Origin of the sequence: Glaciecola sp. SC05, assembly GCF_041380235.1 — a bacterium.
Taxonomy (GTDB): Bacteria; Pseudomonadota; Gammaproteobacteria; order Enterobacterales; family Alteromonadaceae; genus Glaciecola.
Map to the genome: position 1 here is coordinate 115343 of NZ_JBGIYY010000003.1, position 115343 is coordinate 230685.

102 protein-coding genes and 2 tRNA genes (2 of these 104 running past the window's edge) are annotated in these 115343 nt (G+C 43.8%); 49 read left to right on the plus strand and 55 right to left on the minus strand.

Annotated elements, in window-relative coordinates; all coding sequences use genetic code 11:
• The 3 genes from AB9H30_RS03790 to AB9H30_RS03800 all read left to right on the plus strand — a co-directional run.
• Positions 1 to 1719, plus strand: partial view of an amidohydrolase gene (locus tag AB9H30_RS03790; RefSeq protein ID WP_371193314.1) — the 3' portion only. 3 nt of this gene lie to the left of the window's left edge; 1719 of the gene's 1722 nt are visible here — the last part of the coding sequence; the start codon falls outside the window, past its left edge; the stop codon is at positions 1717 to 1719.
• Positions 1720 to 1725: 6 nt separating this feature from the next.
• Complete coding sequence (locus AB9H30_RS03795; RefSeq protein WP_371193315.1) at positions 1726 to 2265, plus strand: manganese efflux pump MntP family protein; 540 nt, start codon at positions 1726 to 1728, stop codon at positions 2263 to 2265.
• A gap of 98 nt (positions 2266 to 2363) precedes the next feature.
• The gene (locus tag AB9H30_RS03800) at positions 2364 to 3788 is read left to right on the plus strand and encodes a YfcC family protein (RefSeq protein ID WP_371193316.1); all 1425 of its coding nucleotides are present in this window, start codon (positions 2364 to 2366) and stop codon (positions 3786 to 3788) included.
• Positions 3789 to 3957: 169 nt separating this feature from the next.
• Here AB9H30_RS03800 and AB9H30_RS03805 read toward each other — a convergent pair whose 3' ends face one another.
• Entirely contained in the window at positions 3958 to 4998 is a 1041-nt protein-coding gene (locus tag AB9H30_RS03805) for a YhdH/YhfP family quinone oxidoreductase (protein ID WP_371193317.1), read from the minus strand.
• Positions 4999 to 5334: 336 nt separating this feature from the next.
• Here AB9H30_RS03805 and AB9H30_RS03810 point away from each other — a divergent pair, with 336 nt between their 5' ends.
• A complete protein-coding gene (locus tag AB9H30_RS03810; protein WP_371193318.1) occupies positions 5335 to 6003 on the plus strand; it encodes a helix-turn-helix transcriptional regulator in 669 nt (222 codons plus the stop codon).
• Between the two features lie 47 nt (positions 6004 to 6050).
• On the opposite strand, the gene sucD is transcribed toward AB9H30_RS03810, so the two are convergent.
• From sucD to sdhC, 8 genes are all read right to left on the minus strand, one after another.
• Complete coding sequence (sucD, locus tag AB9H30_RS03815; protein ID WP_371193319.1) at positions 6051 to 6923, minus strand: succinate--CoA ligase subunit alpha; 873 nt, start codon at positions 6921 to 6923, stop codon at positions 6051 to 6053.
• Positions 6923 to 8089 (minus strand): ADP-forming succinate--CoA ligase subunit beta, encoded by a 1167-nt coding sequence (gene sucC / locus AB9H30_RS03820; RefSeq protein ID WP_371193320.1) that lies wholly within the window; start codon positions 8087 to 8089, stop codon positions 6923 to 6925. Before sucC ends, sucD begins: the two co-directional genes overlap by 1 nt.
• Before the next feature lie 138 nt (positions 8090 to 8227).
• On the minus strand, positions 8228 to 9712 hold the full coding sequence (odhB, locus tag AB9H30_RS03825; protein ID WP_371193321.1) for a 2-oxoglutarate dehydrogenase complex dihydrolipoyllysine-residue succinyltransferase: 1485 nt from the start codon (positions 9710 to 9712) through the stop codon (positions 8228 to 8230).
• A gap of 9 nt (positions 9713 to 9721) precedes the next feature.
• The gene (gene sucA, locus AB9H30_RS03830; protein WP_371193322.1) at positions 9722 to 12547 is read right to left on the minus strand and encodes a 2-oxoglutarate dehydrogenase E1 component; all 2826 of its coding nucleotides are present in this window, start codon (positions 12545 to 12547) and stop codon (positions 9722 to 9724) included.
• A gap of 179 nt (positions 12548 to 12726) precedes the next feature.
• On the minus strand, positions 12727 to 13440 hold the full coding sequence (locus AB9H30_RS03835) for a succinate dehydrogenase iron-sulfur subunit (protein ID WP_371193323.1): 714 nt from the start codon (positions 13438 to 13440) through the stop codon (positions 12727 to 12729).
• A gap of 13 nt (positions 13441 to 13453) precedes the next feature.
• Positions 13454 to 15226: a succinate dehydrogenase flavoprotein subunit gene (gene sdhA, locus AB9H30_RS03840; protein WP_371193324.1), complete on the minus strand. Its 1773-nt coding sequence runs from the start codon at positions 15224 to 15226 to the stop codon at positions 13454 to 13456.
• Between the two features lies 1 nt (position 15227).
• Positions 15228 to 15575, minus strand: coding sequence for a succinate dehydrogenase, hydrophobic membrane anchor protein (sdhD, locus tag AB9H30_RS03845; protein WP_371193325.1), 348 nt, complete (start codon positions 15573 to 15575; stop codon positions 15228 to 15230).
• Positions 15569 to 15943: a succinate dehydrogenase, cytochrome b556 subunit gene (sdhC, locus tag AB9H30_RS03850; protein WP_371193326.1), complete on the minus strand. Its 375-nt coding sequence runs from the start codon at positions 15941 to 15943 to the stop codon at positions 15569 to 15571. The genes sdhD and sdhC overlap by 7 nt, the downstream gene beginning before the upstream one ends.
• A gap of 429 nt (positions 15944 to 16372) precedes the next feature.
• On the opposite strand from sdhC, the gene gltA reads away from it, so the two are divergent.
• Entirely contained in the window at positions 16373 to 17653 is a 1281-nt protein-coding gene (gene gltA, locus AB9H30_RS03855; RefSeq protein ID WP_371193327.1) for a citrate synthase, read from the plus strand.
• A 109-nt stretch (positions 17654 to 17762) separates the two neighbouring features.
• Here gltA and AB9H30_RS03860 read toward each other — a convergent pair whose 3' ends face one another.
• Positions 17763 to 19688 (minus strand): MFS transporter, encoded by a 1926-nt coding sequence (locus tag AB9H30_RS03860; RefSeq protein ID WP_371193328.1) that lies wholly within the window; start codon positions 19686 to 19688, stop codon positions 17763 to 17765.
• An 84-nt stretch (positions 19689 to 19772) separates the two neighbouring features.
• Between AB9H30_RS03860 and AB9H30_RS03865 the strand changes: the two genes are divergently transcribed.
• The gene (locus AB9H30_RS03865; RefSeq protein ID WP_371193329.1) at positions 19773 to 20189 is read left to right on the plus strand and encodes a DUF3429 domain-containing protein; all 417 of its coding nucleotides are present in this window, start codon (positions 19773 to 19775) and stop codon (positions 20187 to 20189) included.
• Between the two features lie 23 nt (positions 20190 to 20212).
• Here AB9H30_RS03865 and AB9H30_RS03870 read toward each other — a convergent pair whose 3' ends face one another.
• The 4 genes from AB9H30_RS03870 to AB9H30_RS03885 all read right to left on the minus strand — a co-directional run bounded on the left by AB9H30_RS03870 (position 20213) and on the right by AB9H30_RS03885 (position 24116).
• Complete coding sequence (locus AB9H30_RS03870; protein ID WP_371193330.1) at positions 20213 to 20590, minus strand: hypothetical protein; 378 nt, start codon at positions 20588 to 20590, stop codon at positions 20213 to 20215.
• 153 nt (positions 20591 to 20743) lie between these two features.
• Complete coding sequence (locus AB9H30_RS03875; protein ID WP_371193331.1) at positions 20744 to 22192, minus strand: phosphomannomutase CpsG; 1449 nt, start codon at positions 22190 to 22192, stop codon at positions 20744 to 20746.
• A gap of 131 nt (positions 22193 to 22323) precedes the next feature.
• Complete coding sequence (locus AB9H30_RS03880) at positions 22324 to 23145, minus strand: pirin family protein (RefSeq protein ID WP_371193332.1); 822 nt, start codon at positions 23143 to 23145, stop codon at positions 22324 to 22326.
• Complete coding sequence (locus tag AB9H30_RS03885; protein ID WP_371193333.1) at positions 23145 to 24116, minus strand: glutathione S-transferase family protein; 972 nt, start codon at positions 24114 to 24116, stop codon at positions 23145 to 23147. The genes AB9H30_RS03880 and AB9H30_RS03885 overlap by 1 nt, the downstream gene beginning before the upstream one ends.
• A gap of 112 nt (positions 24117 to 24228) precedes the next feature.
• On the opposite strand from AB9H30_RS03885, the gene tcdA reads away from it, so the two are divergent.
• On the plus strand, positions 24229 to 25014 hold the full coding sequence (gene tcdA, locus AB9H30_RS03890; protein ID WP_371193334.1) for a tRNA cyclic N6-threonylcarbamoyladenosine(37) synthase TcdA: 786 nt from the start codon (positions 24229 to 24231) through the stop codon (positions 25012 to 25014).
• 6 nt (positions 25015 to 25020) lie between these two features.
• Here the strand turns inward: tcdA and AB9H30_RS03895 are convergent, their stop codons facing one another.
• Positions 25021 to 25668 carry a hypothetical protein gene (locus AB9H30_RS03895; RefSeq protein WP_371193335.1) on the minus strand — a complete coding sequence of 216 codons (648 nt, stop codon included), beginning with the start codon at positions 25666 to 25668 and terminating at the stop codon, positions 25021 to 25023.
• 136 nt (positions 25669 to 25804) lie between these two features.
• On the opposite strand from AB9H30_RS03895, the gene AB9H30_RS03900 reads away from it, so the two are divergent.
• Together AB9H30_RS03900 and AB9H30_RS03905 are read left to right on the plus strand one after the other, a co-directional pair.
• Positions 25805 to 26704 (plus strand): LysR family transcriptional regulator, encoded by a 900-nt coding sequence (locus tag AB9H30_RS03900; protein ID WP_371193336.1) that lies wholly within the window; start codon positions 25805 to 25807, stop codon positions 26702 to 26704.
• A 25-nt stretch (positions 26705 to 26729) separates the two neighbouring features.
• Positions 26730 to 27137, plus strand: coding sequence for a hypothetical protein (locus tag AB9H30_RS03905; protein ID WP_371193337.1), 408 nt, complete (start codon positions 26730 to 26732; stop codon positions 27135 to 27137).
• A 29-nt stretch (positions 27138 to 27166) separates the two neighbouring features.
• Here the strand turns inward: AB9H30_RS03905 and AB9H30_RS03910 are convergent, their stop codons facing one another.
• Entirely contained in the window at positions 27167 to 27637 is a 471-nt protein-coding gene (locus AB9H30_RS03910) for a DUF2919 family protein (RefSeq protein WP_371193338.1), read from the minus strand.
• Positions 27638 to 27711: 74 nt separating this feature from the next.
• Positions 27712 to 28608 (minus strand): class I SAM-dependent methyltransferase, encoded by an 897-nt coding sequence (locus AB9H30_RS03915; RefSeq protein ID WP_371193339.1) that lies wholly within the window; start codon positions 28606 to 28608, stop codon positions 27712 to 27714.
• A gap of 320 nt (positions 28609 to 28928) precedes the next feature.
• On the opposite strand from AB9H30_RS03915, the gene rimO reads away from it, so the two are divergent.
• Positions 28929 to 30359, plus strand: coding sequence for a 30S ribosomal protein S12 methylthiotransferase RimO (gene rimO, locus AB9H30_RS03920; RefSeq protein ID WP_371193340.1), 1431 nt, complete (start codon positions 28929 to 28931; stop codon positions 30357 to 30359).
• Here the strand turns inward: rimO and kdsB are convergent.
• The 5 genes from kdsB to AB9H30_RS03945 form a co-directional block, all read right to left on the minus strand.
• Positions 30347 to 31147, minus strand: a complete 801-nt coding sequence (kdsB, locus tag AB9H30_RS03925) for a 3-deoxy-manno-octulosonate cytidylyltransferase (protein ID WP_371193341.1) — start codon at positions 31145 to 31147, stop codon at positions 30347 to 30349. The genes rimO and kdsB overlap by 13 nt on opposite strands.
• The gene (locus tag AB9H30_RS03930) at positions 31140 to 31382 is read right to left on the minus strand and encodes a Trm112 family protein (RefSeq protein ID WP_371193342.1); all 243 of its coding nucleotides are present in this window, start codon (positions 31380 to 31382) and stop codon (positions 31140 to 31142) included. The genes kdsB and AB9H30_RS03930 overlap by 8 nt, the downstream gene beginning before the upstream one ends.
• A 6-nt stretch (positions 31383 to 31388) precedes the next feature.
• Positions 31389 to 32435, minus strand: a complete 1047-nt coding sequence (gene lpxK, locus AB9H30_RS03935) for a tetraacyldisaccharide 4'-kinase (protein ID WP_371193343.1) — start codon at positions 32433 to 32435, stop codon at positions 31389 to 31391.
• A gap of 6 nt (positions 32436 to 32441) precedes the next feature.
• On the minus strand, positions 32442 to 34205 hold the full coding sequence (gene msbA / locus AB9H30_RS03940) for a lipid A export permease/ATP-binding protein MsbA (RefSeq protein WP_371193344.1): 1764 nt from the start codon (positions 34203 to 34205) through the stop codon (positions 32442 to 32444).
• Between the two features lie 126 nt (positions 34206 to 34331).
• Positions 34332 to 36608, minus strand: a complete 2277-nt coding sequence (locus AB9H30_RS03945; protein WP_371193345.1) for a DNA internalization-related competence protein ComEC/Rec2 — start codon at positions 36606 to 36608, stop codon at positions 34332 to 34334.
• 95 nt (positions 36609 to 36703) lie between these two features.
• Here AB9H30_RS03945 and AB9H30_RS03950 point away from each other — a divergent pair, with 95 nt between their 5' ends.
• A complete protein-coding gene (locus AB9H30_RS03950) occupies positions 36704 to 37219 on the plus strand; it encodes a DUF2062 domain-containing protein (RefSeq protein WP_371193346.1) in 516 nt (171 codons plus the stop codon).
• A gap of 315 nt (positions 37220 to 37534) precedes the next feature.
• On the opposite strand, the gene AB9H30_RS03955 is transcribed toward AB9H30_RS03950, so the two are convergent.
• Positions 37535 to 38035, minus strand: a complete 501-nt coding sequence (locus AB9H30_RS03955; RefSeq protein ID WP_371193347.1) for a lactoylglutathione lyase family protein — start codon at positions 38033 to 38035, stop codon at positions 37535 to 37537.
• A 105-nt stretch (positions 38036 to 38140) separates the two neighbouring features.
• Between AB9H30_RS03955 and AB9H30_RS03960 the strand changes: the two genes are divergently transcribed.
• Positions 38141 to 39016: a LysR family transcriptional regulator gene (locus AB9H30_RS03960; protein ID WP_371193348.1), complete on the plus strand. Its 876-nt coding sequence runs from the start codon at positions 38141 to 38143 to the stop codon at positions 39014 to 39016.
• Here the strand turns inward: AB9H30_RS03960 and ligA are convergent.
• The 3 genes from ligA to smc all read right to left on the minus strand — a co-directional run bounded on the left by ligA (position 39013) and on the right by smc (position 46080).
• On the minus strand, positions 39013 to 41040 hold the full coding sequence (gene ligA, locus AB9H30_RS03965; protein ID WP_371193349.1) for an NAD-dependent DNA ligase LigA: 2028 nt from the start codon (positions 41038 to 41040) through the stop codon (positions 39013 to 39015). The genes AB9H30_RS03960 and ligA overlap by 4 nt on opposite strands.
• 72 nt (positions 41041 to 41112) lie before the next feature.
• Complete coding sequence (gene zipA, locus AB9H30_RS03970; protein WP_371193350.1) at positions 41113 to 42585, minus strand: cell division protein ZipA; 1473 nt, start codon at positions 42583 to 42585, stop codon at positions 41113 to 41115.
• Positions 42586 to 42606: 21 nt separating this feature from the next.
• Complete coding sequence (gene smc, locus AB9H30_RS03975; protein ID WP_371193351.1) at positions 42607 to 46080, minus strand: chromosome segregation protein SMC; 3474 nt, start codon at positions 46078 to 46080, stop codon at positions 42607 to 42609.
• Between the two features lie 238 nt (positions 46081 to 46318).
• Here smc and cysZ point away from each other — a divergent pair, with 238 nt between their 5' ends.
• Positions 46319 to 47065 (plus strand): sulfate transporter CysZ, encoded by a 747-nt coding sequence (gene cysZ, locus AB9H30_RS03980; RefSeq protein ID WP_371193352.1) that lies wholly within the window; start codon positions 46319 to 46321, stop codon positions 47063 to 47065.
• A 9-nt stretch (positions 47066 to 47074) separates the two neighbouring features.
• On the opposite strand, the gene AB9H30_RS03985 is transcribed toward cysZ, so the two are convergent.
• From AB9H30_RS03985 to pnp, 4 genes are all read right to left on the minus strand, one after another.
• Positions 47075 to 48673, minus strand: coding sequence for a hypothetical protein (locus AB9H30_RS03985; protein WP_371193353.1), 1599 nt, complete (start codon positions 48671 to 48673; stop codon positions 47075 to 47077).
• 8 nt (positions 48674 to 48681) lie between these two features.
• Positions 48682 to 49563, minus strand: coding sequence for a lipoprotein NlpI (gene nlpI, locus AB9H30_RS03990; RefSeq protein WP_371193477.1), 882 nt, complete (start codon positions 49561 to 49563; stop codon positions 48682 to 48684).
• A 132-nt stretch (positions 49564 to 49695) separates the two neighbouring features.
• The gene (locus tag AB9H30_RS03995) at positions 49696 to 49998 is read right to left on the minus strand and encodes a DUF1244 domain-containing protein (protein WP_371193354.1); all 303 of its coding nucleotides are present in this window, start codon (positions 49996 to 49998) and stop codon (positions 49696 to 49698) included.
• A 75-nt stretch (positions 49999 to 50073) separates the two neighbouring features.
• Entirely contained in the window at positions 50074 to 52194 is a 2121-nt protein-coding gene (gene pnp / locus AB9H30_RS04000) for a polyribonucleotide nucleotidyltransferase (protein ID WP_371193355.1), read from the minus strand.
• A 293-nt stretch (positions 52195 to 52487) separates the two neighbouring features.
• On the opposite strand from pnp, the gene AB9H30_RS04005 reads away from it, so the two are divergent.
• On the plus strand, positions 52488 to 52862 hold the full coding sequence (locus AB9H30_RS04005) for a hypothetical protein (RefSeq protein ID WP_371193356.1): 375 nt from the start codon (positions 52488 to 52490) through the stop codon (positions 52860 to 52862).
• A gap of 14 nt (positions 52863 to 52876) precedes the next feature.
• Here the strand turns inward: AB9H30_RS04005 and nhaR are convergent, their stop codons facing one another.
• On the minus strand, positions 52877 to 53779 hold the full coding sequence (gene nhaR / locus AB9H30_RS04010; protein ID WP_371193357.1) for a transcriptional activator NhaR: 903 nt from the start codon (positions 53777 to 53779) through the stop codon (positions 52877 to 52879).
• 203 nt (positions 53780 to 53982) lie between these two features.
• On the opposite strand from nhaR, the gene AB9H30_RS04015 reads away from it, so the two are divergent.
• Positions 53983 to 54321: an HPF/RaiA family ribosome-associated protein gene (locus AB9H30_RS04015; protein WP_371193358.1), complete on the plus strand. Its 339-nt coding sequence runs from the start codon at positions 53983 to 53985 to the stop codon at positions 54319 to 54321.
• 35 nt (positions 54322 to 54356) lie between these two features.
• Here AB9H30_RS04015 and AB9H30_RS04020 read toward each other — a convergent pair.
• The 6 genes from AB9H30_RS04020 to ftsH form a co-directional block, all read right to left on the minus strand.
• Positions 54357 to 54441: transfer RNA gene (locus AB9H30_RS04020), tRNA-Leu, on the minus strand.
• Between the two features lie 17 nt (positions 54442 to 54458).
• Positions 54459 to 54845, minus strand: a complete 387-nt coding sequence (gene secG, locus AB9H30_RS04025) for a preprotein translocase subunit SecG (protein WP_371193359.1) — start codon at positions 54843 to 54845, stop codon at positions 54459 to 54461.
• Between the two features lie 12 nt (positions 54846 to 54857).
• Positions 54858 to 55592, minus strand: a complete 735-nt coding sequence (gene tpiA / locus AB9H30_RS04030) for a triose-phosphate isomerase (protein WP_371193360.1) — start codon at positions 55590 to 55592, stop codon at positions 54858 to 54860.
• An 88-nt stretch (positions 55593 to 55680) separates the two neighbouring features.
• Positions 55681 to 57027, minus strand: a complete 1347-nt coding sequence (gene glmM, locus AB9H30_RS04035; protein ID WP_371193361.1) for a phosphoglucosamine mutase — start codon at positions 57025 to 57027, stop codon at positions 55681 to 55683.
• A 13-nt stretch (positions 57028 to 57040) separates the two neighbouring features.
• Positions 57041 to 57877: a dihydropteroate synthase gene (gene folP, locus AB9H30_RS04040; protein WP_371193478.1), complete on the minus strand. Its 837-nt coding sequence runs from the start codon at positions 57875 to 57877 to the stop codon at positions 57041 to 57043.
• Positions 57878 to 58028: 151 nt separating this feature from the next.
• Positions 58029 to 59963: an ATP-dependent zinc metalloprotease FtsH gene (ftsH, locus tag AB9H30_RS04045; RefSeq protein WP_371193362.1), complete on the minus strand. Its 1935-nt coding sequence runs from the start codon at positions 59961 to 59963 to the stop codon at positions 58029 to 58031.
• 623 nt (positions 59964 to 60586) lie between these two features.
• Between ftsH and yhbY the strand changes: the two genes are divergently transcribed.
• Both yhbY and AB9H30_RS04055 read left to right on the plus strand, forming a co-directional pair.
• Positions 60587 to 60883 carry a ribosome assembly RNA-binding protein YhbY gene (gene yhbY, locus AB9H30_RS04050; RefSeq protein WP_371193363.1) on the plus strand — a complete coding sequence of 99 codons (297 nt, stop codon included), beginning with the start codon at positions 60587 to 60589 and terminating at the stop codon, positions 60881 to 60883.
• 9 nt (positions 60884 to 60892) lie between these two features.
• Positions 60893 to 61669: an SDR family NAD(P)-dependent oxidoreductase gene (locus AB9H30_RS04055; RefSeq protein ID WP_371193479.1), complete on the plus strand. Its 777-nt coding sequence runs from the start codon at positions 60893 to 60895 to the stop codon at positions 61667 to 61669.
• Between the two features lie 36 nt (positions 61670 to 61705).
• Here the strand turns inward: AB9H30_RS04055 and AB9H30_RS04060 are convergent, their stop codons facing one another.
• Positions 61706 to 64108 (minus strand): Lon protease family protein, encoded by a 2403-nt coding sequence (locus tag AB9H30_RS04060; protein ID WP_371193364.1) that lies wholly within the window; start codon positions 64106 to 64108, stop codon positions 61706 to 61708.
• A gap of 212 nt (positions 64109 to 64320) precedes the next feature.
• On the opposite strand from AB9H30_RS04060, the gene leuS reads away from it, so the two are divergent.
• The 13 genes from leuS (at position 64321) to lipA (ending at position 77498) form a co-directional block, all read left to right on the plus strand.
• On the plus strand, positions 64321 to 66951 hold the full coding sequence (leuS, locus tag AB9H30_RS04065) for a leucine--tRNA ligase (protein ID WP_371193365.1): 2631 nt from the start codon (positions 64321 to 64323) through the stop codon (positions 66949 to 66951).
• 81 nt (positions 66952 to 67032) lie between these two features.
• Positions 67033 to 67557: an LPS assembly lipoprotein LptE gene (gene lptE, locus AB9H30_RS04070; RefSeq protein WP_371193366.1), complete on the plus strand. Its 525-nt coding sequence runs from the start codon at positions 67033 to 67035 to the stop codon at positions 67555 to 67557.
• On the plus strand, positions 67557 to 68588 hold the full coding sequence (gene holA, locus AB9H30_RS04075) for a DNA polymerase III subunit delta (protein ID WP_371193367.1): 1032 nt from the start codon (positions 67557 to 67559) through the stop codon (positions 68586 to 68588). The genes lptE and holA overlap by 1 nt, the downstream gene beginning before the upstream one ends.
• Positions 68588 to 69358 (plus strand): nicotinate (nicotinamide) nucleotide adenylyltransferase, encoded by a 771-nt coding sequence (gene nadD, locus AB9H30_RS04080; RefSeq protein ID WP_371193368.1) that lies wholly within the window; start codon positions 68588 to 68590, stop codon positions 69356 to 69358. Before holA ends, nadD begins: the two co-directional genes overlap by 1 nt.
• A 13-nt stretch (positions 69359 to 69371) precedes the next feature.
• Positions 69372 to 69689 (plus strand): ribosome silencing factor, encoded by a 318-nt coding sequence (rsfS, locus tag AB9H30_RS04085; RefSeq protein WP_371193369.1) that lies wholly within the window; start codon positions 69372 to 69374, stop codon positions 69687 to 69689.
• Positions 69690 to 69702: 13 nt separating this feature from the next.
• A complete protein-coding gene (gene rlmH, locus AB9H30_RS04090; RefSeq protein WP_371193370.1) occupies positions 69703 to 70173 on the plus strand; it encodes a 23S rRNA (pseudouridine(1915)-N(3))-methyltransferase RlmH in 471 nt (156 codons plus the stop codon).
• Between the two features lies 1 nt (position 70174).
• On the plus strand, positions 70175 to 72085 hold the full coding sequence (mrdA, locus tag AB9H30_RS04095) for a penicillin-binding protein 2 (protein WP_371193371.1): 1911 nt from the start codon (positions 70175 to 70177) through the stop codon (positions 72083 to 72085).
• The gene (gene rodA / locus AB9H30_RS04100) at positions 72082 to 73194 is read left to right on the plus strand and encodes a rod shape-determining protein RodA (RefSeq protein ID WP_371193372.1); all 1113 of its coding nucleotides are present in this window, start codon (positions 72082 to 72084) and stop codon (positions 73192 to 73194) included. The genes mrdA and rodA overlap by 4 nt, the downstream gene beginning before the upstream one ends.
• 150 nt (positions 73195 to 73344) lie before the next feature.
• The gene (locus tag AB9H30_RS04105) at positions 73345 to 74313 is read left to right on the plus strand and encodes a septal ring lytic transglycosylase RlpA family protein (protein WP_371193373.1); all 969 of its coding nucleotides are present in this window, start codon (positions 73345 to 73347) and stop codon (positions 74311 to 74313) included.
• Between the two features lie 111 nt (positions 74314 to 74424).
• On the plus strand, positions 74425 to 75573 hold the full coding sequence (locus AB9H30_RS04110; protein ID WP_371193374.1) for a D-alanyl-D-alanine carboxypeptidase family protein: 1149 nt from the start codon (positions 74425 to 74427) through the stop codon (positions 75571 to 75573).
• Entirely contained in the window at positions 75570 to 75836 is a 267-nt protein-coding gene (ybeD, locus tag AB9H30_RS04115; RefSeq protein WP_371193480.1) for a DUF493 family protein YbeD, read from the plus strand. Before AB9H30_RS04110 ends, ybeD begins: the two co-directional genes overlap by 4 nt.
• A gap of 122 nt (positions 75837 to 75958) precedes the next feature.
• Positions 75959 to 76543, plus strand: coding sequence for a lipoyl(octanoyl) transferase LipB (gene lipB, locus AB9H30_RS04120; RefSeq protein WP_371193481.1), 585 nt, complete (start codon positions 75959 to 75961; stop codon positions 76541 to 76543).
• Positions 76536 to 77498 (plus strand): lipoyl synthase, encoded by a 963-nt coding sequence (lipA, locus tag AB9H30_RS04125; RefSeq protein WP_371193375.1) that lies wholly within the window; start codon positions 76536 to 76538, stop codon positions 77496 to 77498. The genes lipB and lipA overlap by 8 nt, the downstream gene beginning before the upstream one ends.
• An 8-nt stretch (positions 77499 to 77506) precedes the next feature.
• On the opposite strand, the gene AB9H30_RS04130 is transcribed toward lipA, so the two are convergent.
• Genes AB9H30_RS04130 through rimK form a run of 3 tightly spaced genes read right to left on the minus strand, consistent with a single transcriptional unit; the run spans position 77507 to position 79917 of the window.
• A complete protein-coding gene (locus AB9H30_RS04130) occupies positions 77507 to 77962 on the minus strand; it encodes an ATP-dependent zinc protease (RefSeq protein WP_371193376.1) in 456 nt (151 codons plus the stop codon).
• Positions 77962 to 79008 (minus strand): succinylglutamate desuccinylase/aspartoacylase family protein, encoded by a 1047-nt coding sequence (locus AB9H30_RS04135; protein ID WP_371193377.1) that lies wholly within the window; start codon positions 79006 to 79008, stop codon positions 77962 to 77964. Before AB9H30_RS04135 ends, AB9H30_RS04130 begins: the two co-directional genes overlap by 1 nt.
• Positions 79009 to 79011: 3 nt before the next feature.
• On the minus strand, positions 79012 to 79917 hold the full coding sequence (rimK, locus tag AB9H30_RS04140; RefSeq protein WP_371193378.1) for a 30S ribosomal protein S6--L-glutamate ligase: 906 nt from the start codon (positions 79915 to 79917) through the stop codon (positions 79012 to 79014).
• Between the two features lie 304 nt (positions 79918 to 80221).
• Here rimK and AB9H30_RS04145 point away from each other — a divergent pair, with 304 nt between their 5' ends.
• From AB9H30_RS04145 to AB9H30_RS04155, 3 genes are all read left to right on the plus strand, one after another.
• Positions 80222 to 81142: a mechanosensitive ion channel family protein gene (locus AB9H30_RS04145; protein WP_371193379.1), complete on the plus strand. Its 921-nt coding sequence runs from the start codon at positions 80222 to 80224 to the stop codon at positions 81140 to 81142.
• A 31-nt stretch (positions 81143 to 81173) separates the two neighbouring features.
• The gene (locus AB9H30_RS04150; RefSeq protein WP_371193380.1) at positions 81174 to 82511 is read left to right on the plus strand and encodes a magnesium transporter; all 1338 of its coding nucleotides are present in this window, start codon (positions 81174 to 81176) and stop codon (positions 82509 to 82511) included.
• A gap of 193 nt (positions 82512 to 82704) precedes the next feature.
• Positions 82705 to 83379: a hemolysin III family protein gene (locus tag AB9H30_RS04155; RefSeq protein ID WP_371193381.1), complete on the plus strand. Its 675-nt coding sequence runs from the start codon at positions 82705 to 82707 to the stop codon at positions 83377 to 83379.
• On the opposite strand, the gene AB9H30_RS04160 is transcribed toward AB9H30_RS04155, so the two are convergent.
• From AB9H30_RS04160 to AB9H30_RS04170, 3 genes are all read right to left on the minus strand, one after another.
• Positions 83369 to 83938: a DUF4136 domain-containing protein gene (locus AB9H30_RS04160; protein ID WP_371193382.1), complete on the minus strand. Its 570-nt coding sequence runs from the start codon at positions 83936 to 83938 to the stop codon at positions 83369 to 83371. The two genes, AB9H30_RS04155 and AB9H30_RS04160, sit on opposite strands and share 11 nt — an antisense overlap.
• 469 nt (positions 83939 to 84407) lie before the next feature.
• Complete coding sequence (locus tag AB9H30_RS04165) at positions 84408 to 86024, minus strand: family 16 glycosylhydrolase (RefSeq protein WP_371193383.1); 1617 nt, start codon at positions 86022 to 86024, stop codon at positions 84408 to 84410.
• A 193-nt stretch (positions 86025 to 86217) separates the two neighbouring features.
• Complete coding sequence (locus AB9H30_RS04170; RefSeq protein ID WP_371193384.1) at positions 86218 to 86925, minus strand: phytanoyl-CoA dioxygenase family protein; 708 nt, start codon at positions 86923 to 86925, stop codon at positions 86218 to 86220.
• Positions 86926 to 87884: 959 nt separating this feature from the next.
• Between AB9H30_RS04170 and AB9H30_RS04175 the strand changes: the two genes are divergently transcribed.
• The gene (locus AB9H30_RS04175; RefSeq protein ID WP_371193385.1) at positions 87885 to 88919 is read left to right on the plus strand and encodes a hypothetical protein; all 1035 of its coding nucleotides are present in this window, start codon (positions 87885 to 87887) and stop codon (positions 88917 to 88919) included.
• Between the two features lie 6 nt (positions 88920 to 88925).
• Positions 88926 to 90815: a transglutaminase domain-containing protein gene (locus AB9H30_RS04180; protein WP_371193386.1), complete on the plus strand. Its 1890-nt coding sequence runs from the start codon at positions 88926 to 88928 to the stop codon at positions 90813 to 90815.
• Between the two features lie 143 nt (positions 90816 to 90958).
• On the opposite strand, the gene AB9H30_RS04185 is transcribed toward AB9H30_RS04180, so the two are convergent.
• A tRNA-Pro gene (locus AB9H30_RS04185) sits at positions 90959 to 91035 on the minus strand.
• Positions 91036 to 91364: 329 nt separating this feature from the next.
• Between AB9H30_RS04185 and AB9H30_RS04190 the strand changes: the two genes are divergently transcribed.
• Both AB9H30_RS04190 and AB9H30_RS04195 read left to right on the plus strand, forming a co-directional pair.
• On the plus strand, positions 91365 to 92036 hold the full coding sequence (locus tag AB9H30_RS04190) for a 2OG-Fe(II) oxygenase (protein ID WP_371193387.1): 672 nt from the start codon (positions 91365 to 91367) through the stop codon (positions 92034 to 92036).
• Between the two features lie 41 nt (positions 92037 to 92077).
• Complete coding sequence (locus AB9H30_RS04195) at positions 92078 to 92752, plus strand: trimeric intracellular cation channel family protein (protein WP_371193388.1); 675 nt, start codon at positions 92078 to 92080, stop codon at positions 92750 to 92752.
• 9 nt (positions 92753 to 92761) lie between these two features.
• Here the strand turns inward: AB9H30_RS04195 and AB9H30_RS04200 are convergent, their stop codons facing one another.
• From AB9H30_RS04200 to AB9H30_RS04215, 4 genes are all read right to left on the minus strand, one after another.
• Positions 92762 to 93346: a hypothetical protein gene (locus AB9H30_RS04200; RefSeq protein ID WP_371193389.1), complete on the minus strand. Its 585-nt coding sequence runs from the start codon at positions 93344 to 93346 to the stop codon at positions 92762 to 92764.
• Positions 93347 to 93875: 529 nt separating this feature from the next.
• A complete protein-coding gene (locus AB9H30_RS04205) occupies positions 93876 to 94055 on the minus strand; it encodes an RHS repeat-associated core domain-containing protein (protein WP_371193482.1) in 180 nt (59 codons plus the stop codon).
• Between the two features lie 167 nt (positions 94056 to 94222).
• Positions 94223 to 94786 carry a hypothetical protein gene (locus AB9H30_RS04210; protein WP_371193390.1) on the minus strand — a complete coding sequence of 188 codons (564 nt, stop codon included), beginning with the start codon at positions 94784 to 94786 and terminating at the stop codon, positions 94223 to 94225.
• Between the two features lie 57 nt (positions 94787 to 94843).
• Positions 94844 to 95389: an RHS repeat-associated core domain-containing protein gene (locus tag AB9H30_RS04215; RefSeq protein ID WP_371193391.1), complete on the minus strand. Its 546-nt coding sequence runs from the start codon at positions 95387 to 95389 to the stop codon at positions 94844 to 94846.
• 203 nt (positions 95390 to 95592) lie between these two features.
• Between AB9H30_RS04215 and AB9H30_RS04220 the strand changes: the two genes are divergently transcribed.
• Entirely contained in the window at positions 95593 to 95787 is a 195-nt protein-coding gene (locus tag AB9H30_RS04220; protein WP_371193392.1) for a hypothetical protein, read from the plus strand.
• Between the two features lie 355 nt (positions 95788 to 96142).
• Here the strand turns inward: AB9H30_RS04220 and dcd are convergent, their stop codons facing one another.
• Positions 96143 to 96739 (minus strand): dCTP deaminase, encoded by a 597-nt coding sequence (gene dcd / locus AB9H30_RS04225; protein ID WP_371193393.1) that lies wholly within the window; start codon positions 96737 to 96739, stop codon positions 96143 to 96145.
• Positions 96740 to 96942: 203 nt separating this feature from the next.
• Positions 96943 to 98031 carry an iron-sulfur cluster carrier protein ApbC gene (gene apbC / locus AB9H30_RS04230; protein ID WP_371193394.1) on the minus strand — a complete coding sequence of 363 codons (1089 nt, stop codon included), beginning with the start codon at positions 98029 to 98031 and terminating at the stop codon, positions 96943 to 96945.
• Positions 98032 to 98151: 120 nt separating this feature from the next.
• Between apbC and metG the strand changes: the two genes are divergently transcribed.
• Positions 98152 to 100188 (plus strand): methionine--tRNA ligase, encoded by a 2037-nt coding sequence (gene metG / locus AB9H30_RS04235; RefSeq protein WP_371193395.1) that lies wholly within the window; start codon positions 98152 to 98154, stop codon positions 100186 to 100188.
• Between the two features lie 28 nt (positions 100189 to 100216).
• Here the strand turns inward: metG and AB9H30_RS04240 are convergent, their stop codons facing one another.
• Positions 100217 to 100996 carry a methyltransferase domain-containing protein gene (locus AB9H30_RS04240; RefSeq protein WP_371193396.1) on the minus strand — a complete coding sequence of 260 codons (780 nt, stop codon included), beginning with the start codon at positions 100994 to 100996 and terminating at the stop codon, positions 100217 to 100219.
• An 87-nt stretch (positions 100997 to 101083) separates the two neighbouring features.
• Here AB9H30_RS04240 and gloB point away from each other — a divergent pair, with 87 nt between their 5' ends.
• Together gloB and AB9H30_RS04250 are read left to right on the plus strand one after the other, a co-directional pair.
• Positions 101084 to 101860 carry a hydroxyacylglutathione hydrolase gene (gene gloB / locus AB9H30_RS04245; RefSeq protein WP_371193397.1) on the plus strand — a complete coding sequence of 259 codons (777 nt, stop codon included), beginning with the start codon at positions 101084 to 101086 and terminating at the stop codon, positions 101858 to 101860.
• Positions 101861 to 101926: 66 nt separating this feature from the next.
• Complete coding sequence (locus AB9H30_RS04250; protein WP_371193398.1) at positions 101927 to 103573, plus strand: LysM peptidoglycan-binding domain-containing protein; 1647 nt, start codon at positions 101927 to 101929, stop codon at positions 103571 to 103573.
• A 78-nt stretch (positions 103574 to 103651) separates the two neighbouring features.
• Here AB9H30_RS04250 and cysS read toward each other — a convergent pair whose 3' ends face one another.
• A complete protein-coding gene (cysS, locus tag AB9H30_RS04255) occupies positions 103652 to 105043 on the minus strand; it encodes a cysteine--tRNA ligase (protein WP_371193399.1) in 1392 nt (463 codons plus the stop codon).
• 134 nt (positions 105044 to 105177) lie between these two features.
• On the opposite strand from cysS, the gene AB9H30_RS04260 reads away from it, so the two are divergent.
• From AB9H30_RS04260 to AB9H30_RS04270, 3 genes are all read left to right on the plus strand, one after another.
• A complete protein-coding gene (locus AB9H30_RS04260) occupies positions 105178 to 105672 on the plus strand; it encodes a peptidylprolyl isomerase (protein ID WP_371193483.1) in 495 nt (164 codons plus the stop codon).
• Positions 105673 to 105686: 14 nt separating this feature from the next.
• Positions 105687 to 106430, plus strand: coding sequence for a UDP-2,3-diacylglucosamine diphosphatase (lpxH, locus tag AB9H30_RS04265; RefSeq protein WP_371193400.1), 744 nt, complete (start codon positions 105687 to 105689; stop codon positions 106428 to 106430).
• Positions 106431 to 106544: 114 nt separating this feature from the next.
• The gene (locus AB9H30_RS04270) at positions 106545 to 107423 is read left to right on the plus strand and encodes a hypothetical protein (RefSeq protein WP_371193401.1); all 879 of its coding nucleotides are present in this window, start codon (positions 106545 to 106547) and stop codon (positions 107421 to 107423) included.
• Between the two features lie 70 nt (positions 107424 to 107493).
• Here the strand turns inward: AB9H30_RS04270 and miaE are convergent, their stop codons facing one another.
• Complete coding sequence (miaE, locus tag AB9H30_RS04275) at positions 107494 to 108282, minus strand: tRNA isopentenyl-2-thiomethyl-A-37 hydroxylase MiaE (RefSeq protein WP_371193402.1); 789 nt, start codon at positions 108280 to 108282, stop codon at positions 107494 to 107496.
• A gap of 302 nt (positions 108283 to 108584) precedes the next feature.
• Between miaE and bktB the strand changes: the two genes are divergently transcribed.
• The 4 genes from bktB (at position 108585) to AB9H30_RS04295 (ending at position 112861) form a co-directional block, all read left to right on the plus strand.
• Positions 108585 to 109769 carry a beta-ketothiolase BktB gene (gene bktB, locus AB9H30_RS04280; protein ID WP_371193403.1) on the plus strand — a complete coding sequence of 395 codons (1185 nt, stop codon included), beginning with the start codon at positions 108585 to 108587 and terminating at the stop codon, positions 109767 to 109769.
• A gap of 157 nt (positions 109770 to 109926) precedes the next feature.
• Positions 109927 to 111192 (plus strand): serine protease, encoded by a 1266-nt coding sequence (locus AB9H30_RS04285; RefSeq protein ID WP_371193404.1) that lies wholly within the window; start codon positions 109927 to 109929, stop codon positions 111190 to 111192.
• Positions 111183 to 112136: an FHA domain-containing protein gene (locus tag AB9H30_RS04290; RefSeq protein ID WP_371193405.1), complete on the plus strand. Its 954-nt coding sequence runs from the start codon at positions 111183 to 111185 to the stop codon at positions 112134 to 112136. Before AB9H30_RS04285 ends, AB9H30_RS04290 begins: the two co-directional genes overlap by 10 nt.
• 47 nt (positions 112137 to 112183) lie before the next feature.
• On the plus strand, positions 112184 to 112861 hold the full coding sequence (locus AB9H30_RS04295; RefSeq protein ID WP_371193406.1) for a YoaK family protein: 678 nt from the start codon (positions 112184 to 112186) through the stop codon (positions 112859 to 112861).
• 237 nt (positions 112862 to 113098) lie between these two features.
• Here the strand turns inward: AB9H30_RS04295 and AB9H30_RS04300 are convergent, their stop codons facing one another.
• On the minus strand, positions 113099 to 113920 hold the full coding sequence (locus AB9H30_RS04300) for an HAD family hydrolase (protein WP_371193484.1): 822 nt from the start codon (positions 113918 to 113920) through the stop codon (positions 113099 to 113101).
• 301 nt (positions 113921 to 114221) lie between these two features.
• On the opposite strand from AB9H30_RS04300, the gene AB9H30_RS04305 reads away from it, so the two are divergent.
• Positions 114222 to 115343, plus strand: partial view of a prolyl oligopeptidase family protein gene (locus tag AB9H30_RS04305; protein ID WP_371193407.1) — the 5' portion only. 1050 nt of this gene lie beyond the right edge of the window; the window shows 1122 of its 2172 coding nt (coding positions 1–1122); it begins with the start codon at positions 114222 to 114224; its stop codon lies off the right edge, out of view.

Here is a 115343-nt window from a genome sequence, read left to right on the forward strand (position 1 = left end):
AAAAAATCTTTCGCTGGTATTTGCATAAGCATTTTTATTGCGTCATGTACGCAAGCACCAGAGCCTGAACCCTCAATAAATCAGACCGAGCTTAATACAACGGTGTTTTTTGGCGGTCCAATTCTCACCATGGTGGGAGATCAAGCCAACTATGCCGAAGCCATCGTTGTAAAGAACGACAAAATTGATTTTATCGGCTCAAAAGCCGATGCTCTAAGCCAGGCGGGTATGGATTTTTCATCCATAGACTTAGAGGGTCGCACCTTAATGCCGGGTTTTATTGATGGCCATGCGCATTTTGCCAACTTTGGGGCACAGGCAATTGGCGTGCAATTATTGCCCCCACCCGACGCTGGAGCAAAAGATGTTGCAACCATTATTTCTTTATTACAAGAATGGAATACACCCGCTAACAGAGAGCTCACCGGGTGGATTTTTGGCACTGGTTTTGACGATAGCGTAATTACAGAAAAACGATTTTTAACCAAGCACGATCTCGATCAGGTGACTACTGAGTTTCCTGTGATGATCACGCACATCTCGGGGCACTTTGCGGTAGTCAATTCCAAAGGTTTAGAACTGCTTGGTATAGACGCTGATACGCCAAATCCAGAGGGAGGCATCATCCGCAGAGAACCAGATAGCTTAGAGCCTAACGGCGTATTAGAAGAATTGGCGGCTATTCAACACATGCTCAAGGCAATTAGCCCGACAAATGAAGCTTCTTTTTTGCAATTTTTTGAGGCAGGTCAAGAGATGGCACTGTCTTTCGGTTACACGACGGCGCATGAAGGCCGCGCGATGAGCAATCATGAATTTTTAGCCAATATGGCAGAGCAAAACAGGCTGAAACTTGATGTGGTGAGCTATATTGATTACTTGTTTGTCGACCAATATATGGATTCCAAGTGGAACAGCAAAGAGTATATCAATGGCTACAAGATCGGCGGTATGAAAATCACTCTAGACGGCTCACCACAAGGGCGAACTGCTTGGCGCACGATGCCTTATCTACTGCCACCAGATGGTGCGGACGAGGGTTACTTAGGCTACCCCTCCATTCCTAACGATCAAGATGTCATCGACATTTACGAAAAAGCATTTGTGAATAATTGGCAGATACTCACCCATGCCAATGGCGATGCTGCGATGGACCAAATGATCAGAGCATTGGGTACACTTCAAGAAAAGTATGGTAATGACGACCGCCGCTTTGTATTAATTCATGGTCAATATATTAGAGAAGATCAGCTTGATGCATTCAAATCTCTTGATGTGATTACGTCTTTATTCCCACTGCATACTTTTTACTGGGGCGATTGGCACTCTGAAATTATTGGCGCCGAACTCGCCCAAAAAATAAGTCCGGTAAGAACTGCGTTAAATAAAGGTTTGAATATAACGTTACATACAGATGCCCCAGTTGCACTGCCAAATTTAATGCGGGTCGTCTGGACCGCTGTTAGCCGCACCTCTCGTTCTGGCAAAGTTATTGGCGAACAAGAAAAACTTACCCCATATGAAGCTCTGCAGGCCATTACTATATGGAGTGCCTATCAACATTTTGAGGAGGACCGCAAAGGCAGTCTTGAGGTTGGCAAGCTGGCCGATTTGGTGATTCTAGATGCGAACCCTATCGACATACCAATAGACAGCATTAAAGACGTGCAGGTCGTGCAAACCTTTAAAGCCGGTAATCTTGTCTATTCGCGCAACTAGCCACACATGATTGAAGTCTTGCTATTAGCCATTGCCCTGAGTATGGACGCTTTTGCAGTTTCATTAGGGCTTGGCAGCAAGCATCGCACGGCACAATGGAAATTGGCCTTGCTCGCAGGCCTTTATTTTGGGATTTTTCAAGGCGCTATGCCGCTGCTTGGTTATTGGGGAGGCCTCGCACTGTTTAGCGCATTTGAAGGCATATCCGCTTGGGTAGCTTTCTTTTTGCTGGCTGTAATTGGCAGTAAAATGATTTACGACGCAATGGAAAATAAAGACGAAGTAAGCCATGATACAATTTCGCATAAACTGCTGTTTGTACTCGCTATAGCAACGAGCATAGACGCCATGGCGGCCGGTGTCAGTTTAACTATTTTTGAACTCAGTATTTGGATGTCATGTCTGCTCATTGCGCTTACCACGTTTGTACTAAGCGCAATTGCCGTTTTTGTTGGCAATACAGGAGGCCAGTGGCTTAACGCTAAGGCAGAATTGCTAGGAGGCATTATGCTTTGGCTTATTGGCCTAAAAATACTGCTTTCTTAAGCTATGATAATTGTTGTTTAAAGGCTTACTCAGAAACTATTGCCTATGTAAGCCTTACAGTTTATGGTTACGGCATAATTAATTAAGAGCTTATGTTAATGGCCGAAAGATTTAAAATTCCCCATACCCTGATTTTATTACTTGGCATGATGTTAATTGCCTATATTGCCACTTGGTTGGTTCCACAAGGCTTTTTTCAAACGGTAACATTAGATAATGGCAGAGATGCCGTTGTTGCTGGCACCTACGCAGTCGCAGAGGCACAAATCCGCCTCACTCCCATGGACTTTTTAGTCGCCATCCCTCGCGCATTTGCCGCCGCACAAGACATTATATTCTTTGTCTTTATAGTCGGTGGCGTACTGTCAATTGCAAGAGCGACAGGCACTATCGATGCCTTAATTGGACGCTTGTTAGATCGCTTTGGACACAAACCTGAACTACTCATCTTCATGGTTATATTCTGTTTTGCGCTTGCCTCTGGCGCGATTGGTACCGCCGGTGAATATATTCCCTTCGTTCTCATTTTAGTTGGGCTATGCAAAGCAATGAAGCTTGATGCAATGACTGCAGTGGGTATGGTTGTGGTTGGTTACGGCGTAGGATACGGTGTTTCTGCCTTTAACCCCTTTACGGTGATGGTTGCGCAACAAGTCGCAGGACTCCCATTATATTCAGGTATTGAACTGCGCCTAGCGATTATTTTACCCTTCGTACTGATTGGTTTTCATCACGTCTGGCGCTATGCAAAGATGGTTCAACAGGACCCATCAAAGTCTTACACCGCCGGGCTTCCATGCCCATTAGAGGGCGTAGATAATACTGATTACCCAAGCTTAAATATCCGTCATCAGCTGATTCTTTTTGGCCTAGTCGCTTCAATTGTGACGGCAGTTTGGGGTATTTCGCAACGCGGCTGGTATTTGTATGAGCTTGGTGCGGTATTTATATTTTGGGGGATGTTTACTGCCGTTATCGGAAAGTTAAGCGCTGATACTGCGGCCGACCGCTTCATTGAGGGGGTAAAAGATCTGGCCACCACCGCTATCCTTATAGGTATTGCGCGCGGTATCGCTCTTATCATGGAAGATGGTCAAATTTTACATACGCTAGTGCACGCCATGTCTTCGCCGCTTTCTCACCTAGGTGCAGAACTAGCGGCAGTGGGGATGTTTGTGATGCAGACCTTTCTCAACTTGTTTATTCCCTCAGGCAGCGGCCAGGCCTATGTCACAATGCCATTAATGGCACCTGTTGGTGACATTATTGGGGTTAACCGCCAAATAGCCGTACTCGCGTATCAATTTGGGGATGGTTTTTCAAACATGATCATTCCGACAAATGCGGTATTAATGGGCATTATCGGCATGGCCGGTGTGCCTTATCATTTATGGTTTAAGTTTTGTTTTCCGCTGATCTTGAAGTTAATGCTAGCGGCAGCGGTAGTCTTGGTGCTAGCGGTAGTGTTCGATTATGGAGCTGATGTGCAGCCCATAGTTGAGGCTAGTTCACTCCTGCCCTAATGCATAAGTGCAATGGTGGAATGGTGGAATGATGTAATGGTGTAAAGTCGCAACGCGCCGGCATGTGAAAATGTATTAATCAGACAAAAAAATAAGGGCACGGTCAAAATATCCGTGTCCTTTTTTATTGCTATTTTACATGCTGTATCCTGATGATTTTGCTGAGCGTTTAACTTTGCATGTTAACCACGTAGCGTCCTACAACCTGACTTTGAAAGAAACGGTCAAGGTAATCAGGTGTTTGCGCTAGCGTGATCTCTTCAAAATATTGCCTAAGATTGTCAAGCTTCATATCGGTGGCTACGCGTTGCCAAATGTGTTGTTTATCTGCTAATGGGATATACACAGAATCAACACCCAAAAGCGACACGCCTCGCGTAATAAATGGAATGACTGTCAATGACAAATTAGGAGAAGAGGCTAAACCGCATGATGCAACTGCTCCCCCTGCTTTAAGTTGTTTCAATATATTTGCTAAATAATCACCGCCTAGGGTATCAATAGCATTTGCCCAAAGTTCCCTACCGACGGGTTTGTCTTGCACTTTATTAATGTCATCGCGATGCAGTACTTCGCTTGCCCCTAAGGCCTTTAGGTGTTCACTTTTTTCAGGCTTACCCGAGTACGCCACTACCTCATATCCAAGCTTTTTCAGCAAGGCCACACTCATACTGCCAACGCCGCCGGTAGCGCCTGTTACCGCAACTGGCCCATCACTGGGCTTGGCACCCATTTTTTCTATTTTTTGAATGCACAGCGCAGCAGTCAAACCCCCTGTACCATAAATCATGGCTTCTTTTAGCGACAAGCTTGGTGGACAAACCACAGCCCAATTTGCAGGAATACAAATCACCTGCCCCAAGCCTCCTGGTGTATTCATTCCTAAGTCATAACCAAACACCAGTACTTCTTGACCTGCTTTAAACGTACCCGACTTATCACTTAGCACAGTACCGGCAGCATCAATTCCAGGGGTATGCGGGAAGTTTTGAGTAATCCGTTTATTTCCGCTAGCAGACATCGCGTCTTTGAAATTCAAAGAGGAATAGTGAACTTTGATCAGCACTTCATTATCTGGCAGATCAGTGACCTTACGCTCTTGAATGCTCTTAGTAAATATCTTCTCAGCAGTCTGTTCAACCACTAAGGCTTGAAAACTAGTTGGTATAGCCAAAGTATCGCTCCTGTTATTTTTTGTAAGCGGCTTCATCCTAACATTATATAAAATCGCTTTACTGCATTCTTTTATGATTTATCAGGCTTTAACAATTACGGTACCACTGTGTCTATGTGCTGGCTATACAACCTATGTCGAATATATGAGGCCTTGGAATAAAATTGTCATATCTAAAGTTCAGAATTGACGACATCGCAATAAAATTAAAAAATATTTTTGTTAATAAAAACAGCGGGATGTAGTTTAGTGGCGTAAAGATGGCGCTAGTATCATCTTGATTTATCGGCGTGATGGCGGTATCAGTTGATAGAATGCATGTAACATAAATGCTGAATTGCTTGTCTGATCAAAAATGCATATAGGGAAGATATGAAAATTAAGTCAAACGTGATTAAACAGTTAAGAAAGGAAAGGCTATGGAGCCAAGAACAACTCGCCAGCGCATCAGGTTTAGGCTTAAGAACCATACAGAGACTTGAAAAATCGGGAAATGCATCTTACGAATCGATTCGCGCCATTGCAGCAGTTTTTGAGGTAGAAGCACAAAGCTTATTTTACAAAGACGCTGAATTTACCGGCTACAAACACCGGCAAGTCGGATATACCATTCTCATTGTGTTTTTTCTGATAGTAAGTTTTCTATTCACCATTGTTGGCTTAGCGATTGATAGTGTTAATTTGGATGACGATATATTGCTAATTGCTATTGGGATCTCTGCGCTTCCCGTCGTGGTCGCGACGATACTGTTTAGCACTATGACTATTGACGTCTCTCAAGATTCAATAATTTGGCACTTTAGCTTTGGGTTTTGGAAAAAAACACTTGCGCTGAGCGAAATTGAAAGCGCAACATGCGTCAAAAACAGTGTTTTGAATGGATTTGGCATTCGTATGTTGGGCTCTGGCTGGCTCTACAATGTATCGGGTTTACATGCGGTGCATATCGAACTTAAAAGCGGCAGTTGTATAAGGCTAGGAAGTGATCAACCAAAGTATCTATTAAGCGCAATAGAGCACGCTATAGATCAGAAAGAATAGCAAAAAAAATCCGCGATAAACGCGGATTTTTTAGTTAGATATGAAGCTTACCAACCGGTAATTTCACGAAGCCCTTTGCCAATATCAGCAAGTGAGCGAACGGTTTTTACACCAGCCGCTTCTAAGGCCTTAAACTTCTCATCAGCAGTACCTTTACCGCCAGCGATAATTGCGCCAGCATGGCCCATACGCTTACCAGCAGGAGCAGTTACACCTGCAATGTAAGATACAACAGGTTTCGTTACATTCGCTTTGATGAACTCAGCAGCTTCTTCTTCTGCAGTTCCGCCAATTTCGCCAATCATAACGATAGCTTCAGTCTCAGGATCTTTTTCAAACATTCCTAAGATATCAATAAAGTTTGAACCTGGAATTGGGTCACCACCGATGCCTACACAAGTAGACTGGCCAAAGCCTTCATCTGTGGTTTGCTTAACCGCTTCATAAGTCAGGGTGCCTGAACGAGAAACGATCCCGACTTTACCCTTCTTATGAATATGGCCCGGCATAATACCAATTTTACATTCGTCAGGAGTGATGATGCCTGGACAGTTAGGTCCAATCATACGCACACCTTTGAGCGTGACATATTCTTTAACGTAAAGCATATCGATCGTAGGAATACCTTCGGTAATACAAACAATCAGTTCGATACCAGCATCGGCTGCTTCCACAATTGAATCTTTACAGAATGCTGCAGGCACATAGATAACTGTTGCCGTTGCGCCTGTCGCCGCTACTGCATCTTTTACCGTATTAAATACAGGCAATCCTAAATGTGTGGAGCCGCCTTTGCCAGGCGTCACGCCACCTACCATTTTAGTACCATAAGCAATTGCTTGCTCAGAATGGAAAGTGCCTTGTCCACCCGTAAAACCTTGGCAAATCACTTTAGTATCTTTATTAATTAAAACCGACATTATTTACCCTCCGCTGCTGCAACAACTTTCTGCGCTGCATCTGTCAGCGACGCGGCTGCTATGATATCTAAACCTGAGTTAAGCAGTACTTCACGACCCAGTTCCGCGTTAGTACCCTCTAAACGAACGACTACCGGTACTTTAACGCCAACTTCTTTTACTGCACCAATGATGCCTTCAGCGATCATGTCACAACGCACAATGCCGCCAAAGATGTTAACTAATACCGCTTTAACATTATCGTCAGACAAAATGATTTTAAATGCTTCGGCTACGCGCTCTTTAGTCGCACCGCCGCCTACATCTAAGAAGTTTGCGGGGCTGCCGCCGTGAAGGTTAACGATATCCATGGTACCCATCGCAAGACCCGCACCGTTTACCATACAGCCAACGTTTCCGTCTAATGCGACATAGTTTAGTTCCCACTTGGCAGCATCTGCCTCGCGAGCGTCTTCTTGTGAAGGGTCATGCATTTCGCGTACTTTGGGCTGGCGGTATAATGCGTTGCTATCTACGCCCAATTTAGCGTCTAAACAGTGCAAATCACCATCGGCTTTAACAACTAATGGGTTGATTTCTATAAGCGCTAAGTCTAGGTCTTCAAACATTTTCGCTAACCCCATAAAGATTTGCGTAAATTGTTTAACCTGCACACCTGTTAAGCCCAATGCGAATGCAATCTCGCGTGCTTGATAAGGTTGCGCGCCTACTAAGGGGTCGATTTCAGCTTTTAGAATCTTTTCAGGCGTTTCTTCTGCAACGGTTTCAATTTCAACACCGCCTTCAGTAGAAGCCATAAAAACGATTCGACGAGATGTTCTGTCTACTACCGCACCTAAATATAGCTCTTGGGCGATATCCGTCAATGACTCAACAAGTATACGAGTAACCGGTTGACCATTTTCGTCAGTTTGGTATGTGACAAGGTTTTTACCTAACCAGTTCTCAGCAAAGGCTTTTATTTCGTCTTTGTTTTTAACAAGTTTTACGCCGCCCGCTTTACCGCGGCCGCCAGCGTGTACCTGACACTTTACTACCCACTCGTTACCGCCAATGCGGTCTGCTGCTTCAACTGCAGCTTGAGGAGTATCAGCAGCGTATCCGACAGAAACGGGAAGGCCGTATTCTTTGAATAGCTGTTTACCCTGATATTCATGCAAATTCATGGTGATTTATCCGATTTTGTTGAGTGATAAGCCGCACTGGGCGACTCGATTAAACAGCGCAGGATCCTATCATGAATCCTGCGTAATTGCAGATGATACATGATGTATCATCTAAGGTTTTCATTTCAGACCAAAGTCTCAAACGTCTAGTAGCAAACGCGTTGGATCTTCAAGCATTTCTTTGACCGTTACCAAGAAACCAACAGACTCTTTGCCGTCGATAATGCGATGGTCATAAGAAAGTGCAAGATACATCATCGGCAATATCTCTACCTTACCGTCAACTGCCATAGGACGGTCTTGAATCTTATGCATACCCAAGATAGCGCTCTGTGGTGGGTTAATAATAGGGGTAGACATCAGCGAACCAAACACACCGCCGTTAGTAATTGTAAAGTTACCGCCTTGCAAATCATCCATAGATAGCTTGCCATCGCGGCCTTTAAGTGCCAACTCTTTAATGCCTTTTTCAACGCCAGCCATGCCCAGAGCGTCACAATCACGAAGGATAGGTGTAACTAAGCCACGTGGCGTGGATACCGCAATCGAGATATCAAAATAGTTGTGGTAACAAATGTCGTCACCGTCAAGCGAGGCGTTAACTTCTGGGAAGCGTTTTAAAGCCTCGGTAACCGCTTTTACATAAAAAGACATAAACCCTAAACGAATACCATGACGTTTTTCAAAGCTCTCTTGGTACTGTTTACGCAAATCCATGATAGGTTTCATGTTAACTTCGTTGAACGTGGTAAGCATCGCAGTAGAGTTTTTCGCCTCTAACAAACGCTTCGCGATTGTTTTACGCAAGCGAGTCATTGGTACGCGTTTTTCGGTACGCTCAGTTAATACAACACTTGGTTCAGCAGATGCTGCCGGTGCCTTAGAACTTGGCGCAGGAGCGGCCTTCAAATGTTTTTCTACGTCTTCTTTAGTAATACGACCGCCTTTACCTGTGCCTTTAACTTGGCTAGGGTCAATGTCTTTTTCACCTAGAAGTCTGCGTACTGAAGGAGAAAGTGCATCTGTATCTGCCTCATCAACACTTTCTTCTTTTGCTGCCGGTTTAGCGCCTGAAGATGCGCCTTCAACGAAGGTAGCAATAACCGCCTCAGCCGTTACAGTTTCGCCTTCAGCTGCGATGATTTCTTTAATCGAACCATCGGCTGGCGCAACAACTTCAAGGACAACCTTATCGGTTTCGATATCAACAAGGTTTTGGTCTCGCTGAACCTGTTCACCAGGTTGAACATGCCAAGTTGCAATTGTGGCATCAGCTACTGACTCAGGTAGCACCGGTACCTTAATTTCTGACTCTGCACCGCCAGCACTACCAGCACTTGATGACTCAGCGGGTTTAGCTGCGCTTGGAGACGCTCCTGCAACTTCACCGGCTTCTAATAACCCAATGACTTGCTCACCTAAAACGGTAGCGCCTTCTTCAGCGTTAATCTCTGACATAACACCATCAGCGGGCGCTACGACTTCAAGAACGACTTTATCAGTCTCAATATCTACCAAATTTTGGTCACGAGTTACCTTATCACCAGCTTTCACGTGCCAGGTAGCGATAGTTGCATCGGCAACTGACTCCGGAAGAACTGGAACTTTTATCTCATGTGCCATTGGGGTTCCTTATTTAATTGTAAGTGCGTCTTCAATCAACGCTTTTTGTTGCTGGTTGTGAACAGATACATAACCTACCGCTGGCGACGCGGAAGCATTTCTACCTGCATAATTTAACTTTGCAGCGCTTGGTATCGCTTGCAAAAAGTGATGTTGACTACAGTACCATGCGCCCTGATTCTGAGGCTCTTCTTGACACCATATCCAATCATTGACGTCTTTATACTTCTCTACCACTTTCGCCAATTCGACCTGTGGAAAAGGATACAGCTGTTCTATGCGAATAATCGCTACATCATTTTGTTCATTTTTACGGCGCTGTTCGAGTAAGTCGTAATAAACCTTACCAGAACACATCACTACACGTTTGATCTTTTGCGTATCGAGCTCATCGATTTCATCGATAACGCTATGAAATACGCCGTCAGCTAGCTCATCAATACTGCTAACTGCTAGTGGGTGCCGCAACAAAGACTTTGGCGACATAACAATCAATGGACGACGCATAGGACGCACGGATTGTCTGCGCAACATGTTGTAAACTTGTGCTGGCGTCGAAGGTACACATACTTGCCAATTATGGTCTGCACACATTTGCAAGAAACGCTCCAAGCGAGCGGAGCTATGTTCCGGCCCTTGCCCTTCATAGCCATGAGGTAATAACACAGTTAAGCCGCATAGTCTCCCCCACTTTGCTTCACCTGAAGATAAAAACTGATCAAAAACTACTTGGGCGCCATTTGCAAAATCACCAAACTGCGCTTCCCAAATTGTCATCGTAGCAGGCTCTGCCGTCGCATAGCCATATTCAAACGCCATAACCGCTTCTTCTGACAATACGGAATCGTATATTTCAATACTGCCTTGATCTTCACTGATGTGCTGCAGTGGCATATACTCTTCGCCGGCATCTTGACCATGCAATACAGCATGGCGATGAAAAAAGGTTCCTCTGCCAGAATCTTGACCGGTGATGCGTATATTAGTGCCGTCATTAAGGATAGCAGCATACGCTAGGTTTTCAGCCATCCCCCAGTCTAAAAGACGCTCACCCTGCATCATCGATGTACGGTCTTTGTATAACTTACTAACACGTGACTGCAAGCGATGGGATTCTGGAATAGTCGTAATCGCCGTCCCGAGTCTAATAACTTCCTCTTTACTTAGGCTCGCATCATATTTTACATCCCAATCATGACCAAGATACGGAGACCAATCGACAGAGTGCTCTGTCATTGGACGCCACTCTTCTACCACGCACGCACCATGATCAAGCGCCGAGCGATATTCTGCCATTAGCCTTTCCACTTCGTGCTTTTCAATCGTGCCTTCGGCAATCAGTTGGTCAGCATAAATCTCACGAGGTACTGGGTGCTTTTTAATTTTTTGATACATTAGCGGTTGAGTCGCGTTAGGCTCATCTGCTTCATTGTGTCCGTGGCGGCGATAGCAGACCAAATCAATAACCACATCGCGTTTGAACATATTGCGGTAATCTAATGCCAGTTTAGTGACAAACATGACCGCTTCAGGGTCATCTGCGTTAACGTGGAAAATTGGCGCCTGTACCATTTTTGCAATATCGGTACAATATTGTGTTGAACGAGTATCTTCAGTTTTTGAGGTGGTGAAGCCTACTTGGTTGTTGATTACGATACGAACTGTACCGCCCACTGAAAACCCGCGCGTCTGCGACATATTAAAGGTTTCTTGTACGACCCCTTGGCCAGCAATCGCCGAATCACCATGGATAGTAATTGGCAACACCGCTGAACCATCTTTGCAATTACGACGCACTAAACGTGCTCTAACCGACCCCATTACGACCGGATTAACAATCTCTAAGTGAGACGGGTTAAACGCTAACGCTAAATGAACATTGCCGCCAGGCGTTGCGAAATCTGAGGAGAAGCCCGCGTGATACTTAACATCACCCGCACCTAGAGTATCGTCATGCTTACCGGCAAATTCATCAAATAATACTGAAGGGTTTTTACCTAATACGTTTACAAGCACGTTTAATCGGCCGCGGTGAGCCATGCCTAAAACCACTTCTTTTGCGCCCTGCGCACCAGCCTCAGTGATGAGACCTTTTAGCATCGGAACTAAAGCATCGCCGCCCTCTAATGAAAAGCGCTTGGCACCTGTGAACTTAGACCCTAAATATTTCTCCATGCCGTCAGCGGCTATTAAGCCTTTCAGAATTTGTATCTTCTCTTCACGCTGAATAACTGGACGCGCCTCTACTGACTCAATACGTTGCTGCAACCAACGCTTTTGCTCGGTGTCAGTAATGTGCATATATTCGGAGCCAATCGATCCACAGTAAGTACGGTTAAGGGATTTAAATAAATCACCTAGCTTCATCTTTTCGGCATCAACGGCATATGAGCCAAGATTGAACATGGTCTCAAAGTCACTGTCGTTTAGATTGTGATGAGAAAGCTCCAAATCGCGTACGCGCGGCTGTTGCCAGAGGCCTAGAGGATCTAAGTTAGCATGCTGATGGCCTCTAAACCGAAAGGCGTTGATAAGTTGGAGCACTTTTACTTGACGCTCATCACTAGGAGAGTCAGATGCTGCAACTGAGCCAGATCCTGCCCGTGCAGCAGGACCTAAACTCGCCATTTTCTTGAAATCTTCACGAATAGAGGAATGTTTGGTCTCGACCGTGACGCCTTCTATGGTAGGCAATTCGTCGAATATAGATTTCCAGTTTTCTGGTACGCTTTGAGGATCGTCGAGATACGCTTCGTAGAGCTCTTCAACATAAGCAGCATTGCCGCCAGACATATGAGAAGAGTCCCACCATGCTTTCATCACGCTATTTTGCATCGTTTAGCCTTGATATTCGTTGTTAACCGTATTGTATTCTATGTAAATTTCATTTTAAATCGACTTCTACCATAGTGGTAAGTAAAAATGAAAAAAAGATCACTAAATGGTAAAAAAATAGCCACCCATTGCTGGACGGCTATTTCTCAATGTCGATATGTTACCAAATCTAGCGTCAATTACACTGCTCTTTGTAATAACATCGATTTTATTTGGCCAATTGCCTTGGTTGGATTAAGACCTTTTGGACAAACGCTGACGCAGTTCATAATGCCGTGGCATCTAAAAACACTAAATGCATCATCTAAATCGTTGAGTCTTTCATCGGTTGCCGTGTCGCGCGTATCGATTAAGAACCGATAAGCATGCAATAATCCTGCCGGACCGATAAATTTATCTGGATTCCACCAAAATGATGGGCAAGATGTTGAGCAACACGCACATAATATACACTCGTACAGACCATCTAGCTTTGCTCTGTCTTCAGGGCTTTGCAAATGCTCGCGGGCTGGTTGGTCTTTTCCGTCGTTAATCAAGAACGGTTTAATTTTCTCGTACTGCGTGTAAAACTGAGTCATGTCAACTACAAGATCACGCACGACTGGCAAACCTGGTAATGGGCGAACCACAATTTTCTTACCTTTACCTAAAGCAGATAAAGGCGTGATACATGCAAGACCGTTTTTGCCGTTCATGTTCATGCCATCTGAACCACAAACACCTTCGCGACATGAACGACGGAAAGATAATGTTGGGTCTTTTTCTTTCAACGCGATTAGCGCATCCAGAACCATCATATCCTGACCTTCTTCCACTTCTAAGCTATAGTCTTCCATGCGTGGCGCATCGTCCACTTCTGGGTTGTAACGATAAATTGAAAAATTAAGTTGCATACGACTGCTCCTATTAATACGAACGCACTTTGGGAGGGAACGCTTCCCTCAGCTTCGGTGTCATGTTTACGTCACGCTTTCTCATTGAATTTGACTCAGGCAAATAAATTGAGTGACATAACCAATTTTCATCATCACGTTCAGTGAAATCGAAACGACTATGAGCGCCTCGGCTTTCCGTTCTGAAATTGGCAGCAAGCGCGGTGCTGTAAGCGGTTTCCATAAGGTTGTCTAATTCTAAGCATTCAATACGCTGGGTATTGAAATCTGCGCTTTTATCGTCAAGCCTAGCATTGTTCAAGCGCTCGCGGATTTCACCAAGCTCTTTGAGACCTTCGGCCATTGCCTCGCCTTCACGGAACACTGAGAAATTAAGCTGCATACATTTTTGCATATCTTTCTTAATTTGCACTGGGTCTTCACCCTTGCCTTTCTCTGTGCTTTCCCAGCGATTAAATCTGGCCATTGCTAAGTCAATATCACTCTCTGATGCGTCAGACTTGATATCAATTTCGTCAATGCTCTTGCCAAGATGCAATCCTGTTGCGCGCCCAAATACGACTAGGTCAAGCAGTGAGTTTCCACCTAGGCGGTTAGCACCATGAACGGATACACAAGCAATCTCGCCACATGCAAATAAACCATCAATATGTGACTCGTTGCCGTCTTGATCAATTTGAATAACTTGGCCGTCTACATTAGTTGGAATACCGCCCATCATATAATGACAAGTTGGAATTACAGGAATAGGCTCTTTTACTGGATCTACGTGAGCAAAAGTACGTGATAACTCCAAAATTCCAGGTAAACGTGATTCAAGTACGTCTTTACCAAGATGATCGAGTTTTAATTTAATGTGAGTACCCCAAGGACCTTCACAGCCTCGGCCTTCACGAATTTCAGTCATCATTGAGCGTGCAACAACGTCACGACCGGCTAGGTCTTTAGCGTTTGGTGCATAACGCTCCATAAAGCGCTCGCCGTCTTTATTCAGTAGGTAGCCACCTTCACCGCGGCAGCCTTCCGTTACCAGGGTACCCGCACCGGCAATACCGGTTGGGTGGAACTGCCACATTTCCATGTCTTGCGCTGGCGCACCAGCACGAAGCGCCATGCCAATGCCGTCGCCGGTATTGATGTGAGCGTTTGTGGTCGATGCATAAATGCGTCCTGCGCCACCCGTTGCAAGCACGACTGCGCGAGACTTGAAGTAGACAACTTCGCCAGTTTCGATATCGATCGCAGTGCAGCCAACAACTTGACCCTGCTGATTTTTGACAAGATCAAGCGCATACCATTCACTAAATACTTTGGTTTTATTCTTTACATTTTGCTGATACAACAAATGCAGTAGTGCATGACCTGTTCTATCTGCGGCAGCTGCAGTACGCGCGGCCTGCTCACCGCCAAAGTTTTTCGATTGTCCACCGAATGGGCGCTGGTACACCTTACCATTTTCAAAACGCGAAAAAGGCAAACCCATATTTTCTAATTCGATAATCGCCTCGGGGCCAGTTTTACACATGTATTCGGCAGCTTCTTGGTCGGCAATATAATCCGACCCTTTAACTGTGTCATACATATGCCATTCCCAGTTATCTTCATGGGAGTTGCCCAGTGCCACCGTGATACCGCCCTGCGCAGATACCGTGTGTGAGCGTGTTGGAAAGACTTTTGATAATAATGCACATGAGCGGCCAGACTGCGAAATTTGCAAAGCCGCGCGCATTCCGGCGCCGCCTGCACCGATAACTACCGCATCAAATTCATGAACTGGTAACGTCATTTTATACACCCCATAATACGAATAGACCAATCGCCACATAGGCGATCGCGAGTAAGTTTAATACAAACTGCAATACAATTCTGAGTCTGTGCGGTTTGACATAATCTGTTAGCACTTGCCAAAGTCCGATTCTTACGTGCATCAGTATTGCAATTAGCGTAACCAGCGTGAATGCTTTCATATAAATCGATGCAAATAAACCTTGCCATATCTCAAAGGTGATAACAGGAGTGGCAATAAAGAAATACACCATGAAAATCGAGAACGCTGAGATAACCGCTGCAGACGCGCGCAGTGTTACGTAGTCTTGAATACCGTTACGTTTAATTGATGCTTGATTGGTTACCATAACACTACCCCTAATACGATTGTGATTATAATCCACAGACCCATGGCAACGTTTGCGCTTGTATTACCTGAGTCGAGTTCTTCCCAATGGCCCATGTCCATGACCACATGGCGAATACCGCCAATAAAATGGAAAGTAAGAGCAGACAATGTTCCTACGGTGACGATGTATCCGAGTATTCCGCCCATCACATCTTTGACCAAGGCAAAGCCTTCAGCAGAACCTACTGAAATTGCCCATGCCCAAATAACGAATACCAGCGCAAAAAACATTGCTACGCCCGTTATTCGATGCAAAATTGAAGCTTTACCTGCGGAGGGTAATTTGATTGTGGTTAAATCTAGATTGACCGGTCTTTGTTTTTTCACAATAAAACGCCTGTTGTTGTTTTCTGTATTGATACCATAGGTTTATCGGTTTATGGCATACAACTTTGGTTGTGTGTTTACACTCAATTTACACCCACAAATGTTAACCACTTGTGAATTAGTCTTTATAAAGTTATTACAAAATAACCCTTTAAATTCAGTGGGTTTGAAGCATAGCAACCCACGATCTTAATAGCAATCAAATGTTCATTGTTAGGACTTTGGTCGTAAACTTTTCTTTATAGACCTTTATCCATGTTATTTATACAGAATATATATTGAGCAGATCTGCATTTAAATTGACTTCAGCTATCATTAGGTTAAGAATATCGGCACTTTTCGCACATATATGACCAATTTGTTGCTCATTGTGAACAAATTGCGCGTTTTTTCCGTTTAAGCGGAAACCTCAACTTAGGAGAGTATTTCATGTCAGACAAATTTGCCACGCTTAAAGCGGGTGATATCGAAGTAGAACTACCGATTTTAGAAGGCACAGAAGGACACCCTGTTATTGATGTGCGTGCTTTAGGTGGTAAAGGCTACTTCACATTCGACCCAGGCTTTATGGCAACAGGCTCTTGTGAATCTTCGATTACGTTTATAGATGGTGCAAAAGGAATATTGTTACATCGCGGATTTTCAATCGAAGATCTAGCAAGAGATTCCGATTATTTAGAAGTATGTTACATGCTGCTGAATGGTGACCAGCCTTCTGCTGAACAATACAGTGAATTTAAAGAAACCATTACACGCCACACCATGGTGCATGAACAGTTAAATATGTTCTTTCATGGCTTTAGAAACGACGCACACCCCATGGCAATGCTATGTGGAACTGTTGGAGCAATGTCGTCTTTCTATCACAGTGATTTAGACGTTGCTGACCCAGAGCAGCGAATGCGCTCTGCACATCGTTTAATTGCAAAAATGCCTACCTTGGTATCAATGTGCTACAAATACAACGTTGGGCAGCCGTTTGTTTACCCTCGCAATGATTTGAGCTACGCAGCCAACTTTTTAAACATGATGTTTTCAGTTCCCGCAGAAGACTATCAAATAAGCCCAGCCGTAGAGCGGGCAATGGATCGTATTTTCATCTTGCATGCTGACCATGAGCAAAATGCCTCGACGTCTACTGTTCGTCTTGCTGGCTCTTCAGGCGCAAACCCATATGCATGCATCGCTGCAGGCGTAGCCTCACTATGGGGTCCTGCTCATGGCGGAGCAAATGAAGCATGTTTAAATATGCTCGAAGAAATTGGTTCTGTCGATCGGATACCAGAGTTTATTGCTCGTGCCAAAGACAAAAACGACCCCTTCCGTTTGATGGGTTTTGGTCACCGCGTTTACAAAAACCATGACCCACGCGCTACTGTTATGCGTGAGAGCTGTCATGAAGTCTTGAGCGAACTCAAAGTCAAGAACCCATTACTAGAAGTCGCCATGGAGCTAGAGCGCATTGCATTAAGCGACCCTTACTTCGCCGAGAAGAAACTGTTCCCGAACGTAGATTTTTACTCAGGTATCGTATTAAGTGCGATTGGTATTCCAACCAACATGTTCACGTGCATCTTTGCTTTAGCAAGAACAGTAGGTTGGATATCACACTGGCACGAAATGTTGAGCCAACCAGGACAGAAAATTGGTCGTCCTCGTCAGCTTTATACCGGCCACAGCAAACGTCCTTATTCTGCGATTGAAAAGTAAAAATATTGTCATAATAATAAAGCGCCTCTTACGGCGCTTTTTTTATCGTCAATATTCTCGGTTCGGGCCTACTCTCTTGTTGACCCATAAATAAAATAGCAGACTATCGCTAGTCCACTTTAAACTTGTCTCTTAATTGCTCTACTTTTTGCTGCAAGAGTTCCACTTTGAGGACTTTTGCAGGAATAGGCTCATCGGCATTTACCGAGACTAAAGACCATTTCAAACGCGGCAGTCTAAGTTTGCGTTTACGACTGAACATGCTGCCCCACAAGCCGCCTAAATACATCGGTATTACGGGCACCTGTGAGCGTTCAATTATCCGCTCAATACCGCGTCTAAATATGTCGATTTCACCATCTGAAGTCAGCTTACCTTCTGGGAATATACCCACTAACTCACCATCATCAAGGGCTTTAGCGATATTATTAAAGGCCTTGTTGAATGCTTCAGGGTTGGCCTTTTCACTGTCAATCGGAATCGCTTTGGCCATTCGGAATAACCAATTTAAGTAAGGTGAATAATAAATTGGCGCAAAAATCACAAAACGAATAGGACGCGGAGAGGCAGCTAATATAAACATCCAATCAACAAAACTTACATGATTCGCCGCAATCACCGCAGGACCGGTTTCGGGAATGTATTGTTCACCGCGTGTTTTCACTCGATACAAACAAATCGCCAAAAGATAAACCAAAAACCGTAAGAAAAACTCGGGGACTTTTGTGTAAATATAGATTGAAATTAGTAGGTTTAAGCCCGCCAACAACAAAAATAATTGAGGAATATCCCAGCCCAACACCGACAGAGTAAGTATTCCTAATACTGCACTGCCTACCATAAACAGCGCGTTTAAGACGTTATTTGCAGCAATCACGCGCGAGCGGCTATCTTCGCTTGTTCGCCCTTGAATCAGCGCATACAGTGGCACCGTATAAAAACCTGCAGCGATGCCGATTAATCCCATCCATATGAAATGGTATGGCATGTCACCCGTGCTCATTACCTCAGAGAGCGGCAATAAAGCATCGTTGCTTAGAGGCGACTCCTGGGAAATATCAGCAAACTCAGGCAAGTATGCACCTATGGCCGGCTCTTGACTTAGCAGGTACATAAAAATAGTTATTAATATTGCACCAAAAGGCACAATACCTAATTCAATGCGAGAGCGGGATAGCTTTTCGCACATCAATGAACCAATCGCGATACTGAGTGAAAATACCACTAGGGACGCCGTTACAACGAGCTCATCTCCGCCCATTACATACTTCACATAGTTAGGCAATGCTGTCAAAATAACCGCACCAATTAGCCAAAACCAGCTAATGCCAATCACTGATTTACCCACTGATTCGGTTTGCGCAGACATTGCTTTAAACACATCCTTAGTAGAGCGATAGATGTTAAAGGTCGGCTCAATGTTTGGATCGTTGGCAGGGCTAAACGGGATAAAACGACTGCTGATATACCCAATTGTTGCCAAAACCAAAACGGCCACGGCAATGAACAGCTCGCCGTGTGTCTGCGTGATGTAATAGGTCCCAAAAATCGTACCGAGCAAAATCGCCACAAATGTCCCCGACTCCACCAAGCCGTTGCCTTTTGTCAATTCATTAGCGGCTAAGTGCTGAGGTAATATCGAGTATTTCAACGGTCCAAAAAAGGTACTCTGTAAACCCATTAAAAATACAGTGACCAACATCAAAGGAATTTGCTGAGTATAGATAGAAATCGCTCCTACCAGCATGATCGGTATTTCACAAAATTTAATGATGCGGATCAATTTTGATTTCTCAGAACGCTCTGCCAACTGGCCTGCAAGTCCCGAAAAAAGAAAGAATGGTAAAATGAAAAGACCAGCAGCCAAGTTCGAGTACAAGGCACCATCAGCCACAGATGCCGCTTGAAAAATCAACAGGAGTAACACTGCCTGCTTGTATACATTGTCGTTAAGCGCGGTAAAAAATTGTGTGACAAAAAGAGGTAAAAAACGTTTGCTGCTTAAAAGATTTCTATCGCTATTAGGCACTTGCATACGATACCAGTGTTATATTCATTGTCATTGCAGTATACAATAAGAAATCTAAACTCTGGAAAAAAACATAGGAATATTAACACAATGCATTACTCAGCAAAAATACTGGGCTATTTAGGATTACTTCCCTTTGTCGGCATTCCGATTCTTATTTTAGGGGGGCAACTATATTATTTTCAGGGCTACCAGTACTTTGTGCAGTATTCAGCCATTATTCTTTCTTTTTTTGGTGGTATACACTGGCTGGACGCCTTGCAAAATCGCCGCAGTGATCATCAGCTTTATGTAGCGATGTTGCCAAGTATTGTAGGCTGGACTGCACTTATATTTCTAGATGGATATATATTGTTAAGCGCGCTATCAATAGCCTACGTAGGCATATTAATGTACGACAAATACGTATTGGCATTAGAAAAAGACATCCTGATACCCTACACGTTTATGCGCGTCTTTTTAACGACTGTAGTGGTTATTAGCCACCTCTTTTTAGCATCTCTGTAGCTAGTAGCTAGCACTAAGCCTTACTATTTAGTGCTTTGGAAAGTCTGTGAGTATGCAATGATATTACTCTGGTTTTTGCCAACTTTTTGATGAACGGCTACAAAATACTGAACCGGCAACAACAAATCTTCAATTATCCTGCGGTCGCGGTTGTCGCCGTCTAATGGCGTTGCCCACCGAAAACTAACACTGCCCTTATCTTCGGTAAACTGGCAAGGCGCAGGTCCTCTGCCCATCCCAGAATATGAGCGCCCTGCTTGCTTACCAAGAAATTGAACGGTGCAAAAGTATACGCTAGGCTGAGTGAAATTTGCGGTAAACGCATAGTCAAATGACACTATTACCTCATGCCGTTTGCTCGTTGAATCAAAAGCCTCGGCGATCTCTAGGTTAGTTAACACAAGCTTGCCTTTTGCCGCGTCATAATTCAGTGTCTGGCAGCCTGAGACAAATATACAAAGTAAACAAACACAACAAATACGATAGATCATAATTTAGCCATTCAATGGGTTAAGCGTTAGCAAGGGGTTCGCTCGGCATTCGTCAGTCGATGCTTAGGCCGTTATAAGTGATTCTATGAACGCTGTTTTCTCTTGCATTAACGCAATATCACCCTTGGTTTCAACGTTTAGCCTTATCACCGGCTCAGTGTTTGATTTACGCAAATTAAACCGCCAGTTTCCAAACTCCATGCCAATACCATCGGTTTTATCAATCACTTGAGCATCTGCTTCAAAGTGCTCAATAATAGCCTTTATGGTTTTACCCGCGTCTTCTACGCGATAGTTAATTTCGCCTGACGATGGATATAGACCGATGCGTTCTTCAACCAAAGATGACAAGGGCTTACCGCTTTTTGATAATAACTCTGCTACCAGCAACCATGGGATCATGCCTGAGTCACAATAGGCAAAGTCCCTAAAGTAATGATGCGCGCTCATTTCTCCGCCATATATTGCGTCTTCTTTGCGCATGCGCTCTTTAATAAAGGCATGACCCGTTTTAGACTTTATGGGCTTACCACCGGCATTCTTTACAATGTCTTCGGTATTCCAGAATACGCGCGGGTCATAAATGATACTGGCGCCTTTTTCTTTATCTAAGAACGCCTGAGCTAAAAGCCCAACAATATAATAGCCTTCAATAAAGTCGCCTTTTTCATCAAACAAAAAACATCGGTCAAAATCACCGTCCCATGCTATTCCCATATCGGCTTTGTGTGCAATCACAGCATCGGCTGTATCAGCTCGATTTTCAGGAAGTAAGGGGTTGGGGATACCATTGGGAAAGTCGCCGTTCGCATCATGATGCACTTTGATAAACTGAATAGGAATATTATGGTGAGAAAACAACAGCTCCAAAGCATCAATGGTATTGCCTGCGGCGCCATTGCCTGCATTCACTACTAATTTAAGCGGTTTTAACTTACCAATATCGACATATTCGCATAAGTGCATAATGTAGTCGTTTACGCAGCTGGTGCGTTCATAAGCGCCCGACTCTAGTAACTGAATATCTAGCACACTCGCGCTTCCTTTTAAAAAGGCTTCTGGGGTTACTGGCGCACCAAAGCTTTTCAAGCGTTCAGTCACGAGCGCTTCGTCAAACGACTCAGCAATGTCTTTTATAGCGTTTAGGCCGCTGTCACCGCTAATAGGCACCGAACCTGCTTTGACTAGTTTCATGCCGTTATAATTTATGGGATTGTGACTTGCCGTAACTTCTATTCCACCGTCGACCTTTAGAAATTTGGTCGCAAAATAAATTTCTTCGGTGCCGGCCATGCCCAAATCAAAGACCTTTGCACCGCCGTCAATCAAGCCGGCACTTAGCGCCAGTTTTAATGGTCTAGCAGTATGGCGAACGTCAGAGCCAACGACGACCGTTTTTGCTCCCAAAAAAGAGGCAAACGCGCGACCAATTCGATAGGCAACATTTTCGTCAAGTTGTTCGAGTAATTCACCGCGAATGTCATAGGCTTTAAAGCAGGTAATTTTTTTCATGAAAGTCCTTGTATGGGCGCAACATCAAGATAAAGCAGAAGTAACATCTAATGCGCCCAATCTTAGGGAATAAGCCCTCGTAATTCAACCTTCATTCACACTACTTGTAAAAGCTAAGCCAAAGTGTTCGATTATGCTAATACGCCTTTCTGATAATCTTGCAATGCCTGCTGAATTTCAGCTTCGGTATTCATTACAAAAGGACCATACTGCACAATCGGTTCGTTAATTGGCGTGCCACTCACTACAATGGCTTTAGCATTGCTGCGAGCAGTAATGGTCATCAGGCCATCAAATTCGAGAACACCAAGCTCACCTTTTTCTACCGTTGTACCGTCTACCTGCACAGCGCCTTCATAAACATAGACAAAGCCGTTTTGCTTAGCATCCACCGGCCATGAAATACTGGCGTCGTTTTGGAAGTGTATATCTAGAAACTGAGGATGTATCGCTTGGGTTTTTACTGGCCCTTCAACTCCCTCAAAGTGACCAGCAAGGACTCTTATCAATGCACCTTGCTTAATCACTTCTGGAATATGTCCGCTCGGAATATCCTGATAGCCGGGCTCGGACATTTTTTGACTGGCTGGCAAATTTACCCAAAGCTGGAACCCGCGCATACGCCCTTGAGTTTGCTGCGGCATTTCTTCGTGAATAATACCCTTACCCGCATTCATCCACTGTAAGCCTCCGTCTTCTATGACACCCTCATTACCAACAGAGTCTTTATGTCCCATTTTACCTTCGAGCATATAGGTAACTGTTTGAAAGCCTCGATGAGGATGTTGCGGAAAACCAGCGATATAGTCTTTTGCATCCTCAGAGCCAAATTCATCAAGCATCAAAAAGGGGTCTAGGCGTTTTAAGCCAGGCTGGCCGATAATTCTTGAGAGTTTTACACCCGCGCCGTCAGATGCTGGCATGCCCTTGGCTTTTCTAATAATTTTACTCATTATTGTTCTCCTCGGTGGGTTCCACGATCATGCGCGCTGAACAAATCCTCTACTGGGCCCATTGGCACCACTTGAGTCGGATTAATCATGGTATGGCTAAAGTAATAGTGGCGTTTGATATGGTCAAAATTAGTCGTATCCGCTATACCCTCGATTTGATAAAGCTCTTTCATGTAGTTATATATATTTGGATAATCTGCAATGCGCCTTATATTACATTTAAAATGTCCAACATATACCGGATCAAATCGTATTAGCGTAGTAAACAAGCGCCAGTCTGCCTCAGTGATCTGATCGCCTACTAAGTAGCGCTGCTTGGATAATATACTCTCAATCTTATCCAAAGCATTAAACAGATTTATCACCGACTCCTCGTATGCTTCTTGGGTGGTGGCAAACCCGGATTTGTAAACGCCATTATTAATGTTGTCGTACACAAAGCTGTTGATCAGGTCAATTTGATGATGCAGTTCTTGCGGATAGTAATCCTCTGTATTCCCGGTAATCTCATTAAACGCTGTGTTTAGAATGCGGATAATATCAGCCGACTCGTTGTTCACAATTTGCTGCGTTTTTTTATCAAACAATACAGGCACGGTGACTCGAGTGGTAATATTAGGTTTTACTTTGGTATAGACTTGATGCATATAGTTAAAGCCAAACACATGATCCTCGGTAGCATCCTGATAGGCCCCGAACTCCCATCCATTTTCAAGCATATCTGGGCTCACAACCGACACCGTGATGTGTTCGTCTAGGCCTTTTAGCGCTCTAAAAATAAGGGTGCGATGTGCCCAAGGGCAAGCTAATGATACATATAAATGATATCTTCCAGACTCTGCAGGAAATTTCGCATCAGCGCTTGCTTCTATCTGGTCTCTGAACTTAGAATCCTGTCGAACAAATTTGCCATCATTGTTTTTTGTGTCGTACCATTGGTCATGCCATTGGCCGTCTACAAGTAATCCCATAATGCTTCTCCGTTATGTTTGATGACGCTATTTAAGCATTTACGTAAACGAATAAAAATTGCTATAAATCGCACTTTTCGTTCTATTTTTTAGAAAGGTATAGGTTTTCACCATGTCTCTATCAAATTCTTACTTACAGCGTTTTGCTGGCTTGCAACGTCTTTTCGGCATTCAGGGATTACAGGCTTTGGCCAACGCGTCGGTCGCTATCATCGGTATTGGCGGTGTAGGTGTTTGGACGGCAGAAGCCCTAGCGCGCTCTGGCATCAATAATATAACCTTAATTGATTTAGACGACCTTGCCATCAGCAATGTGAATCGTCAGCTACACGCATTGAGCTCTACCCTGGAGCAAAGTAAAGTTGAGGTAATGCGAAAACGGATAATAGATATTAATCCTGACTGTCAAGTATCGGCAATAGAAGATTTTGTAACCGCAGAGAATGTACATGATTATATTACGAAGCAGTTCGATGTGGTCATCGACGCGGTTGACAGCGTCAACGCAAAAGTCGCAATTGTGGTGCATTGTAAACGCCATAAAATAAAACTGATCAGCGTGGGCGGTGCAGGCGGGCAAATAGATCCTGCACAAATAGGCGTTGCCGACTTAGCTAAAACCACGCAAGACCCTTTGTTGGCAAAGGTGAGAAGTGAGCTGCGCAGAAACCACGGTTTTACCAGCAATCCAAAACGACGATTTTCCATTGAGGCGGTGTTTTCCACCGAACAACTGCGTTATCCCACCGCTGATGGCACTGTATCATTTGCTAAACATAATGCTCAAGGCAGTGGTAAAATGGATTGCAGCACTGGCTTTGGCGCTTTTGTGGGCGTAACCGCTACTTTTGGAATGATGGCGGCTAGCCGCGCTATCGCTTACCTTACCAAGGCCTAAAGCTAATTAGGCTGCAGCTGATACCGCTTTTTGCTTGTGCTTACGAATGTCGTAAATAAGAGCTGCAATTAACCACAAGCCAATAATTGTCAGCAACATCGCGGTGTTTTCTGCCATCGCCATAACCTGTTCGCTTAATACTGCCGTACCGGCAATCAGCAATAAGTAGTACGGAAGGTTTAACAAACCTGCAAGCCAAACAACCTTAAATGATTTGTTATTTGCGCCTTGTGAAAACATAAAAAAGGCCAGTGAATTAATATGAATCATCGCCAGCAATAAATGTCGTAGATTGGTATCCGTCGCAGCATTGTCTCTATTTTTAGTGGTTTTACCCAAAAAGTAATTGATCATCGACCCAATGGTTGCCGCCAAAACCATCGCTATCGTAAGGTATATCACATCGGCCGCACTTGGTTTTGAGCCGATGACCAGCAAAACTGCAAAAAACTGACCAGGGAAGTAGAAACCGACATAGACAATAGACTCAAGTAAAATAATGAGAAATATTACGAGATAGAAGCTCTCTGTAAGCGAGCCTCGCAAAATTTCTAATATCTCTAAACCCGGCGGGATAAGGCCAAAGTTGACTAGAATACTAATTAAACCCAGCGCTAAGAGGGCCGATAAGGGTAAAAACGAGGCGTATTTCATAAATTGTCTTTTTGTGGACTTCTAACAAAATTTACACTAATTCATTAAGAATAGTTTAATTTTATTGATTACGAATATTTAACTTAAAATAACGGGTCTTATCATTATAAGCTCAAATTTTGGAGGCAATACGCACTTGTACAGACCTAAAACAACGCTCGAACAGTGGCGAATATTGCAGGCGGTAGTGGACTTCGGCGGCTACGCGCAGGCAGCGGGTGCACTCAATAAGTCGCAGTCTTCGCTTAATCATGCGGTATCAAAGCTGCAAGACATGCTGGGAGTCCAATTACTTGAAGTTATTGGCCGCAAAGCGGTGCTAACCGAAGCCGGTGTAGTGATGCTGCGTCGCTCTCGTGATCTGACCCAAAATGTACAGTCTCTTGAACTATTAGCACACAATATTCATCAAGACTGGGAGCCCGAAATTGTTTTAGCGGTTGATCTCGCCTATCCCAGAGACGCATTATTTCCGGTTCTCGAGGCCTTTTTACCAGAATCGAGAGGCAGCCGCCTGAAAATCAAAGATACCGTACTCACCGGTACAGACGATGCAATTTTAAAACACCAAGCGGACCTTGCAATCAACATGAACATACCGAGAGGCTACCTAGGCGAAGCATTGTGTCATGTAGAGTTCGTGCTAGTTTGCCACCCTCAGCATGCTTTAGCCCAGGTAAACGGTCATATTGATCCTTCTGAACTCGCGCAACAGCTTCAATTGGTGATTGCTGACACCTCAGACAAACCCGAAGAAAAGCAAGGCTGGTTAAAATCCGAAAACCGTTGGACAGTCAGTCAATTTGATACTGCTATTGACCTCCTTCATCAAAACATAGGATTTTGCTGGCTCCCCTTGCACAAAGTTAAAGATCAGATTGAGCAAGGCTTGCTGACGCGATTACTCGTAAAAGGGAGTGAGTTTAAGCAAATGACTGCCTTTTTGATTTGCCCTACACCCGACGATAAGGGACCAGGCACGTGTTTGCTTGAAAAACTTATTTTACAACATCGACAAATTGATTTACCGTCATGACAACTTAAGGCAACACGAAATTATTATGCTGCAACAAGAACTTGATATCCTCATGCAAGAGACTGCCAAAGATGCTGTAAAAGCAGCCCAAGAAGAATGCGGGATCACCTTAGACTACTCTAAAGCAAGTATCACGCTAGTAGACAGCACCATAGAACACTTTATTAAAGAGTTTCCCAGTCAGAGTTTAGAAGACAAAGCGATATTCACGATATGCAATATGTATGGTGCCTATATCGGTGAAATCTTTAAAGCCTTAGCGGGCGGACAATGGCACTACGATACTTCATCCCCAGAAGCCCCCACAATATTTTTAGTCATAAAAGACAAGTCTTATGCATTTGCGGGTATCTGCTATGACAAACTCGTTAGAAACCCCGACATTCAACTCAAAGAATACTTTGATAAAGCGCTAGCGGCCAATACCAACTAAGTCGCCAATTCAAACCTGTACTAAAATGCTCAATCTGGGCGGGACCAATCTACGGGTAAGTCACGCATATGCTTGCTCTTTGAAGCGTAAACTAGCCCTACCGTCGCCAATAGTATTGCCAGACCGTGAGCTAGTGAAAATTGAAAATCTATGCGCCACAAAATACTCATCTGAACAGCAATATCGGCAAGTAAGGCTATCGCAAATACAGCGGGAATTATGCTAAATAGTCTTTGTTTTTTACTTAGCCATATTTTACTGCGCTGACTGAACAAGGCCAAAATCAACATAGCGGGCACAGCGGGCAGCAATGACCAATAAAAATCCCACTTATTCGGGAAAAACAAACTCATCATCCGGCTGCTGTCCTCCCTAAACGATAGCGAAATTACCAGTAACAAAAAGCCTCTGCATAAAAATAACAAAAAAATATAAAGCATTAAGGGCGGTTTTAAGCGCCCTGCTTCGTCATAATGATGTAATGGAAATTTAAGCGGCACGGCAAACTGTTCTTTGTAAACTAAGTAAAAACGTGTTCAGCATATCGAAAATACACAAATCTTTGCTCTGAAACTCAATGAAGTTCAATCACTGCGCCTTTTTTCTTAAATAGCAGCGTCATTCTGTCGCTTTCACCCACCGCAGCCATTTCTGCACGTTTTTGTGGGTCATCAGCGCTACCGTTAAAGCTCGGCGGCAAACGCCATACAGTATCATCCGCCGTTGGTTTGTCTTTCGCGTTGCTGTTCACTTCACTTTGCGCCACTAACTCAAAACCGGCATTCTCAAATGCGGCAATCACTGCACTTTGTTTCAGATAACCAGCATTACCTTTTGCCCATTCATTATCAGCATCTTCTGGTGCCCTATGCTGCACAACGCCAACCATTCCGTCTTCTTTGAGCAGTTCACGAGATAGATTTAGCGCCTCAGTCATAGTGCCTGCTTCTGACTCGAAGCGTGCCAAATTATGCAAAGCTCTTACAAACAATACCCTATCAAGCGTGCCGTTTAACTCTGCTGGAGCGGTTGAGAAGGTAAAACCTGCGCTGGGAATACCGTTATCAGTGAAACCTTCAACCAAGCCCACAAAGGCTTGAGTTCGTGCAGACATCTGCTCGATACGCTCGGGAGTAAAAAAACCAAAGAGAGGCCACATGCTATCATTATAGTTGATACCATACAGCGCGCCCTCTGCGCCTAAATAATTCGCTAATATTTCAGAATACCAACCACCCCCGGGTAGGCCTTCAGCTACTTTCATTCCCGGCTCAACGTGAAAAAACGATAGCGTCTGCACTGGACGGCGACTAGCATCTCTGGCACGCTTTTCAGCATCTCGGTCTAGTACCACTGACGCTAAGGCCTCATTGCCATCATGAGAGTAAACGCTAGAGCTAAAACCCGCTGTAGCCATTACTGCAAAAAGCGCAATAGGTAAAAATTGTTTGATGTTAATAACTAGCTTCATGGTAGCAATTTCCTGATTTCTTTAGGGGCTTTGTCCAGCAACGTTACCGCAATAAAGTCAGCAAACAAGCTGGAGGGTGATGTTGCGTAAAAGGCGAACATATGACAAGACCGAATCATACGCAATAAAGTTTCGCTTAACATGTTTTATTTCAAATGGGTAAGGCAAGACATATGTAGACAATGGTCTTTGGTGAGATAGGACGCTATCGGTCTTCTGCAAACTAAACTTTTGTTAAATGAGCCTAAGCAAAAGTCTACACGGGCCAATGAAATACGATATAATCTGCACCAATTAAGAAACAACTGGATTTATAAACCATGACCGTAAAGCAGTTCACGCCTGCTTCGAGTGCCGCAATTAAGCAATCGACCACCTTAGAAACACCCATTAGAGTGCTAACCGAGCAGACACAACTAAACAACGAGCAAGGCGCTAAAATTGGCTTTGTGTCTTTGGGCTGCCCTAAAAACTTAGTAGATTCTGAGCGTATTTTGACCCAGCTAAGAACTGAGGGTTATGACGTTGTACCAACCTATCACGATGCTGAACTCGTAATTGTTAACACCTGTGGCTTTATTGACTCAGCAGTCCAAGAATCCTTAGACACCATCGGTGAGGCCCTTGCTGAGAACGGTAAAGTCATTGTTACTGGCTGTTTGGGGGTCAGAGAAGACGAAATTCGTCAGGTGCATCCAAATGTACTATCCATTACCGGCCCGCATGCCTATGAATCGGTGGTTCAGCAAGTTCACGAGCACTTGCCAAAACCGGTATATAATCCGTTTTTACATTTGGTGCCCGATCACGGCATTAAGCTAACTCCAAAACACTTTGCATATTTAAAGATTTCTGAAGGTTGTAATCATCGCTGCACATTTTGCATAATTCCATCCATGCGGGGCGACTTGGTCAGCCGTCCAGTTGGGGATGTTCTAAATGAAGCAAAACGTTTGAAAGCGGCGGGGGTTAATGAGCTTTTAGTGATATCACAGGATACCAGCGCTTATGGTGTGGACGTCAAATATAAAACTGACTTTTGGGATGGCATGCCGGTTAAGACTCACATGCAGCAGCTTTGTGAACAACTTGGCAAAATGGATATTTGGGTTCGCCTACACTATGTGTATCCATACCCGCATGTAGACGACCTTATTCCACTGATGGCTGAAGGGAAAATTCTGCCGTATTTAGATATTCCGTTTCAGCATGCTAACAAACGTATCCTGCGCTTAATGAAACGTCCGGGTAGCGCTGAGCGCACCGTAGAGCGCATCAAAAAATGGCGCGAAATGTGCCCAGATTTAGTAATCCGCTCGACCTTTATCGTTGGCTTTCCAGGTGAAACCGAAGAAGAGTTTGAAGAGCTATTAAGCTTTTTACGAGAGGCAGAACTTGATCGCGTTGGCTGTTTTAAATATTCGCCAGTAGTGGGAGCTAAGGCAAACACCCTTCCCGATCACGTTAGCGAAGAAGTAAAAGAAATACGTCTTAAACGCTTTATGGATGTGCAGTCTGAGATTAGCTACAAACGCCTGCAGGCCAAAATTGGCAATGAGTATAAAGTTATTGTCGATAGCGTAGACAGCGAGGGTGCCGTCGCCAGAAGTTTTGGTGAAGCGCCTGAAATCGACGGTGTGATTCATTTGAACGATGTACATGATGTACAGGTTGGTCAGCGCTTATGGGTTGAGATTATTCACACCGACCAACACGATATGTGGGCTGTCGTATCAGATCAACAAGACTGATTGAGTCTCGCTAAATCTTCCGGAGTATCGACACCATGTGGCGGTGCTCCGGTCGCTACCTCAATATGTATATCAAACCCATACTCTAACACTCGCAGTTGCTCCAATGATTCGTAGCGTTCAAGTGTGCTGTCCCCCATTTCGCTGAACGTGGTAACAAAGTTAGCTCGATATCCATAGATACCAATATGACGAAAGTATGATGGCGTAGATTGAGTCTTTTGCGTTTCGCTGCTGCTAGGTAAAGTATCTATTTGTAAGCAACCCTGTGCGTTTAGATTCATATGCCCACGAGCAAAGGGAATAGGCGCTCTTGAAAAGTAGAGAGCTTTGCCGCCTAGGCTTTTGACAACTTTAACAATGTTAGGATTAAGTACATCCTCGGTTTCATCGATAGGGTAACAAAGCGTAGCCATTGGGTAGTGATGCAGTCTGTTGAGGTTGTCAGCAACTTGTCGGATATTTTCTGGTGGAATAAACGGTTCATCACCCTGCACGTTCACTACAATTTCATGATCTTTTATTTTCCGTATTGCGATGACTTCAGCAATGCGCGTCGTGCCTGATTGATGATGGGTAGACGTCATACAAACGTCAGCACCAAAGCCCTCGGCAACTTGTTTAATTCGGTCATCGTCTGTGGCAATAATCACCGCGCTAGCGCCCGCCTCAATCGCTCTCTCGTGCACATGCTGAAGCATTGGTTTATCACCAATCAGCGCTAAAGGTTTACCCTCAAAGCGAGTCGAAGCAAAACGCGCTGGGATCACCACCGTAAAATCAGTCATGCTGTTTTACCTGCTCTAACTCCTCTAGACTAAGTACCCTAGCCTCACTCTCAAGCAAAACTGGTATCCCTTCATCGATAGGGTATTCTAGCCGATCGAACCTACATACAAGCACCTGTTTGGCTGCTTTCTCAGCATCACCATCGGCTGTTTCGTGAGGCACTTCGTGCAGGACTAATTTTCCTTTGCATGCAGGGCAAGCAACAATATCCAGTAACTTTTTATTAAACGTCATGTTTACTCACTTTGTTGTGAAATTCTTAAGTTCAAAATACGTGCTCAGTGATTGCTGTAAATCACGATAAAAACCATCAGGCAGACGAGCCTCGACTTGCAAATACCAATAATTTTCCAAGGCAAATTCTTTACATTTCACTGCGTCTTTTTCGGTCATCAATACGATGTCTGCATTTGGCACGTCTTCGTAGACTATGGCATGGTGATCTGGCATCGCTTTAGTGTCACTCAAGGCTAAATTGAAGTCACCTAAAGTATCAAAAAAACGCTTAGGATCACCAATACCAGCAATCGCCGCGATACTCTGCGCCTTGGAAAAAAGCACCACACCCGCTTCAAGACTGAGTATTTGGCCATTTTTAACATTCACCCAAGCCATCGCTTCAAGGCTCATAAGCGCTGTTTGCGCCTGTATGGATGCTAAACAATCATGTTGCTTGGTGTCGGTGCCATTATAAATGAGCCACTGCACCGAGTTTAAGCGTTTGGCCGATTCGCGCAGCGGTCCCATTGGCATTAAATAGCCGTTGCCAATACCGCGCTTATCCATCACGCAAAGCTCAAAATCTCGGTCGAGTGCATAGTGCTGCATGCCGTCATCACAAACAATCAATTGAGCGTCGGTATTTTGCTCAATAAACTTTGCCCCTCTGGCGCGCTTGGGATCTATGACTACCGGCACGTTTGCACGATTGCGAATTAAGGCTGGCTCATCACCCACTTGCAGTGGATCACTATTAAGGGCAAGTAAATGCGGAAATTGCTGCTGCTGCGCACCGTAACCGCGTGATAGCACAGCGCACTTTATACCCTGCTGGCCAAAATAAGTGAGCAACGCCAGCACCACTGGTGTTTTGCCATTGCCGCCTACCGAAATATTACCCACCACAATCACCGGTAGCTTACTTTTATATCGCTCCAAAATTTTGCAGCGATACAAGGCAGCCCTTGTTCGGCTAATTAGCCAAAACAATAAGCTTAAGGGTGCCAAGAGATAAATCCATATCGGCTGCTGACTGCGCTTTGCATACCAAGCCTGATGAAGCCTCATGATATGCTACCCAGAAAACTGCATTTTATGTAGCTGAGCATACATCCCTTTAGCCGCGAGCAAATCTAGATGGGAGCCTGACTCAATCACCTCCCCATCTTCCACCACTAAAATCATATCCGCCGATTCGATGGTTGATAGACGATGCGCCACCACAATACTGGTGCGCGACTTTTGCAGCTCATCTAGAGCCGTTTGAATAAATTTTTCTGATTCGGTATCAAGCGCCGAGGTGGCTTCATCCAAAATCAAAATGGGCGCATCCGCCAAAATAGCCCGCGCAATAGCAATGCGCTGCCGCTGACCTCCTGAGAGCATCAGCCCGTTTTCGCCAATTAAGGTATCAAAGCCCTCTGACTGCTTACTCACAAAATCTGTTACGTGAGCAATTTCGGCGGCGCGTAAAATATCCTCTCGACTCACTTCATCTTGTTTTCCGTATGCGATATTGTTAGCAATTGTGTCATTAAATAAGGTAACTTGCTGCGACACTAGCGCGAACTGATTGCGTAAACTGCGCAGTTTGATGGTTTGAATGTCATTGCCATCTAGGGTGATCTTACCGGTACTAGGGCGATAAAACCGGGTAAGTAAATTCGATAAAGTTGACTTACCGCTGCCCGAACGCCCTACAAGCGCGATGGTCTGGCCGGGTTTCACTTCAAAGCTAACGTGTTTTATAGCCGGGTCTTTTTTAGTAGGGTAAGTAAAGCTGACGTCATGAAAAGTTAGTTGACCGCTTGCTCTGCTAATCTCAACGGTACCGGTATCCTCTTCATCCTGCTGATCGAGGATCTCAAAGATACTCGCACAAGCCGCCATACCTTTTTGAAATTCGGTATTTACCGTTGTGAGCTGCTTTAAAGGCTTTAGCAGCATCACCATGCATACAACAACGTTGATAAATATTCCGGCGGTGAGTTGCTCTACCATAGCAGGCGTACTGGCAACAAAGAGCACCACAGCCAACGCAATTGAGGCAATCACCTGAATACTCGACACACTCAATATTTGCGATGTAACCAGCTTCATGGTCTGCTGTCGATTTTGATTATTTCGCACATCGAAGCGTTTTGATTCCAAAGCCTGGCCGTCATGCATGAGCACCACTTTATGGCCTTTCACCGCTTGCTCGATAGACGAGGTCAAAGAGCCCATAGCTTGCTGTATTGCCTTACTGACTGTTCTAAACCGTTTGCTAACGAAGGTAACGATGACTGCAACAACCGGTCCAATCAGCAAAAAGATAAGCGATAGTTGCCACGAATAGTAAAACATCGCGCCCAGCAAACCAATAACTAGGGCGCCTTCGCGTATCAAGGTTAAAAAAGCCTTCCCTGCTGCGTTTCTTACCTGTTCGGTGTCAAAGATGATTTTAGAGATGAGCGTGCCGCTGCTGTTATGATCATGAAATTCAATTGGCAGATGAATATATTTGTCAAACAGTTGCTGGCGCAGAGTCATGACAATTTTTGTGCCCACATACTCGAGGGTATAGGTGCCCATGAAGTTGAATACACCGCGCAACACAAACAGCGGCACGATAAAATATGCAGCAAGTTTGAGGTAGCCGTAATTGCCATTATTTAAGCTGTCATCAATAAGCGGTTGCAACTGCATAAGCACGTATGTGTCGATGGCTGAGTAGCCAACCATGCCCAAAATGGCAATCAAGAAAAGACCTTTGTAGTCTTTTAGGTAGCTCAGAAAACGCCGGATAATAGAGTTGCTTACTGGCTTTTTCACAATCTTTGGTGCCGAACGTTTCATTCATTCCCTTACTATACTGATATTTCACTGCACATGAGTAACGCGCTGGAGCTATTCTGACAGTCTCATTGCTATCGCTTTATGTTATGTGCCGTCAGAAGTATACCCGAAGGCCATCCCATAAGGCTAATTTGGTGCTTTAAAGTACCAGCGATTGTAACCATGTTCTCGATAGGTTTGCACCTTTGTTTTATTTGGCGCAAAAACAAACTCAACCGCGCCCTGTTTACCCGTATGGAAAATTTGGCTATCTAAACGCTGATATCTTTGCACTACCTCATCATGAGGAAAGCCCCACCGATTCGGATGCCCCGCAGAAAATACCACGTAACGAGGCGACACCGCAGTAACAAAATCATCGGTAGACGACGTTCGGCTGCCGTGATGAGGCGCAATTAAAATATCAGATTTAAGGCTTCCACTCTCTTTATATATTTTCAGTAAAGCTTGCTCAGCCTCTCGCTCGATGTCGCCGGCAAATAATATACGAGTGCCATTTATCTCGAGTGTAATGACGCAGCTATGGTTATTTTCCTGCCCATCCTCGGGACTTAAGGGCCACAGCACTTGCAATTGCATTCCTACCTGTTTGAGCTGTCGCGGATCAAGGGCGTCTGTACTGCACATATTTTGCGGTGACAATACGTGATTGATTATTGTTTGACGCCGCAAAGCCGTCATTCCGCCTGCATGATCATTGTCTAAATGGCTGAGAAAAATCAGTTCTAGTGTACTTATTTGGTGATGTTGAAGTGTGGGTAAAATGACTGCTTCAGCCATAGAAAATCCAGAGGGGAAACTTGCTCCGGTATCAAACAGCCACGCAAGCTCTTTCATTTGCGCATTTTTGAAGCGAAGTAAAGCCGATGAACCCTGACCGACATCAAATATGACAAGAGTAGGATGTAAAAAAGGATGCGTTTGTGAACGCACTATTAATACACACATACAAAATACGATTAGACGTTTTTTGTAGCGCCAAAATGGCAGCAAACAAAGTATCAAGGCCACCACCATAATACTTAATGACAATGACCCTAGATAAAAGCGCTCTATTGCAAAGGCATCTGAGGTCTCAACCGTTTGGCGCATAATCAAAAGCGTTAGCTCCATCGCGTCGTCTGCAAGCTTAAAAATCAAGGTATAAAAAGAACAAGGTAAGCCCATGATCATTGAAAACGTGCCAAGAAGACAAAGTGGTACCAGCACAAAACTCACCCAAGGCACAAGCAATAGATTAGCAAACAATGCAAACACTGGAAGTTGCCCAAATACATATAGAGTAAGCGGCATAGTGATTACGCATAACCATATTTGTAAATAAACTGTGTACTTTACCTTTTTCCAAAATGTCAGACTTGAGCTGGGCATGAATCGCCAAACAAATAACCAAATACTCAGCACGGCAATAAAGCTAAACCAGAAGCTCACGCCTAAAATAGAAAAAGGAAATAAGATAAAAAAGCTGGTAATTAAATACAGTAACACCGCCGGCAAGCGCCAATGCGAGCCGGTGATAAGCAAGTAAGTCCAAAATAGTAAAGCTAAAATTGCTCTAAGTACGGGGATCTCAAAGCCAGCTAAATATGCGTACACCAAGCATAAGACTGCAGCAACAGCCGCACTGGCTTTGCCAATTTGATATTGACGAAACCCCAGCAAGGCTGAGCTTATCGCCAATGGCTTTGACACAAAAAATAAGCAATAGCCAAATACAATCCCTACATGCAATCCTGAAATCGCGAATAAGTGCGCCGTGCCACTTTTTTGCAAAAGCTCCCAGTCTTGATCACTTAACTCTCCTCGGTACCCAAAACTGAGAGCTTGTAACCAACTGCTGTGGGGGAGCTCTATTTTCCGCATAGCATCAATGCTTTGCTGCCTGAAACTGAGCTGTTCGTCTAAGACTTGATTGCTATTGCTATCTATAACATAACCGGTTGCTACAATATTTTTGCTGGCTAGCCAAGTCTGATAGTGAAAGGTATGAGGATTAGCCAGACCTGAGGGAGCTTTTAAGTTAACCAGTAATCTAAAGCTCTGTCCCTGCTTTGGTAAATAATCAGATCGATACCAACTGAGCCTTACTTGCGGCGAATGGCGTAAATGCTGCTTACCTAGTTTATTTATCTGAATATTAAAACGGATAGCTTGATGTACAAAAGTAGCATTTTCATCTTGAGTTTTGGCAGTTTCTGCAGGGCTTATCGAAGTGACACGCCCTTCAATGAGAACATTTTGATTAAGTATATTGCTGTTGAGTTGCCAAGCGGTATACCAATAGCCCATACTCGATGCCCAGACAAAACCCAGTAATGCACCGCTCAAACTTGCCGATAACGAAAAATAGATACACAAAAAGGCAAGTACACTGGCAATAATTATCAGTGAAACGTGAGGCAATATAGGCCATAATGCACTGCTTACAAATATTAAGGAAAACGCTAGGAGCGCTTTGTCTGTTGATATCAATACAAGCCCCGACACTTTAGACTATTATGCCAAGAAAATTTATTAAACGGTTTCTCCCTGATCACAACACTGTGAAAACGAATAGATCGTTGAAAATCTTCGGTACACTCTTACACGACCCAAATCTGTGGCATTTAAATAGACGCTCTGCAAAGGGTGCGTTTGGCTTAGGCTTGTTTTTTGCGTTTTGGCCAGTACCCTTTCAAATGATATTGTCATCAGCTGCTGCTATTGTTCTTAGGGTAAATTTACCGCTCTCTATCGCCACCGTCTGGATCACTAACCCCTTTACTATGCCAGCTATATTCTACGGTGCTTATTTGGTGGGGAGTACTGTACTTGGGACTGAAATGTCGACATTTCACTTCGAGTTAAGTTGGCGTTGGGTATTTGAATCACTGCACACTATGGGCCCGGCTTTTTTACTTGGGTGCTTTATTTGTTCGGTGGTTGCAGGTCTGATTGGTTATTTTGGCTTGGACGCCATTTGGCGCTGGTCAGTCAATAAGGCTTGGAGGGCCAGAAAATCTTACAAACTCTAGCGCTCAAGAAGCAACTAGAGCCCCTAACTGGTCAAACCGGCTCCATGATCGACCGCGACATACAACGACAAAAAAAGCATCATAGTTTAATGGCTAAAGGGCTGTTTTAGTTATTTTCCTGCTGTTGAAATCCCCTTGGATATTGATTCATCCTGCTTCATTACCGCGCAGGCGGCAACCTCCCCACTCCTCCCCGAAAATCAAAAAACAGTCCTTTTCAATAAAACCGGAAAGAATTACAAATACTCCTCGGGTCCATGGTATCTGAAGTTCGCACTCCGGCTTTACTCTTTTGCAATGCTAAACGGTAAAAATTTAGTAAGCACCTGCGCTGTAAATAAGCTCATAGCTGTGGCTGTAAATTTCAAGAATGTTGCCAAATGGGTCTTCCATATAAATCATGCGATATGGCTTTTCACCAGGGTAATAGTAGCGCGGTACTTGCATGCGCCTTTTACCGCCCGCCTCAACAATGCGCTCCGCTAAGCCTTCTACATCTGGGTCTTGTACACAAAAATGAAAGATACCCGTTTTCCAATACTCAAAGTTGTTTTCTGGGTTTTCTTGGTTTTTAAATTCAAAAATTTCAACGCCTATACGGTCACCTGTAGAGAGGTGCGCAATTTTAAATTTTTCCCATTTTTCACCAAAGACCTCTGTGCACATTTTTCCAATTGGGCTGTCATCTTCAGTGATTAAGGTTGGCTGCATTATGGTGTACCAACCCATAACTTTAGTATAAAACTCTACAGCTTTCTCAACGTTTGGAACAGAAATGCCGATGTGCGAAAAACTTCGTGGATATACCTGATTCATATTAGTGCGTCCTATTTAAGGTTTACTTACTTGATGCAATCATCTTACTAAACGATTACCATCAAGTTAAATTATCAATAATTATATTTATGAGTACGCTTTGTAATGATAAATCCAATATGGTTGAATACGTTTTGTACGCTGGTTGAGATAAACCACTTTACTCATACGGCTGAGCGTTTGCATATGACGCAGTCAGGTGTGAGCCAACATATTAAAAAATTAGAACAACAAGTGAATTGTGCACTGCTTGAGCGCCACGGAAAAAAGTTTTCGCTTACAGTACATGGACAAAATCTATATCAGAAGGGAAGTGTATTACTAAAAGATTGGCAGTTTTTAGAGCAACAATTAATAGATGATTCGCCTACTAGCGGTTTAATAAAAATACAGTCACCGGGTAGCTGCGGTTTGCAATTTTACAGCCTATTACTGGCACTACAAACTCGACATACAGGGCTTATTATAGACTACCGTTTCGCGCCAAATATAAGGATTGAAGAAGCGGTTGCTAACCATAGCGTCGATATCGGATTTTTAACGCATGCGCCTTCGCTTATTGAAGTGACTAGCCAAAAAATAGGAACAGAACAATTATTATTAGTTACACCCAGCAACATTGAGACACCAAAATGGCAAACGTTATGCAATTTAGGTTTTATTGCACACCCGGATGCTAAACATCATGCACAGTTACTCCTTAGCGAAAACTACCCAGAGTTTGAACATATTGACCAAATAAAGCAGACTGGATTTTCCAATCAAATTAGTTTGATACTGGAGCCCGTCAGTCTAGGCTTGGGTTTTACCGTTCTACCCGCGAACGCTGTAAGCGCATTTAATAAACCTAAGCTTATAAAAACGCACCATTTGCTTAATCCAATTAGTGAACAAATTTATGTGTGCTATCACCGCAATAGACCACTTGCCAAACGAATGAATACTGTAATTGACTTAATTAAGGCAGGATTAAACACTTAATCTCTAGTCTTTAAAAAATCAACTAAAGCTTGCTCATCCCAGATTTCAATACCAAGTTCCGTGGCCTTGCTGAGTTTTGAACCCGCCTTTTCACCAGCGACTAATAAATCTGTTTTTGCAGAAACACTGCTCGACACTTTTGCACCAAGTTCCTGAAGTTTCGCTTTTGCTTCGCTTCTGCCCATTTGCGAAAGTGTACCGGTGAGCACTATCGTTTTGCCTGCAAAAGGTTGTTGATCAGCAGGGGCAATTTCAATCTTGGGCCATTTCACACCCGATGCGACCAACTTCTCGATTATCTCGATATTGGCAGGCTCTCGCATAAACTCATAAATATGATTGGCAACTATTTCGCCCACGTCTTGTACTTCGATCAAAGATTCTTTATCTGCGGCTACTACATTTTCTAAGGTCAAAAAATGAAGCGCTAGGTTGCGCGCTGTTGCCTCACCTACTTCTCGTATGCCTAATGAATACAAAAACTTGGCGAGGGTAGTATTCTTTGCGGTGTCTAAGGCCCGCAGTAAATTCACCGCAGACTTGTCTCCAAATCTGTCTAGCGAGCACAGCCGAGCAAGATCTAGATGAAATAAGTCGGCAGGGTTAAGAATCAATCCTTGTTCAACCATTTGTTCTACCAGTTTATCGCCCAGTCCATCGATGTCTAGGGCCTTGCGAGAAGCAAAGTGTTTAATCGCCTCTTTGCGCTGGGCAGAACATACTAAACCACCCGTACAGCGCGCTACCGCTTCGGAGTCGATTTTTTCAACGTGCGACTCACAGACTGGGCAATGTTCAGGAAAAACGATGTGATGAGCCTCCGCGGGGCGCTTTTCAAGCACAACCGATACCACCTGTGGGATCACGTCACCGGCTCGCCTGATGATAACTGTGTCGCCAATCATTACGCCTAAACGATTGATTTCATCTTGATTATGAAGGGTTGCGTTTGAAACTGTCACGCCACCTACAAACACCGGTTGCAGTCGAGCTACAGGCGTAATGGCACCGGTTCTACCAACTTGAAACTCAACATCATTGAGCACCGTAAGCTCTTCTTGAGCAGGGAATTTTTGTGCTAATGCCCACCGCGGAGCTTTTGAAACAAAGCCTAAACGTCCCTGCAAAGCTAAATTGTTCACCTTGAACACGACACCATCGATGTCGTAACTGAGTTGGTCTCGCAGGCGTCCAATCTTATTAAAATAATCAACACAGGCTTGCGCGCCAACTACAGTGTCGGTTTCTTTGCAAAGCGGTAATCCCATTTTCGCTAAAGCCATTAAGCGCTTGGAGTGTGTATCAGCAGCCTCGATTTCCCCCCCTTCAACTACTCCGACCGAATATGCATAGAGCCGTAACGGTCTAGAAGCGGTGATTTTAGAGTCTAGCTGTCTTAAACTGCCCGCCGCTGCATTTCGAGGATTCGCAAAGGTTTTTGCGCCATTGTCTTTTTGAGTCTGATTGAGGGTTTCAAAACCATGCTTTGGCATAAACACTTCACCGCGTACTTCCATGCGTTGAGGTAAATTATCACCGAGCAGGCGAAGCGGCACATTAGCAATGGTTTTCACGTTCTCGGTAATATTTTCACCGGTTTGGCCGTCGCCACGAGTAGCGGCTCGAATGAGTATGCCGTTTTCGTACATGATGGAAACCGCTAGCCCATCAAGTTTAGGCTCGCAAGCAAACTCGATGGGCTCACTAATATTCAAACGGTCGTGTATGCGCTGCTCAAAGGCCTTTAAATCATCATCTTCAAAACCATTGTCTAAGCTCAACATCGGAATTTCGTGGGCAACACTCTCAAACTTACTTAACACTGCTCCCCCTACTTTTTGCGTAGGAGAATCTGCTGTTTTTAAATCTGGACGTTTTCGCTCTATCTCAATCAGAGCCTGCATCAATCTGTCGTATTCAGCGTCGGGCACACTTGGTTCATCAAGCACGTAGTATTGATATGCAAACGTTTCTAACTGCTGTTTGATACTTTGATGTTGGTTTTCTAAAGAGGTGTCAGACATGTCACTTTGTTTACTTAGCTAATAAATTAATAGTGAATAAAAAAGCAAGGGCTAGTAAAAGTAGCCTTTGCTTTATCGACTAAAACGGCTGCGCTCAAATTCGCGGATACGCTCGGAGTAGTGCTGCAGGCTTTGCTTAGAAAGCAGCACTTTATTGCCGTCGAGAATTTTACAATCAAACTCCTCTGAAATTTTACGCGCTGCATTGTGCATCATATTAAACACTTGTTGAGCCTCGCCCTCAATGGGCAACATCATAAACAAAGACACGCCTAAGGTTGTGAAATTTTCGATATTGTCGATGTCAAATACACCAGGCTTAAACATGTTTGTAAGACTAAACAGTATTGGCCCTTTACCATTGGTATTCACATGTCGATGAAAAATATCATGCTCACCAAATTTAAAGCCTAAAGTTAATAACATGGGTAATAACGCTGCGCCGCCGATGGGATTCTCTGCGTTAGCCCTCACATTTAATACTAAAACGTCTGATTGCGGTGCAGGTTTTTTAGCATTTGAAACAGCGTCGTCACCAATTTGAGGAGTGCCGAGTTTAGGCTCATTAAATGCCGATCCTTTTGCGGCGGCGCTTTCAAAGTCAATACGCATTTGCTCATCGCTGCTACCATTAGCACCTTTTACATTCGGTTCTTTCCTAATTTTTTCAGCAACGGTTTTCTTGCGACGGGTAACAAAGCGTTTGGCTTGCTCAGCAAAGCTCAATTCTTTTTCTACTCCAGCTGGCTTATCTTGCTTGCCAGCTTCTGTTTTCACAACTTGGGGCTTGACCGGGCCATCTTGTACATTTAACGAAAAATCAGGTGCGGGCTCTTGCTCAGTTGCATCACTAGCAGAACTTGCAGGCTCATTCGCATGTGAGTCATTTAATGAAGGATCCGCAGTCGCCGGAGTCTTTCTTAACAAAAACTCAGGTGGCTCAGGAATATCCGTTTCTTCATTTGTGCTATCTGGATTTTTGTTTGCTTTATGAAAACCGGGTTTGGGCTGCGTGACTACCCCTGAATATAATGGCGCTGATTTAGCCACATTTGATGCATTGTTAGATTCCTTATGAGCACCTTCGTTATTAGTTAGCGGAGAGCTGTGAATAGGTTCTTGTTCATCTGAGGAAATATCTGCGAGATCGTCAATAATCACTCGTTTTTTTGCCTCAACACCATCTAGCAATTCGTCTTCGTCGACCAATAAAGGCGTGCTTGTTATGGTGGCATCATCAATATTCTCGCCGTTTTGTTTGGTGTCATCACCTTTGGCGACTGAGGAGGTGATATTACCGGTGCTGATCACCCTTGCTTGACTAACACCCACATCATCATAAACATTCTCAATATCATCATCGGCGTAGTCGCCATCATCGCTGTATTGCTCATCAAAACGAGGTTCGTAAGATCTCCCTGCTTGAAAATTATTGGGCTTGCTTTGTCTTTTGTTTTTACGAATAGTCCAAGCGCCATGCACTAATATGCCGACAATAAATACTATGCCAATCACAAAAAAAGTAATACGGAGTTCGTCTTGCATTACAGTCCTATATTTTAGTTATTATTCGGCGATAGCTAAGGCTTCTTCCATATCCACAGCGACCATCCGCGACACACCGGGCTCTGCCATAGTCACACCGCTTAAATGAGTTGCCATTTCCATCGCGACTTTGTTATGCGTAATGTATATAAACTGCACAGTTTTGGACATCTCTGATACTAGTTTACAGAAACGTCCCACGTTTGCATCATCTAATGGCGCATCAACCTCATCTAGTAAGCAAAAGGGTGCAGGATTGAGTCTAAATATCGCAAATACTAATGATAGTGCGGTTAAGGCTTTTTCACCACCAGATAATAGCGCAATTGTGCTATTTTTCTTCCCTGGCGGTCTCGCCATTATCGTGACCCCTGTCTCTAAAAGATCGTCGTCAGTTAAATCCAGATAAGCCGAACCACCCCCAAACACCTTGGGAAACAATATTTTCAAATCGGAATTAACTTGGTCAAAGGTATGTTTAAAACGAGCGCGCGTTTCTTTATCAATTTTGCGCATTGCATTTTCGAGGGTTTCTAAAGCTTGGCTTAAATCGTTGTTTTGGTCGTCAAGATGTTGCTTGCGCTTAGCCTGCTCATCAAATTCGTCCACAGCAGCTAAATTGACCGCGCCTAAACGAGAAAGACTACCAAGAACTTTTTCTAAACTATCTTGATACGCTGACTCCTGAGCGTCGTCAGGTAGGTCTTCAAGTACATCTTTCACCAAAATTTTCATTTCGGCCAACTGTTCCAAAAAAGACTGTGCTTTTACTATCGCGGTTTGCGCCTGCAGTCTTTCACTTTCCATCTGTGCTTTTACACGATCAAGCTTTTGGTTGATGCCGACTTGGCCCTTTTCTATATTTGTGATTTGCTCTTCAATTTCAGTAAGAACCTGTTGTTTTTCATTTTGACGCTGCTCTAAAGCTGCTTTTTCGTTAAGCATTTGCTGGAGATTTTCCTGCTGTTGCTCACTGGGCAGCAGCAAATTTTCTGCCTCATCTTTGAGTAATAGCAGTTTTTCTTCGTTTTCTTGAATTTGCTCTTGTTTGTTCTTTCGTTGCTCTTGAAGAATTTGAAAACTGTTTTGCAGTCCTTGGCTTTCCAAGGCTTGTTGATACAGCTTTTGCTGAGTGTGCTGAAGCTGGCTATTGAGCGCTTGAAGCTGAATATCAACACCCTGTTTGTCAGAATCTACATCAAATTTCTTAGCTTCGCATTCAGACACCTCGATACTTGCGTCTTCAATCTCCGCCGTCAATATTTCACATCTCATTTGCTCCTGATATAGAGCCTCTTGTTGATTGGCAATATCACTTTCAATGCGCCCTACTCTTAAGTCTCTCTTTGACTGTAAAACCTTGGCACTATGAATATCTCGGCTGAGCAAAGCATGGGCATTTTGCTGTTGATTAAGGAGCTTTGCCAGTTCAGCCGTTTGCTGCTGAGTCTCTAGCAAAGTTAGCTCTGTTTGCTCTAGCCTATTTTGCATATGCGAACATTGAGTTTGTTGGTGCACTAAGCTTTTTTGTAAGACTGCGATTCTGGCCGCCCTGAGTGTTTTGCCATCGGTGGGTTTTTCTGACGATATATACAAGTCTTTTGCAAATATTTCACCATCAAGAGAAATGACGTACTCACCAGGATTGAGTGAATCACACAAGGCAATCGCTTCGGCGCTATCTTTGGCAATTAAAATTGCGTTGAAAACGCTGGGGACAGATGATGCTTCAACGTAGCTAGCAAGCGACTGTTGCCGCTTCTGTGATACGAATTTATCGGCCAAAAACAGCGGCTGTGTACCGTGTTTTGTTGCGGCTGCTATAGCAGCATGGCTAAGTTGAGATACCACAATCGCGTCTGTAAATAATCCTAAGGCAGTCTCTAGTGCTTTCTCATAGCCTTTTTGTGCAGTAAACGCTTGCCAACTTGGCAAAAAAGAGTGAGCGCTCAGGTAATCAGCAAGCTTGTCACTATTGGTGGTTTGTAGCTCAGTTAGTGCATGTAGCTCAGCTTGAGTTTTAATTACTTCGGTTTGAGCATCTTTGCATTGTGTATCGGCAGTTTCACGGGCTATCGCAGCGGTTTCATTGGCCTTAGTGGCCATTGATTGCTGCTGATGAAGTTTGCTAATCTCGTGTGAAAGTTCATGTAGCTTAGTCTCTAAACGCGCAATTTCTTCACCTGATGCGTCTTGCTCATGCTGCGTAAGCTCAGATAACTCTGTTTGCAATTCCGCAATACGAGACTCTGTGCGCTGCTGCAGACTAAGAGTCTGCTGTAGCTGACTATGTTTAAGTTGGAGCCCTTGTTTAAGCTGGTAGTAGTGATCTTCGGTCTGTTTGAGCGCGCTTGCTAAGGCTTTACTTTTCTCTTGATATTGCTCTTGAGTGTGAGTCAGTTCGTCTAACTGCTCCTGTAATATAATAGTGTCTGGCTGAATATCTATGATTTTGCTTTGCGTACTATCGAGCTCCTGTGCAATAGCGCTGAGCTGCAATTCAAACTCGTGGCTTTGCTGCCGGATATGTTGAATTTCTGCCTGAATTTGATTCCCGCGTTTACGCGCAAAAAGCTGAGATTGCTCCAATTTAGTAATGTCATTACCCAAAGTGTATATGTGCTGCTGTAAATCAGCCAAATCCTGCTTAGTCATTGACTGTTCATTTTTCAAAGCTTGTAAACCTGATTCGTCGCCCTGTTTAGACGACAACAAGCCATCTAATTCGGCTTGAAAGTTGGCAATCAGCTCATCTGACCGCTTCAACATTTCTGACTGGGCTAGCCAGCGCAATGTGGCCAATTGCGCTTTAAGCGAACGCTCTTGGGCTTTTAATTCTTTATAGCGATTAGCGGCAGCCGCCTGTCGCTGGAGTTTGGCAAGCTGATCGCCGAGCTCTTGTCTAACATCATCTAGTCGCAGAAGGTTATCTTTTGTATGGGCAATTCTGCTTAAGGTTTCTTTGCGGCGCTCTTTATATTTTGAGATCCCAGCGGCCTCTTCAATAAAGACTCTTAGCTCTTGCGGCTTAGATTCTATCAGGCGAGAAATCATGCCCTGCTCTATAATGGCATAGCTACGCGGGCCAAGTCCGGTGCCAAGAAATAAATCAGTAATATCTCTGCGACGACATTTACTGCCGTTGAGCAGGTAACTAGACACCGCATCTTTGGTTACCACGCGCTTGACCGACAATTCACTGTAATTGGCAAACTCTCCACCGATGCGACCTGAGCTATTATCAAACACTAATTCAACCGAACACTGTGAAACCGGCTTGCGAGCGCTTGAGCCATTAAAAATGACATCAGTCATCGAATCACCACGCAAATTCTTTGCGGAACTTTCACCTAAAACCCAACGCACTGCATCAATGACATTAGATTTTCCACAGCCATTGGGGCCCACCACAGCCGTCATATCGCCAGGGAATGGGATGCTAGTTGGATCAACAAAGGACTTAAACCCTGCTAGCTTAATTTTTTTTAAACGCATTTATTTCGGTGCTTACTGTTTGATGCATGCTTTTAGCCGCCCATCATCCTTACCGCTGCAGATTATTAATATCGATTCAGCTACACATAAGATAAATATACTGCGCATTGCTACCCATGCGCAACAAAGCAAAGGGGTTTGATTGCAGAAAAACTTCGTAACAATTGAAAATTTCTTTTTTGACATAGTCAGATATACTAAGCGCTTAAGAATATTTACAAAAAGGCAGTCAGTTAATATGGAACACAGAGGTGGGGCGAGTTACTTTTTTCAAGGTTTTGAATTAATTCGGACAAAGGGCTTGAAGCGTTTTGTCTTTGTGCCGCTGTTTATTAACATTATTCTATTCTCCATCGCTTTCTATTTTATCTTAGATTACATTCAGTTTGGCGTAGATTACATCATTGGCTTCATTCCTGACTTTTTAGGATGGCTAAAAGAGGGGCTTATCTTTGTTTTATGGCCTATCGCTGTGATCACTGTTCTGTTGGTTTTTGCGCTTCTTTTTGGGACCTTAGCCAATTGGATCGCCGCGCCGTTTAATGGATTGCTCAGCGAAAAAGTTGAACGTCATTTACTGCAGCAAGATTTGGGCGATGAAGGCCTTTTCGATGCCGTAAAAGATATACCAAGAACGCTAGGCCGGGAAATGTCTAAGCTCGCCTACTTTATTCCAAGAGCGCTTGGATTCTTGATTTTGTTTTTCATCTTACCCCTCGTTGGGCAAGTACTCTGGTTCATGTTTAATGCATGGATGATGGCTATTCAGTATTGTGACTACCCTTTTGATAATCACAAAATAGGCTTTAAACCTATGCGCAGCCAGTTATTAGAGCAAAAACCAGCATGCTTTAGTTTTGGACTTATGGTGAGTTTGTTTTCGCTGATTCCGATCCTGAATTTTATAGTCATGCCTGTGGCTATTTGCGGGGCAACGGCAATGTGGACTGAACGGTTTAGAGAGGCAGCCCTTGCAAATCAGTAGTCTAATGGGCTAATAACTGAGAACATATTGCCAATGTGTAATTGCCTCAGCGTGATTGGCATTTCTTGCCACGTGCAACAACTCATTAGCCGCTTCAATTCGTTCTGATTCCTTGCCAAGCTGTTGTTGCCATAGTGAAAGGTACAGCTTGGGAATATTTTCTGTATCGTGATGCTCAAGAAAGGTAATACCTGTGCTTGGCTTATAAGCGGCTTTGTCATAGCGCTGACAAGTTTTACTTGGGGCAATGCTCAGTGCTTCTGTCGAAGCATCCTGCCATTTCAGCATCTTCACATTATTCAATTCACCCCCTTCACTCTCAACCATTAAATTGGGAGCTGTGGGTGAGCCGCAGTGCAGGCTTGCCATTTGTTTAGACAATGCATACTCGTCAACAAATCCCGCAAAATGCGCAAGCTCATGCACAAAGACCGAATATTCGTCGGCACGATCGAGGTACATAACACCTCTTTGCACATATGCTTTGCCCGCATCCGTAATTACCACTAAATGCGTAAAGTTTGGCGGCCTCAAGACTTCAGCAAAGGCTTTTAAGTCACAATTAATTCTTGCGTTAATAGCTTGATTCTTGCAAGCAAGTACATTTTTTGGCAGCCAGACTACTGGATTCATGCAAATCGAAAGCCCCTCAAAACGTTCATCTTGTTCAAACTGTCGTTTAATTTGATTGGCTCTCACAACGGTTTCTAAAGAACTCGCGACAACTTGGAGCTGTTGGCTGCACCACGTTTTTCGCAGCTGGCGCATTGGTGCATCATTCGCAGCGAATATATCCGTCAGCTTCGATTGTGCCTGATTACTTAGCACTTCTAAGTAGTCTTGAGCTTTATCCACACCGAGCATCGCCGCGCGAATAAAGGAGGACTTAGCCTCTTCTACCTGACCTATTTGCCAGTATAAGAGCCCTAAATCAAAGGCACTGGCGCCATCATACTGAGAAGACTTTTCGAGCCAATATAAGGCCAGGGTGCGATTCTCTTCACGAATATTAACAAGTACATCCAAATCTTGATCAGCTGCAGGCACACTGGCAGCGTGTTGGTGATAATATTTGGCTAATGTAATCACTGCCGGCACATAGCCCTCGCGAGCTGAATTTTTAAGAAGTCGCAAGCGCTCTTGCCTGTTGTTCAACAACAAGGACAATTCAAACTGGCTCTGAGGGTGATTTAGGTTTGAAGCAAAGCTAAACCATCGCGTTTTATCCCGCTCATTATTACTGTGTACGGCAAGCGCATAAGCCGCTTGAGATTTAATTGTTTTAAACGCCCCATGTGATATCAAATGCTCAGTCTTTACATCGCTTGTTGTTTGAGCATTTTCTTCAATATCTAACAAGTATTGTGTAAAAGGAAGTAATGCTATCTGCGTTAACCAATACTTGTCTTTATCGGTTTCAGCCAAAACCAACAGTGTATTGGCGGCTTCTTGATTGCCTAGCCTTGCGCTTTTATATAACAAAGGATGGGATTGAGAGTTATTGAGAGTATTCGCAAAAGACAGTAGCTGATATGAGCTAGCGTTGTCACTGCCCGATATCAACAGCACCAAGATACAAATCGGCGCTATGATAAAGCGTTTAAGCATCTGTTTATCTAATCTTTAGCACGGCTTGAAGCGCGAATATTCGCCAGTTCAATACGTGCATATTTATGTTCAACGTACTCATGGACATTAGTGCTTAAGGATAACTTAAAATAATTTGCAGCAGTTACCACATTGCCCCTATATGCGTGATACTTACCTAAGTAAAAATACGCTTCACACAGGCGGTTATTCAACTCAGTCTGAGACTGCACGTCCATAATAAGCTCAGCGACTACCGTTGCTTCATCGACTTTGCCTAAATAAAAGTCAACTAAGCTGGTAGACCATTTGTCATTATCTAGCTCCTTGCGACGGCTTTCCAATTGCTCAAAAGCATTCACTTCGTTTAGCTGCCTAGCCGCAATATAATGCCACAACACCCGAATAGGGTCAGACTCATCTTTGTTTAAGAATGCTAAGGTATCTTGCGCCGCGAGCTCACTGCGGCCGCCATAATACAAAGCAATGCCTCGGTTGAGTAAGGCAAAGTGATAGTCTGGATTGATTTCTAAGGTGGAATCAAAGGCTTCATAAGCCTGAAGAAACTGCCCTTCTTGAGTATAGTGCACACCCACAGAGTTATACGCCTCAGCCATATCGGGTTTTAGACGCAGTGCCTCAGTGTAATCGAGCAAAGCTAAACTCTTTAAGCCAATAGAGTCATAAGCAATTCCCCTTTGAAACAACAGCTCTGCTCGCTCTTCTTCATTCAGCGGAGCCTGATACAAAATATGGGTATAACGAGCAATGACAAGCTGTGCACGTTGACTGGTTGGCTCGGGCTCGGCTAACAATAAAGAATTTACCGATGGGCCTTGACGCGATGAGCTACAGCCACCCACAAAAACGACCATTAGCAAAACAAGAAGACGCGCTGAGCCTAAATTAATCACTTATAAACAACCTTTTTAAATTTTTGAATAAACAATGACTGCCGCATTGCCTGCAAAACAAAACAGACTTTGAAAGCTGACGCAATAAGTGTACTCAAATAACAGCAATATGCCTAGAGCTTGAAATGTTTAAGCGTTTTTTCGCTGTTTACGGAGTTCAAACTGCGCCTGCTGTTCATCAGTCGCTGGCAGTTGGTGGTGCTCCTTCCAGTCAGCATAAGGCATTTTATAAATATGTTCGCGCGCTTCCGGATCTGTCATATCAATATTACGAGTATGTGCCTCTTCGAGATACCACTTTGACAGACAGTTACGACAAAAATCGGCTACGATCATCAAATCAATATTTTGTACGTCTTTATTTTTATCTAAGTGGTTTAACAGACGTCTAAATGCTGCTGCTTCTAGCTCTGTTTGAGTTTGTTTATCCATTTATATTTCCTGTTGTTCTATTTAAAAAAAAGGAGCCACTAGGCTCCTTTTATACATTTAATCGGTTTGAATAGTTTACTCGCTATCGTTACCGCTAGCTTCTGGTGCTTGCGGTTTTTCTAGCAATTCTTTGATACTTAAACGTACACGATTTTGACGATCAATTTCCATGACTTTAACATCAACCGCTTGGCCTTCTGACAAATGGTCAGTCACTTTGTTTACGCGTTCATGAGCGATTTGTGAAATATGTACAAGTCCTTCTTTGCCAGGTAATACTTCAACAAATGCACCAAAATCAACGATGCGCATAACTTTACCATGATAAGTAGCACCTACTTCGAGCTCTGCAGTTACTTGCTTGATACGATCAATAGCAATATCGGCTTTGGCTTTTTCAGTCGCAAAAATCTTGATGGTACCGTCATCTTCAATCTCGATGTTAGTATCAGACGCTTCAGTAATTGAACGGATGGTTGCACCACCTTTACCAATCACGTCACGGATTTTGTCTTGATCAACTTTCATCATGTAGATACGCGGAGCGTATTCAGACATTTCATCGCGGTGACCCGAAATCGCTTCGTCCATCACGCCTAATATATGTAAGCGCGCTTCTTTTGCTTGCTTAAGCGCAATCTGCATGATTTCTTTAGTGATACCTTCAATTTTGATGTCCATTTGAAGTGCGGTAATACCGTTGGTAGTACCCGCCACTTTAAAGTCCATGTCACCTAGATGATCTTCGTCACCCAGAATGTCAGAAAGTACTACAAAGTTTTCGTCAGATTTAACTAAGCCCATTGCGATACCTGCAACAGATGCCTTAATCGGAACACCGGCATCCATAAGCGCTAGTGAACTACCACAAACAGAAGCCATTGAAGACGAACCGTTTGACTCAGTAATTTCAGATACCAAACGCACTACATATGGGAATTCTTCCGCTGAAGGCATTACTGCCTGCATACCGCGTTTTGCCAAACGACCGTGACCAATCTCACGACGCTTAGGAGAACCAACAAAACCCGTCTCGCCGACGCAGTATGGAGGGAAGTTGTAATGCAGCATAAAGCGGCTATCTTCACGACCACCAAGTGCGTCAATCATCTGTGCGTCACGCTCAGTACCAAGAGTTGCAACCACAATCGCTTGGGTTTCACCACGCGTAAACACGGCAGAACCGTGTGTTCTTGGTAACAGGCCTGTAGCCATATCAAGGGCACGGATGGTTTGAGGATCACGTCCGTCTATACGTTTTTCACCGGCTAAAATACGCGAGCGTACTGCTTCACTTTCAATTTCATGACAAAAACCGCTGATTTCTTTTGCATCAAGCGTTTCATCTGCTGCAATTAAATCGGCAATAGTTTTTTCAGTCACAGCGGTTACAGCATCTTTACGCTCTAACTTGTCAGAGATTTGATATGCCGCAAGCATTCCGTCAAGGGCCGCTGCTTTTACTTTGTCTTTAAGATCTGTGTTTACAACAGGAGCAACCCAGTTCCAAGAGGGCGTATTCACTTCAGCAGCAAACTCTCTTATCGCGTTAACAACCGTTTGTGATTGCTCGTGTCCGTATACCACGGCACCTAACATTACGTCTTCTGACAATATGTCCGCTTCTGATTCAACCATCAATACAGCGCTTTCAGTACCCGCAACTACTAAATCTAATTGACTATCGGCAGTTTCTGAGGCGCGAGTATTTAATACGTATTCGTTATTGATATAGCCAACGCGCGCAGCACCAACAGGCCCGTTAAACGGTAATCCTGAAATCGCTAGAGCAGCCGAGGTACCAATCAATGAAATTATATCAGTAGGGATGTCTGGATTAGCAGAAAGCACGGTAATGATGATTTGTACTTCATTCATAAACCCATCTGGGAATAATGGACGAATTGGTCTATCGATTAAGCGAGAGGTTAATGTTTCGCTTTCAGAAGGACGACCTTCACGCTTGAAAAATCCACCAGGAATTTTACCAGCTGCGTAGGTTTTTTCTTGATAATTTACGGTTAATGGAAAGAAGTTTTGATCTGCTTTTGCTTCTTTTTTACCCACAACAGTAACTAATACTGCCGTGTCGTCCATGCTTGCCATCACAGCTGCTGTAGCTTGTCTGGCGATTACACCTGTTTCTAAGGTGACAGTATGTTGACCATACTGAAATGTTTTTGTAATAGGAGTCACACTCTATCCTTTATTTAATCTATGATTTATAAGCTTTTTATCGCGCACGCATTATAGCGGTAAGTCTCACTCAATACCACGATAATAGGATTTTTTCGTTTAAAAACAATTTATGGACGGCGCTATGTAGATATTGGGCTGTTTGTTCGGGTGCATCTTATTCGCGATTAATACCTAAGTATCTACGCTAATCTGCACCGCGTCTCTAACGTAGTCGATAGTATTTTTATCGAGATCGAATCCTGTGTGTATCGCCAACACGGTCAATTTTAGCGGGGAGCAGAGCATTTATTATGACGCTTATGACGATAAAAGACTTTAGAGCAAGGCCCTGCAGCATAGAATATTTAACGCTATACAGCGCCTGTACTAGCCTCTTGCTTTCAATTACAGCCGCAAGCTTTGGACAATTAGAACCTGCCTGGGGAATCGCAATATTTTGTTACTTGATATTAAGCATGGCTTTTTTAGGCTTCTGTCGATTCAAGCGCAATGCGCGCGCCACACAATTCTATATCGAATGGTTGCGCGCTTTACCAAACAGCGACCTTGCAACGCTAACTTACCGTTTAAAGGCCCAGAGCAAAGAGCGTGAATTAGTCAACAGCTTGCATATTGAAGCTCTGTCAAAACCTAAAGCTAAATGCAAGCGACCGACCCTTGCCTAACATTTTCTTTTGCGCTATTTAAAAATTATATCTCGAGCCGTGCTGCATACTGCAGCAACCGCTGGGTGCGTTACCTTTCTTTCTGCTGAAATTGCATAAAATTTTTGTTTGATGTCTGACAATCTACCAATGACTTCCAAGCCAAAGTTATCCTTTACCTCATCCTCAATGATGGTAGGCATAAAGAATATTCCAAAGCCGGCTTTACCAAATGATTTCATCAACGCACTGTCATCATATTGGCCTCTTATTATCGGGTATATATTCGCATCGTGACACCACTTATCAAATAGCTGACGAATAGCATTTTGTTTGGTTGGCAACAGCACAGGTGCTTCATTTAAGCAGGCAGGAAACGGTCCGCGCAAATTCTTGGCAAGCGACGGGGCGGCAAAAAAAGATAATTCAGATTGCCCTAAATAGTGATTGTAGGCTTTGATACTAAAAGCGCTAGATAAGGGCGTGTCGGTCAATACCATATCTACTTCGTGCACAGCCAGTTCACCGAGTATGGTCTCAACAGGGCCCTCTCTGCACATTAAACTGACCTCTTGCGATAACGACAATGCTGGTTCTAAAATTTTGTATACGATGGTTTTTGGCAAGGCGCTAGCCGCACTGACAATGAACTCTGACGTTCCTACCAATGGTGCGCCTCTTAATACGTCTGTAAGTTCTTTACCCAGTTCGAAAATGTCATCTGCATAGCGTAAGACCAAGCGTCCAGTTTCGGTTAAACGCAAGCGTCTGCCTACTCTATCAAACAGCGGTTGGCCAATACGCTCTTCCAGCATACTGAGCTGTCCGCTTATGGTTTGTGGCGTGATAAAAAGCTTGTCGGCTGCCCGAGCAATGCTACCCTCTGTTGCGACTACCCAAAAATAATGAAGGTGTTTATAATTTAAATTCTCTGCCATAGGTGTCCGCCGATATATCCCAACTGTTGGCGCTTAGCGCGCATCTGATTCTAAAATCATCGATACATTCAAGGACAAGTAAACTTTCCTTTCCAAGAGTATAGCTCAGTTTTTCCGATTAAGTGTTATACATATAATCGAATTTATTCGTTCACTTTAAGTTGATAATGTTTTAAGCGTGGTAAGACTAAATTGAAGTTGAGATGGAATATAAACTGAAGTTAACAAACATTTCCTTGAGTGAGCATGAGCGAGATTTAATAGATACGCGCATGTCCCTGGGGCTGACTCGCTTTGCCAATCTTATTTCTAAGTTCGAGATTAATCTAGCACGCAAACCAAAAACCGAGAACAACCTGCCTATCGTTTGCTCAGTAAAGGTAAATCTTCAAGCCGGGCATGAAATAGAGGTATACGATAGTGCAAACAGCGCCGATGCTGCACTGAGTCAATCAGTGCAGCGCACCAAGCGAGCAATAGAAAGGCACCTGCGTCATCATAGAGGCCCTAGGTTAGGCTCTAGTATGACTAGTCGAACATAAAAAAACGAAGCAATTGCTTCGTTTTTTATTTAAATTGGTGCGGAAAGGGGGACTCGAACCCCCACGGCCTAAGCCACCACCCCCTCAAGATGGCGTGTCTACCAATTCCACCACTTCCGCAAATACTTTACTTAACACTAATTTGGAATATCTGACGCCGCCTCTGGAGTATCTTCAGGAGAAGCAGGCACAGATTCAGAGCTTGGAATATCAGAAGGAATGACTCTCTCTACTGGCATAACCTGCTCGATTGGGATATCAATATTTTGGAAACCGTCCACGGCTTCTTCTTTATTTACCGACATGCTGCCTATCATCAAACTAATGAAAAAGAATAATGAGGCCAACACTGCCGTAGTTCTTGTCATAAAATTGCCAGAACCGCTTGAGCCAAATACAGTGTTAGAACCGCCAGCGCCGAATGATGCTCCCATGTCTGCACCCTTGCCTTGTTGGATCAGCACAAACCCAATTAGCATCAATGCAACCACCAAGTAAGACACTAACAAAATTTCATATAACATTGTTTTTCCTTTTTAACCTGCCGCTTGGCAAATTATATTAAAATCATCTACTTTAAGACTAGCACCGCCAATAAGACCACCGTCTATATCAGCCTGTGCGAATAATTCAGCCGCATTATCTGCATTCACACTGCCACCATATAAAATCTGCATCTTTTGAGCGTCTGAATTTGTCTTACTCAAATGCGTTCTTATAAACGCATGCACTTCCTGCGCTTGTTCAGGTGAAGCAGTTTTACCGGTGCCTATTGCCCATATCGGCTCATAAGCAATTACGGCTTTCTCAAAAAATTCATTACCACAAATATTTACTACCGCATCTATTTGCGCTTGAACAAAAGCAAATACCTCACCTGACTCTCTCACTTCTAAAGGTTCGCCAATACAAAATATGGGCGTGAGACCGGCATTCAAGGCACACTTTACTTTCTGAGCCACAAGTTCGTTACTTTCATTATGGTCTTGACGCCGCTCAGAGTGACCCAAGATCACATAATGGACGGCTAAATCGTTTAACATCGAGCATGATATATCGCCAGTATGGGCACCCTTTTCATGCTCACTAATATTTTGGGCACCTACTTTGTAGTGACTGCCGACCGCATTCGCTAGATAAACAGCGGGAGGACATAGCACAACATCGGTGTTGTCAGGTACGATTAAATGCTGTTTAAATTGTTCAAGTAACGCCCGATTGCCGTTCATCTTCCAATTTCCAGCAACCATTTTTTTACGTACATGACTCATATCACAACTCCTTTCGTGCACCCGCGCGCAAAGCGGCGCTGATATTAACTAACCATAGCCAAATATACAAGCGGCTAATGTGAAAAATTTACTTGCCCGCGAGCGCTTTTACTTCATCCGCAATCTTATTAGCCCAAGTTTCAGACATGTCTTTATCTTGCGCCTCTACCATTACTCTAATTAAAGGCTCTGTACCGCTTTTTCGTAACAGCACCCTGCCGCTATTACCCATGCTTTTCTCCGCTGCAATCACCGCATTTTTAACCCTGTCAGAGTTCAATGGATTTTGACCTGCGTCTTTGAATTTCACATTTATCAGCGTTTGCGGAAACTTCTTAAATCCAGAAGATATTTCACTTAAGGACATGTTTGCTCTTAACATGGCGGCAATGACTTGCAGACCTGCAATAATTCCGTCGCCAGTAGTAGCATATTGTAAATTCAAAACATGCCCCGAATTCTCACCGCCGATACACCAGCCATGACGATTAAGCAGCTCAATAACATAACGGTCACCTACGTCTGCGCGTTCAAAAGGCACGCCCAACTGCTCTAAGGCTATCTCCATGCCTAAATTCGACATTTTAGTGCCAACCACGCCACCTTGTAAGTTTCCGGACTTCAATGCATCGCGCGCGATGATAAAAATAATTTGGTCACCATCAATTACATTACAATGTTCATCAACCATCATAATCCGGTCACCGTCACCATCCAGCGCAAATCCAAAATCGGCACCGTGCTTTTTAACCGCTTGAATAGTCGATCTCAAAGACGTTGCGCCTACTTGGTGGTTAATGTTTAAACCATCAGGATCGGTGCCAATTTCGATAACCGTGGCACCTAATTCTGAAAGAACGTTGGGTGCAATATGATAAGTTGCACCGTGCGCACAATCGACCACAATTTTCATTCCGCGCAATGATAGGTCCGATGGAAAAGTACCTTTGCAATATTCTATGTAGCGCCCTGCGGCATCGTTGATGCGACTCGCCTTACCAAGTTTGTCACTTGCTACGCAGGTCATAGGTAATTTCATTTGTTGCTCAATAGCAATCTCAATGTCATCGTCTAGCTTTTGACCATTAGAAGAGAAAAACTTGATGCCGTTGTCGTAATAAGGATTGTGTGATGCACTGATTACAATACCCGCTTCAGAGCGAAAGGTTTTGGTTAAATACGCGATTGCTGGAGTCGGCATCGGCCCTAGCAAACCAATATTTATGCCAGCCGCAGACAGTCCGGCCTCGAGAGCAGACTCAAGCATATATCCGCTGATACGTGTGTCTTTGCCAATTAACACCTTGTTAGTGCCAGTGCCGGCAAGGATTTTACCTGCCGCCCAGCCGAGCTTAATTACAAACTCAGGGTTAATTACACTCTCACCTACTTTGCCACGGATACCATCGGTACCAAAATACTGTCTTGTCGACATGCGCATTCCTTGATTAATTTATTTGATTTAATTTTCGTATTATTTGGGCCACATCCATGGCCTCTTTCACATCGTGAACTCTTAGTACGCTTGCACCAGCAAGCGCTGCAATTGTATTGACGGTGATATCCCCTGCCAAGCGATCATTTACTTCTCGGCTGAGCAGTTTACCAATCATCGACTTTCTCGACAAACCGGCTAATACCGGTAAATCAAACTGAGTAAAATGCACGAAGTGTTTTAGCATTTCAAAATTATGATCGAGAGTTTTACCAAACCCAAAGCCTGGGTCTAGCATTATTTGTTTGTAGTGAAAACCAGCGTCAGTTAGGCGTGCAATTTGTTCACTGAAAAAACCCGTAATAGTGTCTACAACTGAGTCATACTTGGGCGCAATTTGCATGGTTTCAGGCTTACCCTGCATATGCATAATACAGCTTGGGATATTGTGTTTAATTGCTAACTCAGCAGCCGTTTGAAGTGCGTTGGGCTCGCGTAGCGCTCTTACGTCGTTTATCAAACCAGCACCATTGCTAACGGCTTCTTTCATCACTTCTGCTTTGCTGGTATCTATTGAAATAATAACGTCAAAGCGTGAGGCTATGGCAGCGATCACTGGGATAACTCTATCTAACTCTTGCGAGAGACTAACAGGAGTGGCACCAGGGCGAGTAGATTCTCCGCCAACATCTATAAATGTTGCGCCGTGTTCCAGCATGTTTTGAGTGTGTCTGAGAGCGGCATCCAATTCGTTAAACTGCCCACCGTCAGAAAATGAATCAGGGGTGACATTTAATATACCCATAATTTTTGGTGAATCGAAAACAACGGTCTTATCTTTAAATGTCATCATTCGTTATGTACCTGAGCGAAATGCTAGCGCCGTATCATACCGTAATTGTATGAACAGTTGACACATAGTCAGTCGAAAAGTGCAAAAATATACTGCAAAAACAAAAACACCGGCCTTAAAAGACCGGTGTTTTAATGTATACCAAAATTTAATTTGATGGGTTTGCTTCACCTTCGCCGTCGGCTTTCGGCTCATCTTTACGGCCAACGTCAAGCTTGTCACCACCAGACGGAGGTGCAGAGTTAGAACGTTCGTCTTTATCCCAGTCGGCTGGTTGACGCACTTCTCTTCGCGCCATCAAGTCGTCTATTTGTCTGGCATCAATCGTTTCATACTTCATTAATGCATCTTTCATCGCATGCAGAATGTCCATATTGTCGCGCAACATCTGCTCAGCACGTTTGTAGTTACGATCAATCAACAACTTTATCTCGGCATCAATCATGCGTGCAGTTTCATCTGACATGCTAGATGACTTTGTCACAGAGCGACCTAAAAACACTTGCCCTTCTTCTTCAGCAAATAGTTGTGCGCCCAATTTTGATGAAAGACCCCACTGCGTCACCATCTTCTTGGCAATGTCGGTGGCGCGCTCAATATCGTTTGAAGCACCCGTTGTTACCATTTCTTCACCGTAAATAATCTCTTCGGCCAAGCGACCACCATAAAGGCTCGAAATCATACTCTCGAGATGTCGTTTGTTGTAGCTTACGCGGTCTTGCTCGGGCAAATACATAGTTACACCAAGCGCTCTACCGCGAGGAATAATAGACACCTTATACACCGGATCATGTTCTGGTACGAGACGGCCAACAATGGCATGACCCGCTTCATGATAAGCAGTCATGGCTTTTTCTTCTTCCGTCATGACCATAGATTTGCGCTCTGCGCCCATCATGATCTTGTCTTTTGCTTTATCAAACTCTTCCATCGATACAACGCGACGGTTAGTACGAGCAGCAAACAGCGCAGCTTCGTTTACTAGGTTTGCTAAATCTGCACCAGAGAATCCTGGCGTACCGCGGGCTATTACAGATGCTTCAACATCGTCGCCTAGCGGCACTTTGCGCATGTGTACTTTGAGTATTTGTTCGCGTCCACGTATGTCAGGCAAACCAACCACAACCTGGCGATCAAATCTGCCTGGACGCAGTAAAGCAGGGTCCAATACGTCAGGACGGTTTGTTGCTGCGATAACGATGATGCCTTCGTGTCCTTCAAATCCATCCATCTCAACTAACATTTGATTAAGGGTTTGTTCGCGCTCATCATGCCCGCCGCCTAAACCCGCGCCACGTTGACGACCTACCGCATCGATTTCATCGATGAAGATGATGCAAGGGGAAGCTTTTTTGGCCTGTTCGAACATGTCACGCACTCGTGAAGCACCCACACCCACGAACATCTCGACAAAGTCTGAACCAGAAATTGCGAAGAATGGCACCTTAGCTTCACCGGCAATGGCTTTTGCTAAAAGTGTTTTACCGGTTCCTGGAGGACCGACCATCAAAATACCTTTAGGGATCTTGCCACCTAATTTTTGAAATTTGGTTGGGTCTCGTAAAAAATCGACTAATTCCGATACGTCTTCTTTGGCTTCATCACAGCCTGCTACGTCTGCAAAAGTCGTTTTAATCTGCTCTTCGCTTAGTAACTTGGCTTTGCTTTTACCGAATGACATCGCACCGCGACCGCCGCCGCCCTGCATCTGACGCATAAAGAAAATCCATACGCCAATAAGCAACAACATCGGAAACCATGAGATAAATATTTGCGCTAAGAAGTTAGGCTTGTCTGGCTCTTTGCCAAACGCCCTGACGTCGTTCTTCGCAAGATCAGACATTAACTGGTCATCGCGATAAGGAATGTAAGTCACAAAGGACTCGCCGTTGCGCTTGATTCCTTTGATTTCATTTTGACTGATTGTCACTTCGCGAATGTCACCGCGCTGTACTTCAGACAGGAACGTGGTGTAGTCAGTTTGTGCTCGGACTGCTTCTTGTCCAGAAAAATTCTTGAACACCATCATTAGCACAACTGCAATGAATAACCACAAGATGAGATTTTTTGCCATGTCGCTCAACGCTACTTACCTCTAGTCAATAAGCTTAATTTAAAATTGAATGCAGACCTTCATGCTTGAACAGCCTGCCTGCAAGACTACTATACTTTGTTTACGAGTGCCACCAAGATACTTGCTATTAGTGACCTTTACACACTTATAAATTGCCCATTTGTATGCGCACAACCCCTTCGTTAGCGGCCCACTTCCTCTAACATCTTTCACAGCCCTCTACTACTCTTTCGTATATCAATTGTTTGCTAAATAATACGACAACACATTAACTACGTTGTTCCTAACAATTTCGGTCAACAATAGATCAAATAGTGCATATTGTGCATTTTGCGCTGTAAGCGATTCGCTCCACTGTGCACACGAGGTCTTTATTTATTTGCCGGTTTAAATCTGCAAGCGATATGCGTGCCATATTCTTAAAAAAGAAAGATATTTTTCACAAAAGCCGGATTTAAGTACCCTAACACACCTAAGCACGCGAAAAATCTGACCTAAACGATGCTTTTTGCGAAAATCAGGCTCTGAGTGTCGCAATACCTTATAAGTGAAGGTAGAATACAAAAATTCAAGGCTGAATTGATTGATAATCAATCATTCAATCCATTACTCTACTAATATTAGTCAGGTTCATGCATTTAACAACGAAACAAAAGCAATATCTAAAAGGCTTAGCACACCCACTTAAACCAGTCATTCAGCTTGGCAATAACGGACTTACAGAAGGCGTTGTAGCAGAAATTGAAAATGCACTCGCTCACCATGAGCTGATTAAGGTTAAGGTACCTTCGAATGACCGCGAAGAAAAAGCACTCATCATGGACGCCATAGTGGGTGAAACCAAATCTGAAAAAGTGCAAAGCATTGGGCATGTACTCGTCATCTATCGACCCAGTGAAGACGCCAAAATTACCCTTCCACGTCGCTAAACCCAAGGAATAATTATGTCTGCTACAACAGCTATCGTCACTGGCGGGTCTTCAGGATTAGGCTATGCAACAAGCAAAGCCCTAATTGACGCCGGCTGGAAAGTGGTCATGCTTGATATGAACGCCCAAGCAGGTCAGCAACGCATCGCAGAATTTGGAGCACAGAACTGCGCATTTTACGCGCTCAATGTGACCGACGAAGCGGGAGTCGAAGCCGTTATGGCGACCATATTTGCAGAGCATACAAACATTCGTCTATGTTTAAACTGCGCTGGCGTGGCGCCGGCCAAACGTACCTTAGACAGAGAGGGTAACCCAATGCCTCTTGGAGACTTTGCCAAAGCCATCAATATCAACTTAGTTGGTTCGTTCAATGTTGCCCGTGTAGTTGCGTCTTACTTCGCAAAAAATGAAGTGGACGGTGAGTCAGCAGAGCGCGGCCTGATTATTAACACTGCATCAGTGGCTGGATATGAAGGGCAAATCGGTCAAACTGCTTACGCCGCCAGTAAAGGCGGTATTATTGGTTTGTGCTTGCCAATGGCAAGAGATTTAGCCCCATTGGGCATCCGGGTTAATACTATTGCGCCAGGCGTAATGGGGACTCCAATGCTATTAGCCATGCCTGATAAAGTGCAAGACGCCCTAACCGCTAACGTGCAATTTCCTAAGCGACTTGGTTTACCCGAAGAGTTTGCTAAGTTAGTGCTGCATATCTTTGAAAATAAATATTTAAACGCTGAGACCATTCGTTTAGATGGCGGCTTAAGAATGCCGCCAAAGTAAGCCAATCGTTTTGGCTAGGCTTTAAGGCAAAATTAATTAATCGTCATGACCGCCATTGACGGTGGCATAAATTGAAAACAAGCGATGCACTGCACGTTCATGCACTGAGTGTTTAGGGAATCTGCCGCGGGTATTAAGTTTGCCGGCAATCTTGCCAGTCATGATAGTAATGGCTTGGTCCACATCTTCTACCGTGTAAATATGAAAGCGGTTTTCTTCCACCGCTTTACTCACTTCATCACCTAACATCAGATTCACTCGATTAGAGTAGGGAATAATCACGCCTTGTTCACCGCTTAACCCGCGGGTTTTACAGAGCTCGAAGTAGCCTTCAATTTTTTCGTTTATTCCACCCACAGCCTGAACTTCGCCAAACTGATTAATTGAGCCGGTAATCGCGATACTTTGTTTTAATGGAATGTCGGTTAATGCTGAGATCAAAGCAATCAACTCACCCAATGAAGCACTGTCACCGTCGATATATCCGTAAGATTGCTCTAAGGCAATATTTGCCGATAGCGTAAGCGGAAACTCCTGAGCATATTTGTTGCCTAAGTAACCGGTAAGTAGCAATACACCTTTAGAGTGAATAGACTGTCCTAACTCAACTTCTCGCTCAATATCGACAACGCCGGTGCTGCCAGCATATACCGTTGCAGTTACGCGAGCGGGTGTACCAAAGGCGGTATCACCTACTTCCAATACGGTCAGACCGTTTAAGGTGCCAACCGCATCTCCAGATGTGCTGATCAGCACGTGACCTTCTTGAATATCTTGCAAAAAATTATCTGCTACGCGACCAGTGCGCATTTTTTTTGCACTTAGCGCTTCGTTGATATCTTCTATACATAAAAAATTACGCATCGCCTTATCACAGAAGTATTTTGCTTCATGAAGCAGCTCTAAAATATCTGCAAAACGTGCGCTTAATTTCGATTGATGCTCAGATATTCTTAAACTGTGTTGAGCAAGTTTTTCAACCGCGTCAATATCGATTGAGCTTAAACCTAAAGAATGAACTTCTGTGGTGATGCGCGCCAAAAAATGCTGCAGATTGCGAGGATTCAAATCAATTTCATTTTCAAAATCCACCAGCACTCTAAAAAGCTCCGAATACTCATGGTCATAGTCTTGCAGGGTATAATAAAGATCTCTAGAGCCCAGCAATATGAGCTTGCAACTCAAGGGAATAGGCTCTGGGTTTTGAGTGATGGAATTAACCATCCCCACTTCTTGCTGTGGCAGTTCTAATTTAATCCGCTCAAATTTAAGCGCCAGCTTTAAGGCTTCCCACACATGAGCTTGGGCGAGTAACTTGTCAGCATCGAGCACTAAATATCCGCCATTCGCTTTGTGTAGCGCACCGGCAGTGATCATTCTGTAGTTAGTGTAAACCGAGCCCTGAACGCTGGTATATTCTATTTTACCAAATAAATTTTGATAGCTTGGGTTGGCTTCATATACCAAGGGCATGCGCGCATTTTGTTTGTTGTTTACTAAACTATTGGGCAAATAAATATCGACTAACATTGCGCGTTGATCGAATTCATCTTGTTTGTCATCTTTATGTTCTTGAGAAAGCGTTTCTACGATCGTTTCGACAATATGCGATTTAAGTTGTTTTAAATATTTTAAAATAGGGATATGGCTACTGTACTTTTGCTCGAGATCTTTTATCAGTGGTCGCACACCCTGCTCCGCCAACTGAATTTTTAAGGTCTTTTGCTGCTCAGCTGCTTCTCGTTGCCAACCTGGGAGTTCTAATAAGGCTTCGGTTAAACTAATTTCAAGTTCATCAATCAGTTGATAATAATGTTCGCGCGTTTGGTCTGGCTGGCTCGAAAAGTCAGCATCACTGACCGGTTGCCCTTCAACAATAGGCGCAAAACTGATGTTATTACCTTCTTCTACCAAGGCAATACCTTTTTGAAAGGCCAGTTTTTCGACTTCATCAATCGCCTTGTCGTATTTTTGCTCAAAGTGACGCGTAATAGCAGCTTTGCGGCGTTGGTAGCCAGGATTTTCATAGGATGCAGGAAAAGTAGCCAATACTTCGTCAATCAGGGTCTCTATATCACGTACAAAAACCGTGCTTTCACCCGCCGGCATTTTCAGAACCTTGGGTTCGCGTTCATTTTCTAAATTATTAAGATACAACCAATCGAACAACTCGTGATTAAGTGACTTATGATTCTGAATGTACTCTTTTATTAGAGTAAATCTACCGGTTGCCTGCTCACCCATTACATACATGTTGTAGCCCGGAGATGTTACTCCAAGACCGAACTCAAAAGCTCGCTTTGCTCGCTCCTGCCCAATCAGTAGGTCGGAGTTTGCGAGGTCAGCGGAGTCGGCAATAGGCAAATCTGCAAATGAAATGCGTGCTGAGAGTTGGTGATGTTTTAGTCGCGTGCTTTGTGCAACGTCTTTTAATGTCATAAGAAAACTTTATCGATGTTATGTGGGTTCAATGTGTATTAGAGATGGCTCTGGGCTTCGCTCTTAGCGATAAGTGTATCTTATTATCTAATCATAGACTGCAAATATTTAAGCATGTACTGTCACGACTAACAGAAAGGCTTGTGATATGCAGGCTTGGCAAGGTATTCTATAACCCCAAAATAAACCGATAAATGAGAATCGCAAACTAGATGTCCAGCTACGACGAAAATGCGACCAGCGCGCACACCTATGACCCCCGTTCGATTGAGCAAGATGCTCAGCAGCATTGGATCAATACAAAAGTATTTGAGGCTAATCAAGACGATGGAAAAGAGAAGTACTATTGCATGTCGATGTTTCCCTATCCTAGCGGCAGGCTGCATATGGGACATGTGCGCAATTATACTATCGGTGATGTGGTTAGCCGCTTTCAACGTATGCAGGGCAAAAATGTCCTGCAACCAATCGGTTGGGATGCGTTTGGCTTACCTGCTGAAAACGCAGCCATAGAAAACAAAACGGCGCCGAGTAAATGGACGCTGCAAAATATCGAATATATGAAAGGGCAACTCAATGCACTTGGTTTTGGTTATGACTGGCGCAGAGAAGTCACCACTTGCGATCCCGAGTACTATCGCTGGGAACAATGGTTTTTTACGCGTTTATTTGAAAAAGGCTTAGTGTATAAAAAACATGCGACGGTTAATTGGGACCCAGTCGATCAAACTGTGCTTGCCAATGAACAAGTGATCGATGGGCGCGGCTGGCGCTCTGGTGCACTAGTTGAACAAAAAGAAATTCCGCAGTGGTTCATCAAAATCACCGACTATGCAGAACAACTGCTCGCCGACCTAGACAAATTGCCTGATTGGCCGGCACAGGTCAAAACTGCACAACGCAACTGGATTGGACGCTCTGAAGGCGTTGAAATTAGTTTTGACTTAGCTAAAGAGACCGCTGGGTATCAAGACATAGAAGTCTATACTACCCGACCTGATACCTTATATGGGGCTACCTATTTAGCCATCGCTGCTCAGCACCCTATTGCTTTGTCTATAAGCGAAGATAATCCGCAAATCGCAGCATTTATTGAAAAGTGTAAAAACACAAAAACAGCTGAAGCAGAGTTAGCCACCATGGAGAAGCTCGGCATAGACACTGGATTGTTTGCCGCGCATCCACTTACCGGCGACGCCATGCCGATTTGGATCGCAAATTTTGTGCTGATGGGATACGGCTCTGGCGCAGTAATGTCGGTTCCGGCTCATGATCAAAGGGACTGGGAATTTGCCACAAAATATCACTTGCCAATCAAACAAGTAGTTGAGTTTAAACAAGACGACATCGACGCTGATATTTCAAAAGCGGCCTATTGCGAAAAACATACCGTGATTAATTCAGGGGAATATTCAGGAATGTCTTTCGAAAGTGCATTTGATGCCATAGCTGACAAACTTTCGCAAATGAACAAAGGCAAGAAAACCGTCAACTATCGTTTGCGTGATTGGGGCGTGTCCCGCCAGCGCTATTGGGGTGCGCCGATTCCGATTGTGAACGACGAAGAAGGCCACTCCTATGCAGTGGCAGAACAAGATTTACCCGTAATACTCCCTACTGATGTGGTAATGGATGGTGTTACCTCCCCGATTAAAGCAGATCCACAGTGGGCTCAAACACAGCATAATGGCAAAGCCATGTTGCGAGAAACTGACACCTTCGATACATTCATGGAGTCGTCTTGGTACTACGCACGCTATGCCTCAGCGCCAAGCGACGCGATGCTTGACCCCAAAGAAGCCAACTATTGGCTGCCCGTCGACCAATATATCGGCGGTATAGAGCATGCAATATTGCATCTTTTGTATGCGCGTTTTTTCCACAAACTGCTTCGCGATGAAGATTTAGTTTCGTCAGACGAACCCTTTAAGCGCCTGCTATGCCAAGGCATGGTGTTAGCCAATGCGTTTTACTCAAAGGCAGACAACGGCAAAGAGATCTGGCACGCGCCCGACAGTATCACCGTCGAGCGAGATGACAAAGGCCGAATTTGTGGCGGCGTAGTCACCGACACAGGCGCTCCCGTTCAGTACGCTGGCATGATAAAAATGTCAAAGTCTAAAAATAATGGTATTGACCCCCAAAAGGTCATCGACATTTATGGCGCTGATACAATTCGACTTTACACCATGTTTGCAGCTCCACCCGAGCAAGATTTAGAGTGGATTGAATCGGGTGTTGAAGGTGCTAATCGTTTTTTACGCAGACTATGGCGCTTAGTTAGTGAGTTTGCTTCAGAGCACTTACAGGCTGATTTGCCGCAGATTGACAGCAAAGCCTTGTCGAAGAAGCAAAAAGCGCTACGCAAAGAAGTGCACAGTAAAATTGAGTCGATTACCGACGATGTAGAGCGGCGTCAAACATTTAATACTGCTGTTGCAAAAATGATGGAACTGCTAAACGCCTTGCAAAAATATGAGCTAAACGACGCGCAAGACACAGCCATTTATCATGAAGGTATTATCGCCTTAACCAAGATGTTAAATCCATACACGCCGCATATTTGTGAAGCATTATGGGGCTTGCTTAAACAGACCAGTGCATTGCAAACACAAGCTTGGCCTACAGTTGACCAATCGGCGTTGGTAGAAGATGAAAAACTGATCATCGTACAGGTGAATGGCAAAGTGCGTGCTAAACTCACAGTACCTGCTGACATTACCAATCCAGAGCTTGAAGCAATGGCGCTGGCGCACGAAAATGTAGTGAGCTTTACCAACGGTAAAACAGTTCGTAAAGTCATAGTAGTGCCTGGAAAACTTGTCAATATCGTGGCTAACTAGAGGCCGTTTGCAGTAACTTATGGAGGCAAAGATTTGACTATAAGCACTTTGCGCAGTGTTATCCTTATAGCAGTAATGCTGATGTCATTAATCATAGGCGGCTGTGGCTTCAGTTTACGTGGATCTCAGGCATTGCCAGAGTCTATAGATACTGTGGTGATAAATGCTTCCCTGCAGTTTTCTCCACTTTCTCGGGCCTTGAGTGAGCGATTGCCGATTTATCAGCTTCGTAGCATAACTGCGGGGTCCGATTTAGCAGAAACCTTAGACCCAGCGGCAACCGTATTGATTAATCTGCAGCCTGAGAATTTAGAGCGCCGCCTACTATCGGTATTTTCAAGTGGTCAGGTAGCTGAGTATGAGTTGATATACACGGTTAATTATCAAGTGGTATTTCCCAACGCAAGGCCCATTAGCAATAGTCTTTCAGTCATGCGTGAATATCAAGATGACCCACAGCAAATTCTAGCAAAATCGCGTGAATTGGAGCTGGTTATGGATGAAATGCGCATAGAATCAGCCGATAGAATGGTGCGCCTATTGTCGAGCCAATATAATTTAAGACAGCCGCAACAGTCCCTCTCTTCTGGCTCAAGGTCAAATTAGTGCAGCTTAAACCCAATCAATTTAGCGCTCATCTCGCGAAAAACCCACTACCATCGATTGTTTTACTGTTTGGCGATGAGCCACAGCAAAAGCAAGATGTCTTGGATGCCTTGCGAAAAAAGGCCAAAGAACATGGTTTTGACGAGCGTCAGACTTTAGTGGCTGACAGCGATTTTTCTTGGCATCAATTGGTAGATGCGACTCAGGCAATGTCGCTATTTTCAGATAAACAATATATTGAACTCACGCTACCAACAGGTAAGCCAGGTACACAAGGTGCAGCTACGCTAACGGAGATTTCGCAAACTATTAGCGCTGATACCTTACTGTTGATCCAAGGCCCTAAAATTGGCAAAGACGTGCAAAATGCCAAATGGTTTAAACAATTACTTAATCACGCTTGGTTTTGTCATTGTTATGAGCTTCAGGGCGGCCAATTAAGCCAATGGTTAAAGCAAAGAGCCAATGGTATTGGATTGCCTTTAAGCGAAGATGCTATTCACCTTATTTGTGACATGAACGAAGGTAATTTACTGGCGGCCAATCAAGAGTTAGAAAAACTAGGTTTATTGTTCCCAAATGCGCAATCCATTGATGCAAAACAGGTGAGCCAGGCCAGCGTTGATCAATCTCGCTTCACGGTATTTCAATTTGCAGACGAGGTGCTCGCTGGAAATATGCAGCGCGCCGTTAAAATATTATATCGTTTAGAAAGTGAAGGCTTAGAGCCAAACATCATACTATGGTCACTCATAAAAGAAGCGCAACTATTAGAACAGTGCTATGGCTTTATGCAGCGAGGTGAAGCCATTCCGTTTATGAAAATGCGCATTTGGCAAAACAAGCAGAGCTTATACAATGCGGCGCTAATGCGTTTAAACGGCGGTCACCTGCAGATCCTTATTAAGCACCTACAGCAAGCTGATGCGATGTTAAAATCTGAGAGCATCAGCAAGCCATACGTATTGTTGAGTCACTTAGCCCTGCTATTTTTACCGGCTCCTTTAGAACATTTTTCATTAAGCACATAATGCAGTCGCCCGAACGATTACTATTGAAAGCAGTATTTGGCGGAACCTTTGATCCCCCTCACCATGGTCATATGCAACCTTTGCTAGCGGTACTTGAGTCCTTAGATATGCAAAGCTGCGAGCTCATTCCAAGTCATATTCCGGTGCACAAACAGGCCTGTTCAAGCGCTCAGCATCGGCTCAATATGACCCAAATATTTGCGCGACAAGATAGTCGCTTGCTGGTCAATAAGATTGAAGTTATGCGCGATTCACCAAGCTATTCTGTGGACACCGTTTGTGCGCTGAGTGAGCAACACCCAGAGCATGCTATTTGTTTTATTATGGGACTTGATGCGTTTTTAGGCCTAGCCTCTTGGCACTTGCCGCACACCCTGATGCAAAAATGTCATATTGTCGTGATGATGAGGGGCGAAGCAACATATCCCTTGGCAGACGATAATACTCAGCAGCGCCTTATACGCTTTTTAGAATCGTACCATAAAGCAAATATTCCTCGTGAAATACTGCCCTCAATTAGCGATGACCTTAGGCATCTCTTACCCGAGCAGCTTTATTTAGTCGACAAAATGACACAAAATGCACAAAACCAACGCATAAACGGTATACTGCGTGCATCGAAGCAAGGTGAGGTCGTATTTGTGTTAAATCCGCAAACCGAGATTTCATCAACCATGATACGCCGCGCAATAGCAGATGGCGTATCTACTGAACAATGGTTAACGCCTGACATCATCGAATATATTCAGGCCCACCGCATTTATTCTTAATAAAGGTAAAAGATTGAAAGACTCAACATTGACACAATTTGTACTTGATAAAATCGAAGACATGAAAGCCCGCGATATCGTTGTTATCGACGTGGTTGGAAAAAGCACGATCACCGATACGCTGGTTGTTTGCTCTGGCAATTCAAAAAGACATGTATCCTCAATTGCCGCTAACTTGATCAAAGAAAGTAAACTGGCTGGCCATCCTCCGCTTAGTGTAGAGGGCAAGGAAACCGGTGAGTGGGTCTTAGTTGACTTAGGCGACGTTGTTGCCCACGTCATGCAAGATGATACTCGGGATTTTTACCAGCTTGAGAAGCTTTGGCAGTAGATTAGCTTTACATATGCAGATTCAAGTTGTTGCAGTAGGGAACAAAATGCCCGGTTGGGTGGTCGAAGGCGTTAATGAATACACCAAGCGCTTTGGACCAGACTGTCGAGTTAGCTTTACTGAAATTACTCCCGGTAAACGAGGCAAAACCACCAACATCGAAAAGACCATTTTTGATGAGGGTCAGCGTTGTTTGCAAAGTATTCCCAAAGGGAACCGTGTAGTGGCCTTAGAGGTCACCGGCAAGTCTTGGTCTACGCCGATGCTTGCAGAGCAGTTAGAGCGTTGGAAGTTAGATGGTCGCGACGTAAGCCTGTTGATTGGTGGTCCAGAAGGATTATCAAATGAATGCAAAGACGCTGCTGAGCAGAAGTGGTCGCTCTCAGACTTGACGCTTCCACACCCACTGGTGAGAGTCATCGTTGCCGAAGCGCTTTATCGCGCATGGTCAGTTACCCAAAATCATCCCTATCATAGAGAATAGAATGGGAAAAAAAAGACAAACAATTCGTGATCATTCGGCCGAAGCAAATCTTTTTGCACGGCGGACATTTGTATCGATGTTGCTTGTTCTTGTATTTTTAAGCCTGATTATCGTTAACTTATATAACTTACAGGTAAATCAGTTCGAAGATTACCAAACCCGCTCCAACGGTAATCGTATTAAAGTTCTTCCAATTCCTCCTAACCGCGGCCTAATTTATGATCGTAATGGAGTCATACTTGCAGAAAACAGACCCGTATTTAGTTTAGAAATTATTCCCGAAGAAGTAGATGATTTAGACAATACCATCGCTCAACTTACATCGCTGATGGAATTGACCGAAGATGAAATTGATCGCTTTGAGCAAGAGCGTAAACGTCAGCGCCGATTTAAACCCGTTGCAATACGAAATCAATTAAGCCAACAAGATGTGGCTATTTTTGCCGCGAACCAACATCTATTCGCCGGCGTTTCGATAGAAGCAAGGCTATCTCGTTATTATCCATTCAAAGATACCCTCACCCACATGCTTGGATACGTAGCCAGAATAAACAAACGAGACCTTGCAAAACTCGAAGACAGTGGTCAAGCTGCCAACTATGCGGCGACCCACGACATCGGTAAACAAGGCGTCGAAAAGTTCCATGAAAACACCTTGCACGGTCAGGTTGGGTATCAACAGGTTGAGGTAAATAATCAGGGGCGCGTGATCAGAGTACTTGATTTTCAGGAACCAATTCCAGGTCAAGATATTGCGTTGAATATCGACATTGAGCTTCAGCAAAAAGCTCAACAAGAACTAGCCGGAAGACGCGGTTCGGTAGTGATAACCGATCCTCGGACGGGCGGCGTGCTGGCGCTTTACAGCAGCCCGAGCTACGACCCCAACTTATTTGTGCATGGAATTAGTCAAAAGGAATATTCAAAACTGCTTAATTCTAAATACAGTCCCCTGCTAAACCGTGCGACGCAGGGCAGATACCCTCCTGCCTCGACAATTAAGGCACATCTTGCCTTAATTGGTTTGGAAGAAGGCGTGATTACCGCCGACACTACCATCCAAGATACCGGAACTTATCAATTAAAAAATGTCGCTCACGTTTGGCGGGATTGGAAAAAATGGGGGCATGGAGAGGTTGGCGTTACCCGCTCGGTTGAGGTGTCTTGTGATATATTTTACTATGATCTTGCCTTCAAGTTGGGTATTGACCGCATTCACGAAGGCATGAGCGAATTTGGATTTGGACAGTTCACGGGCCTCGATTTGTATGAAGAATCGGAGGCGATTTTACCCTCCAGAGGCTGGAAAAGAGCACGTTTCAATGAGCCATGGTATATCGGCGACACAATATCTATAGGCATCGGCCAAGGATATTGGAACGCCACACCTATTCAGATGGTTCAATCTCTTAACTTTTTGGTTAACAAAGGTGAGCGACATGTACCGCGCCTTTTGAAAGGCTATATGTTGGAGGGTGAAGTACAAGACTTGCCCGTAGAAATGAAACCACCAATGACCATCGTTGACGAAACTAATTGGAACTTGGTGCTTGATTCCCTATATGGAACGGTCAACAGAGAGCATGGAACTGCGCGCACGGCTTTCCTTAATACTCCTTATACTTCAGCTGGCAAAACGGGCACCGCGCAACTTTTTACCGTTGCTCAAGACGAAGAGTATAACGAAGACGCCATCTCAGAATATCTGCGCGACAACGCTATGTATGTAGGTTATGCGCCTTATGACAGGCCAGAAATAAGCATCGCCGTTACCATAGAAAATGCAGGAGGGGGAAGCTCTAATGCTGCGCCATTGGCAAGAAGAGTCATGGACTTTTATTTTGAGCGAGCGACCGCAGCAAAAATTGCTCAAACGTCGACTCAAGAGCCTCAAAGCGAAAGCATACAATGAGCAAGGCCTTTACTCCTGCTCGGCGCTCATTTTTAGAAAAAGTGCATATCGATGGATTTTTGCTCTTTTCCTTAGCCTCTCTTATGATAGTTGGCCTACTGACAATTTTTTCCTCTGGTGGGCAAGACTGGGATCTCGTTAATCGGCAGCTTGTTCGTTTAGGTCTTGCGATTACCGTAATGGTGATACTAGCGCAAATACCGATTATGTTTTATCAACGCTTTGCGATATATGCCTATGTTATCGGCGTGCTTATGCTAGTTGGAGTATTACTGTTTGGTGATATTGGCAAAGGTGCTCAGCGCTGGCTAGATTTTGGTTTTGTGCGCTTTCAGCCTTCTGAAATTATGAAACTAGCAGTACCTTTAATGGTCGCTTGGTATATTAGTAGAGGCGATTTGCCTCCGCGTAATCGCGACGTTGTTGTAGGCTTTATTTTAGTGTTCATCCCCACTATTTTAATTGCTAAACAACCGGATTTAGGCACCTCATTATTAATTGCTAGCTCAGGGATATTTGTGCTGTTTTTAGCTGGAATGGCATGGAAGTTAATCAGCTATATTGCCTTATTAGGTGGTGCGTTTGCGCCCATCATGTGGTTTTTCTTGATGGAGGAGTACCAAAAACAAAGAGTGACTACTTTTATTAACCCCGAAAGCGACCCGCTTGGCGCCGGATATCATATCATTCAATCGAAGATCGCGATTGGTTCAGGCGGTGTCGAAGGTAAAGGCTGGTTGCAGGGCACGCAGTCGCAGCTTGAGTTTTTGCCTGAACGCCATACTGATTTTATCTTTGCTGTGTATAGCGAAGAGTTTGGTCTAATTGGCGTAATTGGTCTGTTGATTATATATTTATGTATTATTTTGCGGGGCTTATATATCGCTAACAAGGCTCAGGACGCTTTCAGTAAATTATTAGCTGGCAGTATCACGCTGACCTTTTTTGTTTATGTGTTCGTGAATATGGGTATGGTATCTGGATTGTTACCGGTGGTTGGCGTACCCTTGCCGCTAATCAGTTATGGCGGTACATCGATGGTTACGCTGCTTGCGGGTTTTGGTATATTAATGTCAATTAGCACACAAAAAAGGCTGATGTCTCGTTAACTTACATACTATAATCTATCCCGTTTAGCATCTAAATATTTCGCTCGTTACATAGCTAAATAATTACTTAGTTAGATATAATTTGCTTAGATGTAATTTGCTTAGACAACAATAAAAACTCACTATCTTGAATAAGGTTGCAGGAAGCATATGTTTAGGGTTTCGCAAAAAAAATTGCTATTTATCGGCGTCTGGTTACTGGTTATTCAAGCGTGCTCAACCGCGCCAAGTAGCCGCTATGCTATTAAACAAGACTCTGCACCTAAATTTGAATACGGCGAAATTTCATATATAGAGCCGGTTCCAAGGTTCGAACCTTATAGCGTCTGGACAAGCCGCCCCTATGAGGTGCTTGGCGGTTTCTATACACCTATGCTCGATGGCAAGGGCTATGAAGAAATTGGCTATTCCTCATGGTATGGACAAAAGTTTCATGGGCATAAAACAGCGAATGGCGAAGTTTTTGACATGTTTGCACTTACCGCGGCACACAAGACTCTTCCACTGCCATCGTTTGCAAGAGTGACCAATTTAGAAAATAATAAAACCATCACGGTGAGGGTTAATGACCGTGGACCTTTTCATGACGACCGTATTTTAGATTTGTCGTATGGCGCTGCCAAAAAGCTAGGCTTTCACGGGAAAGGGGTTACAAAAGTAAAAGTTGAGGTAATTCACGTGTCAGAATCAGGCTTGGTGAGTATCGGCAGCAAACAAAGTTCTGAAACACTGCTGGCAAGTAAGCAACCCAATTCCATCACTAGCGACAATCTTGCGCAATTAGAGACATCTGTCGCCACAAGCAATATCGAAAGTCAAAAAAGTACCACTGATATTCGTAGTGAGCAACAAAGCGGATTGTTGCTCGATGGTGACTCCTTGCAAGATATATTGCTTTTCGTGCAAGTAACCGCAAGCTCAAATGGCACTAAAGTAAAGGAGCTTGCAACGGGTCTATCTAATTTATTGCAGGTCCCTAACAGTATTCCAAAACTGAATAATGTTTATCGTTTGCATTTAGGACCAATGGAAAATGAACAAAAAGCAGAAAAGCTTATCCAAGACTTAAGTAAGATTGGATTTGATAATGCCTTTCGAGTTGAATTCAATCCACAATAACGATAAAGGCCAATATTAGCGGTAAAACACTGTTGTTAACCATCGCAATGAGATAACATTTGCCAACTCGAAACCATACAAAAGCTGATTAAAAAAGGTAGCCCAAACGACATGCGCTTAATCACCCTATTTTCTACCCTACTGATGCTAACGCTAGCCCAAGCGGCAGTGGTTATTCCACCGCCGCCCCAAGTAGCCGCGGGTGGTTTCTTATTAATGGACCACCAGACGGGCCACATTATCGCCGAAAAGAATATTGATCAGCGCCTAGCACCAGCAAGTTTAACCAAAATAATGACGGTGTATGTGGTTGGTAAAGAACTTCAAGCCGGCAACATCAGTATGGATGACGAAGTTACCGTATCGGAAAACGCTTGGGCGAAGAACTTCCCTGATTCGTCTAAAATGTTTATTGAAGTCGGCACAAAAGTGACGGTTAGAGAACTCATGCAGGGTATTATGGTGCAGTCAGGTAATGATGCCTGCGTGGCAATATCTGAACATGTTGCTGGCTCAGAATCAGCCTTCGCAAGTATGATGAACGCCCATGCCCAAAATCTTGGCATGACCAACACCAACTTCGTCAATAGTCACGGCTTGCATGATCCTGACCATTACACCTCACCGCGTGATATGGCGTTGCTATCTTCAGCCTTAATAGCCGAAGTGCCAGAAGTATACAAAACCTACAGTCAACGTGAATACACCTATAACGGCATCAAGCAATTTAATCGCAACAGCTTACTTTGGGATAAAAGTCTAAACGTAGACGGCATAAAGACTGGGCATACTTCAGATTCAGGCTACAGCTTAATAACCTCAGCTACTCAAGGCGATATGCGTTTGGTATCGGTAGTGATGGGCACTGATAGTGAACGCTCGCGCAAATCAGAAAACAAAAAACTGCTTCGTTATGGCTTTCGATTTTTCGAGTCTGTAACGCCATACCAAGCAGGACAGAGCTTTGTGGCGCACCGTATTTTTATGGGTGACAAAGACACTGTTGAGCTAGGAATAAATGTCGACACCCCGATTACTATTCCAAGAGGACAGGCTGCACAGTTGAAAGCGCACTTTGAGCTTAGTCAAAAGTTACAAGCGCCAATTGCAAAAGGCATAGAAGTAGGCACTTTGAGTCTAAAACTCGAAGACGAAACCATTGCGACTTATCCACTCGTAACGCTTGAAGAAGTTCAAGAAGGCGGAATATTTGACCGTGCTATGGACTGGATCAGTTTGAAAATAGGCCTAGAAGAATAATGGATACGCATTTTGACCAACTGCTAGATTTCCCGTGCATGCAGACGTTTAAAGTAATGGGCTTAGCAGACCCGACGCTTCCTGAGCAAATCGTCGCATGTTTGCAAGAGCATGCGCCCGGAGACTATGCGCCCAGCGTAAAACCCAGTAGCAAAGGTAAGTATCACGCTGTATCGATTGGCGTTAGAGTCACCAGTAAAGAACATATGGAAACCATATACACAGAGCTGGCACAGATAGAGATTGTTAGGGTGGTACTGTAAGCTTGAACGACAACCATGTTCTCGCTGACAAACATGCGCTAACTGAGCAGCAATTAAATACCAAGCGTGAAACAATTATTCGTAAGCTTGGGCAGCAGGACTATTTGCCAATATGGCAACGAATGCAGCGATTTACCGATACTAGAACACCCGAAACAGCGGATGAAATTTGGTTGACTGAACACGCACCGGTTTTTACTCAGGGCCAAGCTGGAAAAGCCGAGCATATTCTCAACCCAGACGACATTCCGGTAGTTGAAGTCGACCGCGGAGGCCAAGTTACTTATCATGGTCCGGGTCAACTCATGATGTACATTTTGTTGGACATTCGGCGTGCCAAATGGGGGGTAAGAGATTTGGTTTCTGCCCTTGAAAGCTCTATCGTGGCAACATTGAAAGACTATGGCACCCTCGCCTATCCAAAAAAAGATGCACCTGGGGTGTACGTAGGCGAAAAGAAAATTTGCTCGGTCGGTTTAAGAATTCGCAAAGGGGCATCTTTTCATGGCTTAGCGTTTAATGTCGACATGGACTTGTCGCCATTCCAACGAATTAATCCATGTGGCTATGCAGGGCTTGAAATGATAGATTGCACATCTATCGCAGGGCCTCAATCTATGGATGAGGCACAAAACGCGGTAGTTAATTATTTTTGTGATGCCTTGGGTATCAATCAACTTGTTTTTAAAGAAGGCTTTAATGAGTAATTCACGAGCACAAGCAGGCGTAAAACTAAGGGATGAGGATAAAGTTAAGCATATCCCGATCACCATTGTTCCGACCGAAAAATCAGAAATGCTGCGCAAGCCAGAATGGATAAAAATCAAACTTCCACGCACTACCGATCGCATTGACCATATCAAAAGTACTTTGCGCAAAAACAATTTGCATTCGGTATGTGAAGAAGCCAGTTGCCCTAACTTGGCAGAATGCTTTAATCACGGAACGGCTACCTTCATGATTTTAGGTGATATATGCACCCGTCGCTGCCCGTTCTGCGATGTTGGCCACGGTAAGCCGCTTCCTCCAAGTGCTGAAGAACCAGAAAAACTCGCAAAAACCATTGCTGAAATGGGACTCAATTACGTAGTTATAACCTCAGTTGATCGAGATGATTTACGAGATGGCGGCGCCCAACATTTTGTTGACTGCATCAACGCCATCCGTGAGCACAGCCCAAAAACCACTATCGAAGTGTTAGTGCCTGATTTTAGAGGGCGAATGGACAGAGCCCTTGAAATTTTCCAAAACGGCGTGCCTGATGTATTTAATCACAACTTAGAAACCATTCCTCGACTTTATCGTGAGTGTCGTCCGGGCGCGAACTATAAATGGTCGCTTGAGTTACTTCGCAAATTTAAAGAACAACACCCCCAAATCCCTACTAAGTCTGGCTTAATGATGGGCATGGGCGAAGAAAACGATGAAATGAAACTAGTACTCGAAGATTTGCGTGCTCACAACGTTGACATGCTTACTTTAGGTCAGTACCTACAGCCAAGTCGACATCACTATCCGGTAAAACGCTATGTTCCACCGGTCGAGTTTGATGCTTTAGGCGAGTTCGCTAAGAGTATAGGGTTTAGCCAAGCGGCCTGTGGGCCAATGGTTCGCTCTAGTTACCATGCTGACAAACAAGCCATGGGTGAAGAAGTTAAATAATCATCCGATTATGAAGACGGGAGCGAGGCCAAAAAGTCCGCTCCCGGATCGACGATGAACATACCGCTAAGGGCTTCGCGCCCCAGCAACATGAGATGCGTCATTGACGAGCGATCTGTTAGGGTTAACTCGATATCCCATGGGATACCGCCCATTAAAGCCTGAGTTTTAATCACATACCGCCTTTCACGTTCCCCATTTGATGATTTGATCCAGCGCCTATCGTGGATTGGTGTATTGCAGCGAATAGTTTTTTCAATATCGTGAAAATCAGGGTGAAACTCAAAGCTCACTCGCTTTTCTTTTTTGTGGACGACGATATGATCAACATGCAGCGCCGAGGTTTGTGCGCCAGTATCTATTCGAGTATTAATCGCACTTAAACCTAGCTTAGGTAAATCAATACTTTCAACCACACCGACCAGCGTTCGATCTTTCAAATCATTTAGGGGATCATTTGTCATTAATTATCACTCTCGCCTCTGTCAGCGTCAGGTACCATATTTTCTTGAAGCTGCTCAATATGGTCAGCCACTTCATCAGGCGCTTCGAAATTAGCGATATGGTACATCGCGTCACCCTCTTGCACTAACGGAATGTTTTGCTTGCCTATAATTACACCAGCTCGAGGCGCTCTGAGCTTTTCTACAAATAAACCTGTCGGGCTGCAGATTTCAGCGAGTATTTCACCTTGTTTCACGTGGTCTCCAAGCATTTTCACATCGCGAACAATACCACTGCTCGAAGCTCTAATCCAACTTGAGTAGTTTGCTACAAAGGGCTCAACAGCCTTGGTTTTAGAAATACGTTTACGAATTACACCCAAGTGCCCCAGCACGTTTAATATTCCCTTAAGACCTGCTCTAATCGATAACTCATCGAACCTAAGCGCTTGGCCTGCTTCATACAGTAAAACCTTTACACCATGCTCTGATGCGGCCTCTCGCAGAGAACCATCACGCAGGCTTGAGTTAAGCAGTACCGGCACACCAAATATTCTTGCCATGGCTTCGGTTTCAGGATCTTTTAAGTTTGCCCTAACTTGGGGAAAGTTACTGCGATGGATAGCACCCGTGTGCAAATCAATACCATAATCACATTTACTAACAATCTCTTGTAAAAACAGGTGCGCCAAACGCCCCGCAAGAGAGCCTTTGGGAGAGCCCGGAAAACAGCGATTTAAATCCCTGCGATCGGGCATGTATCGAGATTGGTTGAGCATGCCGTAAACATTAACAATGGGCACGGCAATCAGCGTACCGCTGGTCAACCTAAAAGACTTCATAGTCATCAATCTGCGGATAATTTCGATGCCGTTTAACTCATCCCCATGAATCGCGGCACTGATAAACACCGTTGGGCCTGGCTTTTTTGAGCGAATAACCTCGACCGGAATAGACACTTCAGTATCGGTATACAAATTAGCAACGGGTAGCTGAAGCTTTACACGACTACCTGGTTTTATTACCGTATCGCCGATAGTCAGCAGATTATTTGAACTGCCTTTCATGGATTATCCTTTACCCTTTGTGCGCGTATTATGTGGGCGCGTATGACTTTCAATAAACTGGAATATCATGCTGGCAACGTCTTTTCCTGTTGCATTTTCGATACCTTCAAGACCGGGCGAAGAGTTTACTTCCATAACAACCGGGCCACGGTGTGAGCGAAGCAAATCGACGCCGCACACATTCAGCCCCATCGCTTTTGCTGCTGCCACTGCAGTAGACCTTTCGGCTGCCGAAATTTTTACAACTTGAGCTGACCCGCCGCGATGCAGATTGGAGCGAAACTCGCCTTCTTGCCCTTGTCTTTTCATGGCCGCTACTACTTTACCACCAACCACTAAACAGCGGATATCAGCACCACCCGCCTCTTTAATAAACTCTTGAACGAGTATGTTTGTATTGATACCCATAAAGGCCTCAATAACACTTTCAGCCGCTTTAGAGGTTTCGGCCAAGACTACGCCCACGCCCTGAGTTCCTTCCAGTAGTTTAATCACTAGCGGCGCGCCACCTACATTTTTAATCAAATCTTTGATATTGTCAGGGCTATGCGCAAAACCCGTGCGAGGCAGACCAATACCCTTTCGTGACAATAATTGCAATGAGCGTAATTTATCTCGAGAGCGAGAGATGGCAACTGATTCGTTGACGCTAAAAGAGCCTGTCATTTCAAACTGTCTAACCACTGCAGTGCCGTAAAACGTTACCGATGCACCTATTCTTGGAATAACCGCATCATACTCGGGCAAAGATTGCCCTTTGAATCTGACAACCGGTTTTGCGCTTGTTATGTCCATATAACAGTGCAATGTATCGATGATATCTACTTCGTGTCCTCGCGCCTCTCCGGCTTCTTTAAGGCGTTTTGTAGAATAGAGATTTTTGTTTCTCGATAGTATTGCGATTTTCATAATATAAGCCCTTGATTTTTGATAATTGGAGTACCTTCGTCTAGGTAAATTTCTCCACAGCTAACAACCATAACAAAGGCAAGTATATATAGCGAATAAGCGCTAAAGCTCGAATTGTGATGCTGCATTTCTTAATGACGAACCGTTAAATAATAATGTGGATGCTTTTTACCCGATATTTGTGAATAGATAAACAAATTCTTTCATTAGCATTCACTTTTATTTCGGCTATTATGAATGCTCAGGGTTGTGATTCATTTTATAATCCTCAAATCAAAGTCCTGAACTGGAGTAATAGCCTTCTATGAAAGCCCAATTAGACGTCGTAATTGAACAAGTACATTCAATACTTAATTTTATATTATTTTCTTACGGCGATTATGAAGTGACCGTTGGCGAAGTGTTGATTGTTCCTACCTATCTTGTCGTCAGCATTTTCTTGATACGATGGTTGGGACGATTTATTTTTAAGCGTTTAATGGCCAGTCACGTAGAGCCTGATGTTGCCCACTTGTTCAAACGGGTCTACAACGTCGTTGCTCTTATCATCTTATTTATTACCACCCTCGAACTTATCAACGTGCCACTTACCGCATTTGCATTTGTGTCTGGCGCTATTGCAATTGGTGTGGGCTTTGGTGCACAAAATATTATCAATAATTTTATAAGCGGTTGGATTTTAATGTGGGAACGTCCTATACGCATTGACGACTTTTTGGAAATAGACAACATAGCTAAAGGTAAAGTAGAGGCGATTAACACCCGCTCTACGCGCATTCGCCGAATTGACGGCGTGCACATGCTCATTCCAAATAGTAAACTTTTAGAAAATACGGTGGTTAATTGGACCTTAGTTGACAATGTTATGCGCACCTCTGTTAGAGTAGGTGTTGCTTATGGCTCTTCGGCACGTCAAGTTTCAGACCTAGTGGAGCAAGCTGCAAAAGAACAAGCAAATATCATGAGCGATCCTGCTCCTTTGGTAATATTTGATGATTTTGCCGACAGTGCTTTGGTGTTCGAAGTGTATTTTTGGGTGAATGCAACGGCGGGTATCGACTTACGCATTATTCGCAGCAACGTCAGATTTAGAATTGATGCTTTATTTGAAGAAAATGGCATTGTGATCTCTTTTCCACAGCGCGATATACACTTAGATGGCTCGCTCACTATACATAGCCACGATCAAGCAAGCGGTCCAAATGATGTGGTCAAAGCGAAATAACGCACAATGAATGGGAAAAAAGGAAATAAGCATGTCTGAACAACTACCAGATCTTATTGATGAAATTGTTTCCGCGCCCGATCAAGAGACCGTTGACGCGATCACCAACATCATCATCAGCAAAGATGAAGATGATATTGCTTTATTGCTCGAGTCTATTCCATACGAGCAACGTATCAATGTATGGCGGGATATCCCACGCAATAAAAAACTAGATGTGCTAGTAGAAATGCGAGCCGATGCTCGTGAACCGCTCATCGATGAAATTGACTCAGAAGAATGGGAGGCATTATTTTCAGATGTTGACGCGGAGCAACTGCTTGAACTGTCCGATACTTTGCCCAACAAACTTGTTGATCGCGCATATGCAGCGATGGATAAGCAGCAGCGCCAATATTTTAAAGATGCAAGTCAATATACCGATTCACAAATTGGACATTGGTTAAGTCACGATGTTTTGGTACTACCACTAAATGCAAAAGTGCGAGATGCGCTAAGGCTGATTCGCCGAGACGTTCCTGAATACACCGACTGTATCTTTTTGCTCAATCGCGCAGGCCAGTTTTCAGAAGCTGTCAAATTAACCAAAGTATTTGGCGCTCCAGAGCATTTACCTCTGGTCGATTTAAGTGAAGAAGAAATCGACGTTATCAAGGCCGAAGAAGACTGCACAATAGCCGCCCGTAGCGTGCAAAAATCTGGCTTTGCCTCACTTCCCGTCATCGACGACAACAACCGGTTTTTAGGAAGGGTCGACATGTTTGTAGCGAGCGAGTTGGTCAATGAGTTTTATGAGCGCCAAGTCATGGCAAGCGCCGGTATGGACGAAGAAGAAGATTTGTTTTCGCCAGTGCGTAAAAGCGCTAAAAACAGAGCGGTATGGTTGGGCATCAACCTTGTCACCGCCTTTGTCGCTTCATGGTTTATTGGACTATTTGAAGCGACATTACAACAGGTCGTAGCCCTAGCTGTATTGATGCCGGTAGTTGCCAGCATGGGAGGGATCGCTGGAAGTCAAACCCTCACCCTGATTGTGCGCGGTCTTGCCCTTGGCCAAGTGACGGGCGCAAACCGCAGAGCATTGCTAGAAAAAGAGCTCAGGGTTGGGGGCGTAAACGGCGTAGTCTGGGCAATGGTGATTGGCATTGTGGCGTACTTTTGGTTTTCAGACCCAATGCTTGGCTTGGTCATTGCTTTAGCTATTTTACTCAATATTATCGTTGCCGCAATTGCCGGCGTATCGCTACCTATTTTACTCAACAAATTAAAAATTGACCCCGCATTGGCAGGGTCGGTAATTTTGACTACCGTCACTGATATTGTAGGTTTTGTGGCGTTTTTAGGATTAGGTACTTTGTTGTTGCTTTAAAGCGGTAATTATCACCAAATCATCCACAAGCGTATTACGCCAGCCGTAAGGTTAAAGTATTGATGACGATAAACGTTAATATTTGCAACACACAATATAAAGATTGCATATGTAATTAACAGAAACTGGCACTTTTCAGTGTACATGTGTACGCTGAAAAGTTACATTAGCGGCTTTAACCGCAGGCAGTGCTATGTTACCCCACAAATCCAATACAATGGACCACAGCAGCTACTCTCGAAGCGAAGAGTGGATGAACACCCTTACCCATGCCATTGGTGCCGTGCTCGCTGCTATTGGCTTAGTTCTGCTAATTAGGTCAGCAGAGAATACGATCGCACTCGTCACTGCCTGGGTTTATGGAATAAGTTTGTTAGCCATGTTTTTATCATCTTCGATATATCACAGCACAGTCAACTCGATTCGCCGTGCATGGCTGCGTAAAATAGACCACATAGCTATTTATTTGCTAATCGCAGGCACATATACACCATTCATGGCACTATCGGTAAAGGGGCAAGTCGGCAACATAGGTTTAGCGGTGATATGGGCAATAGCAATTGCTGGGATCTTGTTTAAAATGCTGCTGGGTCACAAGTATCCCAAAATTAGCATTATTACTTATGCCATTATGGGATGGATGGCACTCTTTTTCATCTATCCAATCTATCAAGCATTGCCAACTCAGGGCTTTGTATTGCTGTTTGCTGGAGGGCTCTGCTACAGCGCCGGCATTCCATTATATTTAATGAAAAACCGGCATTACTCCCATGCTCTGTGGCACGTGTGCGTGGCTGCGGGCGCAGCCTGTCACTTTTTCTCTATCTATTATTATGTGTATCCGTCTTACTCGCTTTCTATTGCTTAGTTGGAAAACTTGCTAGGGTTACACTAACGGCGCCATTCACGAATTCCACCGATGCAGTTTTCTCTGCCGAAGACAGCGTTTTCGACGAAACACCATGCCACACAGGAGCATTACGCTCTGCATCTAAAACATCTATCGCCAAGGTTCCTTGTGAGTATATCCGCGTCGATTCGGTGTACAAGGGAGCGTTAAGACCCCAATATTGACGTCCCCATGTCCAGCCTGCGTTCATCATCAGAGCCGGTTCTTGGGTGACTCTCATTTTGTCTCTTGCGCCAATGGTAAATGAAACATGCATGTCAGCTTGTGCTAAGTCTTCTACGAACACGTAGCCTTTTTGTTCCATAGCGGCCTTAACTGCATCCATAACGCGCTGTTCAACCAATGGACTGATGACGTACTCGCTTTGCACCATCATAGGTTTATCTGATACCCAGCTAAACGTACTGTAGGCAGAAAAGTCTTGCTCAGGATCAAAGTCGGTAAACACTTTAGGTTGAGATGCGCACGCACTCAACACAAATACAATCACTAATAATAAGACAGATTTTTTATTCATTTTGTTTACTCTTTTATAAATGGCTTTGCGCCAACAGACAGCGGCACTGCTTGTGTTTTTTGCTATACTACCAGACACAGTCTCATTGGGTATAGCCAAACTAGATGATAAATCCGAAAGGTTATAGTGTTTTTTATTTGACAGTCATAATTTTATGCACAGCATGTGCATCGACGACGTTTACTCAAGAGGGTGAAGTTTCGGATGAAAATATCTGCTATGCAAATAAGTGCTACACCACAATATACTGGGAAGACGGTACTTTTTCTAACATCGAGGACGATTTTTTACCTACAACTAAAATAGTGTTCCGACATTGTTACCTAACGCCAGCAAAAAAAATCATATGTCGACCGACTATCTACGAACAACCTATTCGGCTATTTGATAAGAGCTTCGAAGAGGTAATCGAACAACAATAATTGATGGTTTCATTTGCTATCAAACTCAACCATCAATTACTTCTTTGTTATTTTGTAATAATTCCACGCAAGAACGCCCTACGTCTTATCCCGAGCAATCCAAGCAAACCCGCAAGTAGCATTACGCTCAAACTTCCACCACCACTAGATTCAGGCGGACTAACAACCGGCGGTGGCTCAACAACCGGCGGTGGCTCAACAACCGGCGGTCCTGGAGGAGTCGGTGGCGCGGCAAAAAAGATATTATCAAAAAATACGGTGCCATTGCCCTCAATTTTTATCTGCTGGACTTGACTTAAGTCAACCACGCTTTCAAATGTGCTCATCGGCACAACCATGCTTTGCCATTGCTGCGGGTTCGCTGTAAATTCAAACGCAATTTCTTCAGGTCCTGGGCTAATAAGGAAAACTCTTAGGATGGTTTCGTTCTTCACCCAATAGTCAAAGTGGAGATTTTCCATGGTCGTAAGATCTTGTTTGTTGTCGACAAAGTCGGTGCCTTGATAATTAAGACCCGAATACTTGAGAACATTATCGCCCTCTATTTGCACCACAGAAACCTCTGTCGCTTGGTTCCAATCAGGATTAAGATTTACATCATCAATATTTTGATATTCATCACTAAAAATCGATATGACGTCTTCAGCGGCAATGGTCGATGGTGTTGGCGCGGCAGTTTGCGGCTCTGAAAACGAAATGCATCCAGACGCGTTAACGGGAGAATTAGGCGGCGTGTTCGGGCATTGGTCTAAGTTGTTAATCACGCCGTCATTGTCATCATCTAGGCCTAAAGGCGTGCTTTCGTTGCATCTCTGCATATCGTTTAGATCAGACGCCACGCAATGTGCAACGTACTCTACTTCCAAGGTCGCGGTGTTGAGCGTTGGGTCGATGTTACCGCCGAGTGTCCCGCCCATTGCCACGTTTAGTAGCACAAACATGGGCTCTTCGTATTGCGGGCAGTTCGACAAGTCGTGCTCGGCCACAATGTTGTCATTCATGAAAAATTTGATATTGTCAGCAGTCCACTCAACCGCATAGGTTTGGTAAGTCAATACATCAGGCGAACCACCTGGATAAGGATAGCGTACTTCTGCACCGCAATTGTTGGTGTTGAAAAAATTGGTGATATATCTGTCACCGGCATTGCCATACCATTCCCAAACGTCTATTTCACCGGCACCCGGGTTTGGCCAGTTAATAGTGTCGTTATCGCCTTTAAACGGATCTTCAGCAATACGGTTTTCGAGCATCCAAAACGCCGGCCAAGTGCCGCCTCTTAGATCTGAAAAACGCAGCCTTGTTTCAAGCCGTCCATACAAAAACTCAGCCTTGTCCTTACTGTTCAAGCGTCCTGAAGTCCATGGGCGAGGCGCTAGGCCTTGGCCAGGGCAATTAATTTGCTGCCTTCTTGCAGTGATTTTTAGGGTGCCGTTTGAGACTTCATAGTTTGCTTGAGGAGACGTCTCATCATCGGTGTAACATTGGATTTCATTATTATAATTGGCTTGAATTTGGGGGGTCCAGTTGTCCATATTGACACTGTTGCCATCAAAGCGCTCAATCCAGGACACTTCCCAGCCTGCCTGACTCATACTCAAAGGCGCCAAGCAAAACACTAGGAGAGAAACGGGTTTAGATAAACATTTTTTAAGTTTAGACAAAATAGCGTCCTATCAAATAAGTGGGGAATGCTGTGGCCTAACAACACGTATTTTAGATTTTGAGTCAGACTACCGGCGAACTCGTATGTTGAATGTTATTACAATTAACATTTATGTCACAAGCAACATACGATGAATAGGTCTTAACTTGAGATAAGTAAGCCCTACTGTATACATAGCTGTGCAGAGGGGATCAGCGGTAACGTAATGCGGTTGAGGTCGAAAATTCATAAATCATATTTCGATATACCGCGATGTCGGTGATATTTTCGGGTGTTTGCGCAGCAGCAGAGCGATAATTGGTAGATACGCGATATTCACCGATAACCTTTTCAACTTTGTGATAACAATGGCCATGCATCATCACTAAATCTCCTTTCTTGGGACTTAATGAAATTGCTGCATCCTCGTCAAACGCTTGCGAATGACTCGGAATAATGCCGCTTAGATGCGAACCAGGAATCAAAGTAATTTGCCCACCTGTTGTATCCGCAGAGATATCCATTGTATATATCAGACGATTCAAATTAAAGTGTTGGGGATTGTCACAGACACAGTCTTGATGCCACGCCTGCCCCAGGGTATCTTTTTTAGAAAACATTACCATGCAATATTGCTCATACCAGCCATCGCCCAATATTTCTTGAGTCAAAGATACAAAATCTTGGTGATTGTTTACAGCGTCAAAGCAGGTTTCCCCGTCTTTTTGCGGAAACCAAGGGATCACATCGGTGCCGGACTGCTCAATAAACGCATCGGAATGAATATACTGAGGATCCATGCCAAAATGAGAGAGAATTTTGTTGTTGTATAAGCGCATCAGATCAGAGTCAAAAAAACCAGGGAGATGGATATACCCATATTTCCAAAAATCCTGTGCGAGGGTTCTATTATTTAACAAAATATGCACCTTTTTTGACGCTACCGGCTTTTAGTCATTACGCCTATACCTTCCTAAATACCAAATCGATAACCGCAATGAATAACGGCAATCGAACGAATGAACGAATGAACGAATGAACGAATGAACGAATGAACGAATGAACGAATGAACGAATGAACGAATGAACGAATGAACGAATGAACGAATGAACGAATGAACGAATGAACGAATGAACGAATGAACGAATGAACGAATGAACGAATGAACGAATGAACGAATGAACGAATGAACGAATGAACGAATGAACGAATGAACGAATGAACGAATGAACGAATGAACGAATGAACGAATGAACGAATGAACGAATGAACGAATGAACGAATGAACGAATGAACGAATGAACGAATGAACGAATGAACGAATGAACGAATGAACGAATGAACGAATGAACGAATGAACGAATGAACGAATGAACGAATGAACGAATGAACGAATGAACGAATGAACGAATGAACGAATGAACGAATGAACGAATGAACGAATGAACGAATGAACGAATGAACGAATGAACGAATGAACGAATGAACGAATGAACGAATGAACGAATGAACGAATGAACGAATGAACGAATGAACGAATGAACGAATGAACGAATGAACGAATGAACGAATGAACGAATGAACGAATGAACGAATGAACGAATGAACGAATGAACGAATGAACGAATGAACGAATGAACGAATGAACGAATGATAATATAAACATACATTTTGTTATGCTTACAAGCACTGTTTATATAACATCTTTAAGCAACCATTTTGTTTGGAGCGACGTTATTTTACGCTGACTGTTAGCATATTTAGACTCATCTATCTTTTTTATTTGCAAAACAGACGAGTTCTGGGTACTTTCTGGAGCCTAAACGCTCGTTAGTATGGCTCACAAGGAAGCAAGCTACAGCGGTAAAAGGGAGCATGATGTCAAGTACAACACACACCATTAAATCACCTCGTTCTTCAGTAATTGATTTCTTTTTGAGCTGTATCACTTTCACTTTATTTACACTTGTATGGCTTTATCAAGCCGTTCGAGATATTAACCGAGTGCATGAGCAAGGCCTAAGACCTTGGTTATGGATATTCGTGCCTGTGCTTGTCTTACCCATGTTCTTTGCGCTGCCAGTGTTGCTTGGTGCGATTAAAAAGTGTGAGCAAAAGCTTGAACTTAACTCATGGTCAAAAACCCAAGATATAGTGTGGCTTATCAGTGTTTGGATATTGTCAATTGGCGTTGTGGCAATTGAATATGCTGGTGTATCGACTATTCAGCAAGTCGTTTTATATGGTATTTGGCTGATAAGCTATTTTTTAGTTGCTCCGCGCATCACCCGTATTCGCGGAGCATCAAAGCTACCTAAAACTAGACTGTATGCAAAGCTGTCAAATGCAGAATGGGTAGTCACGATTATATTCATCCCATTTACGGCAATAGTGATTTGGCTAGCAGGTTTATCTATATTCTTTGTATCGCTTGATAAACTGCAAGTTAATCAACTCATTGAAAATCAAGAATATGGATTTTCAATACAGTTCTCGGGTGATTCATGGCATCAGGTAGAAATAGGTACACATTCAAACGGTGAAGGACTTATGGAATTCACTGGATTTGACTCGTCCGCTAGCCTAATCGTGTTTGATCAAAACGACAGAGACAATATCTCTTCGCTTACACAATGGCGAGTGAATGACGCTATTGATTCACTCGACCAATTGACCTGCGAAGAAAGCCGACGCTTCATGCCTGATTCACTGCATTTGAGAATAAGCCTGGTCTGTGAAGGCACATCCTTTGGTGACCCCGGCATGCAAATACACGAAATCATTCAGTTGGCTGACACCGAGTATATAGAAGTCTTTGCAAGCTATACGGCAAACAAAGCCAACTTTAAGCGCGACTCAAGGGCATTTTTACAAACAGTCCAAAGTCTATCACCGATGCCCAAAAGAGATTAGATAGTCATGATTATTCTTAAAAGGTTTTTATTGTTAACTTTGCTATTAGCCCCCTCTTTTACTTACGCTGCGCCGGTAGACCCAGAACTTGTAAGCTTGGCGAAGCAATATCAAGCAAACACCCAGTCGGCTTCAAAGGTCAGGATTACGCGCTTGTTGATGGACGTTAACATCAATGTAAGTGCGACAAAGGCGACTAAAACCCTCACCAGTATTTGGTACTACCCAAATCAATCGAGCGTTCAGGATGCCGGATATGACAGTATTTACTTTAACGGTCATAGTGAGAGAGTCAGCAAACTTCAGGCACTATCACTTGCTGCGGATGGCAGCATTGATTGGTTTGATCCCGAAGACGCTCGCGTGCTTGAATCTGACTCTTATAACGTATTTTCCGAAGGCAAAGAAAAAGTCGTCAATTACGTAGGTTTACAACAAGGTAGTATATCAGTATTGCGCTACACCATAGAAACTGACCTAACTAAAAACGAAGTGCCTTGGTCGGATTTGATATATGTTCAGTCTTACTCTGCATTTCAAAAAGTAAACATAACCGTAACTGGCACAGCTGATTCACTCATATTTGCAAATACCAGTAGCGACTTGATTCAATGCCAACAGAGCGACTTCACGATTACCTGTGAGGGTCAAAATATCCCTAGGCTCGAGTCTCGAGACACCTTTTACTTCAGCGATGTCGCCTCACACGTAGCATTTAGTACTGAGCGTGACTGGGAAGGCATCATCGATACTATGCTTAATGGTTATTCGGTAGCACGCAGCGACAACAGTAGCGTGCTTCGTCAACTATCAAGCATGATTTCACCAGAGATGAATATTGAAGACAAAATAACCGCTATACATCAATATGTCGCTCGCGATATTCGCTACCTATCAGAGTCAGAAGCTGGCAACGCCTATACCCCCCACTCTGTCAGCCGCACAGTGGATAAAAAATACGGTGACTGCAAAGACAAAACGGTTTTACTGCTTGAAATGTTCGAACAAATCGGCGTAGACGCCCACCCGGTTTTAGTGTCTACCCGTCGACAGTCCTCGCAAAATGTATTAGTGCCATCCGCCGCGTATTTTAATCATGTGATCATGTGTTTTACGCTTACTGGGACTGACTATTGTATCGACGCTACGGACTCAACTAGCGACTGGCGCTATATGTCTGAGTGGGTGCAGGGACATGTTGCGTTGCCATTAAAAAATGGCGCTGTTGTAACACGCACACTGTTAGAGCCCTATGCATTTGCTATACAAAATCATATTACCATTGATATTTTAGAGAATGGTGGCCAACTCGAAACACAGCGGATTGAGTTTCAAGGCGCCTACGCTAGCGAATATCGCGGAACTTTAGAAACAAAAGAGCCCGAAGAACAGCACGACTATTTAGTTGAAGTTTACCAAGACTATGTATCTGAGGATGCCGAGCCTACCGTAAGTGTTACTGGGGTATCTAACTTGGAACAAGCGATTGTTATGGTCAGCGAAAACGAATTTGAACCTTATCTGGATATGACTGAAGATATATCCGTGATTGACTATGAGCCATGGATACGCGGCGAACTTAATTCTTATTCGCCCGACAATAGGCGCTATGCAATCGAATATGCCGGATCAAAGGTTCTCTCTACTGTAGTTGTGACCCTACCTGCAGGGTGGGAAGTAAAAAGCCACCCTGCTAGTTTACGTTTAGATGGTGCCTTCGGCTCGCTAAGCAGGACCGTAACTCAGAACAAAGACGGCAGCTTTAATTTGACAACCGAGTTTCTGCTTCCAGCTTTTATTTTGCAAGTTGCCGATACAGAGGCTTTTAAAAACATGATTGAGGTGTTTAAAGAGCAAGCAATTATTCGTTTTACTGCGACAAATTCGAATGCGTAATGCGTACCTTGTTTATCTGACAAGCGATAAAGGAAAAATGTAGTGTAATGTTGAGTTGTGGTCAATAGATGATGCTACATAAAAAGAAAGGTCTGAAAACACTGTTGATTGACGTATTTATTGAATGCAAAAAGAGGAGTAATTGGTCGGTGTGATAGGATTCGAACCTACGACCCCTTCACCCCCAGCGAAGTGCGCTACCAAGCTGCGCCACACACCGACCGAAGTTGGGCATTATATTGATTCTTTTATTTAATGCCACTGTTTTTGAATTTCTTGGGGCCTTCTGTTTAATTAGCGCACAATTTTACAAATAACTTAAGCCTACATTGAGTTAAAAAGTAATTAATTGACGCTAGGATATTGTAAACACTTTGGCTACGTTTCTATCACAGGTCCTTACCGAGAGTGGCCAATTTTCTCCAATCTTTAAAATCGACTCCATGAAAATGTCATAAAACCGATGCTAAATTGAGATATTGTTTGCACTCGGCTCATAACTAGCGTAAACCGCACAGATGATTATTTTTATTCGACATCCTGCATCTCATGCACTCATTAGCAAATGATATCTCTAGTTATGGGCAGTCGCCTTTTGATACTTTGTTTGAAAGCATTGCTCAAGACTTAATTGATAAAGGCTATAGCATTCAAAGCAAAGCTCTGCCAATCGACCTCAGTGAAATATTACATTATCATCTGATCAATATGCCAGAATATAAATTCTCAGAAGCGGCCATTGGTCGACAGCATAACCAGCAGCACAATGATGATATTCGTAACGACGAAATTGCTTGGATAAATGGTGAAAGTCCTGCTGGTGTAAGATGGTTACAATGGACACAAGCTTTACAAGTGTATCTTAACCGACGTTTGTTTTTGGGGCTGTTCTCCTTCGAAAGCCACTTTGCGCATTATGCTCCTGGTCACTTCTATAAGCGCCACGTAGACGCCTTCAAGGGTGATGCTAATCGGGTTTTATCATTAGTGACTTATTTGAACCCACAGTGGTCTGCCTCGGACGGCGGTGAGTTAATTATTTATCAAAACCCTGGGGATAGAGCCGGACTCAAAGTGGCACCGGAATTTGGAACCCTGACCGTATTTTTAAGTGAAGAGTTTGAGCATGAAGTAAAACCGGCCAAGCGCGACCGTTACTCTATTGCGGGTTGGTTCAGATTAAATAGCAGCACACCAGACAAAGTCGACCCACCCCAGTAAGCCTTTGGTTTCAGTGAATATCTGAGTCAGTAACTTGGGTTTTGCTGGTATTTGTCGCATACTTGCCAACACCGCCTAAGCACAATAATGCCGAGCCTCTTTTGCTAACACTTCTATTTGCAACCAATATAGCTGCGACTATTGCCTTCGCTATTTCAGGCGCTTTAGTAGCCGCGCGACATCGACTCGATTGGGTAGGATTTGTATTTATGGCATGTATCACCGGTATTGGCGGCGGCACTCTGCGCGATACTATTTTAGATGTGCCAGTGTTTTGGTTAGACGAATATTACATAATATTGGTTTGTACCTTTTCAGCAATCCTCACTTACTTTGCCGCACAGCATATTTCAAGACGCTCTAAAGCCCTGCTATGGGCAGATGCCTTAGGTATGGCATTATTTACCGCGCTAGGCGCTCAAAAGGCAATGGCATTAGGCATGAACATACCGGTGGCAACCATTATGGGGGTATTTAGCGCTTGCTTAGGGGGCATCATTCGCGATGTGATTGTTAACGACGTACCCGTGGTTTTCCAAAAAGAGATATACATTACTGCATCTCTATTAGGCGCAATGACTTACTGCGTGATCCATGCATATGTGCCCATTAGCGAGGGATATGCGTTGGTCATCGGCGGAGCCTTAGCCTTTGTAGTAAGAGCCTTGGCCATTACCCGCAAACTGAGTATGCCTGCGCATAAAGGATTAGATTAGTCCTTTAAGCTATTCTGCTTGTTTAAGCGCCAGCTTTTTTTTTGCTAACTCCAATTCATTAAACGCGGTTAACAATTCTGGATTACTGTTGATTAAGTTAGTCAGTTCGTTTAAGTACTCCTGCTGTCTTCTTTGAATTCGTTTTTGCACTTGCTGATTATTTCGCATAGCGAGCAAAGGCGCAGCAGCACTTAAGTTGCCTCTAGTAGAAAGACTCATTAGATCAAACTGCTCCTGAGTCTGTTCGCCGACTAGCCTCGATACAAATTGCGCTTCACACTTTCTGGTTTTTAAACGGCTGAAACCCTGCATTAATGTTGTGCCGCATTTCACTTTAAAATCGTCATCAGACACGAGCTCATTGGTCAAACTGAAAAACTGGTCTTCTTTTTGGCGCAGTAAGCGCTTGAAATAGGATAAAGGTTGGTCGCCCACAACGCCTATGATTTCGATATCTTTCTGTGCCGCCTGTGCCGCAGCGTCAGGAGTAATATCGTCTGAGTACGCTTTTATCGATACACTTACCAAGATCAAGCTCGCAGTGGATATTATTAACTTTTTGATGATATTGCTAGGTGAACTTATTTGAGTCATTAATCGATACTCTTTACAAATATATCCTAATATCACTACAGCGGCTCAGTGAAAACAAGCAAAAAATATCTTATAAGGTCTCAGTCACGGACTGATGATGAAAAAACTTGGACTTGGCATTTATCGTGTTTTGGGATTATTTGGGAACTTAATATCGCTATTTGACTTATGGAATAGCCATATTGCTATTCGCAAAACACCATAAGGCGGTTAGCATGTTTTGCTACCTTACAAGATTAATATCTTCCTATTTTTGAGCCTCCCATTTTTTGTGTAATTCAATAATATTGCAGCCTTTTTGGAAATTTCTCCTCCAATAAACAAATTTTGAATACATTCTGAGAACCGTAATTAAGATAAAGAACACACTCTGTGTCTTTCGAAAGCCCGGTATTTCCTTCTGTTGATTCGTTATAAGCATTTATCGCATCTATAGTCCCTCTAATGCCATGATAGGCAGTCGTTCCCACCAGAACTGCGACGCCAGCTACACATACAGGATTAGGACCAGCACCACAAGCAACGACCATCATGTTTTTGCCAGTCGGATTGTAATCCTCCCCACATAAGCATAAAGATTCATCTGGTCTTCATAGCCGATGGGGTCAGTCTGAAGGAAGCGCCCTAGCTTTGGATGATACATCCGTGCTTTGTAGTAAACTAATCGTAAATATGATCCAGTATGCCTAGAACTTAATTTACAGCTCAGTTATCGCCTGTTCAAAAATTACAATGAGAAGGCTGAGGTCTAGGTTCACACCTGCAATATTTGCATCAATCCAATCCTGTTGTGAAATTTGAGGCCAACTTACATCATAACATGAGCTGTATAACAGCTCTTCAAAAAAGAAACGCAGAACCCGCCCGTTTAGGAATTCATATGACACGTGCGCTGCGGTCTGCAATACCTATTAAATAGTCAAAATTGGTATCCCATGGAAGCACAAACTCTGTCCCATCGGATAACAGTTTAAAAACCGCACTTACTTGATGAGCATGGCCTTTTATAAGTGTTGTTTGCTGAACGTATTCAATTGATTCCCAGCTAAAGAGGACCACATTTAGAGGCCTGACAGAGATAAACTGAATGAAAACCCCATCTGTACTAAGTTTAACACCAGCAATAAAACTCTTGTCTTTTATTTGAGCAACCCCTTTTATTACGCCGCTGTTTGCGAGGGTTTCAATTTTACCATCTTTTATCCACCTAATATCTAGTTTGTTACTCGCTTTGTTAACAAAACTCTCTAAAGTTTGATAAATAAAATATGCTCTAATAATAAAATAGAAAGGAATTGTCATGGCTACAATTATAAGTAGTAGACTAATTGATAAGTTGGATACAAAAAAGGCGCTTAAAATAAACACCAATGAAAATATAATAATTCCACTAAAAATAAGTATATTCTTGTTAGTAAAAGTTTTCAGTAAAGAGTCCAATATTCGACTTCCATTAATTTATGTGAAATGTTTTTAATATAAGCTTCTGTATAAAGCTTATTTTTTTATCTTATCGTTAGGGTCGTCAGGAGACGGTTTTACTGTTTTTGGCCGTATTTCTGTCTCTTCTGGCTTTTTTTCCATTTTAGTTTTTATCCTAATCCCTGCAGGTTTTGGAGCTGGTCGTATATCACCATCGACTCTATCTATATTACTCGATACCATAGAGACTATAGCTAAGAGAACTTCTTTGTTGGTATTTGCAACGATTGCAATGCCCTTTCCCATAATCCCGGCGCCTGCTAAAACACCAACTCCGACAAGCCCGCCAACTGCCTCGGCTTTGATTTGAGCTTTATACTCTTGAATACTAATCTGCTTTTTAAGTAATGCTTTTGTTCTTAAATCAAGCCTTACACCAACGCCCTCTTTACCAGTTGGGTCTACAAAATTAATGGGGTCGTTCCCAACATAAGCATAAAGATTCATCTGGTCTTCATAGCCAATAGGGTCAGTTTGCAGGAATCGCCCTAGCTTTGGATGATACATCCGTGCTTTGTAGTAATATAATCGTAATGATGAACCAGCATTCTGACTACCCAACTATTTCATACTAAGTGACTTTTGTTGGGGTGGCTATCACTTGCCTCAAAATATTTTTATATTTACATTATCGGGTTTGACTAGCGTTAGGTTCTATAATTTCTGCCGTAAGTGCAATAGGTATAACCGAACAATTGATATCTTAAAGGAAATGGCAATTACGCGCTTATTGAGGTTACATCAAGCATAATTTAGGAGATGTTATGGCTACCACAGTTTCTAAAGCAAGCAACGAGCGACAAGCAAAGTTTATTCCCAATATGGATAACTTCAAGGTCAGCTTGAGCTACGAAGGTCTTTCACTGAAAAAGAGCAGTGAAGGTTATTCAATTGCAGGTGTAAACCTAGATCTCAGCCTTCTCATTATGATTTTTGAGCAGGCGATAACTGAACTGTAAATTGAGTTTTAAGTAGCTAGTAAATTTACCGTTGAGCGTTTACATTTAAACCTATTAACTATATGTAATAGTTCAATATCCCCTTCAACCAGTTGAACTAGCGCACTCATTGCTGACATACAGCAAACTATTTCTGAACTACGGCTAATCGCAGCTCTAAGCTGCCCTTTAATTCACTTTTGCTACATGCAAGAAACTGTAATCTTTGAGTGCTTGAGGTATCTATAGAATCTTCGACGATTGTGCGGGCTGGTGGAGCCCTTTAATTAAAAAGTTTAAGGCCAAGATTCAGCTAATATCAATAAGGCTTCAAAATGTTACCTAACGCTTGCGCTAAACGCTAAATAACATTCCTTTAATTATCACTAACATCATCGCCGCTTATCCTGCTGGCAATGGCGCCATCTTGATTACGGTACTTCGCATCGCTTCTTGAATTGTAGGGCCGCTCGGCATGATCACTGAGCATTTCAAAGCTTATTGCGCCTATTTTCATGCCTGGTTTCAAGGCGAGCGGTAGCTTTCCAGAGTTATAGAATTCTAGCACGATATTACCCGACCAGCCCGGATCGATGCGGTGTGCAGTCACATGCACCATTAAGCCTAGGCGTGCGAGTGAGGAACGACCATCTAACCACCCTACAATATTTGACGGCAAACTCACCGATTCGTGGGTAACCGCAATCACAAGCTCGCCAGGATGCAAAAAGAAAGATTGACCATCGGCAATGGCAATTTCGTCACTCATCACCCGATCAAGTGCCGCTTGAACTTCGGCCTTAGGGCCACTGAGATCAATATATGGCGCGGCATGAGCCTGAAATACCCGAAATTTGCTACCTAATTTTACGTCAACGGTTACGCCACTGACTTGATCGTACTCGGGTGATGGCTCAATCTTAATTAAGCCGTCTTTTAAATGTTGTACGATGTCCTTGTCACATAAACGCATGAATAACCTTAAATTGCTGATGATTTGATATATTTTTGGAGAAATACATTTTTGTAAAAACTGAGATGCGAATTATGCGCACTCTCAACCCACTTAGCAAGCCATTACTGGCCTTCGTAGCATTCACAACTAGCAGGCTTTAATGGCGTTTACTTAACATCACAAGATGTATTTTCATAAGCCTAAGCAATATTGTAAAACGCCTAGTTTAATTGCGTCACCTCTATGGATGAAGCTTGCACCAATGGCGATACCTTAAGCTGCTGCGCCATTTGCTTTGACAGTAAATATGCAGCGTGTAGGTAGATGCTTGCAATGCCGTGCTCGGGCGCTTCGGTAAAAATCGACTTGCCACTGTCGGCATATTCTCTAATACAGGTATCAAGGGGCACTTCAGCGAGTATTGGCAGGCTGTATTTATCTGAAAGTCTATGCGCTCCTTTACTGGCGAAAATAGCGGTTTGATGATGACATGCCGGACACTCAAAATAACTCATGTTCTCAACTAAGCCCAATACCGGCACAGCAAGCTTATTAAACATCGCAATGCCCTTCTCGGCATCTGAAAGTGCAATATCTTGCGGAGTCGTCACCACCACAGCCGCTGTTAAGGGCAGCATTTGCGCCATCGTGAGCTGAATATCACCGGTCCCTGGAGGCATATCGACGATTAAGTAATCAAGCAAAGGCCATTTGGTTTCCATAGTGAGCTGGGTAAGCGCCTTACTCGCCATTGGGCCACGCCAAATCGACGCATGATCGTTTTTTACCAAGTAACCGATAGAGTTAGACACAATCCCATGGGCAGAAATCGGGATCATATGTTTGTTATCTGGGCTTTGCGGTGACGCATTTACCGTACCCAACATCAGGGGCACACTTGGGCCGTAAATATCAGCGTCTAATATTCCTACTCTTGCACCCTGCGCTTTGAGCGCCAGTGCTAAATTGACTGCCGTGGCCGATTTTCCAACACCGCCTTTGCCAGAGGACACCGCAATGATATTTTTCACATTGATAACTGGGCTCTTTTTTGCCTCAAATATGGCTACGTTGTAGCTTACCTGTAATGCTTCAGGGCTAAGTTTAGCGTGTTGTTCACACAAATCAGCAAGTAAGGCCTCTTTTAAGGTATCGCAGACAAAGCCCAGCACGATATTATATTGGCCCTGTTTATTTTTACTGACCTGAATATGAACGCTGTTGGTCGTCTCAAAAAAGCGATTACAACTCCTTGCAATCTCTTTACAAAGCGGGTCTTCGGGATTGTTTTTCTTTGAACGAAAAAACATAGCGCTCCTAAAATCTCTAATTATGCCAAATAGCATTCATTTCCGGGTGCAAAAACACGCACTTTGGGCTAACATCTGCGCCCAGTATTTGTATTCAAACAATCATAGGTTACACCTTACATGCAACAACCACAGCGCCGTATTCTGGTCACTAGTGCTCTTCCTTACGCAAATGGCTCTATTCATTTAGGTCATTTACTTGAACACATCCAAACTGATATTTGGGTGCGTTTTCAGCGTTTGCGTGGGCATACCTGTTATAGCGTCTGTGCGGACGATGCTCACGGCACACCTGTTATGTTAAAAGCGCAAGAGCTTGGTATTACACCCGAAGAAATGGTGGCACAAACCCGAACAGAACATCACCAAGACTTGCTCGATTTTCATGTTGATTACGATAACTATTATGTGACTCATTCGCCAGAAAACAAGGCATTTTGTGAACTCATTTATAATCGACTAGACGAAGCCGGTTATATTTCAAAACGTGCAATCAACCAGCTATACGACCCTGAAAAAGAAATGTTTTTGCCCGACCGTTTTGTGAAAGGTACCTGCCCCAATTGCGGAGCAGAAGATCAAAACGGCGATAACTGCGATGTCTGCGGCGCAACTTACTCACCTACAGAATTGAAAAATCCGCGCTCAGTAGTTTCTGGTGCAGAGCCCGTCATGAAAGAATCAGAGCATTACTTTTTTGACCTACCACAGTTTGAAGGCATGCTTAAAAAGTGGATTGACGACGGCGCCATCCAAAAAGAAATGGCCAACAAATTTAACGAGTGGTTTGAGCAAGGTCTGCAGCAGTGGGATATTAGCCGCGATGCGCCCTACTTTGGTTTCGAAATTCCTGGCGCACCCAACAAGTTCTTTTATGTCTGGGTAGACGCCCCCGTTGGCTATATGGCCAGCTTTAAAAACTATTGCGACAAACACGGCATTGATGACGCTGAGTATTGGCAAGAAGGCAATGATACCGAGCTCTATCATTTTATCGGTAAAGACATCAGCTACTTTCACTGCTTATTCTGGCCTGCCATGCTCGAAGGCGCTGGCTTTAGAAAACCCACTGGCGTGAATATTCATGGATTTGTCACGGTCAATGGCGCAAAGATGTCAAAGTCCAAAGGTACCTTTATTAAAGGTCGGACCTATTTGGATCATTTAAACCCAGAGTACTTACGCTACTACTACGCCAGTAAACTAAATGACAGCGTGGTGGATATCGACTTAAACCTGACTGACTTAGCCCAAAAGGTCAACGCCGATCTAGTGGGCAAAGTGGTGAATATCGCGTCTCGTTGTGCCAGCTTTATCACCAAGTGCTTTGATGGTGTGTTATCTGATAAGGTCGAAAACCCCGAGTTACTGAAACAGTTCCAAGACGCTCAAGCGGATATTGCGCAAGCCTTTGAATCGCGTCATTATCACAAGGCTATTCGCGACATCATGGCACTGGCCGACAAAGCTAATCAATATATTGATACTCACGCTCCTTGGGTAACCATCAAAGACGAGAGCAAACAGGCATTTACCCATGATGTATGCTCCATGGGTATTCATATGTTTCGCGCGCTTATGGTGTATTTAAGCCCAGTATTGCCTAAATTGGCCGAGCAGGCCCAAGCATTTCTCAATGATGAGTTTACCTGGGATAGTGCACAGCAAATCAAGCAAGGTCATGCCATCAACAAGTTCAAACCGATGATGCAGCGCGTTGAACTAGACAAAATCGAAGCGATGGTCGAAGCCAGTAAAGAAAACTTAAAAGAGTCTAAATCAGCGGCGCCGCAACAAGCTGCAGGAGCGCTCAGCCAAGATCCCATCAGCGAAACGATCAGCTTTGAAGATTTTGCAAAAGTCGACTTAAGAGTTGTCACCATCATTCACGCTGAAGCGGTTGAAAAAGCCGATAAACTTTTGCGACTCGAATTGGACTTAGGCGGTGAAACACGTCAGGTGTTTGCCGGAATAAAGTCGGCTTATGAGCCAAAAGACTTAATTGGCAAACAAACGGTGATGGTGGCTAACTTAGCGCCACGTAAAATGCGTTTTGGCATGTCAGAGGGCATGGTATTGGCGGCAGGACCGGGAGGCACAGATGTGTTTATCCTGCAGCCCGACTCAGGCGCTTTACCCGGTATGCGCGTTAAATAAATGCACTGCGAACCGAGGGGCAATCAAGCTAGGCGTTTTCAGCTTTTTGCCTCTGCGAAGTCTCCGCACCTGAGCGCATGCTGGCCCCTGCCGCACTTGAGCTAAATTTTGGCTGGAGTTTCCAACGCGGCTTAATCGGCGACAGCGGCATATCTCGTTTACGCGCAACAATTACATACATAGATGAGAACCAAGGCAAGTATCGCTTGCACCAGAGCTGAACCCGGCTCGCTTGATTGAGCCTGCTGCTCATAAACAAACCTGAATACACAACTTGCTCTTGTTGAATCACTTCAAAATTTAAAAGCTGCAGCCAGTCTTTGATCCTTGCTGCCGTAAAAAAGCGCCCATCATGCAGCATGTTTTTACGATTGATTGGCAAATACTTCATGATCCCTGCGATACTAAAGGGGTTAAAACCAGCAATCACTACATGTCCATTTGAGGTAATAGCGCGGTCTATTTCGCGAATGATTTGATGCGGGTCTTGCGCAAAATCGAGCTCAGCGACAAGCAAAAATGCATCAACACTATTGTTTTGCAGAGGTAAACGGCACGACTTCGATTTAATGTGAGATGATGCTATTAGTGTCTGCGATAAGTTAAACTGCTGTTTAATTGGGCTCGAGCTAAGTTTAATTTCGCTGCTTAAATTGCCTAGTTTGACCAAATAATACCCAAAAATTCTTTCCATAATAGGAAGCAATACTTGCTCGAGTTCTGCTTGCACATTGCTCCCTTGGCTCAGTGCTTGCCAATGCTCAGGGTACTTCGGGCGCGAACTTATTCGCGCTTCTCGCATCAACATTGATTTTCCTTACTTGCAACTGCGCCTTAATGTTCTTAAAGTTATCTCAATACCAGTAAAGGTCAACTGTTTTCGAAAAGGCGTGCTATGTCTCAATCTATTAATATTACCGCAATAAAAGCATTTAACGATAACTACATATGGTGTATTCACGATAACGAGCATGCAGTAGTGGTCGACCCAGGAGACGCAGTACCTGTGCAGGCATTTTTGACTGATCGCGGTTTACAGCTCAGCGAGATTTTAATTACCCATCATCACTATGATCATACCGGCGGTATTGCGGCCCTGAAGCAAGACTACCCATCAATACCTGTGATTGGCCCTGAAAATAAGGTGATAAAAGGTCTTACCGAACATGTATCAGAGGGTGATAAAGTCTCTGTTTTAAAACAACAGGTAAGCCTTAGCATTCTGCAAACTCCCGGCCACACTTTGGATCACATAGTATTTTATAATTCGGCTTGGCTGTTTTGCGGAGATACTTTGTTTTCTGCGGGCTGTGGACGCATGTTTGAAGGCACACCAGAGGTGTTTTTGACCTCATTGGACAAATTATCCAAGCTGCCTGCCGATACACAAGTATACTGCACCCACGAATACACATTGGCTAACCTAAAGTTTGCTCGCTACCTGTTACCCAATCACGCCAGCTTACAAGAATACGAAACATGGGCACAGCAACAGCGCGCTCACGAGCAAATAACCTTGCCATCGACGATTGCTCAGCAACGCAAGATAAACCCTTTTTTACAGTGCCACGACAAGCAGTTTCAGGCAGATATGGAAAATAAATTGCAACAAACCTTAGCCAATGCTGTCGATACCTTCGCGGCAATTAGAGCGGCTAAGGATAATTTTTAATCTTAAGAAAATTAACTAGATGCTCGTCGAGCTTAATGAGCGTTAAACAATTTGAATAAGGAAGTCATGAAGTATTTAGTATTTTTAAGTGTGTTAGTTTTTTTAAGCGCTTGTTCGCTCACGGCCCAGCAAACTGAGCCTAGTCCCGTGATCGTTACCAGTTTGCCGTGTAACGCTCTGGAAGCCGCCGATACTGATCGCTTAGCCGACACAGACCATGACCCAGAAAATTGTGAGCGGGCGCAAGAAGGCGTTGTTGAGCTTATTCATCCGGCAGATCCTATTGAGGTGCCATTGCCTGAATTTGTTCAAGCAATCGCTTCTGAGCCAGACGATATTTGGGTTTATATCGCCAATAACTTAAGCCTCAAAATCCCCCTAAATCAACCACGCTTAGATGCACAAAAAAAATGGTACTTAAAACACCCTACCTACATGCGCCGAGTTGCCACCCGTGCTCGACCGTTTTTATACTACATTGTGCAACAGCTTGAGCTCAACGATATTCCTTTAGACATTGCGTTGTTACCGATTGTTGAAAGTGGGTTTGATCCCTTCGCTTACTCATCTGGCCGAGCAGCTGGTATGTGGCAGTTCATTCCAGAATCAGGTAAACGTTTTGGTATGTCACAAAACTGGTGGCACGACGGTCGCCGCGACGTCATTGCGTCAACGCAAGGTGCAATTGACTACTTAAAATACCTTCACAACATGTTTGACGGCAATTGGTTACATGCGCTCGCCGCATACAACAGCGGAGAGGGTCGTGTTCAGCGCTCCATTCGCAAAAATAAGCGCCTAGGAAAGCCGACTGATTTTTGGTCTTTAGACCTGCCCCGTGAAACCCGCGCATATGTGCCTAAACTCCTAGCATTGGCCGATATGCTGCGTTACCAAGATAAGTATAATTTTAAGTGGCCGAGCATTAACAATGCGCCTGTGATCGAAGTTGTGGACCTTGGCTCTCAAATCGATCTAGCAATGGCAGCTCAGTTCGCCGAGCTGACACTTCCTGAGCTGCAAGCACTCAACCCAGGGTTTAACAAATGGGCAACGGATCCAAACGGCCCTCATAGGCTTGTGCTGCCAATAGATAAAGCCGCTACTTTTAAGCTGGCACTTGCACAAACACCCGAAGAGGAACGCCTCAATTGGGAACGTCACAAGGTAAAGTCTGGCGACAGCATCGGTAAAATTGCGCAGATGTATAACACGAATATAGACGTGATTAAGCGCATCAATAATATCAAAGGTAACACGATTTATGCAGGCGATAACCTTCTCGTGCCTGTAGCACTTACTGACCTGAACGCCTACGCTTTAAATACTGCACAAAACAGCTATCACCCTGGGCGAAATAATCAGGGTAAAACAAAGCTGACCTATACAGTGCAGTCAGGCGATAGTTTGTGGGATATATCCCGCGCCTACGATGTGAGTATTACGCAACTGAGCAGATGGAACAGAATGTCTCGCAACGACACTTTGAGCATAGGCAAAGTACTTATTATTTGGAGCGATTCAGACCAGAGCAAAGCCAATACTACAAAAAGTCTGACTTATAGGGTGCGCACAGGAGATTCACTTTCTGAAATTGCCAGTAAATTTAATGTTAGGGTAGACGATATTGTGCGCTGGAATGCGCTTCGTAAAAATAAGTTCTTACAGCCAGGCCAGCAACTAAAACTATTAATTGATGTGACCAAAAGCTAAGTCGTCTTAGCTAAAACTGCGCGCATCTAAGCAAGATCCGCGCAGCGAGTGTTAGCATATTAAGCAATACTAATTTTATTAAAGCTTGCGCCAGCTTGTGCCAGTTGGGCTATCTTCTAAGATGACACCTAGCGATGTGAGTTCGTCGCGCGCGGCATCAGCGTTTGCCCAGTTTTTATCACTTCGCGCTTGATTACGTTTCAGGATCAAGGCTTCGACCTTTGCTGCAAAGCCTTCTTCTTGAGCGCTATCACCTTGCAAAAATGCATTAGCGTCCCCCTGCAATATGCCTAAAATTTTACCGAGACCTTTAAGCACACCTGCCAACGCTTGTGCTTCAGTACTGGTTTTATCATGTTTGTTCAGCTCTTTTGCCACGTCAAATAACACTGAAAACGCAATCGGCATATTAAAATCGTCATTCATGGCTTCTTCAAAACGCGACAAGTAACCACCGTAACTCAGGTCCACATTGAGCTTAGCATCTACATCACGTAGCGCTGTGTATAGACGCTCCAAACCGGCCCTTGCTTGACTAATATTATCTTGTGAGTAACTCAGTTGACTGCGGTAATGGGCAGACATTAAGAAAAAACGCAGCGTTTCAGGGTCGTGCTTAGCCAATACATCTCGCAAAGTGAAAAAATTACCTAAGGACTTCGACATCTTTTCGTTGTCGACCTGCACCATGCCGGTGTGCATCCATGTATTCACATAGGGTGTATCGAATGCACAGCACGATTGCGCCACTTCGTTTTCATGATGAGGGAAGATGAGGTCTGAGCCACCGCCGTGGATATCAAAGTGCTCGCCTAAATGCTTATAGTTCATTGCAGAACACTCAATATGCCAACCGGGTCTGCCATCGCCCCAAGGCGAAGGCCAGCTCGGCTCAGTAGGCTTCGCTCCTTTCCACAATACGAAATCGAGTGGATCATGCTTATCAGATGTCGTTTGTACGCGAATACCCGCTTCTAACTGACTTAAGTCTTGTTTAGACAGCTTCCCGTATTGTTCAAATGCGCTCACATCAAACAACACGTCACCCGAATCTGAAATATACGCATATTTACGCGCAATCAGGCGCTCTATCACCGCAATGATCTCAGGCATATGCTCTGTTACTTTTGGCTCAATGTCTGGCTCAATTAGGTTCAGCGAAGCAAAATCTTCGTGCATCATTGCAATTGTTCGCTCGGTTAATTCGCTGTGCGTTTCATTATTTTGCATGGCACGCTGAATAATTTTATCGTCAACGTCAGTAATATTGCGCACATAATTGACCTCATAACCAAGGTGGCGCATATACCGAACAATAATGTCAAAACTCAAATAGGTGCGCGCGTGCCCCATGTGGCAAAGGTCGTACACAGTAATGCCGCACACGTATAGGCCGACTTTATTGGGCTGCAAAGGCACAAAGGTTTCTTTGTTTCGAGTCAAGGTATTGTATATGCGCAAATCAGTCATGCTGCAGTTTTGGTCTTTTGGTCAGTAAATATGAGTGAATTCTAGCATCTGCTAGCGCTTTTAGGCTACCATTGGCGCGAGTTTATATGACGCAAATGTCGTTTTATCCACAAATTAATGAATACGAGACAAATATGGTAATTTTAGAAACGAATTTTGGTGACGTGAAAATCAATCTTTTTGATGATAAAGCACCTGCAACGGTAGCCAATTTTAAGCAGTACGTAGAAGACGGTTTTTATAACAACACCATTTTTCACCGCGTGATCAGTAACTTCATGATCCAAGGCGGCGGTTTTGCGCCCGGTATGGAAGAAAAGTCAACTCGCGAGCCAATCAGCAATGAGGCAGACAATGGGCTAAGTAACAAACTCGGCACGCTGGCAATGGCCCGCACTAACGACCCACACTCAGCCACCGCACAGTTTTTTATCAATGTAAAAGATAATAACTTTTTAGATTTCAGTGCAGCCAACACTCAAGGCTATGGCTACTGTGTGTTTGCAGAAGTGTCTGAGGGTATGGACGTGGTTGAAAAAATCAGAGAAGTTAAAACGGGTAACGCTGGCTATCATCAAGACGTGCCTGTTGAAGATGTTATTATCATTAGCGCCCGCATCGAAAACTAGTCTATTCGCGCAGCATGGCGATTACTTACTTTATTTCTGATTTGCATCTAAGCGCGCAGCGAGAAGATATCACTGCGTGCTTTTTACAGTTTATGCAAAACGAGGCCACCCAAGCCGAAGCCCTTTATATTTTAGGTGACTTGTTTGAAGTTTGGATTGGTGATGACGATGTTAGTGAATTCAGTGAGCTGATTGCCAGCACGATTTTTGCTATTTCTGAAAAGATGCCTGTCTACTTTATTCACGGCAATCGTGACTTTGCAATAGGTAAAGATTTTGCAAAGCGTAGCGGTATGGTTTTATTGCCCGAGCAAGCAGTTATTGATGTATACGGCAGGCGTACTTTGATCAGCCATGGCGATGAACTTTGTACACGTGACCTCGAATATATGAAGTTCAGGAAAAAAGCCAGAGGTTGGTGGTGGCCAAAATTGATGCTAGCGCTCCCGCTATCGTGGCGAAAGAAATTGGCAGACAACGGGCGTAAAATTAGTCAAAACAACCATAAAGCGCTTACGGCTGAAATTATGGACGTCACGCCAAGTGAAGTGCTCAGGGTAATGCGTGAATTTGAAGTAAATACTTTCATCCATGGACACACGCATAGACCTAAGGTACACAACTTTGATTTAGATGGAACGCCTCGTCAGCGCATTGTTTTGGGTGACTGGTACGATCAAGGTTCGATATTACTAGCAACGCCCGATGACCTTTCTTTGCAAGTTCGCCCTTTCTCAAATACGCCTCCCCGCGATTAAATATAAAATAAAAGTTGAAACATTGTATAAATGGTGAATAATTGAGCCGTACAGACCCTTGATGTTTGATCTAGCGGGCTTTTTTGTATTCGCTCCCAAGAAAAGGACTTTTTTTTGTTCAATCGAAGTATCAAATACATATTATTGTTGTTTCTCAATATCGTTGTTTTGTTTGCTCTTTACTACAATCAAGAGCCGGCAGAATCTGGTGTTTTTGACACCCAATTTGTGATCAGTTTGCTCGAAGAGCGAGACGAACTGCAGTCGGCGGTTATTGATGCTGAGATGGGTGATATGCAATATCAAGAGCAAATCACCGCACTTGAGAGCGACATCAAAGAACTTACCGCAAGTCAGCAAAACATTAATAGTGAGTTTATGCGCTGCGAAACCAACCGAGCGTCTGCCGAAAGTTTGGCTAGAGAGCAAGCGGCCCAGTTAGAAATTATCACCAATAGTGTGGTCAGCCCTGCTAACTGTGATGCGCAAATTGCAAAAGTAAGATTAGCCCGCCAAGAACTTGCTAACACGCAGGTACAGCTTCAACAACAAAAAGATATGGTAATTGAATTAGAAGCAAGGTCAGTGCAATCGCCTATCGAAACAGCACCTTCTCCCGACTTGTTAAGAACCATTGAAGAACTCGAAGCTCAGGTATCACAACTAAAAGCAGATATCGAAAACCCAATATATTTAAAGACCGTTTATATTTCTGGCAGAAAGTGCGAAAAACCGCAATTTGATGAACTGGTATGTATTCAAGAGTTATTGGTGCGCCCTCAATTCAGTAAAGCACCCACTAGTGACGTGACGGTAACCGTATATTCACCGAACAATCGCGTGTTAGCGTCTGCCTCGTTTAATTCCAAACGCGCGCAGTTGTTTCGATTTCCGTTAGGCAGAGGAAAAGAAGTCCTCGCTGGCGATTTTAGCGCAACATTTGAAGTTGAAGACCAATTACTTAGAAGTGATGGTCATACCATTACGCAGTAAGCTTTGCGTGTATCTCACTAACAACTGAGCGTCTGAGCCTCGCTCAATGCATCCTTAAAAAATACCTTACTTAAACCACTGCACGATGCTGATTCTCTGCAGTACTTGGTGTGCCCGAGTGAAACTTGAAGTCGCTATCGGCAGTCAAAATTAAGGATGATTCAATTTGCGCAAAATATGCAATACGCTCGCTGATATCCTCTTTGGCAATGTTCTTTGCTAAGGACAAATAATCTTCAAAATGACGCGATTCAGAGCGTAATAAAGACACATAAAAGGTACTCAAGGTGTCGTCTAGATGGGGCGCTAAGAGGGCAAAACGCTCACAAGAGCGAGCCTCTATTAAGGCGCCGCAGATTAATTTGTCAATCAGCGCAGCGGGCTCATGAGTGCGTACATGTGAAAGCAAGCCTTTTGCATAGCGGCTTGACGAAATATTTTCATATTCAATGCCGTAGTTTTGCATGATTTCAAGCACTTGATAAAAATGATGCAGCTCTTCTTTGATGAGCAACACCATCTTATCTACCAAGTCCTGTCCATAGGCAGAACCAGATTTCACCATCATCGATTTACTTAGGCGCTGGTGATCTTTAAGAGAACGCCAGTCCCCCTCTCGCCGGTATGTAAATTTCTCGTAAGGTGATAGCCACTCTAATAAGGCCTTTGCACTATCGGCATCCACAGCGTAACGACGGATCATAAACATCGCGCTTTGCGCCGCTTTTAACTCACAAATTAAATGATCTGTTAATAATACAGCAAGGTTTTCTGGCTTTATCGCCTCATCAATCCAGCTTTGCGGAGTTTCACAATGCAAGAACTTCTTAATGGGCTGGAGCAAACTAACGACATTCACTTAATTATTCACCTAATATTGACTTAGTTTTACCGCGTGCATTTTATAGTATCTGTTGGCGAATGTGGACCATTAACAAAAAAACCTGAGCGCTCAGCTTTTTTTCGAGGCAAGATGATTTTACAGTCGGCAGCGATACGGCTCGTTTTTTCATCAGTTTGCAAACAAATAGACACAGATCAGGGTATCTACCACTAATGTCTGTATTCACAAGGTTTCAAATACGTGCAAATGCATATAACTTAGTAAGCAAGCCTAAGTAGTCTTCATTAATCGCAGTTAAATAAATTTGGAAAGTAAACATGAGTGTAAATAGCGTTGTAGTTTTGAGTGCCGTTCGTTCGGCGATTGGTACCTTTAGCGGCAGTTTGAAAGACATAGAGCCTGCTGAATTAGCAAGCCAGGTATTGACACAAGGCATCGCAAGGTCTGGTGTCGATGCTGAAAAATATGAGTCAATTGTAGTGGGAAACACTATCCCCACCGAATCACGCTTTCCTTATGTTGCGCGCGTTGCTTCGATTCAGGCCGGCATGTCGCTCAATTCCACGGCAATGGCGCTTAATCGCTTGTGTAGTTCAGGGTTACAGGCAGTTGTAAACTCTGCGCAAGGTATTATGTTGGGCGACCACGAGCTGGCCATTGGCGGCGGTGTTGAAAACATGTCTCGAGGTGGATACTTATCGCCGGCTTTGCGCGCCGGTGCGCGCATGGGTGACAGCGCAATGATTGATATGATGGTCGCTACCCTAACCGACCCATTTGGTGTGGGTCACATGGGCATTACCGCTGAAAACCTAGCCTCAAAATGGGATGTTAGCCGCGAACAACAAGATGTGTTTGCCGCGCAGTCTCACGCGCGTGCTCAAGCAGCCATTGATGCCGGTTATTTCACTGACCAAATCATACCCGTCGAACTAAAAACTCGTAAAGGCAGCACGTTCTTCTCTGTAGATGAGCATGTTAAAGCAGGCACCACCGCTGAGGGTTTAAGCGGCATGCGTCCAGCCTTTAAAAAAGACGGAAGCGTTACAGCTGGCAACGCTTCAGGCATAAACGATGGCGCATCTTTCTTAACCATGGCCAGCGAGAGCTACGCGAACAGCAATAACCTTAAACCTATCGCAAGAATTGTGTCATATGCGGTCGCGGGCGTGCCAAATGACGTAATGGGTGAAGGCCCTATTCCAGCCTCTAAAGCTGCGCTTGCTAAAGCCGGCTTACGCATCACTGATATGGATATTGTCGAGTCTAACGAGGCCTTCGCTGCACAAGCGCTTACGGTATCTAAAGGCCTTGATCTGGACCCAGCAAAAACTAACCCCAATGGCGGTGCAATTGCACTTGGTCATCCAATTGGCGCCTCAGGTGCGGTTATTGCCACTAAAGCCATTCATGAACTGCAACGCGTAGGCGGCAAGTATGCCTTAGTCACTATGTGTATTGGTGGCGGTCAGGGTATTGCCGTTGTTTTTGAGCGTTTATAATGTCTCAAACATACATTTAGATTTTGAAGGGCGCTGTATAGCGCCCTTTTTTATGAGCGTAACCATCTGTTTAAACAGTATTGGAATTTAGAAATTAAATAGCATAGGATTGTGGCCATTTGCACTTATGACCACTATATCCAAGGAAGCCATAAACTTGATATTAGTATTGAAACGATGCATCGCGGCTCTAACATGCATTTTGTTGATGTCTGCGGCACAGGCACAAGAGCTTGCCGAAAATTTATACACCGACTACAAAGAAGTGCTCTATCAAATCAAAATTATTGATAAAGAATCCAGTCAAAAGTCAACTATTGGCTCTGGCTTTTTGATCAATGCCACAGGCTTGGCAGTGACTAATTATCATGTGGTGTCAGACTATATTCTCTCACCCGATAAAAATCACATTGAAGTTGAAGATATCTCGGGTAACAAAAGCCTTGCCTCTTTAGTTAGCTTTGATGTAGTAAATGACCTCGCGCTGATTCAAATAGAACTTTCCACCGCATCTGAAATCTTTTTACCTATTGCCGAAAGTCTGCCAACACAAGGCACTACTATTTACTCTCTGGGCAACCCTCACGACCTCGGCATGATTGTTGTACCCGGCACATACAATGGCTTAAAAAAGCACAGTTTTTATCAGAAGATTCATTTTACGGGTTCCGTCAATTCAGGGATGAGTGGCGGACCCGTGATCAACGAAAGCGGCCATGTAATTGGGGTTAATGTTGCGTCAGCTGGCAATCAATTGGGTTTTCTTGTGCCCTTGAGTAAATTAAAAGCCCTAGTGCAACACGATAGTATTATTCAAACATCAGATTATAAAAAAGTTATTGCAGAGCAACTCACTGAAAATCAGAGTGAGTTAATCAAACAGCTAAGCACCAACGAATGGCCATCCACAAGGCTTGGTATGGCAAATGTACCAGATGCGATGAGTGAGTTTATTAGCTGCTGGGGTGACTCAAACGTTGATAACCAAGACGCTCAGTTTTTATCTGTCAGAAAATCGTGCTCACTAGACCAAACTATTTATGTGAGCAATAGAATTCAAACCGGGCATGTAGGCACACAGTTTCAATGGTTCTCCAGTGATAAGTTAGATCGTAATCGTTTTTATCAACTAATAGACCAGCGCATGAACATGCATCAGCAGGATTTTGCTCATAAACAAGATTTCTCAGAATATGAATGTCAGCTAGATACGATTAAAAACAAACATGACGTGCAATCTAAGTCAGCTCTGTGCGTGAAAAGTTACAAAGAGTTTGCAGGGCTATTCGATATCGTATACGTGTCGGCAACCATCGATCAGGACAGAGCGAGTTTGATATCGCAACTGAATATCAACGGCATCACGCAAGCCTCATTTGAAAAATTAGTCCCTCGCTTTATAGATGCAGTATCATGGCAATAGTTGTTCAAACCCTCTCACGTTCAAAAACCATACTCGCCCAACAGCTGGTGCAAAGCTCATCTGCGGTTATTGGCAGGGGTTTTTACAGCGACATTAGAATTGACGACCCGTATGTGTGTGACCAACATTTATCGATAGCAGTGGACGACGATAAGCGTATTTGGATTGCCGATAAAGGCTCGCTTAACGGTATGAAAGTAAATGGTAAATCTATCAATCAGGCAAGTGTAGGGCCTGAAGATGTTATCACTATTGGGCAGAGTCATTTTAGAGTATTTGTTGCCAGTCAGGCTATCGCTCCCACAAAAAAGCTCAATCCTTTGGACACTTCATTAGAAAGTATTTCTAAAAAACGATACTTCGCAATACTTATGAGTTTATTTATCGGGTTTGCCTTACTAGAAGGCTATTTCAATACTTTTACCGAACTTGAATACAGCATTTTACTCAGCAATGTTTTATCTGGACTAATCGCTCTTTGCATTGCACCGCTGTTTATTGGCTTGCTATCCATCTTGAATAAAAAAGAAGCGCATTTTATTACCCAATTTAATCTCGTGCTGATTGGTATGTTAGCTATAAGTATCATTGGCTATTTTGCTCACTTCATTAATTTTAATTTGAATAGCCCCACTGTGATTTCTTTGCTTGAGACTCTGATATTTTGGTTGATGCTCAGCCTTGGGTTTTGGCTAATGCTGTATGTAGCTTTTCACCAAAGCAATGGCAAGCGGGCACTCATCACGGCCTCTTTTGTGGCCTTTATCGTATGCATTCAATTATTGCCTACACTGTTTAACGACCGCGACTATGTCGAACTACCACCGATTGATGCGTCAATCATGAACCCAAGTGCCTTAATCACGTCCTCATCTTCCACACAGGCGTTCATGAGCGATGCGCAAGGCCTTTTTGATAGTGCATCTGACAATGACCAAAATTAAACGCGCCGATTCTAATTGGGTGCGAAGCTTAACGAGGGTGTCTAAACTTGATGTCGACATTACCTAGATGGATTGAATATGGTGCGTTTATTTTGGCTCTTATTGCTGGATCTATTAATGCAATTGGGCTGCTAGGTTTCGAACATCAGGCTGTTTCGCATGTTTCTGGTACCGCTACCTTATTGGGTTTAACTCTTTTTCAGAACGACTTCGCCAACTCATTGCATTTACTAGGAATTTTAGCTGCATTCTTTTTGGGCGCGTCGATTTCTGGGTTTTTACTACACGGGAGTTCAGTAAAACTTACAAGACATTATGACACTGCTCTAATGCTCGAAGCAGTGCTCATCTTCATTGCGTTTGTTTTGCTCACAAAGGGCTCATATTATGGACACTTTGCTGCATCTGCGGCTTGTGGGCTCCAAAATGCATTAGCAACTACCTACAGCGGCGCAATCATAAGAACAACGCATGTAACGGGCATATTTACTGACTTAGGTATTATGCTAGGCTCTATGCTTAGAGGTGAAGAATTTGATAAACGTAAGTCGATTCTTTTCTTACTAATCATCACCGGCTTCGTTTTAGGCGGCGGTATTGGTGCCATACTGTTTTACCACTATGTATTTCAAGCATTATTAGCACCTGCGTTAGTTTGCTTAGTTTTAGCCTTTAGCTATCACTTTTATCAAAAAGCTCAAGCCATTAAAAACGGTAAAAGATAACCTGCCATTTTGAAACGACATTGCCAAAATGATTGAGGTGCCTATCCATGCTTACATCGTTAAAACGATATGCCGACCTTATCTTATTGGCTAATCGGATACTGAAGGCTTTGTTCCTGATTTTGAAGTGGATAGCCTGGACCGCTTTATACCCCTGGTACGCAAAATAGTGCACGACCAAGCAATGGGATTAGCTTGATTAAAACCAACTAAGCCGAGATGATTATCGGTCGATCGTTATAGCGAAAACCGCTCTCTCAAAAAACGCGCAATACCATCTTCGTGATGATCCCCAATTACCTGACTCGCTAGGGCCTTTATCGCCGGTTTAGCATTAGCCGGCGCATAGCTTTCATCAGCCAATTCAAACATACTGACATCGTTGTCACTGTCGCCAAAGCAGATAATGTTGCTCGCCCCAAGCTGCTGTTTTAGGTTAATAACAGCACTACCTTTACTCGCCAAGCGATGATGCACGTCCATCCATCTAAAGTTCTCACCCTCTAAGGCAGGACCCGAGTAAGCAATAAGATTTGGATTGGCGTTTAATTCCTGCCACATTTTAGTAATAACTTTGGCGTCTCCAATCATACTAATATTTGTAACTTGACTATTTTGAGTCAAAGCCTCTAAGCCAAATATCTTAGCTTTTGTGCGAGAGAAGTATTTTTCAACCAAATCCTTTTCTACTTGATGACGAGGAAGAGGATGAAAAATAAAATGGTGATGTTCGCTATCTATGGCATTTACAAACGGTGTGATCCCCTGGCCTAAGGCAACATCTAAAATCGCCGCAATTTCGCTATTATCCAGTAAGTTCTCAAAACTAAGCTGCTGCGCTTTTGGGTGCCAGATTGTGACGCCATTATTGTAAATGTGTGGGAGTTCAAAATCGTGTCCATCCAAAATTCCTTTTGCCGAAAGCATGGTGCGGCCAGTCGCGACCGTATAGGCAATCCCGTTTTTATTGAGCAATGAGAGCGTATCTCGAGTGAAGGGGCTTATTTCGGATGCCTTATTTAACAGCGTGCCGTCTAAATCAAAAAAAATCAGGTCCATAGGTCTTTTAATCGCTTGCTGTTGCGGGCAAATGCAATGCCCATATTGAGAAAATATATTAGACACTATCTTACGCGATCCACTTACATTTAGTTTAGATACATGTCAGTCCTACTGCTAAACGATCATCTTTTTTATTTAGCTTAGCAATATTTTGCCCCTTTTGATTGCTTAGATTGGCACATTGCCAAATGATGTTAAACTACATTCACCGAAATACAGTAATACATATCAAATTGTTACGATTCATCCAAACAGAGACCTTCTCGAGCAGCCAAATTAAATAAAAGGTAATGAGCAAATGAAGCAAGCCTTAACACACCAAGCAGCCTGTTTATTAATAGCGGGTTCGCTTATGGGCTGTCAGCCCGCAACTGAGCAACAGACATTGCCGCAACAAGAGCAAAACATGCAAACACTATCATATCCAGTTACCGCTAAGGGCGATGTGGTTGACACCTATTTTGACCAACAGGTACCTGACCCATATCGCTGGTTAGAAGACGACCGCAGCGCTGAAACAGAAGCGTGGGTAGTGGCACAAAACGAAGTCACTCAAGGCTATTTAAGTCAAATTCCTTATCGCGCAGACATTGCAGATGTCGTTCGCAATATTATCAATTACGAGCGCGTATCTGCGCCCTTTACAGAAGGCGACTATACCTACTTTTATAAAAATGATGGCCTACAAAATCAGAGCGTTGTATATCGCCAAAAAGAAGGCGGCGCGCCAGAGGTATTTATCGACCCCAACAAATTCAGTGATGACGGCACTGTGTCATTAGCCATGCTGGCCTTTTCTGACGACGGCAGCCTAGCGGCGTACCAAACATCAACTGGCGGCAGTGACTGGCGAGAGGTGTATATCATCAACACCGAAACGATGGAGCAAATTGGCGAGCCATTGCAAGACGTAAAGTTTAGTGGCTTATCGTGGTATAAAAATGAGGGCTTTTATTATTCCAGCTATGATAAACCAACGGGCTCAGAGCTAAGTGATAAAACCGACCAACATAAATTGTACTATCATAAGGTAGGCACGGAGCAGTCGGCCGATGTAAAAGTATTTGGGCATACTGATGCTGAAAAGCATCGCTACGTTGGCGCACAGGTTAGTGAAGACAATCGCTTTTTGATGGTAAGCGGAAGAGTCACTACCTCAGGAAACCGAGCTTTTTTAAAGGATTTAAGTCAAGCCAATAGCGACTGGATAGTAGTCAAAGATGATGCTGCTACCGATGTATATTTGCTCACTTCCAAAGATGATACACTCTATCTGGTCACCAACCATGACGCGCCGAATACCAGAGTGGTGACGGTGAACGCTGGCGCTCCAAGCGTCAAAAACTGGCAAGACCTCATTGCCGAAACCGAAAATGTGTTGGTGCCTAGTACCGCCGGCGGATTTATTTTTGCTGAGTAC

Bases quoted from the DNA above. Each gene is read 5' to 3' on its own strand.
- AB9H30_RS03795 (WP_371193315.1), top strand. From the start codon at position 1,726: ATGATTGAAGTCTTGCTATTAGCCATTGCCCTGAGTATGGACGCTTTT.
- AB9H30_RS03800 (WP_371193316.1), top strand. From the start codon at position 2,364: ATGGCCGAAAGATTTAAAATTCCCCATACCCTGATTTTATTACTTGGC.
- AB9H30_RS03805 (WP_371193317.1), bottom strand. From the start codon at position 4,998: ATGAAGCCGCTTACAAAAAATAACAGGAGCGATACTTTGGCTATACCA.
- AB9H30_RS03810 (WP_371193318.1), top strand. From the start codon at position 5,335: ATGAAAATTAAGTCAAACGTGATTAAACAGTTAAGAAAGGAAAGGCTA.
- sucD (WP_371193319.1), bottom strand. From the start codon at position 6,923: ATGTCGGTTTTAATTAATAAAGATACTAAAGTGATTTGCCAAGGTTTT.
- sucC (WP_371193320.1), bottom strand. From the start codon at position 8,089: ATGAATTTGCATGAATATCAGGGTAAACAGCTATTCAAAGAATACGGC.
- odhB (WP_371193321.1), bottom strand. From the start codon at position 9,712: ATGGCACATGAGATAAAAGTTCCAGTTCTTCCGGAGTCAGTTGCCGAT.
- sucA (WP_371193322.1), bottom strand. From the start codon at position 12,547: ATGCAAAATAGCGTGATGAAAGCATGGTGGGACTCTTCTCATATGTCT.
- AB9H30_RS03835 (WP_371193323.1), bottom strand. From the start codon at position 13,440: ATGCAACTTAATTTTTCAATTTATCGTTACAACCCAGAAGTGGACGAT.
- sdhA (WP_371193324.1), bottom strand. From the start codon at position 15,226: ATGACGTTACCAGTTCATGAATTTGATGCGGTAGTTATCGGTGCAGGC.
- sdhD (WP_371193325.1), bottom strand. From the start codon at position 15,575: ATGGTAACCAATCAAGCATCAATTAAACGTAACGGTATTCAAGACTAC.
- gltA (WP_371193327.1), top strand. From the start codon at position 16,373: ATGTCAGACAAATTTGCCACGCTTAAAGCGGGTGATATCGAAGTAGAA.
- AB9H30_RS03860 (WP_371193328.1), bottom strand. From the start codon at position 19,688: ATGCAAGTGCCTAATAGCGATAGAAATCTTTTAAGCAGCAAACGTTTT.
- AB9H30_RS03865 (WP_371193329.1), top strand. From the start codon at position 19,773: ATGCATTACTCAGCAAAAATACTGGGCTATTTAGGATTACTTCCCTTT.
- AB9H30_RS03875 (WP_371193331.1), bottom strand. From the start codon at position 22,192: ATGAAAAAAATTACCTGCTTTAAAGCCTATGACATTCGCGGTGAATTA.
- AB9H30_RS03880 (WP_371193332.1), bottom strand. From the start codon at position 23,145: ATGAGTAAAATTATTAGAAAAGCCAAGGGCATGCCAGCATCTGACGGC.
- AB9H30_RS03885 (WP_371193333.1), bottom strand. From the start codon at position 24,116: ATGGGATTACTTGTAGACGGCCAATGGCATGACCAATGGTACGACACA.
- tcdA (WP_371193334.1), top strand. From the start codon at position 24,229: ATGTCTCTATCAAATTCTTACTTACAGCGTTTTGCTGGCTTGCAACGT.
- AB9H30_RS03895 (WP_371193335.1), bottom strand. From the start codon at position 25,668: ATGAAATACGCCTCGTTTTTACCCTTATCGGCCCTCTTAGCGCTGGGT.
- AB9H30_RS03905 (WP_371193337.1), top strand. From the start codon at position 26,730: ATGCTGCAACAAGAACTTGATATCCTCATGCAAGAGACTGCCAAAGAT.
- AB9H30_RS03915 (WP_371193339.1), bottom strand. From the start codon at position 28,608: ATGAAGCTAGTTATTAACATCAAACAATTTTTACCTATTGCGCTTTTT.
- rimO (WP_371193340.1), top strand. From the start codon at position 28,929: ATGACCGTAAAGCAGTTCACGCCTGCTTCGAGTGCCGCAATTAAGCAA.
- kdsB (WP_371193341.1), bottom strand. From the start codon at position 31,147: ATGACTGATTTTACGGTGGTGATCCCAGCGCGTTTTGCTTCGACTCGC.
- AB9H30_RS03930 (WP_371193342.1), bottom strand. From the start codon at position 31,382: ATGACGTTTAATAAAAAGTTACTGGATATTGTTGCTTGCCCTGCATGC.
- lpxK (WP_371193343.1), bottom strand. From the start codon at position 32,435: ATGAGGCTTCATCAGGCTTGGTATGCAAAGCGCAGTCAGCAGCCGATA.
- msbA (WP_371193344.1), bottom strand. From the start codon at position 34,205: ATGAAACGTTCGGCACCAAAGATTGTGAAAAAGCCAGTAAGCAACTCT.
- AB9H30_RS03950 (WP_371193346.1), top strand. From the start codon at position 36,704: ATGCCAAGAAAATTTATTAAACGGTTTCTCCCTGATCACAACACTGTG.
- AB9H30_RS03955 (WP_371193347.1), bottom strand. From the start codon at position 38,035: ATGAATCAGGTATATCCACGAAGTTTTTCGCACATCGGCATTTCTGTT.
- AB9H30_RS03960 (WP_371193348.1), top strand. From the start codon at position 38,141: ATGATAAATCCAATATGGTTGAATACGTTTTGTACGCTGGTTGAGATA.
- ligA (WP_371193349.1), bottom strand. From the start codon at position 41,040: ATGTCTGACACCTCTTTAGAAAACCAACATCAAAGTATCAAACAGCAG.
- zipA (WP_371193350.1), bottom strand. From the start codon at position 42,585: ATGCAAGACGAACTCCGTATTACTTTTTTTGTGATTGGCATAGTATTT.
- smc (WP_371193351.1), bottom strand. From the start codon at position 46,080: ATGCGTTTAAAAAAAATTAAGCTAGCAGGGTTTAAGTCCTTTGTTGAT.
- cysZ (WP_371193352.1), top strand. From the start codon at position 46,319: ATGGAACACAGAGGTGGGGCGAGTTACTTTTTTCAAGGTTTTGAATTA.
- AB9H30_RS03985 (WP_371193353.1), bottom strand. From the start codon at position 48,673: ATGCTTAAACGCTTTATCATAGCGCCGATTTGTATCTTGGTGCTGTTG.
- AB9H30_RS03995 (WP_371193354.1), bottom strand. From the start codon at position 49,998: ATGGATAAACAAACTCAAACAGAGCTAGAAGCAGCAGCATTTAGACGT.
- AB9H30_RS04005 (WP_371193356.1), top strand. From the start codon at position 52,488: ATGACGCTTATGACGATAAAAGACTTTAGAGCAAGGCCCTGCAGCATA.
- nhaR (WP_371193357.1), bottom strand. From the start codon at position 53,779: ATGGCAGAGAATTTAAATTATAAACACCTTCATTATTTTTGGGTAGTC.
- AB9H30_RS04015 (WP_371193358.1), top strand. From the start codon at position 53,983: ATGGAATATAAACTGAAGTTAACAAACATTTCCTTGAGTGAGCATGAG.
- secG (WP_371193359.1), bottom strand. From the start codon at position 54,845: ATGTTATATGAAATTTTGTTAGTGTCTTACTTGGTGGTTGCATTGATG.
- tpiA (WP_371193360.1), bottom strand. From the start codon at position 55,592: ATGAGTCATGTACGTAAAAAAATGGTTGCTGGAAATTGGAAGATGAAC.
- glmM (WP_371193361.1), bottom strand. From the start codon at position 57,027: ATGTCGACAAGACAGTATTTTGGTACCGATGGTATCCGTGGCAAAGTA.
- folP (WP_371193478.1), bottom strand. From the start codon at position 57,877: ATGACATTTAAAGATAAGACCGTTGTTTTCGATTCACCAAAAATTATG.
- yhbY (WP_371193363.1), top strand. From the start codon at position 60,587: ATGCATTTAACAACGAAACAAAAGCAATATCTAAAAGGCTTAGCACAC.
- AB9H30_RS04060 (WP_371193364.1), bottom strand. From the start codon at position 64,108: ATGACATTAAAAGACGTTGCACAAAGCACGCGACTAAAACATCACCAA.
- leuS (WP_371193365.1), top strand. From the start codon at position 64,321: ATGTCCAGCTACGACGAAAATGCGACCAGCGCGCACACCTATGACCCC.
- lptE (WP_371193366.1), top strand. From the start codon at position 67,033: ATGTCATTAATCATAGGCGGCTGTGGCTTCAGTTTACGTGGATCTCAG.
- nadD (WP_371193368.1), top strand. From the start codon at position 68,588: ATGCAGTCGCCCGAACGATTACTATTGAAAGCAGTATTTGGCGGAACC.
- rlmH (WP_371193370.1), top strand. From the start codon at position 69,703: ATGCAGATTCAAGTTGTTGCAGTAGGGAACAAAATGCCCGGTTGGGTG.
- mrdA (WP_371193371.1), top strand. From the start codon at position 70,175: ATGGGAAAAAAAAGACAAACAATTCGTGATCATTCGGCCGAAGCAAAT.
- rodA (WP_371193372.1), top strand. From the start codon at position 72,082: ATGAGCAAGGCCTTTACTCCTGCTCGGCGCTCATTTTTAGAAAAAGTG.
- AB9H30_RS04105 (WP_371193373.1), top strand. From the start codon at position 73,345: ATGTTTAGGGTTTCGCAAAAAAAATTGCTATTTATCGGCGTCTGGTTA.
- AB9H30_RS04110 (WP_371193374.1), top strand. From the start codon at position 74,425: ATGCGCTTAATCACCCTATTTTCTACCCTACTGATGCTAACGCTAGCC.
- lipB (WP_371193481.1), top strand. From the start codon at position 75,959: ATGCAGCGATTTACCGATACTAGAACACCCGAAACAGCGGATGAAATT.
- lipA (WP_371193375.1), top strand. From the start codon at position 76,536: ATGAGTAATTCACGAGCACAAGCAGGCGTAAAACTAAGGGATGAGGAT.
- AB9H30_RS04130 (WP_371193376.1), bottom strand. From the start codon at position 77,962: ATGACAAATGATCCCCTAAATGATTTGAAAGATCGAACGCTGGTCGGT.
- AB9H30_RS04135 (WP_371193377.1), bottom strand. From the start codon at position 79,008: ATGAAAGGCAGTTCAAATAATCTGCTGACTATCGGCGATACGGTAATA.
- rimK (WP_371193378.1), bottom strand. From the start codon at position 79,917: ATGAAAATCGCAATACTATCGAGAAACAAAAATCTCTATTCTACAAAA.
- AB9H30_RS04145 (WP_371193379.1), top strand. From the start codon at position 80,222: ATGAAAGCCCAATTAGACGTCGTAATTGAACAAGTACATTCAATACTT.
- AB9H30_RS04150 (WP_371193380.1), top strand. From the start codon at position 81,174: ATGTCTGAACAACTACCAGATCTTATTGATGAAATTGTTTCCGCGCCC.
- AB9H30_RS04155 (WP_371193381.1), top strand. From the start codon at position 82,705: ATGTTACCCCACAAATCCAATACAATGGACCACAGCAGCTACTCTCGA.
- AB9H30_RS04160 (WP_371193382.1), bottom strand. From the start codon at position 83,938: ATGAATAAAAAATCTGTCTTATTATTAGTGATTGTATTTGTGTTGAGT.
- AB9H30_RS04175 (WP_371193385.1), top strand. From the start codon at position 87,885: ATGTCAAGTACAACACACACCATTAAATCACCTCGTTCTTCAGTAATT.
- AB9H30_RS04180 (WP_371193386.1), top strand. From the start codon at position 88,926: ATGATTATTCTTAAAAGGTTTTTATTGTTAACTTTGCTATTAGCCCCC.
- AB9H30_RS04190 (WP_371193387.1), top strand. From the start codon at position 91,365: ATGCACTCATTAGCAAATGATATCTCTAGTTATGGGCAGTCGCCTTTT.
- AB9H30_RS04200 (WP_371193389.1), bottom strand. From the start codon at position 93,346: ATGACTCAAATAAGTTCACCTAGCAATATCATCAAAAAGTTAATAATA.
- AB9H30_RS04220 (WP_371193392.1), top strand. From the start codon at position 95,593: ATGGCTACCACAGTTTCTAAAGCAAGCAACGAGCGACAAGCAAAGTTT.
- dcd (WP_371193393.1), bottom strand. From the start codon at position 96,739: ATGCGTTTATGTGACAAGGACATCGTACAACATTTAAAAGACGGCTTA.
- apbC (WP_371193394.1), bottom strand. From the start codon at position 98,031: ATGTTTTTTCGTTCAAAGAAAAACAATCCCGAAGACCCGCTTTGTAAA.
- metG (WP_371193395.1), top strand. From the start codon at position 98,152: ATGCAACAACCACAGCGCCGTATTCTGGTCACTAGTGCTCTTCCTTAC.
- AB9H30_RS04240 (WP_371193396.1), bottom strand. From the start codon at position 100,996: ATGTTGATGCGAGAAGCGCGAATAAGTTCGCGCCCGAAGTACCCTGAG.
- gloB (WP_371193397.1), top strand. From the start codon at position 101,084: ATGTCTCAATCTATTAATATTACCGCAATAAAAGCATTTAACGATAAC.
- AB9H30_RS04250 (WP_371193398.1), top strand. From the start codon at position 101,927: ATGAAGTATTTAGTATTTTTAAGTGTGTTAGTTTTTTTAAGCGCTTGT.
- cysS (WP_371193399.1), bottom strand. From the start codon at position 105,043: ATGACTGATTTGCGCATATACAATACCTTGACTCGAAACAAAGAAACC.
- AB9H30_RS04260 (WP_371193483.1), top strand. From the start codon at position 105,178: ATGGTAATTTTAGAAACGAATTTTGGTGACGTGAAAATCAATCTTTTT.
- lpxH (WP_371193400.1), top strand. From the start codon at position 105,687: ATGGCGATTACTTACTTTATTTCTGATTTGCATCTAAGCGCGCAGCGA.
- bktB (WP_371193403.1), top strand. From the start codon at position 108,585: ATGAGTGTAAATAGCGTTGTAGTTTTGAGTGCCGTTCGTTCGGCGATT.
- AB9H30_RS04290 (WP_371193405.1), top strand. From the start codon at position 111,183: ATGGCAATAGTTGTTCAAACCCTCTCACGTTCAAAAACCATACTCGCC.
- AB9H30_RS04300 (WP_371193484.1), bottom strand. From the start codon at position 113,920: ATGGACCTGATTTTTTTTGATTTAGACGGCACGCTGTTAAATAAGGCA.